This window comes from Mesorhizobium sp. P2_D5 (assembly GCF_056404355.1).
The window spans coordinates 1-115,343 of record NZ_JBFUEE010000008.1; the positions used below are offsets into that span (position 1 = coordinate 1).

The following is a 115,343-nucleotide window of genomic DNA, read 5'->3' on the forward strand; positions in this document are numbered from 1 at the left end:
GCGCGGCGGCGGGCGCGGCGGTGGCGGGCGCGGCGGTGGCCGGCGTTAATAAATTTGGCGAGGAGAACCGACATGAAAACGTCCGTCCGGAGTCTTGTTCTACGTTCGCTGCTCGGGGCCGGAATGATCTTGAGCATTGGCGCGGGTTCCGCAAATTTTGCCAGCGCGCAGGAGGTGCACAGCCTCGAGGATTACGTGGCCAAAAAAGGTCCGCCGCTTTTCGATGATCCCTCGGCGGCTGTGGACGCGTTCAAGTCAGTCCTGGCAAAGGATGATTTCGATGGACTGGCCGTACTGCTTGGGCTGGATGCCGCAAAGCTGAGGACAAGTGAAGGCGTGATGGATACCTACACGCAGATCCGGCAAGGCGCTGCGAAGACGGTGATAGTGCGTGATCTTGGCGACCGCAAGGAACTCGACATTGGCGACAAGCTATGGACGCTGCCATTCCCCATCGCCAAGGGCAAGGACGGCAAGTGGGCTTTCGATACCCAGGCTGGCATCGAAGAGATCATCAACCGGCGCGTCGGGGAAAATGAGATCACGGCGATCGAAACGGTTCGCGCCTATGTGGAAGCTCAGCGTGACTACGCTTCAGAGGACCGCGACGGCGATGGCGTGCTGGAATACGCCCAGAAGCTGATCAGCAGCGAGGGCCGAGCCGACGGGCTATATTGGCCGTCCGACGAGACCAATGGCGTCAGTCCGGCAGGCGATTTCATCAACCAGGCGGCTCTCGACAAGGCGAAGAAAGGCAATGGCTATTTTGGGTATCGCTTCCGCATCCTGACCGGCCAAGGCGCGAATATCGCCGGTGGCGCCTACAACTATATCATCAACGGCAACATGATCGCGGGTTTCGGGCTGGTGGCCTGGCCTGTGAAATATGCCGAAACGGGCGTCAAAACCTTTGTGGTCAATCAGCAAGGTATCGTCTACGAGGCCGATCTAGGCCCGAAGACGGAGGCTTTGGCCGGCGCGATAAAGCAATTCAATCCCGACGACAAATGGCAGGTGACAGGTGACTAGCCCGGTTCGGAAACGGTGATCCCATCGCCAATGCCAACCTAGTCGGCAGAGGCGCCTTCATGATCAACCCGAATGGGTGGTTCACGACCCTAGTGACACAGCAGTTCAAATATTGCCCGCCACTAAATCGGCCGATCAAGTGCGACGTGTTGACGTCGTTCGCCGCCGTCATTGCTGTTCTTGCCGTGGGTGGTTCGGCTTTGGCAGCCAGCGTGGTTAACAAGGACAGCAAGATCCGAACGTTGATCGTGACGGAAGGCGGTAGCAAGACGAAGCTTGCACTGCATGCCGGCGAGACCGTGGAATTCTGCCCGAACGGCTGTTTCGTCACCTGGCCCAATGGTGACCTCGAGGCCCTGACCGGGTCGGAAACGATCGAGATTTCGGGTGGCGTCGCCCGCATCAAGTAAAGTCGGCGGCATGGCTTGCAGCGGCCGGGTACTCGACGACCTCTTCGTTGAATGCCTCGCTGTTTAGTTAGGAGCGGACCGGCGGCGCGCAGCCAGGCGAAATGTTGAGACGCGGGGCCTAGCAGTTGCGCAAAAGAACGGATTCCGGTACTTGGTTGGTGGTGTGGAGCAGCGTGCCGATCGGATCTTGGGTGCCACTGTCGAGGCAATCATTGTCAACTGACTTCGATTGGCAACAAGCAGTATCCGAGGCGGCTTGTTGACGTTGCACACGTGAGGGGGACGTTTTGGAAGCCGGCTTTGCAGGCGAGTTCAAATTCATGTGTATCCCCCGTGCGTTGCTGGCATTCGCACTGATCGGCCTGTCTGGCGGTTGCGCATCTCGTCCAACGAATGTGTTGTTGCCCGTAGCCGATACATCTCCGGCATCCAGCAAGGTGGAGATGCTGGTGACGACGACCCGCGCGCGCTCCACCAATCCGGCCGAGATGTATACGGGCGAACGCGGGATAGCTCCTTCATTCGCGGACGTTACGGTGTCGATCCCACCAGCGTCGGTGCGCAAGGTCGGCGAGGTCGCCTGGCCCAAGAAGCTGCCCTCAAACCCGGCAACCGATTTCGCGGTGGTGAAAGCCGAAGAGTTAACACGGGATGGCGCGAAGGAATGGCTGCACGCCACTGTCAGGAAGAGCCCGGACCACAGCGTGCTGGTATTCGTCCATGGCTTCAACAACCGCTTCGAAGACTCCCTTTATCGCTTTGCGCAGATCGCTCACGACACAGGCACCGACAGCGCTCCGATCCTGGTCACATGGCCTTCCCGAGGCAGTACGCTGGCCTATGGCTACGATCGCGAAAGCACGAATTACACGCGAGATGCGCTCGAGACGCTGTTCCAATACCTCGCTCGCGATCCTGAAGTGAAAGAGGTTTCGATCCTCGCCCATTCGATGGGCAACTGGCTTGCGTTGGAATCCTTGCGCCAGATGGCCATCCGCAATGGCGGACTGCCGGCGAAGTTCAAGAACGTCATGCTGGCCGCGCCTGACGTCGATGTCGACGTGTTTCGCACACAGATTGCCGACATGGGCAAACAGCACCCCCAGTTCACCCTCTTTGTCTCGCAGGATGACCGGGCGCTCGCATTTTCGCGACGGGTCTGGGGCAACATCCCCCGGCTCGGCTCTATCAATCCGGAAGAGGCTCCATACAAGGAAGAACTTTCAAGCAACAATGTAACCGTCATCGACCTGACGAAGGTCAAGTCCGGAGACAGTTTGAATCACGGCAAGTTCGCCTCGTCTCCGCAGATCGTCCAGTTGATTGGAGCGCGGATGGCTGCTGGCCAGACCCTGACAGACAGCAGGGTGGGCCTTGGCGACACGATCGTGCAAGCGACGACCGGCGCGGCGGCTGCGGCTGGCAGTGCTGCAGGGTTGGTGATTTCGGCACCCGTTGCAGTGGTCGATCAGAACACCAGAGAAAACTACGGCAACGAGGTAGAGAATTTGACCGGCTCTCGAAGGACACAGGCCAACAAGGGCTGTACTTTGCCAGCGACCTCCACGAAAGGTTGTAAGAAGTAATTGTTCCAGGCTAGGGCCGGCAACAAAGCTTTATGGATACTCCATCTCGAAGTTGGTTCCAGCGCCCGTGAGAATGGCATTCGGACGGCAGCAAGCGACTCCGGCCGCCCCTGAAGAGACGCCTCTGTTGGTACCGTAGGGCTGGAAGGGGGAATGATGCGTCGCATCGCTCAAATCTCGTTCGCCATTATCTTGTCGCTCGCCATTGCCGCCGTAGCTGCCTGGGCCGGATTTGCCATGTGGTATCGCCTGCCTGCGGGAGAGCTCGGCCGGGCTGCGGCCTGCGCCCTTTTCATCTTGTTCGGCCTCGGCACGATCATCGCGCTGTTCAGCCGTTTTCGCTTCCGGGCGCTCGTCCTGTTTCTCGCCGCGTTTGCTGCGGTTCTGGTCTGGTGGAGCACCATCAAGCCTTTGGGCGACGCCGACTGGGCGCCCGATGTCGCCCGTCAGGTAACCGGGACGCGCGATGGAAACCTGTTAACCCTGAAAGACGTGCGTGATTTCGAATGGCGCAGCGACACCGATTTCACCGAACGTTGGACAACCCGAACCTACGACCTTTCCACGGTTCAGACCGCCGACCTCTTCATGTCCTATTGGGCTGGACCGAAAATGGCCCATGTCATCATGAGCTTTGGCTTCTCGGGCGGTGAATATCTTGCTTGGTCCATTGAGGTGCGGCGCCGTGTAGGTGGCGAGTTTTCGCCCATAGCGGATCTGTTCAAGAGCAATCCCTTGGTTATTATCGCGGCCGACGAGCGAGACGTGGTCGGTGTCAGGTCAAATGTTCGGGGAGAGGACGTCCAGATCTATCGCCTGAAAGCATCGCCTGACGCGGCCCGGACGCTTCTGCTGGAATACGTCTCGGACGCAAATGCGCTTTCCACGAAGCCTGCATTCTACAATTCGATCACGACGAACTGCACGACGACGATCGTCAAGATGATGCGAGCAGTCGGCGACGTGGTTCCATTCGACTGGCGGCTCATTGTTAACGGCTATCTTCCTGATTATGCGTACGACCGCGGTGCGCTCGATACCCGCTTGCCATTGTCGACCTTGCGGGAGGTGGCCCACATAGACGACCGTGCGCGGAAGTCGGGCCTTTCACCGGATTTTTCGAGATTGATCCGGGTTGGTGTGCCGTCTCCAGGCCTTGGCAGTTGATCTGGGAAGGGGCTCGCAGGTGGGCGAGCTGGTCGAGCGGCGCAGTTGTTATTTTGCATCGCCGAAGACGTGAGCCATTCAGCGCTTCCTCGCGGCGCTGCCTCTCAGTCAGCGATGGAATGTCGCCCAAACTTCTCTCAACACGCCCGCTCCGCTACGATGAAACACACCCGTCGAATGGGCCATTGTCGTTTGCATACTTGCTTACGGCGAGGCGTCAAATCGAGAGCTGAATGAGATGTTGGTTTTCTAAGAATCGAGCCAGAAGAAAGCCACTGTAAACGCCTGATAGACATCTCCAATCAGGCCTATCTCATAGGCGCGGTCGTTGCGCTCTGGGGCGACAAGTTCAGTGCGCTCGGACCCCGCGCGCGGGCAACAGGTCCGGACAGAAAAGAAGCTTGAATTGTGCGACGGTCGGGTGCTGGATAGCGAGACAGCGGCCTTGACTGCCGGAACTGGCTTCCGAGGCGCTGAAGAGGGGGAAATCGTGGACAAGACAGCGGATACGGACGTTACTTCGTTGATCTCGGGCTTCGAACAGCTCGCCGATCGTTTCGTCTCCGGACTGTTCGCGCGGGTTTCCGCTTTGGGCAACGTCCCCGTCGAGCTTGAAAACCTGAGGGCCTCGCTTGCAGCCGGGGGAACATCTCTTCTTGGGCTCCTGTTCGAGATTGTGTTGGTCGTTGCGCTCGTCGCCGGCGTGTACATCCTGCTTGCCCGGCGGTTCGCGAAGGCGAGTGCGACAAGCAGTGCATCGCGCAGATTCTTTGCGGGCGTGGCGGCTATTGTAGTGGCGCTGGTGATCGGCTTCATTGCTGCGCGGCTGCTGGCCGGTTCTGGCGTGCCTTTGCAAACCCTTCACCTTTGGACGGTGGTGACCGTGCTCGGCTTCGTCATTCTCGCCGCCGTCAGATCACTGTTGATGGCATCGCGGCGATCCGAGTTCGCGCAGGAGCGCTCCGCCCATCTGGCAGCGCTCGTGCGCGACCTCTCGCTTGCCATTGGCTTGGCGATCATCGGCACAACGCTGATCGCGACGTTGCGGCTCTGGACCGTCGGGCCGGCCTTGGGGGATCTGCTGCGAACAGGCTTCGCAATTCCGATCTACGTTCTGTTTGCATGGGCCGTATGGCGGCACAGACGCACAATGGCAGTCGCCGTCGCCGGTCCGCGCCCCAGAAGCCGCTGGCGCACCCGTCTCGCCAAAGTGTGGCCGGCAATCGTGATCGCGTTCCTGATAATCACCTTTCTCACCACTCAGGCCGCGCTGACCATGGGAGCATCACTTCGTGGGTCGGCCGTTTTGCTGACCGGGTTGATATTTCTCGCCGCACCACATCTCGACGCAATGATCGGGAACTGGGCGCAACGCGGATTGGAGTCTCCTGACATCTCGATCTTGGCAGCGGCAGGGCGACAGACCGCCCGCTTCACCGTTGTGGCTATCATGATTGCCATGCTGGGAACGCTGTGGGCGACACCGCTGGCTGCCGGGTTCGGCATAGATCTGCGAGAGGTCGTCAAGGGCGCATCCGGTGTGGCGCTGATCATGTTGGTGGCGGCGTTTCTGTGGAACGTGGTCGGCGCAGTGTCAGTTCGCGCCTTGCGCGCGGAGTTGCCCGCCGCAGGTGATGACGAGGAGGCGCTGGGTGCGCCGCGTTCACGGTTGGGCACGCTGGTGCCGCTGATCAGCGCGGTCGGCAAATCGAGCATTGTGGCCTTGGCGCTGCTCTCGATCCTGGTGTCGATCGGGGTCAATGTCTGGCCGCTGATCGCCGGCTTGAGCGTGTTCGGGCTGGCCATCGGCTTCGGCTCGCAGACGCTGGTGAAGGACCTGGTCTCCGGGCTGTTTTTCCTGATCGACGATGCATTCCGCTTCGGCGAATATATCGAAACGTCGGGCGCCAAGGGGACCGTGGAAAAAATCTCGGTCCGGTCGGTTTCCCTGCGCCATCAGCGCGGTGCCTTGGCGACAATCCCCTATGGCGAGATTGGCAAGATTCAGAATTTCAGCCGCGACTGGATGATCGAGAAACTGACCTTTCGCGTTGCATTCGACACCGATGTCGAAAAAGTCCGCAAGATTTTCAAGAAGATCGGCCAGGACATGTCAGCCAACCCGGAACTTGCCGCAGATATGCTCGAGCCGTTCAAGAGCCAGGGAATTGGCGAAGTCGAGGACGGCACGCTGGTCATCCGGGCCAAATTCAAGGCGAAAGCGGGCAGACACTTCATGATCCGCCGCGCCGCTTTGATCGCCGTGCACCAGGCATTTCAGGAAAACGGCATTAAGGCCGTCCCAAAGCCACTGACATCTAATCCCGGAGCAGCCTGATCTTGGACAGGCGGAAAGGCCGTACCGCGCCGTGAGCGTGACCGGCGACCAAGCGGGCTCGTCGCTTTGAAGCGTGTCTCTGAAGGGACCTCGCCAAAAATCCTTTTGTAGAACGCCGCAAACCTCCCGAGATCGGTGAACCCTTGATCAAGGGCAGCTTGCGTAACGCCGACACAGGTCGGGTTCGCGCTGCTTAGCACGCGATGAACGTCCGATAAGCGCCTCAGGCGCAGGTAGGCGACCGGACCTATCCCCAGGGTATGCTGAAAGGCACGGTGGAGAGTGCGCCGTGATACCATGAGAGATGAGCACAATTCCGAGATATGCACCGGACGATCGATTTCGATGCTGTCGACAAAATCCTCGACATCGCGGACCAATTTCGCGCCAGAGCAATGCCGTTCGTCGCTCTCGTTCGACACCTCATCGACAATGCCTGTGATGAAGGCTTCGACAAGAGATCGCTGGAAATAGCGTATCCCTGCTTCATCGTCAGGGACTAAACCCTCACGCAATTGCGAAACCATTTCCCCAATCTCACGGCGAGCAGATGCCCGCAGGGACGGTGACCGGTGAAACCTCGAGATCTTGGTCCAGAACTGCGGGTCCTGCAGAACCGGCTCACCTGCCGCGAAGGCAGCAAGTGCGTCTTCGCTGAGTGTGATTGTCGCGTAGCGGGAGTGACCGGTAAAACGCCCCTCTTGCTCGACCGATTTGGGAAACACGATGACGTCGCCAGGAACGACGTCGTAGTCCCATTGCGAGACCGCACCGCTGCTCTCCAGCATCATGCCGATTGTCACCAAGTGCTGATTCATCACGCCACGTGCGCGGATATCCGGTCCAAAATCGCCAGTGCTCAGAGACAGCGCACCGATCTGGGCATGCATCAAATGGCCGTCAAATATGCCCGGCGCCAATTGGACGATCTTCAAATCCGCACCACGCACCGCCTCTCGAAGATCTTCCGCGGTCTGAAGCTTGACGGTGTGGACGTTGAGCGCAACGGAATTCATCCGACCAGCCGAACTGGCAGGCAAAGACTGACCGCTGCAATCGCCAGGCTGCCTCTCCTCAGAAGCGTCATTGACCATGGGATGATCCGCGAGACCCTCCCCCCGCGCTATAAGTATAGCAGCTCGCGGCGCAAGCGTACCGTGAAAAGTTACCGATGGTTAAGTTTAGAATCGAATGTACTTGCCAACGATCCCACCAAACGAAGGGTGGCTTCTTGCTTCTCAAAATAACGGGAAAATCACAATATGCCGAAACTTGACGTTTTTCAGCGAAAAGAGGCAGCCAAGTCGCCTGTTCGCCGTCTACCCGATCACCGCTGGCACAAACTGCATAGCGTCAACAACAGCAGCGGTTTAGCCTGAGACGCTGGAATGCAGCACGCGAGCTGTCAAAAAGATCCGAGGGAGCGTGCAGTGGAAGCCAACCACGAAGGTGATATCGATTCGGGTCGATATTTAGCAGTCTCTTATACGCAGGCTCACGAAGAGCTCGAAGCGATCCTTTCAGACCCTCAGTTTCAATGTTCCGAGCGCAACAGAAAGTTCTTGCGCTTTGTTTCCGAAGAGCTTTTCGCCGGACGCGAGAGCGCGCTCAAGGCATACTCCATAGCCGTTGACGTCTTCGGCCGTCCGCCGTCCTTCGACGCTTCGACCGATCCGATCGTCCGAATCGAAGCAACCCGGCTTCGAGCGGCTCTCGCCCGCTACTATGAACTATACGGGTCGGACCGAGAGATCAGCATCGAACTCCCGAAAGGCAGGTATGTGCCAGTGTTTTCCCGGCACATCCGGGAGGACCCTGAGGGGAGCGATCACCTTGGTCGCGCGCAATCTCGTCCCCGGGTTGTCGCGACCAGATCAGATCAACGTCGAATGATGAGGCGAAAAGCCATCGTCGCCCTAAGAAGGACGGGCCTGGCTGGAGTGGCCTTGTCCTGCGTCGCGCTGTTTTTTGGCTATAATCTGCTCAGTGGTCTGAGCACCATGACCATTTCGGAAAGGCCGTCGGTCGCCGTCGATCTGCAATTGGACGGTGTCAACGATCACGAAGCAATCGCCCTGCGTGACTTGCTGATGAGCGCGCTTTCAGACTTCAGTACGCTAAGGCTTTCAGCGCCCGACGCCTACACGTCAAGTACCGCCGAAGGCACCCCCGCTGCCTTGCCTGGTAACCGTTATCGACTGATCCTGAAGTACAGTTCGGATTCGGTCCAGAAGTCGGTCTGGTGGCAGGTCGTCGACCAGCAGACAGGGGAAGCGATTCAATCCGAGAAAGAGCGCGTTCACGTCGATACCGCCTCGTCGGCCGACCCGGCCGAATTGCTGGTTTCCCGGGTGGCTGCACGCATCGCCTCGTTGGATGGCGCGATCAACACCGTCGAGGCTAACCGGGACCTGGAACATCCTACGCTGGGCAATGGTTGCGTTCTGCGGGCCAACCGCGCGTTGGGGATGCAGACGCCGCAAGTCTTGGAGCAAGCGAGGCAATGCCTCGAGCGGACGTTGCGGCAGCGCCCGTACGATGCCGATGCGCATGCGATGCTGGTCCCGATACTCCTGTCGATCGATCAGCCAGATGCGTCGACCGACCTGACCGCGGCCGCTCACGAACATGCCGATCGTGCAGTAGCGCTGGCCCCGGAATCCTCCCGCAGCTTCACCGCCAAGATGATGGCGGAGTTTCGGGCAGGCCACGTCGAAGCAGCGGGATCCGCGGGGCGCAGGGCAATTACGCTCAACCCTTACAACACCAAGGTGGCAGCTACATTCGCCCGTATTCTCTACGCCACCGGCGAGCGGGACGAGGGGATAAGGCTTGCAAACGAGGCCCTGAAGGTCGACGGATTGCCGCTACCGGACGCTGAGTGGACGCTGGCGTTCGACGCCTACCGCCAGGGACAATTGGGTGACGTGTTGCTCCGCCTGAAGCGCGAGGCCAACGGATGCTATCTCACCGACCTGTTGTTGACGGCAACGCTGGGACGCTTGGGGCGAGAGGGAGATGCATCCGCAATCATCTCCGACATACGCAAAGAGCGCCCCGATTTCGAGCAGAATTTCCATTCCGATATGTCTCGCCGTCACCTTGATCCGCAGTTGACCACGGAGCTTGCGCAAGGGCTCCAACTCGCCGGCCTTCGCCTCCAGTAGGGCTTTTGGCCGCCTAAAGCGCGTCGCGTTGGAACGGATTCAGGCGACGCGCCTTGCGTGTCGTTGCCCCAAACCGGGCCGCTTTTGGGCGACATGCATTAGAGCAATTCCAGGAAAAGTGTGAAACGGTTTTCCGTCCGGAATTGCGTCAAAACAAAGAGATAGAGCGGTTCGGCGTTTCCGTGAAACGGTGAACCGCTCTAGGTCATTGCCATCTTTCTGGCTTCGCTCTCCTGCTGGAGTTCGCGAGCCTCCCGTTGATCGCGCTCCAGGAAGAAATTGAGGAATGTCCGGATCACGGCAATCGCCGCCAGGCGGCCTACGTCGTCCCAACTCGGCGCGACGGAGGTCTCGATGATATCGGCCGCAAGTTGGAATGTAAGGCCGGCGATCAGCCATCTGGCATGACGCATCCACACCGCGCGAATGGCGTAGTGCCCGTCCGGATGGCTGAGCATCACCCTGACACCGTTTACGAAGGCCTCGAGCGTCCCTGCCAGGATCAGGACCAGGGCCAGAAGATCGATGATCGGGGCGCTGAGTTCAGCCAGCTGGTTCAGCCATTGTGCAACGATCATGGGTTGCCGTCCCTGGTGACGCGGACAATGCAGCGGAAACCAAGATGGGAAATCGACGTGTCGACCGGCTGTGCCATGCGTGCTGCGGGACGATAGCGCCGGCAATAGTTTGGCGCGCAGAGATGCGAACCGCCCTTGGTCACCTTGCGCGGGATCTTCACGTCCGGTTGGCGCGGGTCGTAGCTTGCCTCGCGCGCGGCGCCGCGCGGGTTTTCCGCTGTGCAGCACGGGCTGTCGATCCTGCCGTGCTCCTGATACCAGTCCGTCGTCCACTGCCAGACGTTGCCGGCCATGTCGAAAAGACCGTAGCCATTGGGTGGGAACGAGCCCACCGGCGCCGTGTATTCGTAACCATCGTCCAGCGAGTTGCGATAGGGAAACTCGCCCTGCCAGGTATTGGCCATGTGCTGGCCACCGGGCGTGAATTCATCGCCCCATGCGTAGTCGGCGCCTTCGAGGCCGCCGCGCGCCGCAAACTCCCATTCGGCTTCGGTCGGCAACTCCTTGCCTGCCCAGCGCGCATAAGCCTCGACATCCTCATGGGCGACATGCACCACCGGGTGATCGGCCAGCTTCTTGATCGAGCTGGCGGGGCCTCTCGGATGGCGCCAGCTGGCGCCGTGCACATAGACCCACCAGTTGTAGTGGTTGCGCATGTCGACCGGTCCGGCCGGCTTCTTGAACATGGTCGAGGACGGCGAAAGCATGTCCGGCAAGGCGCCTGGGTAATTGTCCGGGTTGGCCGGCTTTTCGGCCAGCGTGACGTAGCCCGTCGCGGCGACGAACTTTTCGAAATCGCCATTGGTCACGGTAAATCGGTCCATCCAGAAACCGTCGACTTTCACGCGATGGGCCGGCGCCTCCTCGGGATAGAATTTGTCGGAGCCCATCAGAAACGAGCCGCCTGGTATCCAGATCATGCCGTCGGTCGGTGAATTGACAGACTGCGGGATCGTCTCCGGTTTTTCGACCAGCAGGTCATCAGCTCTTGCGATTTCGTCCATCCGCCAACCTCCTTGCGCCTTCGTCACGGACAGGCCGCGGCTGTCGATTGTGCCGGCGACAGGGCTGCCGGATTTGGGCTTCTGCTGAATGAACTCGCCTCGTTCGTCCGCTCCCGTCACCGCGGCGACCAGAAGATGCCTCCAGGCGTCGATCCCGGACAATTGCCGGCGGTGACGAAGAAGCATCGCAATCATTCAATCATCCGGCTTTTCCGGCAAATTCTCAACAGCTCCGTCACAATGCGGTCTTTGACTGCGTTGCTGCGCGGACGCGCTTGCGCCAGTTCACGTAGGGAATGCATAGGATCGCGCTAACGATCAGATGCCAGAGTACCACGGCCATGGCGGCCTTCTCGTCGGGAAAGGTTGCGTGGGCGATCGCGATGGCCACTCCAGGATGACGCGTTGCGGTGGCGAGGGCCAGCACGGTTCTGTTGTCGGCCTCCGGACCCCCAAGACCGTGACCGACGAGGACGCCAACCACGACAAAGAAAGCCAGCGCGGCAAGTGATCCATTGCCGATCATCGCCGCCATGGCCGGCCAGATCCTCATGAGCACCGGAATGAAGGCCGCGGCCAGCAGGATCGTTGCAAATAGGGACAGCGGGCGCGCCAGGCGGGATGCGAGGGCGGGAGCGAACTGGCGGACGAGCAGCCCGATGATGAGCGGCAGGACAATGCCTGTCGCCACGATCGATATGATCTGGCTGGCCGGCACGGCGATCCCGAACCCGAATGTGCGACCGATGAGGGCGATACCCAACGGCACGATGACGACGGAAAGTGCGGCCATGGTAACGAGCAGGCTGGCCGTGTAGGAAACCGAGCCGCCGGCCTTGGTTTGTTTGCCGGGTAGGACCGGTGGCACCGGCGACAAAGCGAGCGCCACCAGGGCGAGCTTGACTGCCGGGTTGAGGGCAAACAGCGCATCCATCGCGATCGCCAGCAAAACCATGATGACGTTCATGGAAAGCAGGGATCTGGCAAAAAGCCCCGGCTGCCGCAACAAGTATGCCGCATCCCGCCAGCTTGCCTGGAGCCCAAGCGCGAACACCATCAGCCCCATCGAGAGGTTGATGGCCATGGGAATGAGCTGCGCGATCGTCATCGTGCTCCCTCAGTCCCGGGCCATCGCGGCGGCGAACTTCCGCTCCAGATCGAGATACACGTCATCGGCGACGTCGAAGACGACCTTGACCACCCGCCCGTTTGCGAACGGGAACTGCGGCTTGTATTCGCTGCTGACCGCATCGCCGCCATCGTAGCCGACGCAAAGCCCCTCGCCGCAGAGGATGTAACGGCCCGTCTGGGTGCGGAAGGCCGCGTGCGCGACCGGTTCCTCATCGACGTAGAGCGTCATCTGGCCCAGGGTCTCGAGCTGTTTGGTGATCCGTTCCTTGACGAACTCGACGCCGACAATGTGCTTGCCCAGCTTGGGCGCTTCGACAACCAGCCGCTGCTCGGGTGGGATGCCGAGGAAGTTGTAGACGTAGAACAGCTTGCCACCCTTGACGAATAGAGAATAGCCGCCGAAGCGCGAGCCTTGCGCCACGATCACGCCCTGACTGTTGCCGGTGAACTCGACCTCGGCCAGTATCTTGAACGATACGGCAAGCGTCGGAGCCGCCGCTGCCTCGGGCACCTCGGTTGTGCCCGGATAGTAGACGTATCGGTTCCGTTTTGGCGCGTGGTATTCGGCGGCGTGCATGGCCGCCACGCCGAGATCTATGAGCGGCAGCACGTTGTTCTTGTTGGCCTCCGATAGCCAGAGGTCGGTCAGTTCCTTCAGCTTTTCGGGATGCTGGGCGGCCAGGTCGCGGGCCTCCGAGCGGTCTGCGTCGGTGTGGAAGAGCTGCCAGACGTCCTTGTCGAAATGGCCTTGGTCCGAAGGGAGCGGCGCGTGGACGGCGGCGGCCTTCCAGCCTTTCGACCAGATGCCGCGAGTGCCGCACATCTCGTAGTACTGCGTCTCCCTGGTGGTCGGCGCCTTGGCGTCATCGAAGGTGTAGGCCATCGAGACGCCGGCCAACGGCGACTGCTTCACACCGTCGATCGCCTCGGGCATCTTCACGCCGCAGGCCTCCAGGATCGTCGGTACGATGTCGGTGCAATGATGGTACTGGTGGCGCATTTCGCCTTTGGCCTTGATCCCCTTGGGCCAATGGATGACCAGCGGATCGCAGGTGCCGCCGGCGTACGAGGCATAGCGCTTGAACATCTTGTATGGCGTCGAGAAAGCTGTCGCCCAGCCGGTAGGATAGTGGTTGTAGGTGTCGGGCGATCCCAGCTTGTCGATCATGGCAAGGTTGCGGTTCACATCATCCGGGAAGCCGTTGAAGAACAGGTTTTCGTTGACGGAGCCGCTGGGGCTGCCTTCACCCGAGGCGCCGTTATCGGCGCAGTAGAAGATCAGCGTGTTGTCGAGCTGTCCCGATTCCTCAAGGTAGTCGACCAGCCGGCCGATCTGGACGTCGGTGTATTCCGAAAAGGCGGCATAGACTTCGGCCATGCGGCTGAACAGGCGCTTCTCGTCGGCATTGAGAGTGTTCCAGGGCCGCACCATGTCGCCCTCGGCGGCGATCTCCGGTGGCATCGGATTGATGGGCGTCAGCTCCGTGTCGGCCGGCAGGATACCGCGCTCGATCATCCGCTTCAGAACCCACTTGCGGTAGGCCTCGTAGCCGTCGTCGAACCTGCCCTTGTACTTGTCGATGAAGTCTTGCGGCGCGTGATGTGGCGCATGGTTCGCGCCGGGGCAGTACCACATGTACCAGGGCTTCCCTGGGTCGGCCTGGCGGGAGTCACGGATGAATCCGATAGCCTTGTCGGCGATATCCTTCGAAAAATGGTATCCGTCTTCTGGTTGGCTGGGCTGGTCGACGAAGTGGTTGTCCTCGATCAGTTCGGGATACCATTGGTTCGTCTCGCCGCCGATGAAGCCGTAGAAGCGGTCATAGCCGAGGCCGAGCGGCCACTTCTTCTTCGAGGCGCTCATCCCGAACGCGTCGACCGGCACGTTGTGGTTCTTGCCGATCCAGAAGGTGCTCCAGCCCGCGTCGCGCAGGATGCTGGCGATCGTGCCGTTTTCCAGCGGGATATGCCCGTTGTAGCCGGGGAAGCCCGTGGCAGCTTCGGAGATGGTGCCAAAGCCGTTGGCATGGTGGTTGCGGCCGGTCAGGAAGCAAGAGCGTGTCGGCGAACAGACCGCCGTCGTGTGCCACTGCGTGTAGGTGAGCCCGTTCTTCGCCAGCCGGTCGAGCGTCGGCATCTCGATGCGTCCGCCATAAGGCGACCAGGCTGCCTGGCCGGTGTCGTCGTAGAGGATGACGAGGACGTTGGGGGCATCCTTGGGTGCCCGATTGTCGAGGAAGGCGTCCCAATCCGCCTTGGAATCGCGAACGTCGAGCGCGATCTTGCCCTTGAATGAACGTGTCATTGCTCTCCTCCTCTTGGTGTCCTGTTGTCGCCTCTACTGCCGTTCCACTGGTGGCGGCGTCCAGGAGCCATCGATGACCGCGGTTTTTGGCCAATAGGCGCGCAGGAAGAGCGAGAAGTCGGCACCTTTCGGCGCAGGAAGCCAATTGGCCCGCTGCACAGGGTCCGAGGGCGCATCGGATTGAACGATGATTGTCAGCGATCCGTCGGCGGCAAGCCTGAGATCCGCGTTCTTCGTGCCGACCGAGTATCGTTTGATAACGTTTGGCGCAAAGAAATGGTGTTCGTTGTAGAGCGTCAGCGACCAAAAGCCCCTCACGGGCGGCGTTTGGTCCTTCGGAAAAGTTACAGTATACTTTTGGCTTCCGTTCAGACGCCGGCCGTCCGCATCGAGATCTTGATAATAATACTTCGTCTCGTTCGGTGCATTGACGAAGATGTTGGATTTCGCGACGGCAGTCCGCGTAAAATAGTCCGTGCCGAATGCGGCGTTGTTGGATGTCGTCGACCAATTGAACGGGAGTTGGACCCCCCAGTTGCGGAATTCGAACAGGGGAGCGACAAGCTCGGTATCGGCCCTGGCCGCCTCATCGTCCATCGCCTTTCGCAGACCCGCGTCGACCTTTGCCGCCTGCAGCACCGCCAGGACCTGGGCGTAGCGAGCCTCTTCGCCGGGAAGCGGAGGAGCATCGGCGAGCGCACCGGGCAATGCGTCGAAGAACGTTGCCGGCGGTACCCATGGCGTTTCCTTATCGCCACCCTCGGCATCGACATGCGGAATGCCTTTCCAGTCGACAGTTTTCATGGTGCCGTCGAATTCGCTGAGCGGGTAGATGTTTATCTGGTTGATGACCGGCTGAATCGCTGCCCGGTCCTCAATGGTGTCGTCCATGAACACACGAGGGATCACGTAGCCGGTCGTCGTGGTGCATCGAAACACCTTCGCGATGCCCTTGGGTACCTCACCCTGCCAGCCCGGGCCGACGAACAAGTAGAAGCCGGGCTGGCTCGCATACATCTTGCCCAGGCTTGCGAAGCTGTCGGTTCGTGAATTGACGATCTGGTAGACCCAGAAGCGATTGCCGAAATCTGGCACCTGTATCACCGCCGGTGAAAGATCCAGCGCCAGCGGCCCGCCGCCATAGACGACATCCTGGTTCGGGCAGGCTACCAACCGCTCGTCGGGCGCTATGTAGTCCGTAATCATCGATAGCCGGTTGAGTGGCGCGGCCGGAGCGCCGCCTGAGATCAGCGGCTGCGGGATCTCTGCATTTATCGCGCGGCGGTTCATGACATTGACCAGGGGCCAAGCCCAGAGAAAGGCGTCCCGCGCGACGGTTCGCGCGTACTGCTCGGTGATTTTCACCCGCGCGTCAGGGCCGGAGGGCATCGCCGCCGCCCAGTTCGGCGAGGGCGGCAATGGTTGCGGGTTCAACCCGGCAGCATCCGCTTCAGACGATCTGACCGGGGCTTTCGCGAGTGGAGCAGTTTGACGCGTCATCCTTCCCTCCTGGTTCAGCCGGTATTTGTGACGGCGCCGAAGATCGCAGGATTGTTATTTGGCCGCCTTCGGCTCCGGGAATGTCCACTTCCCGTCCAAAATCTCGGCTCGCGGGCGGTAGAGCCGCACGGTGTAATTCCAGCCCTTCATGATCGGCAGGCAATTGGCGATCTTGCCGTCACAACTGCCGAACTGGACAGAGATTGTGCCGTCGTCGCCCTTCTTGGCCGTGAGGTTGTTCAGCGAGTAGGCGTTGTACTGGTTCTTCTCGTAATAGCCTTCGGCATTGTAGAGGCTCACCGACCAGAAGCCGTCGACGGGCACATCCTTGACGTCAAGTTTGTAGACGGTTGTGCCGTCATTGTTGGCCGGGGTGATGTTGAGATAGGTGGCATCCTTGTCCGGATTGCCACCCCATGCTGCCGCACTGCCAACGAGGTGGCGGACAGGGTCGACGTCTCCCTTCTTGCCGAATGCACCCTTGAAGTCTGGCATCGTGGTGGCAAGAACCAGCAGTGCATCGCGCACCTTCTTCTGGCTCGCCTGATCCCACGCCGGGCTTTCGAAGCTGCCGGCATTGGCCTGCTCGGCCTTTATCGCATCCTGCAGGGCATGCACTTTCGTCACGTCGTCGGGATTGGCTGGATCGACCAACGTGCGGATACCGGCAAGCACATAGCGCGTGCCGACCGTCTCCTTGTCGAGCTTATAGCTACCGCCCCCATAGACGACTTGCGGCACATAGTGATCCTCGTTGACGATCATCAGCGACATGAACCGGTCTCCGGCGTCGGGCAATGTGATCGTCACGGGACCGGCGTCGAGGTCGAAAACGGCGGACGAATAAAGCGTATCGCGATTCGCGCGAACAACGGCCTGATGCTCGATCTGCATCGGCTCGCGGCGATGCAGGAACTTGCCTATCCCACCTGCGTCCTTGATCGCACTGCCGAAATAGAGATCGGTTTCGGCGCGAACGAAATTGTCGACGGTGACCGGTACGGCATCCGCTGCTCGGGCTTGCAAGCCCGCTAAGGAACCAAGCGCGGCGAACGAGAGTGCCGTGGCAATTGTGAAAGCCCGTATTTTCATGTGAGTGTCCTCACTTTGTCTTCTCGATATCCGGCAGCATCCATGTCTTGTCGAACAGCGGTTTTTCCGGACCGTAGAGGCGGAAGAGGACTTCGAATTTTCCTTTGGGGCTGGTGGGCACCCAATTCGATTCCTTGCCCTTCGGAGCCTTCGGGCCGAAGAACACGTCCACCGAGCCATCGGCGTTTTTCTGGATGTCCGTGTTCTGCGACGAACGGCTCGACCACTTCTGGTCACGGATCAGCGCGTGAGTCGCCCGGTCGTAGGCGGTCGCCGACCAGTACTGGCTCACCGGCGCCTTCGCCGGCACGGTAAGGCGATAGGTTCTGGCGCCATCGAACTGCTTGCCGCCCGCGTCCCTGAACGTCATCAGGTAAAACTGGCCGGCGCCCAAATGCTTGGCGCTGAAGAATCCCATCGAGTAGGCCACTCCGCGCCCCTCCGTAGGATAGTCGCCCGGCTTGGCAAATTGTGTCGACATGCCTTCGATGACGGCGGGCGTGGCAGGCACCGCCCAGTGGGCGCTGTCGTAGTAGGTGGCCCCGAACAACTGCTCGTAGCGCATGTCGAGATAGGCGTGGGCTTCCTGTGCCGCTGCCCTCAGGGCCGTTTGGGTCCCGGCGTCGGGCGCGAACGGCTTGCCTTTTTCGATGCCAATCGACTTGAGCATGTCGATCATCGCCTTGTCTCGCTCCAGCCACGGCTCGTATTGCACCATGCGGTCGAGCGACTTGTAGAAGTCGATGTCATAGGGGATCGTGGCATCGAAGACGACGTCGATCGCATCGACGAATGTGGTCGGCGGTGGATTGCCAGCCTCCGAGAGCGGGTAAAGCTTGACCCGCTTCCCGTATTCGACCGCCTTTGCGACATCGGCTGCGCTGCCGCTTTTTAGGATGGAGCGAAGCAGCGCATAGCTCTGGTAGGTGTTCGATGGCAGCGCGATGTAGCCGTCGGGCGCCTTGTCCTTGTAGCCCGGCGGCAGGATCAGGTATTTGCCGCCCTTGCCCTTGTCGACGCCGGCCGGTCCGACATCTTCGAGAGCCGCCTGCCAGGCATCGTCGATGCTGCCGGTTATCGAGCCGCCGTCTGCAGGCGGGATTTCGAGGACGACCGGGCCAACGTCCTTGGTATCGATGAAGGGCATCAGGTAGATGGAATCCGGGTTCGGTGTGAGCGTCTGGTTCTTCCAATCCGGCAGGCGGGACCAATAGACGATCTGGTTGACCTTGCCTTTGGCCTTGTTGAGCGTTTCCTGCAGCATCAGGTCGTAATTGACGGCCGGAATGCCCCAGATGACCGCCTCGACGGCACGGCGTTCGATCGTGCGCGCGGCGAGTTGCTCCGAAGTCCACACCTTCGCGGCGCTGGGATCGGTCACGGACATTGAAAGACCGAAAGCGAAAGCGCCTGCGAGCAGATGTCTGAAGGTCATGGCGTTCTCCGTCTGTGATTCCGCGGTTCGGCAGACGCCGGCGGCAGGCGTGCGCCTGCCGCCGGAGCACATGCTTTAGTGCCCGCTGTTGAAGCTCTCCGCCATCTTCGCGAGCGCCTGGTCAAGCGTGAAGCTCGCCGCTTTCTGGCGTGGAGGGTAGTCCTTGAACGATGCAAGGAACGGCTGGACGACCGCTTGCGCCGCCATAATCATGTAGCCCTTGGACATGTACCAATCGAAGTAAGTGTTCGAGGTAACGTCCGCCCGCTCATACGGATCTGTCCTCAGGTTGAAAAGTTTGGGACAGCGCAGGACGACCAGCGGATCCATCCACAGGCGCAACGTGCCTTCGGTCCGCTGTTCCATGAACACGACCTTCCAGTTCTTGAAGCGCACTGCCACGAGGCTGCCGTCGTCGTCGAAATAGACGAGGCCATGGCGCGGGCTCTCCACGCCTTTCTTCGTCAGGAAATCGAAAAGGTTGTAACCATCGATATGGACTTTGAACGTCTTGTCGCCGGCCTTGTGGCCCTTGAGCAGCTTGTTCGGGATGTCGGCATCGCCGGCGATCGCGCAGAAGGTCGGCAGCCAGTCGTGGTGCTGGACAATGTCGTTGGTCACCTCGCCTGCCGGAACCTTGCCGGGCCAGCGAACGATGAGCGGCACGCGGAAGGCGCCTTCCCAATTGGTGTCCTTCTCCGAGCGGAACATCGTCATGCCGGCATCCGGCCATGAGTTCATATGTGGGCCGTTGTCGGTCGAGTACATGACGAAGGTGTCGTCGGCGATGCCGAGCTCGTCGAGATAGTCGAGCATTTCTCCGACGTTCTTGTCGTGGTCGATCATCGTGTCGTGATAGGGCGACTGGTCTGGCCCTGCCTGCCCCAGGCTCTCGGGCTTGGTGTGGGTGCGAAGATGCATGTGGGTGAAGTTGAGCCACATGAAAAACGGCTTGCCGGCATCATTCTGGCGTTTGATGAAGTCCTTCGCCTTGGCCGCGATTTCGTCGTCGACGGTCTCCATGCGTTTGCGCGTCAGTGGACCGGTATCAGTGATTTTCTGCTTGCCGATGCGGCCCCAGCGCGGTTGCTCGGTGGGGTCGTCCTTGTCCGTCGCCCAGCAATGCAGCAAGCCGCGCGGGCCGAATTTTTCCTTGAACCGCGGGTCCTTCGGATAGTTCGGATCTTCCGGATCTTCCTCGGCGTTGAGGTGGTAGAGATTGCCGAAGAATTCGTCGAAGCCATGCGCTGTCGGCAGATATTTGTTCATGTCGCCCAGATGGTTCTTGCCGAACTGCCCCGTTGCATAGCCGAGCGGCTTGAGAACTTCCGCAATAGTCGGATCTTCGGCCTGCAGGCCGACATCGGCGCCCGGCAGGCCGACTTTTGAAAGACCTGTGCGATAGACGCTCTGCCCGGTGATGAAGGACGAGCGACCGGCGGTGCAGGACTGTTCGCCATAGGCGTCGGTGAACATCAAGCCTTCCTTGGCGAGGCGGTCGATGTTGGGCGTCTTGTAGCCCATCAATCCGTGCGTGTAGCAACTCAGATTGGCCGTGCCGATATCGTCGCCCCATATGACGAGGATGTTCGGCTTGCCGGTCTTTGGTGATTTCGCCATCCTGTTTCTCCTTGGTTACCGCTGTCTCAGTGGCATGATCGCGAATGGCTGAAGCGCCTTTTCACGGGATCACGTGCAGCCATTTCAAAATCCGCGTGACGATGCCCTGCTCTTCCTTCTGGATTGATCGGAGTGTTTTCAAAGTGTCGGCAATGTCGTGGAGAGCCTTACGGTTCTCGGCGCTGTTTTCATCTGCGAGTTCGGCGATTGCGCTGTCCTGCGCCTTGCGCAGTTCACGAAGCGCGGTTCGCAGCGCGATGATGCGGGGAGTTTCCATCTCAAGGTTGTCCATCCTTTCTCATGCAGCTGAGGCGTCCGTGAACGGACCGACGTTGAAAACCATGCTGCTGATGGCGACGAGACCGATCAGCAACAGGATCACTGCCGTTATCAGCGTGAATGAGACCGGGTATCCGCTTTGGGCATGGATCAGACCGGCATCGTGCATCGCATCGCGTTCGCGGCGCAGTCCGGCCATGAAAAGCACGTGATAGATGATGCCGACGACCAGCATCAGGATGCCGAGCAGCACCAGCGTCACCCCGAAATTGCGCGGTGCGGCGGCGTGAGCGAGCGTGCCTGCGTCCCGCAGCTTCTGGAACACCTGGAAGATGGTGAAGCCAAAGCTGATCAGGGATAGCGCGGTGCGGATCACCGACATCAGCGTGCGGTCGGCGCTCATGCGGGTGCGCTGGAACGACATGCCGGTTCGGCGCGACGACAGCTCGACGGAGATGCTATCGGAGCCGGATTTTCCGGTTACGGGTGCAACGCTCATTGCGGGGTCCTGCGAACGGGGCAGTGTCGAAGTCGACCAGCACTCTCGGGTCGCGGCGCAGGATTTCGAAGTACGTTACGGTAACGATACGTGCGGGAAGGGCCGAACTGCTGGACTCCTGATTGTCAGAACCCCGAGTTCATTCCGCCGTCGGATCGGCCTTCAGGATCGTTCCGAGCTGATCGGGTGCCGGGGTTTTCCCCTTTCCCTCCATCATCGCAATGGGAGCGGTGACCGTCGTTGCCGCGACCTTGCCGACCGTCCCCACTGTGCCCGCAATCATCATGCCCAGTCCGTCGCCAAGGCTTGTACGCGAGTCGGTCAGGATCTGGCCGGAGGCCAATTGAGATCCCAGCAACGCCACGATTTCAGGACTCTCGGCAAACTTGCTGTGATTCAAGCGATCGTCCGTCTTTACATTGGTCAGGTCGATGACCGTTATTCCCGCCGCTTGCAGCTTCGACTTGTATGGCTCTTTTGACGGATCAATCTGGCCCACCCGGTCGACATCGCCTGAAATCAGACGCGAGATTGCAAGCGCCCGGTCGTCGCGCGAGATCATGATGGTGAATTTCGGCTTCTTGGGCCCGAGTTCTGTCCACTGGCGCCCGAAGACATCCACATCAAGGTCGGGAGATGCAAGAATTACATTCCTGATTTTGGGAGAAACCTGACCGTCCTGCAGGGCCATTTGCCTCAGCCCCTCCATGGCGAGCCAGGTTCCCATCGAATGGGCCATAACGGTAATGTCGGTGACGCCGCGATCATTGGCCAAAGCCTTCAATGTTCGTTCGAAGGCGGTGCGGGAAAAGTTGGTGCTTTCCTTGTCGTAATTGTAGTCGAGGACGCTGGCGCGCGATGGCCAGGTGAAAAGGATGGGCGTGACCTTCGCGCCCGAGTCATGGACAAATTGCGCGAAGCGAAAAACAGAATCCTCATAGCGGTTGTTGAAGCCATGGACGAAGACGAGCACATGGCCGCTCGGATTGTGAGAGTGCAGCCAGTCGCCGGCCTGCGGGATTGAAAGGTTCTTCGCGGCAACGACAGCAAACTCCTTTTGGGGATTCGGCGGCAGCTTTTTCGGCCACTCGACCGTGCCGGATGCACGGTCCGGCGGAATTGAAATGGTCAGGTCGGTCAAGGAAAGAGTCGGGCTGCGCTCGCCCGTGAACAGCGTTGCAGGATCGCCCGACGGTTTGCGGCTGGTCGCCACCAACATCGTTACGTCAGATGCCGACGCTGACCGCATATTAACGGCTACCGGTGCCAAAACGCCTTCCGGTCCCCCTCCGCACGCCGTCAGCGTGAGCAGGTACAAAGCCGCGACAATCTTGCCAACCCGCTTGCGCATCAGCACTTGGTTTGTCCCGCCGCTCAAAACTTGCCGGAAACGTCGAAGAACACAGCGTCGCCCTTCATGCGGTTTTCGACCTCGACCTCATGGGCCCACCTCAAGGTGAAATCGACCTCGGTTTTCTCTCCGAACTTGGCCTTGTATTTGACCAGCGGCCCGAGCGCGATCGAGCGGCCCCTGAATCCATCGTGGGTGTCGGCGAACGCGCCCCGATCGTCTTCGATTTGGTCCAGGAAGCCCGCGATCGCCCCCACGGAAAGGTTCTCCGTTACGGCCTTTGTGACCGAAAGATCGAGGTGGGCCATCGCACCGCTGTAGTAATCGGTGTCCGGGTTCGTGGTGTTGATGTCCACGCCTAATTTGGCGGAAAGGTCCAGCCCGTGTTGCGGGATGAGATAGGTGAATCCGATCGCCGGCGTGAACGTCCAGTAGTTGAGGCCGATGAAGGCAAGGTCCCCTTCCTTCCATTCGCCGGTCGGTGCGGTGATCGTCAGGGATGCCGACAGCCAGGTGTTCATGGCATCGTTGTGCCACCCAAACACGAGCGGCGCGAAAGCGATGTCGCCGAGCCCGGTGACATGCTGATCCGCCCCCAGCGGGCCGACCGCGGCAGTGGCCCCGGTCCAGCCCAGGGGGACGGCAAGCTGGACGGCGTAGGTCCAGTTTCCTGGCAAGTGCAACTCGGGCACGTAAACCCCTGCCAGAATCGCGGCATAGATATCGCCGGTGAGACCCACCGCGACCGAGCCTTTGCCGAATGGAACCTGGCCATCTGCTTCGCCATGGTAGTAGATGTTGGACATTGCCCAATAGCCGGCGCCCGGCGTGGGCGGCACAATACCCGCACCGGGACTCGCGAAGGCGCCGGGGATATAGCGTCCGGCAACGGCCTCGGTGGCATTTGCTTGCCCTGTGGGAGCGAATGCCACAAGAACAGCTGTCGCGGTAAATAGCCAGGCAGATGATCTTGATTCAGTCATCGTCTCCCTCTCTGTACCAAGGTCTCATTGGTCGCTAAAAACTGACCAACGAAACGCCGACCTCCATGTTGTAGTCGTAGGGCCGGTCGTTGCCGATGCCGATACCTGGCCTGATGTAGCCATTGATGGCGCCGCCGTTTGCCAGTTTGCCCAGATTGAAGCCCAAGGCAACCTCCCAGGACATGGGTGCTGTCTTGGCTTCGAAATCGTAACTTGCGGTCAAGTCGGACGTGAGCCACCAGCGTTTGGCGTGAGGTTTGTCGACGACGTAGAGATCGAAATCGCCGCGATTGACATTGGCTCGGTCACTGTGACCGGCGAATGAAAAATTTTGGATGTAGGCGGGGGCGATGATGACCTCCGGACTGGCAAAATAGGCCCAGGTCAGCCCGGGCGCGGCGACCCATTTGCCGGTGCCAAGTACATCCTCGGAGGCGGTCGGCGCATAAATCTCGGTGCTGAGGATAAACGCCTGCCGCCTGCTCAAATAGGGAATCCAGCTGAGCTTAGCCGCAATGTCGCCGAGGCCGAATTCGTCGTCGCCGGTCAGATTGGTTGCATCGAGCGGCACGGTCAGACGAACGGAAGCCTTTCCGTCGAAAAAAGGCTCGGTGTAACGGACGTTCGAAATATCGTAGTATTCGTCCCCCGGCAGGAATCGATACTCGTTCGAGAACGACAGGGTCCTTGTCAGCACGGAAGGTTCGTCCCCGAAGTATCCTTGGCCTCCTGGGCCTCGGCGCCACTGACAAGGGGTAGCGCAACAGCAAAGGCTATGGCGAGGGCACTGGACGTTGAGCCGGACGTTGGAACTGCTGCTTCAAGCCCCTGAGGGCGGAAGGTGCCAGTCAGCGGGAATGCACCTACGCCAGGGCGAACGCGTCCCATGAACATCCCTGGTCACGACCCTCTGCTGCGCGCCCGAAGCTTTCGGCGCGTCACACAATTGAATCGGAATGCCGGAAAGCGAAGTACGTTACAGTTACAAAGGCCGGACACGCTCACGTGCCGCCGGGTGTCACTGGCACATGCGGATAATGTCGGTCTCCAGATCGGTGCAAAGCTCTTCGTATTCAGCAATCGCGGCGCGGTTCGCGTTTCCTCTTTCCTTTCTCAAGCGCTCAAGGGCCGTGCTGGCATCCTCGTAGGCGCCGCACAGGCCGAGCAGATCGGAATTCGTCGCGCTGAGGATTTGAAGCGTGCCGCGCAAGGCCGGCATCTTCAACATGAGCCTTAGCAAGCCCCGACGGTCGTGGGCGGTTTCGGAAGGCATGGCCATATGTTTCAAACCGAATGAATGACCTCGTGCGGAAGCATTCCAGCAAGCATCGTCACAGTGAGGGGAGGCGCGCCAGCACTTTACTGTTACAGCCGGGTTCTATCCGGGGCCTGCAAGCGTCACCGCCTTGGCGTTCGACGGCGCGATTTGGCTGCTACCAAGGGACCGGCATAAGCTCCAGCGGCGCCCCCATCGGTTCTATCGGTGGGCTGTTACCGTTTCGTATCGGTATGTGCGGCAGCCAAGTCTTGTGCCTGCAAGGCCCGCTCCTATTCTGACTGCCTGACGCGCTCGGTCAATCGAATGGGGCCTCTCCGAGGCCTGCATCGCCTGATCAACCAGCGCATCCAACCGCAGTCATCGACTTCGCAGGCTGAAGTCCGTGCCGGCGCGACGCACCAAACCGCTGGAGTTCGCGATGCCCTGTCCAGGATCTATTGTGCAAGAACAGTCGGCGTGCACGTCTAAGTCGTGGTTCGATAGATGAGTCCGGCCATGGACAGACGCAAGGTGCTCGCCGGCATGCTGGCCACCAGCCTGCCGCTTTCCAGCGTCGTGTCCGCGCGTGCTCAAGCTGCGCCTCTCGCTTCGTGGCATGAGGGGCCCGCCAAAGCTTCGATCATGGACTTCGTTGCAAAGGTCACGACGCCGGACGGCCAGGAATTCGTCATGGCCAACGAGCGTATCGCTGTTTTCGACAATGACGGAACGCTCTGGTGCGAACAGCCGATCTACTCGCAACTCGCCTTCGCATTGGACCAGGTGAAGCAGCTCGCCCCAACCCATCCGGAGTGGCAGACGCAGGAACCGTTCAAATCTGTCCTGTCAAACGACGTGTCAGGTCTGGTTCGCTCGGGCGAGCAGGGAATATTCAAGATCCTGGCTGTGACGCACGCCGGCATGACAACCGACGAATTCAACAGCGCGGTCATCAACTGGACCAGGACGGCGCGTCATCCCCGCTACCATCGTCCCTATACCGAACTTGTTTACCAGCCGATGTTGGAATTGCTGGAGTTCTTACGGCAGAACGACTTCAAGATATTTGTGGTGTCGGGCGGCGGTATCGATTTCATGCGCCCCTGGATGGAAGCTGTCTATGGCATCCCGCCGGAGAGGATCGTCGGGTCGTCGGGAGCAACCAAATACGTGGTGGGTGCCGACGGCAAGCCGGCCTTGATCAAGGAAGCCAAGATCGATTTCGTCGACGACGGACCGGGCAAACCTGTCGGCATCAACAAGTTCATAGGCCGCCGACCCATCTTTGCGTTCGGTAATTCCGACGGCGATCTGGAGATGTTGCAATGGACCGCCGCTGGAAGCGGCGCGCGGTTCATGGGGATCGTGCATCATACCGACGCCGATCGTGAATATGCGTACGATCGCAAATCCTCAGTCGGAAAGCTCGACAAAGCTTGGGACGAAGCGATGAAGGAACGCTGGACCGTCGTGGACATGAAGCAGGACTGGAAATTGGTGTTCCCGTCCTGAAAGGCACGGGCCGCGTTGAGGACAATTTCAAAAAGGCGGGTAAAGGCTTTAGTACAAAGATCGGAGCCCTTCGCTTTCGTACTGCGCGGCTATGATGGCGTAGACAAACCAACCGATCGAGCCAGATCGAACATCGCGCACTCACCAACCTGCCGGGCTTCACGGTGCTTGTGGGCAAGCGGCGCAAAACATTCGTTGTCCAGCGAGGTTTCGGTTGCGGTCCAACCGCATTGGCCTGAAATTTGGCGAAGGGCAGGGGTCCAAGGGAAGCATTTCCTGTTCTGAGCGTTTACCACAATAGAGTTTGCCATTGCCGTCGAAGGCGCAGATCCGCTGCGAGCCTCCAACACGTGGCGCTTTCCTCGGTGACCACAGGCTTGCGGCGGCAAGCCAAGGAAGAAAATGTGCGCTCAAGCTTTCATCAACCGAATTGCGACGGCCGTCCCTGACCACAGCGTTCACAGGTTCTTCCTGCAGTTTGCTGGCTCTCAGTTGACGGCAAACCCCCGTCGCCGCGCGATTTTCAATCGCATGGCAGACAAGGGCGGGATCGAGCATCGCTATTCGTGCTTTGCGCCTGCCGAAGATCCCGAGGGTCCGAGTGTGGACATGGCGGGCGTTTTCAAGCGGGGTGCATTTCCAGGAACAGCGACACGCATGGAAATGTTTGCCGCCGCTGCGCCGGTTCTGGCCCAGCAAGCCGTGGAGCGGCTCCTCCAGGATAAGGACAGGACGACCGTCACGCATTTGATCGTGACAACGTGCACCGGTTTCTCCGCCCCCGGTATCGATCTGGAGATAATTGCCCGATGCAATTTGCCGACCACCGTTGAGCGCACGATCATAGGCTTCATGGGATGCTACGCGGCAATCAACGCGCTCAAGCTGGCACGGCACATCATCCGGTCCGAACCCGAGGCTCACGTCGTAATCGTCTGTATTGAACTGTGTACGCTCCATCTCAGGGAGACCAGCGATCTCGAAAAACTGCTGTCCTTCTGCCTCTGGGGTGATGGTTGCGCGGCCGCGTCGGTGACTGCCCGCCCATTCGGGATCGGCCTGGATAGTTTTCACGCGATCGTCGCCGCTGACAGCCGCGACCTGATGACCTGGGGCATTCGCGACGACGGTTTCGACATGGTTTTGTCGGGACAAGTCCCTGGCGCAATTCAAGGTGTGCTCGCTGAAGGTATCGGCAGCATTCTGGGAGCCAGCAGCGTCGGCAGCGTTGATCTTTGGGCTGTCCACCCAGGGGGGCGCTCGATACTCGATGCCGTGGAGCGCGCGCTGAATCTCCATCCCTGTGCTTTGTCGATGTCGCGCGAGGTCCTTCGCGAAAACGGAAACATGTCTTCAGCCACGGTCATGTTCGTGCTTGAGCGAATGCTGCGCGGGTTCACGGAAGACCGCGTGGGTTGTGCCATGGCATTCGGACCCGGCCTGACGGCGGAGACGATGATGTTCCATACGGCCGGCAATGCCTGAGTTGGCCAAAGATCTCGACCGCCGTCGGATCGAGCCGGAACTGCTCGATATCCTCCCCCCCGACGATCCAAGGGCAATCGGCTCCCGGCGGGACCTCGTTTGGATAAACGCGCTGATGTTTCAGAGCGCGATCATGGCCGGTCTCTTCAAGGCGAACGTGCGCAGAACGCCTACCAGGATTCTGGAACTCGGCTCCGGCGACGGGGCATTCATGCTCTCGGTTGCAAGACGTTTGGCCAGGAGATGGGCCGACGTGGATCTCGTCATGCTTGACCAGGTCAACCTCATCTCAGACAAACGGCGCGCGGACTTCACCGCACTCGGCTGGCGAGTTGAAACCGTCACCGATGACGTCTTTGACTGGATCGCAAAGCCCGGCGCCGGCGCGTACGACGTTGTCTCGGCCAATCTGTTCCTCCACCATTTTTCCGACGCGGACTTGAAGGTTCTGTTTGCAGCGCTCCGTTCACGGGCACCGGTGTTCCTCGCCACCGAGCCAAGCCGAAACGCCACTGCCTTGAGAATGTGCTCGCTCCTACGCATCATCGGCGCAAACGAGGTGACCATGCACGATGCAGCAGCGAGCGTCCGCGCGGGGTTCGCGGGCAATGAACTTTCCAGTCTGTGGCCATCGGGTTCCAGCCAGCAGTGTGAAGAACGCAGGATTGGCCCGTTTACCCACGCTTTCAGCGTCATCCCCAAGGAAGCGCTCCCGCGATGTACGATGCCATTGTCATAGGTGCCGGGCCAAGTGGCGCGTCGGTGGCCTTGGCTTTGTGCGGCCAGGGGCGCGCGGTTGCCATCATCGAACGAAGCGAATTCCCGCGCCGAAAAGTCTGCGGCGAGTTCATGTCGGCAGTCAATCTGGAGCTGTTGGACCGTTTGGGGGCGGGCGCTGCGATTCGCGCCAAGGCAGGCCCGGAAGTCAGGCGAGTAGCATTGTTTGCGTCGGGCCCGGGCATAGACGCGGGCATGCCCCGGGCGGCGGGAGACGCTTTTGGGCGTGCACTTGGGCGCGACGTCCTTGATGGCATCCTCTTGGACGCCGCCCGCAATGCCGGAGCCGATGTTTTTCAGCCTTGCCGTGCGGTGACGATCATCAGCGATGGGGAGAACGCCGCAGTCCGGATCAGCGGCAAAGACGATCAGAGGGTTCTCGCTGCGCCAGTCGTGATAGCCGCCCATGGTTCTTGGGAGCAGGGAAAGCTTCCAACCAACCTCCCAAAAAGCTGTGCGCCTCACGATCTGTTTGGCTTCAAGGCTCACTTCAAAGGAGCTTCGCTCGCCCGAGACCTCATGCCTCTCCTGGTGTTTCCGGGCGGCTATGGCGGCATGGTGTGGACGGATCAGAACAGGATGTCGCTGTCCTGCTGCATACGCCGCGACGTATTGGCCAGGTTGCGTGAGAAAAGTGGTGCCTTGTCGGCGGGCCAAGCCGTTCACGCGCACATCGTGGCATCCTGTCCTGGTACGGTTTCCGCGATCGGGGGCGCAACACTCGATGGCGAATGGCTGGCCGCCGGGCCTATACGCCCTGGCATTCGTCCGCGTTTTGCCGACGACATATTTCGGGTCGGCAACATTGCCGGCGAGTCCCATCCCATCATCGCCGAAGGCATCTCCATGGCCTTGCAGTCCGGCTGGCTGTTGGCCACCGAATTGGCCAGGTTCGACCGATGGGATCGCGAGGCGCGCGTTGCCGCCGGCAGCCGCTACTCAAAGGCCTGGAACAGACAATTCGCAACTCGCATTCGCACCGCCACCGTGTTGGCACGCATTGCAGCCCTCCCTCAATCCGCTGCGGCGATGAGGGCTTTCGTCAGTTGGTTTCCCGAAAGTCTGGCGATCGGAGCCAGACTGTCTGGCAAGACGAAAGCGCTGCCAGTTCCACGGTGATCGCTCCACTCCGGCTAACAATGGCATGCTTTTGATCGGCCTTCAGCCCTGTCGCCAAGCGCTGCGGCATCGATCAGAAGACGGTTGCGAAGTGGAGGAACCGGACAACGTTCGAGCTGTCATGCAATTGCCGGGTTCGGTAGCGTGCGAAGTCGAAAACATGGTTGCTTGAGGAAATACTCCAGGGAGCTCCGCGACTAATTTCGGCCAGCAATCCGGAGCCTGCTGGAGGAGCAAAGACGATGACGACCTGGCAGCGTGGCCGGGAAGCGCGCGACGCCCGTATCCAAGCCGGCGCGAGGCTGGCAAAGGGCAAGGTCGTCGATGTGCGCGACGCCACCAAACTGATGGAAGCGGTGGTCCGCCCTGGCGATCGCGTCTGCCTCGAGGGTGACAACCAGAAGCAGGCCGATCTGCTCTGCGCCGCCCTCCTTGCTGTCGATCCAGCCAAGGTGCGTGACCTGCACATGGTGCAGTCCGGCGTCGTGCTGCCGGAGCATCTCGACCTATTCGACCGCGGCGTGGCGAAGAAGCTCGACTATGCCTATTCCGGCCCGCAGTCGGCGCGCATTGCGAAGATGCTGTTCGGCGGCAAGATCGAGCTCGGTGCGGTCCACACTTATCTCGAGCTATTCGCGCGCTATTTCATCGACCTCACGCCGAACGTCGCGCTGATCGCTGCAGTCAGCGCCGATCGTGACGGCAACCTCTACACCGGGCCTAACACCGAAGATACGCCGACCGTCGTGGAGGCCACAGCCTTCAAGAACGGCGTCGTTATCGCCCAAGTGAACGAGATCGTCGACAAGATTCCGCGCGTCGACATACCGGGGGACCGGGTGCATTTCGTTGTCGAGGCCGACAAGCCATTCTTCGTCGAACCGCTGTTCACGCGCGATCCCGCTGCTATCACCGAGTCGCAGATCCTGACCGGCATGCTGGCGATCAAGGGCATCTACGCGCCCTATGGCGTCAAGCGATTGAACCACGGGATCGGCTTCAACACCGCTGCGATCGAACTCCTCTTGCCGACCTATGGCGAGAAACTCGGACTGAAGGGCAAGGTGGCGAGCCATTTCGCGCTAAACCCTCACCCTGCGTTGATCCCGGCCATCGAATCCGGCTGGGTCGAGCAGATCCACTGCTTCGGTTCCGAGGTCGGGATGGATGAGTACATCCGCGCCCGATCCGACGTCTTCTTTACCGGGTCCGACGGTTCGCTGCGTTCTAACCGGGCCTTCTGCCAGACGGCCGGCCTTTATGCCTGTGACATGTTCATAGGCTCGACGCTGCAGATCGATCTTCAGGGCAATTCCTCCACGGTCACCACGTCGCGCATCGCCGGCTTTGGCGGGGCGCCGAACATGGGCTCTGATGCGCGCGGGCGGCGACATCCGAGCGAGCCCTGGCTGCAGGCTGGCAGGGAAGCCGATCCCGAGGGGTCAACGCTGCTGCGCCGTGGCCGCAAGCTGGTCGTGCAGATCGGCGAGACCTTCGGCGAAAAGAACGTGCCGCTGTTTGTAGAGAGGCTCGATGCTCTGGAACTCGCCGAAAGGCTGAATCTCGAGCTGGCGCCGGTGATGATCTACGGCGACGACGTAACGCACATCGTCACCGAGGAAGGCATCGCCAATCTGCTGCTCTGTCGTGATGCCAGGGAGCGCGAGCAGGCGATCCGCGGGGTGGCGGGATACACCGACGTCGGCCGTGGCCGCGACGCTAAGATGGTCCAGCACCTCCGCGAGCGCGGTGCCATCCGTCGTCCTGAAGATATCGGTATCAATCCGCTCGACGCCGACCGGAGCATGCTGGCGGCGCGTTCCATCAAGGATCTTGTCCATTGGTCGGGTGGGCTCTACGCGCCGCCCTCAAGATTCCGCAACTGGTGAGAAGGACAGCCGCGATGGAGGACCTGAACTTCCGCCACGCCACCCGCCAGCGCGCGGCCGGCACAAGGAAACTGGCCGTCATCGGCGTTGTTGCGTCCGGCAATCTCGAAGTTCTGGCCGAACGAGTGCTCCCCGACTCCGAATGCCTGGTGGAGATCAGGACTGCTGCGGCGGGTTTCGGCGAAGTGTGGGATGCCGTGATCGCAGACTTCGTCAAAGGCTATTCGCCTGGCGGGCTCCGGTTCTCCATCAATGACGGCGGAGCGCGTCCCGACACCGTGTCCCTCAGGCTGGCGCAAGCGGCCCGGCTGATGGAGGAGGACGACCAATGAGCGCCTCTCACACACAGAGAACCACGTCTTCGGTGGAACTGGATCGCACCGCAAGCTGGTACGAGTCCTCGGCGCGGACACGGGTCCGGCTGCTGCTCGATCCCGGAAGCGTTGTCGAGTTCATCGGACCGGAGAAGCGCGAGGTCAGTCCGCATCTCAAGCTCTTCGATCTTCCCGAGCAGTTCGACGATGGCATCGTTGTGGGACTCGGCAGGCTCGACGGTTCGCCGGTGTTTGTCGCAGCACAGGAGGGCCGTTTCATGGGCGGCGCTTTCGGGGAAGTTCACGGAGCGAAGCTGACCGGCCTGTTGCGCGCCGCGCGCGATATTGGGTCTGTTCCGGTGCTGATCCTGTTCGATACGGGTGGCGTGCGCCTGCAGGAGGCCAATGCAGGCGAGCTTGCCATTGCCGAAATCATGCGCGCAGTGATCGAAGCGCGAACTGCAGGTGTGAAAGTGATCGGGCTGATCGGCGGCCGGGCCGGATGCTATGGCGGCGGCGGTTTGATCGCTGGCTGCTGTTCGGCGTTGGCGGTCTCCGAGCAGGGTCGCATTTCGGTGTCCGGTCCCGAGGTGATCGAGACCAATCGCGGTGTCGAGGAGTTCGACTCCCGTGACCGTGCGCTGGTCTGGCGGACCATGGGCGGCAAGCATCGCCGGCTCCTCGGCGGCGCCGAAGTTTTCGTCGATGATACTGTCCAGGACTTTCGCGACGCCGCGCTGGAGTTGCTCAGTTCAATCCGTGCCTTCGGCATCGACACTTTGAAGGCCGAGCAATCCCGCCTTGAAGATCGGTTGCAGCGCTTCGGCGCCTGTCCGGATGCGGTCGATATCTGGACGGCAGAGGGTATTCCTGACGCCGTTTCCATTCCTGCGCTGCCCGCGGACCAATTCATTGCTCTCGCTGACAAAGTCCGGAGGTCCAGCCGTGACGCTCGATGACATTCTCGCCTCGCTGTTTCCCGACGGCCACGACGTGAAAAACAGCGGCGGAGTTCTGTCTGGTTCGGGCGCACTGCGATCGGGTGGCCGGGCGCTCGTCATCGGCGTCGCGGACCGGACCGCGCTCGGCGTGGACGAGGCCATCCGCCTTTCGAACTACGTCCTGGCGTCGGTTGAAAGCGGAAACGCCCCGATCCTCGTCCTGGCGGACAGTGACAGCCAGCGCATGAGCAAGCGGGACGAGCTTTTGGGTTTGAACGAGTTCCTAGCTCATCTCGCCAAGTCCCTCATCTATGCGGATATGCACGGGCGACCCGCCATCGGTCTTCTCTACGGCCACTCCGCAGCCGGCGCCCTTCTCGCCACGGCGCTGGCCACCCGCGTGCTGGTAGGGCTGCCGTCCGCCGATCCGGCGGTGATGGATCTGCCATCCATGGCCAGGGTGACGAAGTTGTCGATCGAGGTTTTGCAGGAAAAGGCGAAGTCCACGCCGGTGTTTGCTCCGGGCTTGCGAAATCTTGCTCAGACAGGCGCGGTTCATCTCACCTGGGACGAGGCCACCCCGCTGGCTGAGCAGCTGGACACACTTCTGGCGGACATGCCGGATGCGCGCGACCGCCGAGATGTGGTCGGCTTGGAGCGCGGCGGTCGGCCGAAGGCATACGCCATCGCGGAGCGCGTCCGTGAACTCGCACTTCAAGCTCTGTGAACTGCCGATGCGGCGTCACGATCTGATATTCGTCGGGCCGGCGGCGTGGCATTCGCTGTTGCTAACACGCAGCGATGGCGCCGCGAACGCGCTCGTCTCATGTTGGGTCGATAGAGGCTGGCCGCTCATTAGACGACGTGCCATGCCGGGTGAGGGGCATGGCGTGCCTTTGGGCCTTGCGCTGCCGTACTTCGCCGGAAAGAAGCGATTTTCGTTTCTCATGCGGCACGAGGATATCCTGTCGACGTCTCCGCCGCCCTCGCTGCGGTCCGCCGGCCCGTCGGCGCCACGCGCCTGGCGACCCACGCTCGCCAAGCTTGAGGATATCGCCTCACGGCATGGCGTGGAAGCCAGGGTGTTCGGCAGCCTTGCCTTGGCTGTCGTCACAGGATTGGACTATCTGACCGACCGCTCCGATCTCGACCTCCTGCTGCAGGTCAATCGCGACACGGATCTTAGCCGCCTGACCGCCGATCTGGCGCGGATCGAGGCGGCCGCGCCGATGCGGCTGGATGGTGAGCTGATCCGCCATGACGGCGTGGCCGCGAACTGGCGGGAGCTTCACGCCGGCCCGCGCGAGGTTCTGGTCAAGACCGTCAGTGATGTGGCGTTGCTCGACGCCCAGCTTTTTCTTTCTGAAGGGATGCCATCGTGACCGTCGCCCTTGCTTTCGGCACGGAGCGGCCGCTTGCGTCAAAGGTGCTGGTACCACGTTTTCCGGATGCCGGGGCCATCGCCACGAGCGCGGTGCGTTGCCTTCTCGACGAGCTGGAGACGTGGCCCAAGCCGGGCCTTGTAAGCCACATCGATTCCGGCAGCCATGAAGACATGGATGCCGGCACATTTCGCGCCAGCGCCGCGGCCATCGGGCCGTACTTCCAGGCTTTGGCGGAAGCCGGCGCCGCTGGCTGCGCGATGGGCGCGTTGAGGGAAATCGGCCTCGATGCCGAGGCAGCCATGCTTGCGGCGACGATGGGGGTCAACACGCATCGCGGCGCCATATTCGGATTGGGCCTGCTATGCGCGGCCGCCGGCGCCAGGATCGGCGGACAGGTGGATCCCACGCTGTCGTTGGGAACTGTGGTCCTGCGGCTGTGGGCCCGCGGCATACTCGAAGGACCGATGGTTCCGCAGAGCCATGGTCAGTTGGCCCGTCGCCGCTTCGGCGCTGGTGGTGCGCGGATCGAGGCTGCCCTCGGATTCCCCAGCATTTATCATGTCGGCCTGCCCACCCTGCGAAAGAGCGTCCTTGAGGCTCCCGACGACGCCGAAGCCCAACGCATCGAAACATGTTTCGCGCTCATTGCGGTTGTCGAGGACACCACTCTGCTGCACCGCGGCGGCCTCTCCGGTCTCGGCTTTGCGCGTCGAGCCGCGCGCCGCTTTCTCGACCAGGGCGGCGTCGGCGCACCCGGCTGGCGAGGCCGCGCCCATTTTGTGCATAGGAGCTTCGTTGCCCGTCGGCTCAGTCCCGGGGGCTCAGCGGACCTCCTTGCCATGACCTTGTTCGTCGACGCGCAGGAAAGGATGCTTGCCTGATGGCCAATACAATCCTGCTGGCGCTCGCCCCGGTCTTTTTCGTGATGGCCCTCGGCTATGGAGCCGGAAGATTCGGCATCGTCGAAAACCATCATGTCGACGGCTTCAACACGCTCGTCATGAGCTTCGCGCTGCCGGCATCGCTGTTCGCGGCGACCGCGTCGGCCCCGCGTGGCGAGCTGCTTGTCCAGGCGCCGCTCTTCGCCATTTTCGGCGGGGTCATGCTGCTCATCTATTTCGCCTGGTACTCCATCGCGCGGCTTTTTCTGGCGACGGGCAAGGTGGGCGCTTCGGTGCAGGCTCTGACCGTTGCCTTCCCAAACCTTGGCGGTGTCGGACTTCCGATTGCATCCTCGCTGCTCGGAGCGACGGGGCCGGTCTCGGTCGCCGTTGCCATGGCCGCGGGTTCGATCCTGGTCACTCCGATCACACTTGTTGTCGCCGAAATGGGCAGCCTGAAGGAGGACGGCGCCGTCAAGACGCCAGGCGCTCAGATGTTCGACGCGCTGAGGCGCGCACTGACAAAACCCATTGTTGTCGGCCCCGCGCTTGGAATCCTGCTCTCGCTATGCAGCGTGACGCTCAATCCTGTCATCGAAGCCTGTCTGATGGTGATAGGGCAGGCCGCAGCCGGCGTAGCGCTGTTCCTGACCGGCTTGGTCTTGTCGGCTCAATCGTTCGAGTTCAACTGGAAGATCGTGGGCGCGACCGCATTGGCCGACATCGTTCGACCTCTCCTGATGGTCGCGATCGTGCTCCTGCTACCGGTTCCCTTTGAGATCGCCAGGACGGCGATCCTGTTCGCTGCCCTGCCGGCAGGGTTCTTCGGCATCTTTTTCGCCGTGAGCTATCGGCTCGACTCTTCGACGGTCGGCTCCATGGTCATTGGCAGCACCATCGTGAGCATCGTGACGATGGCGATCGCCATCGCCATTATGTTTCCATAGCGGCGATGGTCCTTGCAATTCTCTGCTCCGGACAGGGGCGGCAGCATCCGGACATGTTCGCCCTGACCGCCGATGCGCCGCAAGCTGCCGGTTTATTTGCCCATGCCGCAACGTTGCTCGGCGACAGGGATCCGCGCGAGATCGTGCGGACCGGATCGGGCGACGCCCTGCACCGCAACCGCATTGGGCAAATCCTCTGCTCGCTGCAGGCGCTGGCAGCCGCGGCGGCGCTGCGGGACACGCTGCCCGACCGGCCGACCGTCGCCGGCTATAGCGTCGGCGAAGTGGCGGCTTGGGGTGTTGCAGGTCTGTTCAGCGCGACCGATACGCTGGACCTCGTCGCGCGTCGGGCGGAAGCCATGGATGCTGCTTCCCCCGGTGGAGACGGGCTGCTTTTCGTCCGTGGCCTTTCCCGCAAATCCATCGAGAGACTATGCGAACGGCACAATGCCGCAATCGCTATCGTCAATCCGGGTAACGCCTTCGTCCTCGGCGGGAGCCGCGCGACTTTGGAAGCCCTTGCCGACGAAGCGAAGGCGGACGCAGCCAGGGTTGTCGGGTTACCTGTGGAGGTTGCTTCCCATACGAGGCGACTCGCCGGGGCGTCTGCCGCGTTTCGCGCGAGCCTGTGCCATGTTCGCCTGATGCGCTCTCCGACTTACGGCGCGCGTGTCTTGAGCGGAGTCGACGGCTCTCCTGTCATCGACACCAAGGCAGGTTTCGACAAGCTGGCGGCGCAAATATCGCAAACGGTGCAATGGGCCGATTGCCTGCAGGGTTGCGTCGAAGGCGGCGCAACGGCCTTCCTCGAACTCGGGCCCGGGCGGGCGCTGAGCGAAATGGCAGTCGGCGCGTATCGCGACATCCCAGCACGAAGCCTGGAAGACTTCAGAACTCTTCAGGGCGCCCACGCTTGGCTTAAAGATCACTCAAGCAAGTGAATATCGAGACGTCGGTGTGCCATGGCGCAGCTATTTTGACGGTGCTGGGCGGCTACCTCGCCATCAACTTGCAGGGACCACAAAAGCATACGCTCGCTCTCGAACCGGGGTGCGCAGCGGTTTTGGGACGATGCGTCGATTGGATCCGTTCAACGCGACGCGCTTTAGGTCGGCACGATGGGAGACTTCCCCTTACGCAAGGCCTGCAGAAACTGCGGGTCGGCGCGCAAACTGACGCGGACCAATTCCGGCGGTGTGAGGGCGAGCCACTGATTTAGTGACACATCGGCGAAGTAGGTGCTCTTGAATACCTCCAAATATCGCAGCGTCGTATTGCCTGTGTTCTCGATGTAGTGCCCCATGGCGAAGGGTACGTAGCCGACGTCGTTGGCCTGGAAATCGAATGTTCGGGCCTCGCCCGACGCCGCGAACACGCCCATGCGGGCCTGGCCCTGGATGTAGTACTGCCATTCGTTTGTATTCGGATGCCAATGCAGCTCGCGCATCCCGCCCGGTTCGACCTCGACAAGGGCCGCGGCGATTGCTTTGGAAACAGGAAACACGGCGCTGTCGGTAATTCGCACCGTTCCGTGTTTCATCCTCATCGGAGCCTGTGCCGTCATGCGGTGGCTGAAGCTCTGCGGGACCTCGACCGCGCCCGCGATCTTGTCTGCGCTGAGCGGCCCCGGAACCGGCGCGGGAAACATGTAAAGCTCGCTGGGATCGGGGACGTTCGCAAGACTCGATGCCGGAACGCCGAAATTCTTGGCGAGCACTTCGGGAGGAGTGTGCTTCAGAAAGTCGCTCAGCAGGAAGGTGTTATCCTCGTCGAAGTCGCCGTCATCGAACACCAGCAAGAATTCCGTCCCGTCTGGATCAAGGCCCTGGATCGAATGTGGAATGCCCGGCGGGAAATACCAAAGGTCACCCGCGCCGACGTCGTCGACGAAATTGTGGCCATTGGCATCGACTGCCGTGATGCGTGCTTTCCCGTAGAGGACATAGGCCCACTCGGCGGCCTTGTGCCAATGCAACTCGCGCACGCCGCCGGCATTCAGGCGCATGTTCACGCCGGCAATGTCCTTGGAGACGCCGAGCTCGCGTGCGGTCACCTGTCGGGTCCAGCCGCCGCCAGACAGTCGGATATGGGCATCGTCGAACGAGAAACGCAGGTTCGGCAGGCTGCCCGCATCCGTGCTCGGTGGGATCATCAGGTCCGGATTCTGGGCTATTCGGGAAGGATTCATCGGACCGGGGTTGGTGCCGCCGCGGCCGTTGGCTAGCGGGTCACCGTTTTGCGCCTGGGCCAGTGTCGCCGTCGTGAGCAAGCCGCCAGCAGCTGTCGCAGCCAACATGGTTCGACGGGATATCTTATCGGTGGCTATGCTCATTTTGCTTCATTCCTTGCTGCGGTGGGCTTCTCGACTGCGCGAATTGGTTCGGCCACGGACCGCATGAGTGTCCGCTTGGCACGCACGGCACACGATATTGATCGGGCGCTGACGCGGTCTTTCCTGTTGACGCATGGTATAGCTGAATCGCACGATGATCGTGGCCGTGGCTCATCCGAGCCTGTGTCGTCATACCCATCGTGTCGCCGCCAGAGCTTGGGCGTTGCGTTTTGCCTGCATGCTTTCCGCCGGATCGGATGCTGTAGGCTCGCTCTCAAGCCTGTGGCGCTGACGGGTCGCTCGATCCCCTGGATTGGTTCGCGACGCGCTTGCCGTGACAAAGGTGCAATCAGGCACCGACGACCGCAATTTCGAACAAGCAGAAAGGATTTCGCTGCTTAAGGTGGACCTGGACATCGGTGCGACACGGAGGTCGATCAGCTCGCAAGCGTCGACCAGAAGCTGGGCAAAGATCTTATGCGGCATAGACTATTTCCGCGAACATCGAGCAATTCGCGGCTGGTGGCGCCTCTTGCCAACCTTCTTGCCGCCGGAATATTCGCCGTCGATACTCTTGATCCATTTGCGGGATCTGTCTCGGTCCTCTATGTGGTCGTTGTTTTGCTTGCGTCCACCGCGTTTCGCAGGCGTGGCATCGTCTTGTGTTCGCTCGCCTGTGTTGGGCTCACCGTGCTGAGCTTCTGGCTTGTTCACGGACACGAAGCCAGTGGTGGCGCCCTCAGCCGCTGCGTCATGAGCATCGCGACCATTGTCATTACCGCCCTTCTGGTGCTCAAAAACCAGTCGACCTCGACCGATCTATCCGAAAAGGCCCAACTGCTCGATTTGACGCATGACGCGATTTTCGTTCGCAGCATGGGCGGTCTGATCTCCTATTGGAATCGTGGTGCAGAAGCCATTTACGGCTGGTCGGCCGAACACACGGCGGGAAAGTCCACCCATCAACTCCTGCAGACGGTCTTTCCAGCCAGGCTCGACGAGATCAATCGGGAACTGCTCAGCTCCAACCGCTGGGAAGGTGAGCTCTTGCACACGAAACGCGACGGATCCGTCGTTGTCGTTTCCAGCCGGTGGTCGCTGAAGACGGATGCCGACGGCAGACCGTTGGCGGTTCTCGAAACGAATACGGACATATCAGAGCGCAGGCGAGCCGAAACCGAGGTCCTGAAGGCCCAGGCGGAACTCGCCCATGTGACACGCCTCACCACATTGGGTGAATTGACGGCCTCGATCGCGCACGAGGTCAATCAGCCGCTTGCCGGCATCGTTATGAACGGCGAGGCGTGCCTGCGATGGATGGATCGAGACAAGCCCGATCTGGATGAGGTCCGCAGCGCGGTCAAGCGGAGCATCGCTGACGCCCAACGCGCCAGCGATATTGTCCATCGAATCCGGGCGTTGTCCAAGAAGGGCGACATCCAGATGGCGCTTGTCGACGTGAACGAGATCGTCAACGAATCGCTCACGTTGGTGCATCGTGAGTTCGTTGCAAATCGCATCACCCTGAAACTGAATCTAGCCAACCAGGCGCTGCCCGCACTTGGCGACCGTATCCAGCTTCAACAGCTCCTGATCAATCTTTTGATCAACGCGATTCAGGCAATGGCCTCTGGCAACAGCGACTTGCGCGAAATTCTCGTTACGACTTCGATCGATGAATCGAACCAGGCAAATGTGAGGGTCCAGGATACGGGACCAGGCATCGATCCCGATAGTGCGCGTCAGTTGTTCAAGGCCTTCTTCACCACCAAGGCAGAGGGATTGGGCATGGGACTGTCGATCTGCCGGTCGATCGTCGAGTCACATGGAGGCCGTGTGTGGATCGAGCCCAATCCAGGCGGCGGCGCGATATTCCGATTTTCTCTGCCACGCGTCGAAAAGGATGCCGGCTCATGATCCAACGCCCCGCCTCTTCCTCTCAACCACAAGTCGGCAACGGCGCCATGCCTCCGACTGTTCTGGTCGTGGACGACGATCCGTCGTTGCGTGAAGCTTTAAGCAGCCTCTTCCGATCTGTTGGAACGCGTGTCGAGCTTTTCGGTTCTGCTCCCGAACTGCTGAACAGTCGGCTTCCCGACGGTCCAAGCTGCCTTGTGCTCGATATCCGGCTGCCGGAGGTGAGCGGACTCGAATTTCAAACGCAATTGAGCAAGGCAGGCATTCACTTGCCGATCATCTTCATGACCGGTCACGGCGACATTCCCATGTCCGTGCGAGCCATGAAGGCCGGAGCGGTCGATTTCCTCACCAAGCCCTTCCGAGATCAGGATATTCTGGATGCAGTCGCCGGCGCTCTGGAGCGCGACAGGCAACGGCGAGACAAAGACCGGGCGCTGTCGGAGCTGCAGAGCCTTCTGAGCACCCTGACCCCTCGGGAACGCCAGGTGATGGCATTTGTCGCGACTGGATTGATGAACAAGCAAATCGCTGGCGAGATGCAACTCAGTGAAATCACGGTGAAAATCCACCGCGGTCGCCTGATGAAGAAAATGGGCGCCAGAACTCTGGCCGACCTGGTGAAGATGGCCGGCGCCCTGGGGATAGACGCTCCCGGTAAATAAGCTTGTTACACCTCTGTATAACTTTCGCTTTCGCAAGCGCGGGTGCAATATCTCGCCGAGAAACAGTCGTTGAAGCAGCAATGTTTGGGTCATCGGCAAGCACGGAGGAATAGTGAATTGACCCGCAGCGCGATGATCTCGATCGTCGATGACGATGAGTCCGTTCGACTTGCCACTGCAAGCCTCGTCAGATCGTTGGGTTTCATCGCATTTGCATTCGAATCGGCCGAGGAGTTCCTGATGTCATCTAATCTGGAAACTACGTCGTGCCTGATCTGCGATATCCAGATGCCCGGAATGACAGGAATAGAACTGCAGGATCATTTGATCGAACATGGCTATCACATACCGACAATTTTGATCACCGCCTATCCAGAGGAGCGTGTCCGCAAACGCGCTCGGGAAACGGGCGCCATCGGCTTCTTCGGCAAGCCGTTGGACAGCCAGGCCATGATCAACTGTATCGATTCTGCGCTTCATGACGCGCGTTAGCAGCACCTGATGCACCTTCGCGCTTCAGGCGAACAACGCCGCAAGCAGCGGCAGCGCTGAACAGAGAAGTCAACATCGAACGTCTATGGGCGTCGAGAAACTATTGATCCCCTGCGAGGTAGGCAAGGAGTGCTTCATGGCGCGCGCAGCAATAACAAATTTGGCAAACGAAGACGGGCTTCGCCGTTATCTCGGCGAGATCAAACATCTCCCCATGCTGACGCTTGGGCAGGAACAAGCGCTGGCAAAACGCTGGCGCGACGACAACGATCCGGAGGCCGCTCACCAACTGGTGTTGTCGCATCTTCGCCTCGTTGCCAAAATTGCCATGCGCTATCGTGGGTACGGGCTGCCGATGTCAGAGGTGATATCAGAGGGCAGCATCGGCCTGATCAAGGCGGTCAATCGCTTCGAACCGGAGCGCGGCTTTCGTTTGGCTACCTATGCGATCTGGTGGATCAAGGCGTCCATTCGCGAATATGTCCTGCGCTCCTGGTCACTGGTGAAGGTCGGTACGACCCCCAATCAAAAAAAGCTGTTCTTCAACTTGCGGCGACTCAAGGCTCGTCTCTCGGCACTGGACGACGGTGACCTGCGTCCAGAGCACGTGGAATTCATCGCAAGCAACCTTGGCGTGACGGAGCAAGAAGTTGTTTACATGAACAGTCGCATGGACGGGGACAGGTCGCTCAATGCGCCCCTGCGAGGCCAGGCTGAGGGCCAATGGCAGGATTTGCTGGTCGAGGGCGAGGACAGCCAGGAGTACAAGTTCGTTCAGTTCGAGGAAGCTTCCGGCCGGCACAGGGCGCTGATCGACTCGCTTGGCGTGCTCAACACACGCGAACGGCGCATCCTCGAGGCGCGTCGTCTTGCGGATGATCCGAGGAGTCTGGCAGATCTCTCCAGCGAATTCGGCGTTTCGCGCGAGCGTGTGCGCCAGATTGAGATGCGCGCCTTCGAAAAATTGCAAAACGCAGTGAAGGTTACCTATGCGAAACGGGACGCCCCCAGGTCGCTGTCGGTGTGAAATGACACGACGGGAGAGGGGTCGGCTGCGGAGCGCAAATCGGCGCTGAGCAATGCCAATCAAGCCGGCACCAAATTCCTGTCGCCCAAAAGTGCGCAGGACACCTTGCATCCTAGGCCGCGAAGGACTGCCCGCAGAGCGCACTGACGGCTTCCCATGCAATCAAGAGAGATTGTTTGTAGTTATAAGATATACAAAAATCAAACAAGCGTATCATGCTGAAGAGCATCTCCCGTATCTATATTAATATTGCTTTCAGTAACTAAGAAAGCTTCAACTACAGGAGCGTATTATGAAAAGATCAACATCATTCTTGGCGACGATCGTCATGGGCGCAATGCTGGCGGCTGGCTCAGCGACGGTCTCGATGGCGCACGGCGGTGGTGGCGGCCATGGCGGTGGCGGCGGCTTTGGCGGCGGCGGTCATGGTATGAGCATGGGCGGTGGCGGCCATGCCGAAGGCTTTGGCGGTGGCCACGGCGTAGGCTTTGCCAATGGCGGTCGTGTCGCAATCTTGGGCGGCGGCGGCCATGTCCGTGGTGTCCATGTCGGCGACGGTCATAGGTTCGGAAGGGACCGCGGTTTCGGCAGTGATTTCTATGACGACGGCTACTGCGGTTACCCGTACCCATACAATGAGTATCGCACCCTTTACCCATTTTGTCCGTGAACCACCACGGCCTCTTCGAATCCGGACTCCACAGTGCGAGTGGGGACCGGATTCGAACACTGAAGGTTTTGGCTCGCACGTCTGCAGAACTATGGCCTGACTGGAAATATTTTCAAAGAGTCCATGAATTCTCAATCCGAAGGAGTCTATCGTGAGAAAATCAGCAACAATATTGGCAAAGATTACTTTGGGCGTGATGCTGGCGACCGGCTCGGCGACGGTCTCCATGGCGCGCAGCGGCGGCGGAGATGGTCCTACCGTACACTTCAGCAGCGGTGCCATTGGCAACCGCCAGCACCACAAGGTCCTTTTTGGCGGTCGGGAAGCTGGCGACCGGGAATATGATAACCAGCTCTGGTTGAACGACGACACCGACACTGCTTACTGCTCGTTCGACGCTGTGAACCCGAGTTACTACGGATCCAATGGTATCTGGCACTCTTGCCTGTAACCCAATTCAGCCGGCCGCCCTGGAAAATCGGTCTCGAAATGCTCGGGCCGAGATTGGTTGTGATCGCATTGGCCGTCAGCTGGTTCCCAGCCTTGGGCGTCGAAGGCGGCCGATCCATTCAACTTAATCGATAGAATTCCGCCACCGCCACGCCGATGTCGGCGGTGGCCGCGTGAATATCCGGGCACCGTCGCGCGATATCGGAAGGAATGCTGGCAGGCTCCGGCACCACTTTAGTAGACCTTTCCAACCGCCAATCCATGGTCCGACCCCGCGCCCCGTCGCGGTTAACGCACGTTCATATTGAGCAGCCAGCGCATCGTCGGGTTGATGAAAGGGCGAGGCCCATTCCGACAAGGAGCGCGACCTTGTCCAAATCTCACAAATGCTCGGAGTCGGCGTGCGAATAGGGAAATCCAGCCGCCTTTAGAGAAGAGCGCTTCCCCTCCATCTGGCATCATCTCGATCTGACCGGGCGAAATCCGACCCAAACGACACGAGGAAGTGCTGCCTGCACATATGAAATCCTTGGCCTCAGGCAGTCAGGGCGGTGGGATTAGTACGATGTTCTCCGCCCCTACCTAGACACATGAAACGACGGTAGTTCCAATGCGAAATGAGTATGACGTTGCGATGCCAATCTTGCTGATTACCGTTGCGTTCGCTCTCTTGTTCAGCGGGCCGAGCTTGGCGCAAATCAGCACCACGCCCGCGACAGGACTGACATCGCCGCTTTCTGCAATTGGTTCGCCCCTCAATCCGGTTGCTATTCCCTTGGGCGCGGTCGAGCTCGATCCGGGTGGCTTGACGGGTAGCACCGTGGGCATCGGGGATAGTTCCAACAACTCCGGGTGTACCAATGTCTTGGCGCCAAGTGTTTTGGCATCAAGTTCCGAAGTTGCGGCAGCGACTTCCGCCCTTTCCACTTTCGACGGCGGAGGCATGAACGCAACCACATCCACGAGCGGGACGTCGTTTGTGAACCCGACGGTTTCAACAGCGTCGGGCACCTGCAACTCGACGGCGTCGAGCGCGTCGTCTTTCGGCACCACAGCGACACCATCGATGACCACCGGGACATCGTCCACGAGTCTTGGGGCCGCAGTTGGGATTCCGCTGGGGTCTTCGGAACTCAGCAATTTGGGAGTGAGTTCGCCAATTGGCATTCCAACACCCGCGTTGGCCGATCCGGTAACAAATCCACAGGTAGCGATTCCTATGCTCAATGTATCAGGCACATCATGTGGCAGCACGGGGCTGACGGGCATTAGCGGCACGCCGTCGACATCCGGCTGCTGAAAGAACTGATCCCTTAAGAGCCGCTGTCGTAGGAGCCCTCAATGCGCAAGCGACCCTTCATTGTTGCTGCGCTGCTGATCATGATCGGCGGCGTTGGGCTTGCAGCCAAACACGTCTACGACCATTCCGAACCTGCGGCGGTCTCCGTTCCTGCCTCGGCGGTTCCGGTCATTGCCGGAAAGGTAGCCAGTCACGATGTGCCGATCTACCTTCGCGGTGTAGGAACGGTGATCGCCTACAACAACGTGGTCGTGCACAGCCTGATCTCAGGACCGATTACGAAGATCACATTCACGCAAGGCCAGACCGTGAAAAAAGGCGATCTGCTGGCGCAGATCGACCCAGATCCCTATCAGGCACAAATCGATCAGATAACCGCCACTCGCGATCGCGACCAGGCGCTGCTCGTCAATGCGCAGGCAGACCTGGACCGTTACACGCCACTGCTGGCGAAGGGCTTTGCCACTTCCCAACTGGTAGCCACGCAGAAGGCCGAAGTGATCCAGCTCCAGGCGACAATCAAGGCAGACGAGGCTCTGCTACAGGCCGAGCAGATCAATCTGAGCTACACCCGTCTGACCTCGCCGATCGACGGTGTAACGGGTATCCGGCAGATCGACGAAGGCAATATCATTCACCCGACCGATACTTTTGGTCTGGTCGACGTTGCGCAGGTCCAGCCGATCTCGTTGATCTTTACGCTGCCCGAGGAAACGCTCCCGCAAATCCAGAAGCAGATGGCCAAGGGGCAGCTGACGGTCTTTGCGTACAGCCAGGACGACAAGACCAAGCTCGACGAAGGCAAACTTTTGCTTCTCGACAACCAGATTGTCCAGACGACGGGCACGATCCGCCTCCGAGCCACGTTTCCGAACGCTGGGAACCAACTCTGGCCGGGTGCCCTGGTGAATGTACGTTTGCTTCTTGATACCCGCACTGGGGGGCTGACGGTAGCCGGGTCGGCAGTGCAGCAAGGTCCAAACGGCTCCTATGTCTACGTGATCGCACCTGATGGAACCGCGCGGATACGGCCTGTCACTGTTGCCCAGTTGACCGAGGGACAAGCCCTTATCGATTCGGGTCTCGAGGCGAACGAAACGGTCGTGGTCGACGGGCAATACAAGCTCGTGGAGGGCGTCCCCGTTCAAGTGCTGCGGGGCAAAGCCGCTGATGAAGCCGCCCTGCAAAGCGCAGTGCAGCAGGCAATCCCGTGAATGTCTCGGCCCCTTTTATTCGCCGGCCGATCGCGACAGGCCTGCTGATGGCGGGTCTGCTGCTGTGTGGGCTGGCTACCTACCGGCTTCTGCCAGTCGCATCATTGCCGAACGTCAACTTTCCGACGATCCAGGTGTCAGCGCAGTTGCCCGGCGCCGATCCCGAAACCATGGCGTCGTCGGTAGCCACCCCGCTTGAGCAACAGATAAGCCAACTCCCCGGCGTGACCCAGCTGTCTTCGACCAGCGCGCTAGGCAGCACACAACTCACCGTTCAGTTCGACCTCAGCCGCAGCGTCGACAGCGCCGCGGTTGACGTGCTGTCGGCGATCAATGCCGCAAGCCCAGATCTGCCGCTGGGCATCCCCTATCCGCCGACCATCCGTAAGGTCAATCCGGCGGATACTCCGATCCTGGTGCTCGCGCTGACATCCGACACCCTTCCACTGACGACGGTCGATGCCTACGCGGAAAACATCCTGCTGCCGAAGATCTCGCAAATCTCCGGCGTGGGTCTTGTTGGCATTGGCGGCCAGCAGAAGCCGGCGATCCGTGTGCAGGTCAATCCGCAAGCGGCCGCGGCCCGCGGCATTGGCCTTGAAGATGTTCGCAACGTGCTCGGCGAGGCCAATGTCGATATTGCGAAGGGCACGCTCAATAGCCCGCGTCAAACCTTCACGCTCAACACAAACGACCAACTGCTCAAACCTGACGCCTACAATGATGTTATCGTCGCCTATCGCAATGGCTCCCCTGTACGCATCCGCGACATCGGCACCGCGATAGACGGGCCGGAGAACCACTTTGTCGCCGCCTGGTACGACAAGAAGCCCGCCATCTTGCTGGCTATCCGGCGTCTGCCCGGTGCCAATGTGATCGAGACGGTTGGCCGCATTCAGGCTCTGCTGCCCCAGCTGCAGGCGTCGATCCCGCCCGGCATCAAGGTATCGGTCGTTTCAGACCGCACCCAAACCATCCGTGCCTCGGTCGCGGACGTGCGGTTCACGTTGATGCTGACCGTCGCCCTGGTGGTGATGGTGATATTCCTGTTCCTGCGCAATTTCTGGGCAACGGTCATTCCCGCAATAACCGTGCCCCTCTCGCTCGTCGGTACTTTCGCCGTGCTCTATGTGCTTGGTTACAGCCTCGACAATCTGTCGCTCATGGCCTTGTCGATCGCGGTCGGGTTCGTCGTCGACGATGCAGTCGTCGTGATCGAGAACATCGTCCGTCACATCGAAGATGGCCTCACTCCGATGGAAGCTGCGCTCAAGGGCTCGAGCGAAATCGGCTTCACCATCATTTCGATTACGCTGTCGCTCATCGCAGTGTTCATTCCACTATTTCTGATGGGAGGCTATGTCGGCGAACTCTTCCAGGAATTCGCGGTAACGGTGAGCGTTTCACTGATCCTGTCGCTGGTGGTCTCGCTCACGCTGACGCCAATGATGTGCGCGCGTCTGCTCAAGAATGAGGCCAACGTCAGGCACGGGCGGCTCTATAATATTTGCGAAAGCGGCTTCGACGCGCTGCTTGGATTGTATGAACGGGGCCTAAGGATCGTCCTGCGGCACACTTTCGTGACGCTGCTCGTCATGCTCGGAACGATTGCTGTCACCGGCTATCTCTACGTCATCATCCCGAAGGGTTTCTTCCCGCAACAAGACACCGGCTTGATTATCGGCGTCACCGAGGCCGACCAGGATATTTCGTTCCCGGCCATGTCCGAGCGTCAGCAGGCGGTAACCGACATTGTGCTTAAGGATCCGGCGGTAGCTTCGGTCGGAGCCTCGATAGGAGCAACTGGCGGGAGCACGCTCAATCGCGGGACAATGTACATTGCCTTGAAGCCAAACAACCAACGTGACGTCAGCGCCGATCAGGTGATCAGCCGGCTGTCATCCCAACTCGCCAAGATTCAAGGCATAACGCTTTACATGCAAGCGGCACAGGACATCACTGTCGGCGGTCGGGTCTCGAAGACGCAGTATCAATATACTCTGACCGATGCCGATTCCAACGAGCTCAACCATTGGGCACCGATATTCCTCGACAAGCTTAGAGCCATGCCGGGAATCGTTGACGTGGCCACCGATCAGGAGAATGCAGGACCACTGCTCGATGTGACCGTCAATCGCGAAGTCGCGTCGAGTTTCGGAATCCTCCCGTCGACGATCGACAACACGCTCGACGATGCTTTCGGCCAGCGCATCGTCTCCACAATGTTCACACAGCTCAATCAGTATCACGTTGTTCTCGAGGTCAGCCCGGAATTCCAGTACGGTCCCGAGGCGCTCAAGGATATCTATCTGAATTCTTCGACAGGGCAGCAGGTGCCATTAAGCGCCCTGGTGACCAGCATGACGAAGGCTGCGCCGATCGTGATCAATCATCAAGGCATGTTTCCGGCGGTCACGATCTCCTTCAATCTAAAACCCGGGGCGGCGCTTGGAGATGCGGTCGCAGCTATCCAGCAGTTCGAACGCGATGCCGGAAAGCCTGCTTCGCTTGCAACCAGCCTCCAGGGCAACGCGCAAGCCTTTCAATCGGCGCTGTCAGGCACACCAATCCTGATCGGAGTGGCGCTGGTGGTGATCTACATCATCCTTGGGGTGCTCTATGAGAGCCTGATCCATCCGATCACCATTCTATCGACGCTGCCTTCAGCCGCTATCGGCGCCTTGTTCTTGCTCATGGCGGTCCATATGGATTTCAGCGTCATCGCCATGATCGGCGTTATCCTGCTGATTGGCATCGTCAAGAAGAACGGCATCATGCTTGTCGACTTTGCGCTCGAGGTCGAGAGGACCGAAGGTCTCAGCCCACAGGAGGCAATCTACCGCGCTTGCACCATACGTTTCAGGCCGATCCTGATGACCACCATGGCGGCGATGCTCGGCGGCGTGCCGATGATGCTGGGCACCGGCGCCGGATCGGAAATCCGCCAGCCGCTCGGCTACACGATCGTGGGTGGCTTGGCGCTGTCGCAGATTCTCACACTCTACACGACACCGGTGGTCTACTTGTATCTTGAGCGGCTCGGCAAATTCCTGGGTGGCTTGCGAGGCGCAAAAACACCGCCTGTGGAACCCGAGCAGGGCGACCTCTTCTCCGAAACGAGGCACCCAGCCGGCTAGGCGAGAGGTTCAGGTCCCGTTGTCAGGGGGTATGAAGCAGTAGACGCTGTTCCCAGCCGCGCAAATGTGGGCCGTTTCGTTCCATGAGTACGGGTGTTCAGGCACCCTTTTGGATGGCTCGATCGGCGTCCATACTCCGTTGAGTTTGCCCCACCACTTTCCCTCCTCGAACTTGGCAACCGTTGGCCGACAGTCGCCGCCGTTGCAGCATGAGCCACCCAGCGTGTTATGCATCCCCATGTAGATGCTGTGCCACTTCTCGTGCCCCTGGCCGTAATTGCCCTCGGGAGGGCCAATGGGGACGTGGGAACTGTGGTCCTGGGCCAGTGCGGGGCTGGCCACCAGCAGGAAAACCAGTAGGCGGAAGGCCATCGCTCAACATCCTCCAATTGGTGTTACGGGTTGTCTCTCCGAAACATTCCTGGGAGCAGAAGTAGTACTGGTGAGGTATTTTCACCGCACCTGCGCAGTTCAAACATTTCATTCTTTTGCTCCTTCGCGGTCGGGGAAGCATGCATAGATTTTGCCGTTGGCATGAATAATCCATTGGTATGGCTGCATAACCCAAATGGCAAAGAAGTTACTTTGGATTGTCTGTCGGGAGGCGTCCGACGGACACCGTTTCTGACGAGAACGACGAACACAGTTGGGGTCGCTGCGCGATCCGCGATTGGGCACGCTTGCCCCCGGCTTCGCCTGGAAACCAATTGAAGAAGCCAATCGGTGCAACGGGCGAAGTTCGAATTGGGGCGGCATTTGCAAAAGACATTTCTTTGCTTGGACGCAACATTCGGCGCTCAATCCGAGGATTTGAACGCATGGCATCCTGGAAATCGATGCGGCCTCACAAGTCCGCCGCTGGAGGCGGGCGCGCGCTGCTGGCGACCGGAACAGCCCTCACGGAGCAGGGCATCGCCATTGGCGGCTCGACGACGCACGTGAATCTCACGCCACCCTGGAAGGGGATTGCGGTTCGACCAGTTAGACCCGCAGCTCGCGAGGCGACGGCCTGGAAGCCGAGAGCAATGGGCACAGTCCAACTCGGATGCTTCTTCCCTCTGGGCCGCCGTTGGCATGCTTCGGTGCCTGGCCCCGCGATCTCTGCCGGCACCGACCCACTCGACTCGGCGATCATCGAAGCGTTGTCGTGGCGCGACCGTATCGGCAAGACGCACTGGTTCGAGTTCCTCGCCATGACGGGACCGCTGTGCCTTTTCGCCGTGCTCGCGGCCTCAACCGCGGACGTGGTCGCCAGATCGTTTCTGATTTTCTTCGCCATCTATTCAGACCTGGTGATCGCCTTGCTTTGGTTTGCGGAGAAAGACGATGCCCGGACTGAACCGACCCAGTCTCATCCACGCCCCAAGCGCATCGTTCCTTGCGTGAAGGGCCAAAGGGATGATCATCCCCAGTTCCTACAGCCAGTGGATGCAAGCGAAGCCCATAGTCGACGATGCGACCGGCGTCGGGCGCGTCAAGCAGGAGAGTGGGATGGCTAACCGGGCGTGGTACCTTGTGGTGCCCAGCTTCCTGGTGCCTCTCGTTGCATGTTCGGAAGCATCGGCGTCCTACGTTGGGGACCGTTTCTTCCCCTCAACGCTTGCGACCGTGGTTCCCACCCCGGCTGACTTCGTCAATTTTCCCCAATTGATGCAGTTGCCCGACACCGGCTCGCGCGAGATCGACTTTCCTTTCTCCTACAGCAAGCTCATCACCCCGGATTGGTCGGTGTCGTTCACCGCAAACTACCGCATGGTCGATCGGGGGAGCACGCGCTCGGGCTTCGACGATTTGGTGCTCGGCACCCAATATGAACTCTATTCCAGTGCCGAGGACGAGTTCGTGTTCTCGGCAGGCGGTACGCTGGCGCTGGGCGGCACCGGATCGTCCGACGTCGGTGCCAAGTCGTTCTCGACGCTGACACCGACCCTCTACGTCGGCAAGGGCTTCGGCGATCTGTCGGATTCGCTGGCATGGCTGCGTCCGGTCAACGTCACCGCGACCCTAGGAGTCGCACTGCCAACCGAATCCACCACGGTGACCGGCGCCACCACGGTCGACAACCCAGACATCTTGCAATGGGGCTTTGCCCTGGAATACAGCCTGCTGACCAATGTGCATTCCGCTGACAAGGGTAATGCTCATCGCTTCGCCGAGGGTTTGGTGCCGCTGGTGGAATTCGCGATGCAGACGCCGCTGAACGGGCCGTCGGCTGGACAGACCACCGGCACGATCAATCCTGGCGTGATCTGGGTGGGCGAGTACGCTCAACTCGGGGTGGAGGCGATCGTTCCGATCAATGCGAGTTCGGGCCGCGACATCGGCGTGCGTGCACAACTCCACTTCTATCTCGGCAACATTTTTTCGAACGGAATCGGAAAGCCGATCTTCGACTGATCGCGCGCCGCGCCGTGCATGGGTCTGTCCAGGCCCCGCGGCCAGGGACGAAGCCGCCACGCGAGGACCGCGGGCCAATCGGCGAAAGCTGGCGGCAGGAATAACTGCTGGCCTTATGCGCCAGATAATTTCTTATGTGTGGAATGATACTTGAAGATTAAGTAACTAAACAATTGCAGCCATGCCTAATGTGTTTTGTATAGCGGTTCATAGCGTATTTCGAAACCTATATAAGGATTGCGGGCATGAGCGATATCTCTATCGCCAATTCGAATTTTGCCGCGCTGTGCAACAGAACGACACAACAGGTGAATCGCATGGGTTCTCTTTCAATAGGGGCTGCAATCGCGGCAGTCCTTCTGTCAACCGCTTGGGCCGCTGCCGCAGCCTCGCCTCCAGGACGCATGCAGGCAAAGTTCGATCGTGTCGAACGAAAAACGAACGGCAACCACACTTCGTTGCCGAGGCACGGTGAAGTACCGACAACCGGATCGGCCAAGAAGCCGGCATCGCAGCTCGATAACGACGGGGACAAGTATCCCCCGACCGATCTTTTTTCAGGCATGAACCGGTTTTGATGGGAGGTGTTGCGCCCCTCACGACGCGGTGATTGCGGTTGAGGCTGACTTGACCGCCCCGTCGACTTGAGTTGGCCCCACCTGCGACAGACGAGCGTCAGTTGCGACGTCGGATCTTGTCTCCGAAACCGCGCGATGCATCGCGCCGCAAGCAAGTCGCATCGCCGAAGGTCCCGACGCCGGCAACGCTCCGGCGATCGACCGTGAATCGGTGCCTGCTCGGAAGGCAGGAGGGAAAAATGGGCCGATGACGACATGTCATCGGCCCAAGAACTCGAGCGGTGAGAAACGCTCCCGGGGGGAGGAGCGCCTTCACAATCGATCGGCGGGCGTGGGAGGGGCCCGGAGAACCAATCTGGCACGAGTTGGAGCGCTGCCACGATGGTGACGAAAACGGATCGAAACCACCGATCGCAACGCCCACACACAACCTAGTGGCTTTTGCTGCCGGTGCTTCGTCGTTCTTGCCGGCTTTGCATCCAGCTTGCGGATTTCGCGCGGAACGTCAAAAAGCCCAGGCCAAGCAGGGGACCCCGCTCAAGGTCATCAAGACCTGACGCACAGCCGCGCCAAATCGACCAATCACCTGGGATCGGCCGCAATTGAAGAACCGGCCCATTGGTCCGCTCGGTACATGCACCATTACAATCGATCGCGACGTCCAATCACAAACCAAAGTATGAGCAGTTCAGACCAATACTCTAAGTCCACCTACGGATGTAGAATGGAGTAAATCATCACCGGCGCTCTACGCTGACATCAGATGGGATAACCCGAAGGATGTGCGCCAAGCCATGTTGATGAATCCTGCCTCCCGCGACATCGATTTACCCGCGATTGCTGCCTTCGCGGCCAATGCTCGGCGACCGGAGCAAACGGACCCATTCTTGTCGGCGGATTGGCGCGCTCCGTTCAACGGCGGAAAGGCACAGCGTACCAACTCCGTGGCGCATGCGCAGTTCGGGCGCCGGAGCGCCGATGGGGCCGATTGCCGTGTCGAGATATCTTCAGGCGACGCGGTGAGCAGTCGCACGGTGATTTCGGATGGGATAGTTGCCGAGGTGGTCCAAGCCGCCGGTCATGACAAATTCGAATTCCGGTTTCGCGCGCCCATGCACTTGCTGGTGGTCTACGAGCAGGGCACGCGCCGAGACGGTGACACCTTCGTCGAAGGTTTGCCCCGGTCGAAACTGCGGGATTTTGGTCGCCGGCTTACCTTGGTGCCCGCCGGTCGCGAATATCTCGAATGGCATGCGCCGCGGACGGCTGCGCGTCTCATGTTTGTCTATCTTGATCCTGCCAAGCTGCAAGTTCCGTCCAACGCTGGCATGACCGATGTGACGTTCGTTGCGAAGCTCTTCTTTGAGGACGCAACGCTTTTGGGCACCGCCCTCAAACTGATGAGGTCGCTCGAAAGTCCAAACCTGGAGAATTGGCGTTACCTGGAAGCACTGGGCATCGTCCTGGCTCATGAGTTGGTCCGTTTCCACGAGAGAACGCCGAGAGCCGAACCTCAGCTTCGAGGGGGACTTGCGGCTTGGCAGGAGCGGGTAGTAAAGGCCCATATCGAGGCCCATTTGGGCGAACCGGTACCGCTCGCCACTCTCGCGGAGCTTTCCCGGTTGAGCCCATGTTATTTTTGCCGCGCCTTCAAGCTTTCTTTTGGGATGCCTCCGCATCGGTATCATATCAACCGTCGAATCGAGCATGCCAAAGGTCTCCTTGCGACGCGGGCTCATTCGGTGACGGACATCGGATTGACTGTCGGATACAGCGAAACCAGCTCATTCACGGCCGCTTTTCGCAAGGCGACCGGCCTGACGCCGAGTGCTTACCAGCGGAGCCTTGGATAGGCCCTGGACGGCCCGGCTGGCTGGGACCCGGCCTGGCTGGGAATTGCGCAGTCCTTGAAATTCGACCCTGAAGTCGGCGCTCTTCGATCGAGACTTCGTTCTGGCTCTCACCTTCCCCGGCCTTGATCGGAGATCTGGGTTCTGGCGCAATTGACGGGCGAGTTTTCTCCGCCCGATCCGCCACTTCCGCTTGATCGCTCTCGCCGAGGGGGCAACTCGGTGACCGCATTTCGTCCCCTCAGGAGACTGAAATCGTTTCGCGTCAATATGACGTACCATTCCGGCGGTTTTGGCATCCGCACATTTCAACCATTGCCGCATGGCACAGCGATGAACGTCTGCTGGTCGCCGCGCTTGACCAGCAGCAGCGCCGACTTCTTGCTGGATTTTGCTGCGACACTAATGGCTTGGCTGGTGTCCTTCGCCGTCTTCACCGGCACGCCATTGACCGAGATGATGATGTCGCCCAATTCGATGCCGGAGGTGGCTGCCGGCTGGTCCGGATCGACACCCTCGACCACGGCACCATAAACCTGTGAAGGCACATTCAAGGCCTGGCGAACGGTTCGATCGAGGTCACCAAGCGCCAGACCAAGTGTTGGAAAACTGGAATGCAGCGGCTGTGCAGAGTTGATTGTGGCCACCGGTTTGACGCTGGCGTCATTGCCGCCGATGACCACCGACAACGCAACTGTCTTCCCATTGCGCCAAACGGACAGTACCTCCCTTTTTCCCGGCACGAGATCCGCCACGGCTCGAGACAGGGTCTTGGGCTCGTTGATGGTTTGACCGGCAAATCCGGTGATGACGTCGCCGGTCTCGATGCCGGCATGAGCGGCGGGCGATCCGTCGCCGACATCAGCGACCAAAGCACCTTCAGGCGTCGGCAGGCCGAGGGCGTTGGCGAGGTCCGTTGTGACCGGCTGCATCTCGATGCCGAGCAGCCCATGTTCGATCGAACCGTTCTTCACCAGCTTGGCGACGATCTTTTCGGCCTCATTGGAAGGGATCGCAAATCCGACGCCGACGCTGCCGCCATTGGGCGAGTAGATCGCGGTGTTGATACCGACGACAGTGCCGTTGGTGTCGACGAGAGGTCCACCCGAATTGCCGTGGTTGATCGGCGCGTCGATCTGAAGGAAATCGTCGTAGGGACCACTGTTGAGGTCGCGCCCGCGGGCGGAAACGATTCCCGCAGTGACTGTCGTTCCGATGCCGAACGGATTGCCAATCGCCAGAATCGGGTCGCCTGCCCTGAGTCTGTCGGAATCGCCCCAGGCAACAGTGGGAAGAGGCTTCCCAGCCCTTATTTTCAGGACCGCAAGGTCTGATTTTGCGTCGCGGCCGACAAGGGTTGCCGGCAGCTCGGTTCCATCGTCCAGCGTCACCATGATATCCGAAGCTCCGTCGATGACATGGTTGTTGGTGACGATGGTGCCGTCTGAACTGATGATGAAGCCGGAGCCGAGGGCCTCTGCCAGTTGCGTCGCTCCCTGCGGTGGTGCCTTGGGCGCCGGAATCCCTCGATTGCTGAAGAATCGAGGCAGCCGTTCATCGGACGACAGACCGCTGTCCGAGGGCTGGGCTTGGCCATCGGGCGCCGATGAAGTTTTCATGATCGACGTGATCGTCACCACTGCCGGTTTGTCGGCCGCAACGATCGGAGCATAGGAGGTGGCCGGAGCGCGATTGGCGGAGGCATCCGGGGAGGAGGCCATTTTCGTATCGGCCAAACTCGCGTTCAGAGCGACCCCAGCGACGAGCGGCGCTACGAGGACGGCGGAGAAAAGCAGCACGGCGCGGTGCCTGCGGAGGATGTTGAAAGTTGACATGGTCGCGACCCGTGCGAGGCTTTGGTCCTGGCGCCGTGGCGTGTTCCTCGTGCGGAACCGTCTATCCGGCGTACGGCCGATCGGATGCGCTAGCCTCGCTGATTAGCTTCCGATCAAGCCGATTTACTAGGCTGGTACTTGTTGCTTCCGGTTTGTGCCTTTGTCGGCAAGACTGCGAAGGCTACTAGCGGCGCGACGCAGTGGCTTTCGAGATCGACCACGTCGATTGTCGACATGTCACCTCGCGGGAGGCCCGCGTAAGGCTTCAGTCAACTCTGGCCACTTCAGCTGCCTGATCTGGAATCAAGAGCACCCGGTAGGTTGTCCCTTCGCATCGGAGCAGGTAGGCGGTCTGATTTGGTACGGACTCGGCCGCAATGCGCTTGGCAGAACTTGGATTTCTGCAAGGGAAGCCTTGGCTTCGCACCTGGTCGGCAACCACGCTTGCCACGGTGTCCTGGTCTTTGGCTGCAGCGGTCGCTACGGTGCCGGCGAGACAGATCGACAAGAAAACGCCGGCGCCAATGGATGAAATCTGCACCAGCGCTCGATTGCAGCCCATTTGTGTAGTCTCCTCTTCGTATTCCGCCGGCAACCGCTACCGCAGAAAATTGGTGGCTTCGATCTTGGAAGACGTCAGTCGTAGACGTTCACATCGTGACCGACTCCGACAGGTCGCCGCCAGCCCGACATTCATCTACGTGCCATTCTTGGGCCGCCTTCCATCGCGTTCGACAGCAGCATACCCGCTGGTTTGTGGACGGCTTTGTCTGCTTTGCGGCGGCTGGCCCTTCCTTGCGGTTATCACCCCTGGTGTTACGGCAGCGGCGGGCGACCGGCCGTCTATCACATCTTTCCATTATGCCTGGGTGGCATGCTGTTCTGATATAGTGTGGTAGAAGTCCGATATCTCGGGGGACCGATCGTGTCGTCTTCTGGCAGGGCGAGGTCCTGATGCCGATTTACGCGGCAGCAGTAGCTGCGTCCGGAGGTGTCCAAAAATGAAAGCAAAGCCGCCGCTGCGGAAGTATGGCTCGACAATAGCCATTTCCGGCGCCGGCTTGTCGGTATTCTGGCTGTCCAGCGAATTGGTTGAGACCGCCGGACCCAATATTTACGTGAGTTTGACCCTCCTCGCCGCGACTGCGATCTTGACCGGCTTTCTCATTCAAGGGCCGCAAGGGCAGGGTGCGTTGGATCGCACTGGGTATGACGCGCATGAGTTCTTGGAGAGCATTCCCGGACCGGCATGGATCGTCGACACGGAAGGCCGGTTAACCGAGGTGAGCACGAGCCTTCGGGCCTATCTCGGCACCGTCGACACCAGCAATCTCCCTTGCCGGCAGGTTATTCATCCGGAGGACTTCGACCGAACTGCAGGCCTCATGTCGCAATGCCTGGAGGATGGCCAGGAATTCCATGGCGCATGCCGGCTTCGTCGCCACGATGGGACTTATCGCTGGTTCCGTGTCGCGGCTCGGCCCCGGTTCGATCGGAACGGCAAGTTCATCGGGTGGTATGGTGTCCTGCTCGATATCGATGACTTGAAGAAAGTGGAACAGGCTTTGGAGGCCAGAGAGTTCCAGCTCCAGCGGCTGATCGACACCCTTCCGACACTGGTCTGGTCCGCCCGCCCAGACGGTTCCACCCAATTCCTGAGCCGGAGATGGCACGAATACACGGCGCTGTCTCAGGAGCAGGCAGCCGGCTGGGGTTGGACTGCCGCCATACATTCGGACGATCGGGACCGGCTTGTCGAATACTGGCGATCTCTCCTGGCAACTGGTGCGCCGGGCGAGATCGAGGCCCGGCTACGCCGCTTCGATGGCCAGTACCGCTGGTTCCTTTTCCAAGGCGAGCCAGTGCGCGATGCCTCCGGCACTGTGGTCCAGTGGTTCGGGAGCAACACCGACATCGACGATCGCAAGCGGACCGAGGAGGCATTGCGAGCCAGACAGTATGAACTCCAGCAACTTATCGACACCATACCGACGCTCGTCTGGTCCGTCACTCCCGAGGGCGAACCAGCCTACATCAACAAGCAGTTGGAAACCTACTACGGCCGCAAGATCGACCCCAGTCAGCCCAAGGAGGGTTCCAGGCTGGATGGGGCACTTGGACGCCTTATGCATCCCGACGACTTGGAGGCTGTAAAGAGAAACCTGATGCACTCATTGAAGACCGGGGAGCCTTTCGCCATGCGGTACCGCAACCGCCGGGGCGACAGCGTCTATCGCTGGGTTGACAATCGCGCCCTGCCACTTCGGGACGACGATGGCCGCATCGTGAAATGGTACGGCGTCATCATCGACATCGATGACGAGATGAGAGCACATGACGCCGTTCGTGCGACCCAGGAAAAGCTTTCGCGCGCTTCGCAGCTTGCGAGCCTCGCCGAGCTGTCGGCCTCGATCGCGCATGAGGTCAATCAGCCCTTGGCGGCTGTCATCACCGACAGTCATGCCTGCCAACGCTGGCTGTCGGCGGATCCTCCAAACCTGCAGCGGGCACGCATTACCGCGGAGCGAATCGTTCGCGATTCCATGGCCGCGGCCGAGGTCGTCAGCCGAATACGAGCACTCTTCACACAGACCGCCTCGTCCAGAACTTCAATCAATCTCAACGAGGTGATCGGCGAGGTGCGTCAGCTTTTGTTCGACGAAATAGTCTCGCAGGACATCTTCGTTGGGACGGATCTCGATCCGGCGCTGCCGCTGGTGCTCGCCGACCGCGTGCAGATGCAGCAGGTGCTGGTCAATCTGGTCCGCAACGGGATCGAGGCAATGAAGTCGACAACCGACGTGTCGAAATCACTGAAGTTTGGATCACGTCGCTATGGGGAGAACGCGATCCTGGTCGACGTCCGCGACAACGGCGACGGAATTGCCGAACCAGAACGAATTTTCGAACCGTTCTTCACCACGAAGGCGGAGGGGATGGGTATGGGCCTGGCAATCTGTCGCTCGATACTGGAATCACACGACGGCCGGCTTTGGGCAGAGAGCATCGAGCCAAGGGGAACGGTGTTCTCGTTTACGCTGCCGATCCAATCGGGCGATGCGGCATGACCCAGGACGACTGTATCATTTTCATCGTTGATGACGACAAGCGCATATGCGTGGCGCTGTGCGACCTTCTGGCGGCAAGAGGCCTGGCTTCCGTTGCCTTCAACTCGATTGCCGAATATCTAGCTTTTCCCCGGCCGGACCTGCCCGGTTGCCTGATCCTCGATGTCGAACTGCCGGACATCAACGGGCTGGAATTCCAGAAACAGACCGGCCACGAGCAACATCCGCCTATCGTCTTCATCACCGGACACGGCGACATTCCATCTTCTGTACGCGCCATCCAGCGCGGCGCCGTGGACTTCCTCACCAAGCCGTTCAGCGAAACCGAGTTGATGAAGTCCATCCACACGGCAATCGATCGGGATTGCGGCGTCCGCCTGGAGCGGGCCGAGCTTGTGGCGCTACAGCGCCGCCTATCCTCCTTGACCTCCCGCGAACGCCAGGTTCTGCCGCTGGTCGTCAGCGGTCTGCTCAACAAGCAGGCAGCTGCCGAACTTGGGATCAGTGAGGTGACGCTGCAAATCCACCGCGGCAAGATCATGCACAAGATGCAGGCAGCATCGCTGGCCGATCTCGTGAGGATCGCCCAAAGGCTGCAAGTACCAGTAACTCATTCTCGGCGCGCAGGAATATCTTCGAAATGAAAACTGTACGGAAATCAACGATCGCGGTTGTCGATGACGACGTTCGGGTCCTCGAGTCGATCGAGGATCTCCTGGAGTCGGCGGGGCACTCGGTGCGTCTGTTCTCATCCCCTCAGTCTTTCCTCGAACGCGACGAGTTGCGCAGGATAGATTGCCTGATTGCCGATATCGGCATGCCAGTTGTCGACGGCTTCGAGCTTCGCCGGCGTGCGCGAATTGTGCGCCCCGACTTGCCCGTCATTTTCATAACGGCGCGCCATGAAGCCGCAGACCAAAGGCGCGCGGCTGCTGAAGGTCATCATGGGTTCTTTCGAAAGCCCTTCGATGCTTCAGCATTGCTTGCGGCGGTCGCCCTGGCCGTTTTGGCCTCATCGCAAGGGGAGTAATGATGACAAGTGATCTAATGACCAGAGATTATGAACGCCTGCTGCTGGAACCGACGCAGTCATATGCCCGTCCGGTGGCTGCCCCCATCTATGCTGGGACTACCCAAAATGCATTCGTCTTCATCGTCGAAGACGATGTTGCGATGCGCGAAGGGCTGGTCGACTTGTTGGAATCCGTCGGTTTGCAGAGCCAGGCCTTCTCGTCTCCGACCGAGCTGTTGAACATGGAACTGCCCGACCTTGCGAGCTGCTTCGTGCTGGACATTCGTATGCCCGGCATCAGCGGTCTCGACTTTCAGGCTCGCCTTGTCGCAGCCGGCGTCCGTATACCAATCATATTCATGACCGGCCACGCCGACGTGCCGATGGCGGTGAGAGCCATGAAGGCTGGTGCAGTCGACTTTCTGACGAAGCCGTTTCGCGAACAGGAAATGCTGGATGCCGTCACAAGGGCCATCGAGCTGGACGGCATGCGCCTCGATAGCAATCGGCGGGCGATCGAGACGTTCACCCGATTTCAGACGCTGAGCGAGCGCGAACGCGAGGTGATGGATCTGGTGACAGCAGGATTGATGAACAAGCAGGTTGCTGGAAGGATTGGCGTGGTAGAATCCACGGTTAAGATTTATCGTGCTCAAGTCATGAGAAGGATGGGCGCGCAATCCCTGGCCGATTTGGTCAGAATGGCCGAGTTGCTGCGCTCGGCACCTGCTCGCACAACTAGCCTCAGGGCTATTTTGGATAGACCTAAGTAGTGGTCCAACCCGCCGAACGAATACGAAACTGTACCAAGCCAGAATGGAGGCTCGGACACGCTTCCTTTATCCTTGCGCTTCTCTCCGCGGCAGCGCGCAGAAAGACATTCTGCCCGATCGCAATAGAGGGGGGGCTGGGAGCGGTATCATCGGTGTCGATGTTGCAGGACATTCTCGACTGGAGCGTGGCCGAAGGAGATTTGCCCTTCGTTTTCGGCTTGGTGGGTGACCGAAACGGCGTTCGCTGCTCCGGCTCAGCCAGTGAAGCGTCTCCGCTGGGCAGGGCCACGGAGGACGCGCTTTTCCGTATTTTCTCGATATCGACATCGATTTTCGCGACCGCTGCCATGATCCTTGTCGATCGCGGCAAGCTCAATGCCTATACTTCCGCCGAAGACATCGTCAGAAAGTGGACCTGCCAGCGACAGGATCGGTCCAATGCAGACGTGCCGGAGCAAGATCCCTTGCCGCCGGTCGCGCCTTTCAGCCTCGAATGGAGTCCATCAACAAGGAACTAGGCACAATGACATTGCACATGCTGCCGCCGAGAGAATTGCGGTTTCTTCGCTTCGCGCAGAGCACGGCACCAAGATGCGCTGGCGCCTCCGTTTCGCCACGTCTTTCGGACACGGCCCAATATGATCCCGGAGCGCCGGTCCCGGCGAGTTAAAGGTCGCAAAAAGATGCAAAGAAGATCGCCCGGATCTTCGAGCATGAGGCTGGCAGCGCCCAGGACGACTGTCATGGCAAGTGGCGGTGAATTAGGGATCGGCGAAATCCTGTCTTTCGGCTCGTACCGCTTGATCGGGGCTGAGCGATTGCTGGTCAAGGATGGCACACCGGTCGCTATTGGCGGCCGCGCGCTTGACGTTCTGATTGCGTTGACCGACCGAGCGGGGGAGATCGTGAGCGGGCGAGAACTGATCGATCTCGTTTGGCCGGGCGTCTTCGTCGAGGAAGCCAATCTTCGTGTGCACATCGCCGCCATTCGCAGAGTGCTGGCAGACGGCAAAGACGGGTCTCGATACATCGTCAATGTTCCCGGCCGGGGCTACACTTTCGTTGCACCGGTTCGGCGCTCAAACGCGGACGGCACCGACCTGATTGTCGCTCCTGCCGGTCCCGTGCTGCCTCCGAGTCTCCCGGCGCCCTTGCAACTGCTGGTCGGACGGGACGAGACCGTCGCCACCCTTTCCTCGCTGCTGTTGTCGCGACGCTTCGTCAGTGTGGTCGGGCCAGGCGGAATAGGAAAGACGACCGTCGCCGTCGCGGTCGGCCACGCGCTGCGTCGGGAATTAGGCGACGATGCGGTTTGCTTCGTTGATCTCGGTTCGCTCACCGCTCCAGCAGACGTTCCCGCTGCCGTCGCGTCGGCACTCGGCTGCTTTGTCCAGGGGCCCGACCCCGAGCTGTACATAAGCGCCTTCCTGGCCGATAAGCGGACCCTTGTCGTTCTTGACAATTGCGAACATGTGATCGAGACGGCTGCGCCGCTGTGCGAACGGCTCTTTCGCGCAGTGCCGTCGCTGCACTTGTTGACGACCAGTCGCGAGTCGTTGCGCGTTGAGGGCGAGTATGTGCATTTGCTGATGCATCTCGACAGTCCGCCTAACGACACGCCATCTGCCGTTCAGGCGCTGGCTTCGCCCGCCGTCCAGCTTTTCATGGAGCGGGCGGGATCGAGCGGGCACCGTGCCGAGCTCAGCGACACCGAAGCTCCAATCGTTGCGAATATCTGCCGCCGGCTTGATGGAATTGCTCTGGCGATCGAGCTGGTTGCCAGTCGTGTGGGCACCAACGGTATTCAAGGAACCGCCGATCTCCTGGACAGCGGCGCCGGGCTGTTCCTGCAGGGCCGGCGATGCGCGTCGCCCCGGCATCAGACGCTGCAGGCCATGCTCGACTGGAGCTTCAGGCTCCTGTCAGCGGATGAGCAGAGAACCCTCTGCAGGCTGTCCGTATTCGTTGGCCAATTCACGCTGGCGGCGGCGCATGCAGTCGCCGGGGGCGATGGCGAGACGCAAATGGTCACCAACACGATCGCCAGCCTGATCGACAAGTCTCTCATGGGGGTATTGTCGACAAGCGGGCCTGCTTACTACAGGCTCCTGGACACAACACGCGCCTATGCCGCGGCCAAGCTCGCGGAAGGCGGGGAGGCGGATGCGGCCGAAAGACGTCACGCTTGCCACTTCGTCGACTTGCTGGAGCATGGCTTGGCCAAAGGGTCGGCTTTTGATGCCCACAACGTAGCCGCCTACGCTCCGCACATTGGCAACGTCCGCAAAGCGCTCGCGTGGAGTTTTTCAAGCTCGGGCGACCGTTCCATCGCCATTAAGCTGGCTGCGCATGGGGCTGCGTTATTCCTGGGGCTTTCACTGCTGGATGAGTGTCAACAATGGTGCCGGCGAGCACTGGGCTCGCTGCACGAGACGGATCACGGGATGCAACTGGAACTGGAGCTCCAGGGAGCTCTGGCGATGTCAGCCATGTACGCCCGCGGCAACAGCTTGGAAGTCAGGGCCGGCATCGAGCGCGGCCTGGACCTCTCCGAGACTTTGCGGGATGGAGGACGTCAACTCCAGTTGCTTTCTGGACTCTACATTTTTCTCACGCGCCAGGGCGACTTCAGCGGCGCCTTGGCGGCGGCCAAACGAAGCGACACCGTTGCCAAGGCGAGCGGCGGCCCGACCGAAAACGCAATGACCGAATGGATCTTGGGTGGATCGTATCATCTAACCGGCAATCAGGCGGCTGCGCTGCGTCACTGCAAACAAGGCATGAGGCTTGCGTCAGATTTCAAGCTGGGGAGGGTGAGCTTCTTTGGCCACGACCACCGTGCATCAGGGCTCGCAACGCTCGCCAGGTCTTTGTGGCTGTGCGGCTTCGCGGATCAGGGTTGCAAAATTGCACGTCAGGGGATCAAGACTGCGCAAGGCTACGATCACCCGGTCTCATCTTGCATTGCTCTCATCTATCTCATCCCTGTTCTCCACTGGAGTGGCGATCTTAAAGCAGCGGAAGAGCATACCGAAATCGTAATCGAGCAGGCTATCAAATACTCCCTTGCCCCCTATCACGCCGTTGGCCTCGCGCTGAAAGGTGAATTCATGGTCGCGCGCGGCGATGCGGCATCGGGCGTCGAAATCCTGCGGGCAGGACTGAAAGCGATGGATGCCAATCGGTACCGCATCGTGACGTTGCCGGCATCGCGTGCCTTGGCCGAGGGCCTGGCCCTTTCCGGTCGGCCGGAGGAAGCGCTGGCCACCATAGACGAGGCTGTGGCGCATGCGGAGCAAGTCGGAGAGATACTCTGGTTGCCCGACCTGCTGCGAGCCCGAGGCGAAATCCTGCTGGCGCGGCCGAGACCGGACCTTCCTGCAGCAGAGGGTTCGCTGCTCCGCTCGATCGATCGTGCCCGCAAGCAATCCGCCCTGGGCTGGGAGTTGAGAGCTGCAATTCCTCTGGCACGCGTGTGGCGGGAACACGGCCGGAGCGGGGACGCCCGCTCCATGCTCGACCACATCTACCAACGGTTCAAAGAGGGATTTGGAACCCAAGATCTGGTTGCCGCGCGCCGACTTCTCGACGAACTGAGCTCGACCAACTGAGTTCTGCAAACCAGTCGCGGTCCGCCTTCAACCCCCGTGGCTCTTTCGTGCTCGCGCCAGGCGCCTGGAGCGATGCCCCACGCATGTACCTATTCACAGCCTGTCTTGGGCGCGAATATTTACAGCTATTTGCAACGCTGAACTCGCCTCACAGCTCATAGAGCGGATAGTTCCATGGCATGGAGTACCAGGCAATCGGCACGCTGGAGGGAGTCAGAATTGGGACATTCGCGTGGCTTCCTCACACCGAACGCTCCGGAACATTTCCTCCCCGGCAGCGGAATAGTCTTGGCGCGCGCGTTTGCAAGGTCAGGCGGATCGATCGCCCGCAGCCCTAGGTACCGCCCACGACCAAATCGAACCCTCTTGGCGCAGGAGTCCGCAGCTTATGTTTAGCACCCAATCGACAACGATAGGCGAGCGCGCGGTGTGCATTGCGCATGAAGTGAATCAGCCACTTACAGCAATACTGACAAACGCGGAAACCGCCTTGCGGTGGTTGACGAGAGACCCAGCGAACCTCGATGAGGTGAAACGGGCCATTGAACGGATCATCGGCAACAGCCTTCGCGCCGCCGATGTCGTCAGAGGCGTTCGGGATCTTGCTCGAAAATCCCCGCCCATACCGAACAACCTCGACATCAACGACTTGATCAGAGGTCTCCTCAATCTCGTGAGCCTCGATCTGCGCCATCATCGCATCGCGGTCGAGGTGGACCTCGCTGAGAACCTGGAGCCCATCAGGGGCGATCGCTGTCAACTGGAGCGGGTCGTCGCCAACCTCGTCGCGAACGGCATCGAGGCGATGAGCATGGTGCAGGACCGGCAGCGAAAGCTGCGCATCGTCACCCAACTCGACAAGAATGGCGATGTGCTGGTTGCAGTCGGGGACTCGGGCACAGGGCTCGATCCAGCACTTATCGATCGCATCTTCGATCCCCTGTTTACGACCAAGCGCGAGGGCATGGGATTGGGGCTGTGGATATGCCGCTCTATCGTCGCAGCCCACGGCGGTCGGCTCTGGGCCACACCCGATGTTCCGCATGGCAGCATTTTCCAATTCGTCATCCCAAAGACAGTTGAGCCAAACTCAGTCGGATCGAGTCGATGCCGGCGGACGATGCGAACGAACCGCCAGGTCGAAGGGCTTTATCGCGGCGCTCCATTTTGATGATCTCGTTCGGCGGCGTGGGAAGTCGGAAAACATGCCTGCCTTGAGCAACATGGCCTGCCTTGATCGACAGGCGGCGCGCCTGTGACATGTTCATGAGGCTTCACGCTGCAGACCCGCGCCGCTCCTGAGAGACGGCGGGGCTGCGGCGAGACGGTGGAACCTTCTCATTCACCCTTGAGCTGCTGGAGGAAGTTCTTGCCTTCAGCCGGATGGGCCTTGAACGAATTGATGCCGTCAAACCACCCATTCTGGGAGAAGTCGCTGTAATTGCTGCTGTGATCGCCACGGTCGCGACCGCCATCGCGGTCTCCCCCGTGCGACGAGGCGGCAAAGGCGCCGGTGAGCGGAACGGTGACGATCATCGCGGCAAGCACCGCCTTCAGAGGGATAGAACGCATGATTAGATATCCTTTTCGATGAGGATGGCGGCGATTTGTTCACCGCGCATTCCGAGCCACAGGCACTCGGGAACTTTCGGGTTGCGAAGTTGATCTCGCCGCTTCCGTTCTCGTCCTGCATTACTTAACTAGCAATTGGTGGAAGTAATATGTAGTATATCAAAGTATCATCGATGTATGACATAGTATGGATCGCCAACTGGCGATGCGTATACGGCACCAAGGGGGAAATGGGCTTCATTGCACCCCGGGCGTCCGGACCTGAACTAAGATGGTCCGACGGCTGCCGGGCTGATCTGCACCTTGCTGCCCTCGGCAAGTTCGACCGGCGGATTCAGGATCACAAGGTCGCCCTGTTTGACGCCGTCACGGACCTCGACCTCCGTTCCGAGATCGCGCGCCACCGATATTTTCCGGATATGCGCAATGCCGTTCTCGACCACGGCAACCTGCAAACCATCCGCGTTGAAGATGATCGCATCTGCGGACACGGAAAAGCTGGGTGTCTTGCGCGGGATCTGGAGCTCGACAGTACAATAGGTGCCGGGCGTGAGAACACCGTCAGGGTTCGGAATGTCGATTTCGGTCAGCAAGGTCCGTGTGCCCGGTGCCAGCGCATCGGCAATCCGCGTCACCGTGCCGGGGAAGGTACGGCCGGGGATTTCGGGGACCTGGAGCACGGCCTTGACCCCCGGGGTCAGTCCAAAGGCCTGGTCCTGGGGGACGTAGACCTGGGCACGGATCACATCCCCCTGCATGATGGCGAACAGGAAAGTGCTGTTGGTCGTGTCGGCCTGCACTAGGCTGCCGATGTCGACGTTGCGTTGAGTGATGACGCCGTCGAACGGGGCGACCACCTGCTGGTAGGCCTGTTGCTGGTCGAGAACGCGCAACTGGTCCTGCTGCGCATTCACGTTGGCCTGCGCAACGCCGACAGCCGCCTCCTGTGCCTTGAGGGTTTGGACGTCGATCGTACCCTGTTCCTTGGTGATCCAGCCCTGGTCCACCAGGGGTTTGTCTCGTTGCCACGTCACCTTGGCGAGATCGAGATTGGCTTGTGCTTGTTGCAGCGCCGCCTTGAACTGTCCCAAGGTTGCCTGGGCCTGCAAAATCTGGTCATCGAGTTCCGGCACGGCAATCTTGGCTAGCAACTGTCCCTTCTTGACCTTGTCCCCGATATCGGCCTCGCGCGTCTCGATATAGCCGCTGGCTCGCGCGAAGATGTCCGCGACGTCGAAGGCAGTTGTGGTGGCGGGCAGACTGACTTTCACGATGTCGTCGCTCGGCCTTACCGCCGCAACTCGCACCAGCGGAATGAAGTCACGCGCCTGTTTGGCCGAAGCCGCGAGTTCCTGGTTGCGCGAATAGTACCCTTGGGCGCCATAGGCCAGTCCCGTCATCAGCAGAGCGAGCGCGCCCAATGCAAGCAGCCGGCCTCCGCCTCGGCGCGGCGGCCGCTTCATTGCATCATCCATCACCGTGTCGTCGTCCTGATCCAAACGGTGCCTCGGTTTCATGCGATTTCCTCTTCGAAGACGCCGTGAGCCGTCTTGCCGTCCTGTCCGCTACGCAGCATCGCGAACAGGTACGGCACGACGAGGAGCGTCGTGGGCGTTGCAAACAAAAGTCCCCCGATGACCGCGCGCGCCAGTGCGGCATTCTGCTCTTCTCCCGCTCCGCCGATCGCCATGGGAACCATGCCGACGATCATCGCGGCCGCGGTCATAAGCACAGGTCTGATCCGGGTGTGGCCGGCGTCGATCGCGGCGTCGAACGCGGACTTGCCTGCCAACTGCTGGTCCCGGGCGAAGGTCACGAGCAGGATGGAATTGGCCGAAGCAACCCCGACCGCCATGATCGCACCCATCAGTGAGGGCACGTTGAGCGTCGTGCCCGTGATGAACAACATCGTCACGATGCCGCAAAAGGTCGCCGGCAAGGCAAGGATGACGACGAAGGGGTCGCCGAAGTTCTGATAGTTCACGACCATCAGCAGATAGACGAACACGGCGGCGAACAGGATGCCGATGCCGAGATCCCAGAAGGCATCGTTCATGCTCTGGATCTGCCCTATAACCTGGATGGTGTTTCCGGGCGAAAGCTGCTTCTGCAGGTCGGCGACGATCGTGCTGATCTGGCTGGAGACACCTCCCAGATCGCGACCCTGGACGCTTGCATAGACTTCGTAGACTGGCTGGACGTTCGCCTGGTTGGCGTTTGTCGGGAGACTGTCGCGCTTGAACGTCGCGACGTTGCTGAGTTGCCCGGGAACCTGTGCGCCGGCGGTGTTGATGGTTGAGGACACAGGCGTGTTGCCGAGATCGTTCAATGACGCGATCTTGTTTTCCGGTGTCTGAACGGCGAGGTAGTAGGGAATGCCCGTGGTCGGGTCGGTCCAGAAGTTAGGCGACACCTGCTCGGAGGAACTCAGGCTCACATTGATGTTGTTGGCGATCGTGCTGGCATTGAGGCCGAGCTGCGCCGCCCGCGTGCGATCGATGTCGGCATAGAACGCCGGCGCGTCGACTTCCTGCTGCAGGTGTGCGTCGACCACGCCGGGAATGGCGGCGATGCGGCGCCGCAACTCCGATGCAACCCGCAGATTGGTGACGCGGTCATAGCCGACCGTACGGACATCGATCTGCGCCGGCAGTCCAAAATTGAGGATCTGCGTGACGATGTCGGCCGACTGGAAGTAGAACAGAACGTCTGGAAAGGCGCTTGGCAGCGCCGTGCGCAGCTTGCGCACATAGTCGGCAGTCGGCGCGTGGCCGTCTTTCAATGCGACCTGGATCACACCGTCATTCACGCCGATGGTCGATCCATCCGTGAACGCCAAATTGTAGGAACGCGCCGGCAGGCCGATGTTGTCGACGACAAGCTGGAGGTCGCGATCAGGAACGATCTCGCGGATCTTGTCCTCGACAGCCTGGAAGATCTTTTCCGTCTCCTCGATCCGGGTTCCCGCGGGAGCCCGAACATGGAGTTGGATCTGGCCGCCGTCGATCGCGGGAAAGAAATCGCGACCGACGAGCATCGTCAGCACAGCGCCCAATGCGAGCACCAGGGCTGCAATGAGGGGAACGATGAACCGGCGCCTGAGGAGTACGGCCAGCAACTCGGCATAGTGCAGGCGCATGGCCTCGAAACCACGTTCGAACCTGGCGTGAAACCTGCCGAACCAGCCCGTCGAGGCGCCATGGCGTTCGCTTTTGAGCAGCAATCCGATGGTGATCGGAGTGAGCGTCCTCGAAAGTCCATAGGATGCGAGCATCGCGAACACGACGGCAAGACCGAGCGGCGTGAACAGATATTTTGCCGGACCTTCCAGAAAGACCACCGATGTGAACACGCAGCTTATGGCCAGCGTCGACACCAGGGTCGGCACGGCGATACCGGCGGCTCCATGCAGCGTCGCCTGCGGCAGCGTCTGTCTTTCCTCGGTGAGCAGGCGATGGGTGTTCTCGAGCGTCACCGTCGAATCGTCGACGAGGATGCCAATCGCGAGCGCCAGGCCTCCCAGCGTCATCGTATTGAGCGTTTCGCCCAGGAAATACAGCGCCACGACCGACGACAGGATCGCCAGCGGGATCGAGATCATGACGACCAGCGTCGATCGCCACGATCCGAGAAACAGCAGGATCATCAGAGCGGTGAGTGCGGCCGCGATCACGCCCTCCCGCAGCACGCCGGCGATCGATTGCTTGACGAACACCGACTGGTCGAAGAGCTCTCTGATTTCCATGCCGGGAGGCGCCGCGGCGCGTGCCGTCTTCAAGGCATCCCGAACGGCATTGACCACCTCCAGCGTCGAGGCATTGCCGTTCTTGATGATGCTGAGCAGAACCGAATGCCGGCCGTTCTCGCGAACGATGTTCTGCTGGACGAGCCATCCGTCATGGACTTGGCCGACATCCTTGACGAACACCGTAGCGCCATTCACGACCTTGATCGGAATATCGTTGAGCTCATCGATGGTTGCTGGCGTGGCGTTGGTGCGCACGACATACTGTGTGTTGCCGATCTTGGCCGTGCCCGACGGCAAAGTCAGGTTCTGGGCGTTGACCGCGTTGACGACGTCGAGCGGTGTCAGACCCTTGGCCAGGAGCTTCGACGGGTCGAGGTCGACCATGATCTGGCGATATTTTCCGCCCGCCGGAGTCGGCAGTGTGACGCCCGGGATCGGGGCCAGCTGCTGGCGGATCCGATAGATGCCGTAGTCGTAGAGCTGCTGTTCGTTGAGTGTGTCCGAGCTCAGGCTGATCTGCAGGACCGGCACGCTGGAGGCATTGAACTGCACCACGAGCGGTGCCTGGATACCCGGCGGCAGGAGGGCACGAATGGCGTTTGTGGCCGAAACGATCTGCGCGATCGCGAGATCGAGATTCACATCCTGTTGAAAATAGATCTTCTGGACCGACAGCCCCCCTAAGGTCTGCGCCTCGATGTTCTTGATGCCATTGACGTTGGAGCTGATCGCATACTGGCTGTACGTGGTGACACGCTGTTCCATCTCCGGCGTGCTGAGGCCGCCATAGCTCCAGATTACAGTCACCACCGGAATGTTGATTTCCGGAAAGACGTCCAACCGCATCTCGCGACTTGCGACGCCGCCGAGAAAGAGAATCAAGGCAGCCAGCACATAGAACGTGTGCGGAAATCGCAACGCGAACCGAACGATACCCATGCCTCAGCCGATGACCTTCCTGGCAACGTTAGTCGGAACGGCTCGAGCGATGAACGTCGCCGTATTGCCGGATTTTCTTTCAGTGTCTCCGAAATGACTTTGCGCCCATTGCCTCGAATGTCCGGTCCTTGCGCCCAAAAGGCGTCGGCGCCGAGCGTTGCCCGGTGACGTCGCCAAGCTCATCGCCGGGCGCCCGATGGCAGGCTGGTTTGGGCAACATCAGTGCAGTGGGCGAGACCATTGCGACCAGCATGTGGATGCTGCGCGCGGCGGGCGGGCCGTCGCCGGGACAGCCCGCCCAGGCCGTCAGGCCCGTCCGCATAGCTTCGCCGGGGCAAATCCAATGTCATCGGCCCGCCGCAGCCAGAATGAGGTCGGCGACCTCCTTGGGATGGGAAACCAGCGACAGGTGGCCCGCATCGATCTCCACCGTCGTCGCGTGCATGCGTTTGGCGAGGAACCGTTCGAGATCAGGGTTGATCGTCTTGTCCTGCTTCGACACCGCGTAGAACGATGGCTTGGAATGCCATGCAGCCTCTGTGGTTCGTCCGCCGAAGATGGTCGCAGCGGTGGGCTCCTGGACCGCATACAGGATCTTGGCTTGCCTGGGCGCGACACCGTTTGCGAAGTATTTCAGGAATGACTCTTCGGACAATCTGGTGAAGCCATCATTCACCTGGATGCCGGCTCGAACGGGTCCTGCGGGAAAGGTTGCGGAAAGAGCGACGAAGTCCTCACCGGCATCCGGTGCTCGTGCAGCCACATAGACCAGCGATGTAACCTTGGGATCAGTCCCCGCTTCGCTGATGACGGTGCCGGCCCAGGAATGCGCTACGAGCACGGTTGGCCCATCCTGCAGCGCCAGCGCCCGTCGCGTCTCCGCGACCGAGTCTGCCAGCGACGTCAGCGGATTCTGCACCGCGGTTACTCTGAGGCCGGCTGCCTGAAGGAGCGGAATCACCTCGGCCCAGCTCGATCCGTCGGCCCACGCTCCGTGCACGAGCACGACGTTGCGCGCCACGGTATGTGCGGGCTTGGGCGTGGGATTGTCGGCTGCCACGGCGACTCCCGACAGGCCAAGAGTGAGGGCAATTGCGATGGCATTGACGATCTCGCGCACGGGTCTCTTCCTTCCCTTTTTTCAAACAATCGAATGCGCCGATGACCAAGATGAGGGCCAGCGATGCGGTAGCAAATCCTGCGGGCCGGCTCCGTGGCCAAGGCGTTTGCGGAGGCAGCTCGTTGCGACAATCCCGATTTCGCGGTTCGGCGTCTTTCGGAAACGCCCCTGCCTTTCTCGTCGCGCACGAACGGGCAGGTCCGATGGCGATGTGATGGGCGCGCCCGCCGTCGGCAACGACCGAAGGTCACCAAAAAAGGGCGGCGGATCGCTGATGCGACCCACCGCCAGTTCAGGCGCCCGCGGGAGGAGGGGACGGGCGCCTCAGGAGTTCGGCAGAATGGCGCGTGCGCGGAGTGCGTGGGAGCTTCGCCTCCAACGCAACGCTTCGCCACGTGGAAGAGGCTGGGCGGCAAACATTGAGTGAGGGGCAAAGAGCAGGGCCACGAGAAGTCGCGTGGCAGAAAGCGAGTCGCCGGCCGTCGGCAGCGCCAGCATCGCACACTGCCAGATCCGTCCATCGAGCGCCCAGGTCGCCTGTCTTGCTTGCGGCAACTGCTCCGCAGCTGCCCGCACACACAGCCGGCGCAGCTGTCCGCGGCTGGGTTGGGGGAGCGCAGACAGCCTGTGACCACCACGGTCCCCGCCACAAAGCGCGTCCAGCGCCGCGCCCCATCTCGCAAACATGAAGTCTGCTCCCCGCTCAAGCACGATTGCTTCGGCAAGATAGGGTTCCAGAACCCCAAACTGCGCCAGTTCGACACTGCCGCTCGCGCCTTCGGTGGCGCGACCGAACCCGTCCGACCACTTGCCGGCGACCCAGCGCGACGCCGCCCGAAGATCGCCGCGGTCTAGCCGCCAGGGATAGGATCGGCATTGGTCATGAAGGCGCGCGAGTTCGACCTCACCCATGATCAACCGCCTCGGTACACGAGCGCGAAATGCGAATCGGAATTGCTTTGAAGGAGGGCGTGAAACTCATCGGATCGTGCGCATAGAGCGGCACGAGGGGGTTTGCCTCGGGATAGTAGGCCGCACAGCTGCCATTCGGGAAGGCATACGGGACGATCCGAAAATTGGACAGGCGGCGTTCAACGCCGTCGGTGGACAGAGTGATCAAGTCGACGCGGTCGTCGGCCTGGAGGCCACGCCTTTCCATCTCCTGTTCGTTGAGGAAGATCACGTCGCGCTGACCGAAGACACCGCGATAGCGGTCGGACATCGAATATATCGTGGTGTTGTACTGATCATGGCTGCGCACCGTCGTCAGCCATAGAGCGTCTAGACTGTCCAGGGGCGGATCCTCGCCGAGGCCGTCGAAGACGAGGAAATTCGCCTTGCCGGAAACTGTCGCCCAGATGCGTTCGCGCGCGTTCGATGTCAGATGGAAGCCGCCCGGGATGCGAATGCGGGCATTGAAACCCTGGAAGATCGGGAACACGTCTTCGATCGCGTCGCGGATAAGGTCGTAGTCGGCGGTGAAGCTTTCCCAGTCGACGACGGAACCTGCACCCAGCGTCGCCCGTGCAATGCCGGCGACGATTGCAGGTTCGCTCATCAGGTGCTCCGACGCCGGAACATTGCGGCCCGCCGACGCGTGCACCATCGACATCGAATCCTCGACCGTGATCGACTGCGGCCCCGTTGCCTGGACGTCTATTTCGGTGCGCCCGAGGCAAGGCAGGATCAGCGCGTCGCGCCCGTGTACCAGATGGCTGCGATTGAGCTTGGTTGACACTTGGACCGTCAGGTCGAGCTTGCGCAAGGCAGCGCGGGTCACCTCCCAGTCCGGGATGGCTGACACGAAGTTGCCGCCGACGGCGAAGAACACTTTCACCTTGCCGTCTTTCATGGCCTCCAGCGCGGTCACGACGTTGTGGCCATGTTCGGACGGTGGCTTGAAGCCGAAGCGGTGCTCAAGCCGATCGAGAAATTCCTTTGTCGGCGTTTCGGTGATGCCGACCGTGCGATCGCCCTGGACGTTGGAATGACCGCGTACCGGGCAAAGTCCGGCGCCCTCGCGGCCGATATGACCGCGCAGCAGCGCGAGATTGGCCAGCTGCTGCACGTTTTGTGCTCCCCGACGGTGCTGCGTGATGCCCATGCCATAGACAATGATCGCTCGTTCGGCCTTCATATAGGCGCGAGCGGCGTATTCGATGTCCTCGCGAGCGAGCCCTGACTGAGACACGATGTCGTCCCATCGCGTCGCCCGCAGGTCGGCGGCGAGAGCCTCGATACCCGTCGTATGGCCCTTGATGAAATCCCAGTCGAGGATCGCCGGCAATTCGCCCGCCCGCGCCGCATCGTCTGCTTCCATGAGAACTTTCATGAGCCCCTTGACGACCGCGACGTCGCCGCCGACACGCACCTGATAGAGCTTGGCGCTGATCGGTGTCGACGTAAGCGTTGCCATTTCGACCGGGCTTTGGGGCGACTGGAAGCGCTCCAGGGCGCGCTCGCGGAACGGATTGAAGGACATGATGGTTGCGCCGCGCCGCGAGGCGTTGCGCAGGCTCGTCATCATGCGAGGGCTGTTGGTGCCCGGATTTTGTCCGAAGATGAAGATGCAGTCCGTCTTGTCAAAATCGGAAAGCAGGCAGGTACCCTTGCCGACGCCGAGCGAGTGCGGCAGGCCGACGCTGGTAGCCTCGTGGCACATGTTCGAGCAATCGGGGAAATTGTTGGTGCCGAACTCTCGCACGAAGAGCTGGTAGAGGAACGCTGCCTCGTTCGAGGTGCGGCCGGATGTGTAGAACTCGGCCATGTTGGGATCCGGCAATCCGTTGAGGTGGCGGGCAATGGTTGCAAAGGCCTCGTCCCAACCGACCCGCACGTAATGGTCGGATGCGCCGTCGTAGGCCATCGGATGGGTCAGGCGTCCGACCATCTCGAGATCGAAATCGCTCCAGCTTGAAAGCTCGGCAACGGTATGGGCGGCGAAAAACTCCGGCGTGCAGCGTTTCGCCGTGGCTTCCCAGGCAACCGCCTTGCCCCCGTTCTCGCAAAACTCAAAGGATGAAGTGTGCTTGGGGTCCGGCCAGGCGCAGCCGGGGCAATCAAATCCCTCCGGCTGGTTCATGCGCCCCAGAGTGGCCGCCCCCCTGATCGGGATTCCCTGCTCGACAAGGTGTTCGCCTAGCGACTTGAGCGCTCCCCATCCGCCGGCCGGGGCATTGTAAGGACGAATGTCATTGGCCATTAGAGACGCCTCTACGAAGAGCTGAAGAATCCTGTGTGGGCAAGAAGCCTTCCGGCAAGCAACATCTTTCCATCGCAGTGCCGCCGCCAGCGCTGTCGGCTATGTTGCACCGGCAGCGCTGCGGGGCGGCAACTCTCCCGGAGCTGCCAGCTGAATGGGCCGCGTGTCCGACCCACGTGGGGGGTGGCGCCAACGGGCGAGATCGCTGTCGAAAGGGCGGTCTGCGACATCCCTGCGATTGCCGCAACGCCAGCGATAGGGTGTCTCGCCAACGAAACGTCCGAAGACCGTGGTGAAATGGGCTTGGTTCTGAAAGCCGACGCTCAGCGCCACGTCGACCAGGGTCATCTCGGTCTCGATGAGCATCTGCTTGGCACGGTCAATCCGCCGCCGCAGCAGGAATTCATGCGGGCGAATGCCGGTGGCCGCCCGGAACTGTGCGGCGAAATACATTCGGCTGAGCCCCGCCACTGCTGCCATGTCCGCGAGCGTAATCGTCTCATCGAGATGTGAATCGACGTATTCGACGACGCGCTTCCATCGCCATTTGGACAGGGCGGCCGTAGAGCGTGCCGCCGGCTCATCCGGGTCTGGCTGCGGATCTGAGCGCAGCGTGAGCAAGCGGGTTACGATGGCAAGGCGGACTGCATCGGCATAGAGGTTGCCAAATCCATCATGGCTGTCTTCTGCCGCCTCGAGCGCCCTGGAAAGACGCTGGACGACCGGATCAGAGGAGTGCCGTTCTGGGACCAGTTCGGCCAGGCCTAGGTCCCGAGGCGCGTGGAAAGCATTCAGACCGTCGATCGCGCTTTGGCCTGCTTGGGCAAATTGCGCCATGGCCCCACAGGGCGCCGCCGTAGGATCAGGGTCTGCCGCTGCATTTGCATGCATCGTTAGACCGCCGCGACGGGGTTGCGGCATCGCTGCAGCGGACACCGAGAGAACCACATTCATATGAGTGAGGGGGATCGAAATCATGCGGCAGTCTGGCGCCACCGGGTAGGCGCCGTTGCCTGCGTCGAATGGGTCGAACAATGACGAGCCGACTTCAGGCGTTCGAGGCGGGCCGGCGACATGCATCGCTCGGACCATGCCGTCGCGTCGAGGAAGGACGGGCAGATCCTCTGCCGGTTGCCGATCGTAATATTCGGATGCAGACAATGAGTGGAACTGCATTGGGCCCGTGCTCCTCTAGCCTCAGAATTTTCTTCTGCTTGCTGGTCAAGGTACACGGGTGGGAAATCTGCTCCATTGAATGGCCGTCTGAATGAATCATATCATCAGCTATGCTGCGTATACGATGGTATCTACTGTTGGCGGCGGCGCCTTGGGCGCGTCTGGCGATGTCGGCAACCTTGTGCAGGGAGGTCGCCGGTGCCGTGCGACAATGATCCCACCGTGCGGTTGAACGTTGACGCCGCTGTGTAGCCGTACGGTTCTCCGACCGGTCGCCAGGTCGCGGCATCGCTGCCTGCGAACCTCAGGCTAGTCAAACCTCTGTATGATTTCGGTCTTGGCTCTACGTTCGTATGCTGGCGCCGAGATGAGATCGCGCCGGGCGACGCCGGGCGACACAGTCTCCGGGGGACACCGATGTGTCGAAAATTCCGATGGTTGCCATAGTTGACGACGACGAGGCGGTCCGCACGTCCACCGCGAATCTGATACGTTCCTGCGGCTTTGCCGCGAACCTGTTTGCTTCTGGCGAGGAACTCTTGCGTTCGCCACGGCTCGCCGACGCCTGCTGTGTCATTGCCGATGTGCAGATGCCGGAAATGAACGGGTTGGAACTGCAGACGTTGCTCCTGGCACGTGGCCACACCGTTCCGGTGATTCTTATCACGGCCTATCCTGACGAACGGACCCGGCAAAATGCCCTCGCTGCAGGGGCGGCAGGCTTCTTCTACAAGCCTTTTGACGCCGCCGCCATGATCCGGTGCATCGAAGATGCGCTGAACTGGCCACGCGAAATCAAGCCGGAATGACGTCTTCGTGGTGAGCCGAGCGCTGCCACCGCCATTGCTTTCGGAACGAAGTCGCGTGCGTTCCAAATCGGAATTTTGCGTTCGTTCCGGGAAGATTGCCGCCAGCCTGTGCGGTTGAATTCCAGGCAGGTTTCGGCGATCGCCTGCCTAGCCCCGCTGCACAAGAGGGCGCGACTGCAGAAACATCAGCGCACATGCGCCGATGGGTGGATTGGTGATATTGATGGTGTAGCGCGCGGAAGCCATCCCAGCCCCCTCGGCATTACCGACAGTCGCGACCACGTCTCGCCTAGTGGCGGGGCTCGTTGCCAAATTAATATGCTAAGATGGCGTTGTGCCATTCCTGGGCCGTGCGGAGCAGGAATCGTGAGAGCGGATTGCTATCGTGACAGCAGGTTCCAATCCAGGCCAAACCGCGTCGACCGCTTTTGCGCCGACAGTCTATGTCATCGATGATGACGACGCTGTGCGCGATGCCCTGAGTGGGCTGTTCAGATCCGTGGGGCTGCATGTCGAACTGTTCGCCTCCGCCAGCCAATTCCTGCAGGGCAAGCTGCCGGAAACGCCAAGCTGCCTCGTGCTCGATATCCGGTTGCCCGGCGTGAGCGGCCTCGATTTCCAGGCTCACCTTGCAAAGTCGAACATTCAAATGCCCGTCGTCTTCATGACTGGACACGGGGATGTCCCGATGTCGGTGCGCGCGATGAAAGCCGGAGCGATCGATTTTCTGACCAAACCGTTCCGGGACCAGGACATGCTTGATGCGGTCTTCGGCGCGCTCGAAAACGACCGCATAAGGTGGGAATCCGACCAGGAAGCGGCGACGATATCAGCCCTGTACGAAACTTTGACCTCTCGTGAAAAGGAAGTCATGTTCTTCGTGACCAAGGGCCTGATGAACAAGCAGATCGCGGGCGAGATGGGCCTTAGCGAAATTACAGTCAAGATCCATCGCGGGCATCTCATGCGGAAGATGGCGGTGCGGACCTTGCCCGACCTGGTACGGATTGCAGAACGGTTGGGCCTTCGAAGCGCAAATCAATAGCTATGGCAAAGTCGTCATCCGGTATCGCGCGAAAATCTATCGATTCCGCCCGCTCGCTCCAGCGGTTCTCGACCCTCCGCCGTTCGGCGGATATGACCCCGTGACGCAGCGCCGGTGTGGACGGCAGGGGCCTTGGTTCATCATTGAAAACGGTGACGGTTCATTCTTTGCTCACCCTGGTTGGCCTAGCTGCGAGACACCTTCGAGGATCGATCGCAGCTCCTCTCTGCCCCTGGCGATCCGCGACGTCAGTGTCCCCACGGGAATGCCCAGCGCCTTCCTGGCATCGGCATAGGAGAGGCCTTCGACCGCGACTAGCACGAGCGCTGCGCGTCGTTCGGGATTGATCTGCTGAAGCGCCGAGAATACGTCCACGAATACGAGCCTGTCGGCCTGTGGCGACGTCGCGATCGCATCTATCGTTTCTGAGATCGTGATCACTGCCTGGGCATGGCGTTTGGCGCGCCGCAACTGGTCGACGAACAGATTGTGCATGATCGTGAGCAGCCAGCGGCGTGGCGTATCGCCGGCCGTCCAGTTCGCCATCCTCGACAGCGCCCGTTCGAGGCTGTCCTGCACAAGGTCGTCGGCGGCATCGCGGTCCCGCAACAGCGCGCGCGCATAACCACGCAGCCGTGGGATCTCCGCGACGATCGCTCGCCTGCGTTCGTCAGTGATCTCGGCCGCCGCGCCGCTTTCTGAAGAAGAAGCGTCAGCCGAACGAAAACTCGGCTGCGGCGAAACATCAGGCGGAAGGTCGAGTTGCGTCATGTTCGTGGTCATCAGGCGATGCGCAATGGCGGCGATTGCAATTTGTGATCCGGACTGAACTCGGTCGGCCGCGAACCTGACGGCCACAGCCATCCTCTGGTTCGGGACTGCACATCTGGTCTGTCAGGCATGTGCCGGCGCCTTTCCTGGCTCTAGCTGTGTCCAATCGAAGCTGTTCGGCTGGGGGCTGTCGGCGCCACCATGGCGGACCCGACTGAGGCCTTCTTTTCGAAACGACTACATTCTTTCGCGAAGCAATTGTGGGCGACCCAATGCTGAGGAAGAAGATGTGTTCGCCGGAATGCTGGCCCATCACTCGGCCGGGCCGAGTGACATCCTCGCCGCAGGGGCAGGCACGTCTTCTGCACCACCCTTCAGGTAGGTCCAATAGAGAGGAAGTCCGGTGAAGAGGAAACCGCCAGCAATGTTGCCCAAGGTCACGGGTATCTGGTTCCAGTACCACCAGTCTGCGAAGCTGATCTTGGCCCCGAGCATCATCCCCATGGGAATGACGAACATGTTGACGACGCAGTGCTCGAATCCGAGCGCGAAGAAGGCGAATATGGGCAACCAGCATCCGACGATCCTGCCGAGGGTGGACTTCGAACTCATCCCCATGACGACGCCGAGGCAGACCATCCAGTTGCAGAGCATGGCCTTGACGAAGGCGGTCACCAGTCCGTCGTATCCATACGGCTCATAGGCGATCGTCTTCGCTTCGGCGAGCGCACGCAGATGATCTCCGAGCGCACTCGCCCCAACATTGCCGACATCGGTCAGGACGACATAGAACAGCCCGGCAAAGATGAGCGAACCGAGCATGTTGCCGACGAAAACCCAGAACCAATTGGCCGACATCCGGCCGACCGTCGTGCGGTGAGCGAGGACGGCCAGGGGTACCAGGCCAAAATTCCCGGTCACGAGTTCGAGGCCAAGGATGATGATGATGGCAAATCCCACCGGGAAGATGAGAGCGCCGACGAGCGCGACATTTGTCTGAAGCGCACCCTCCAGGGCCATGCTCGTCGCGAAGGCAAGGAGCGCCCCGGAAAGCATGCCGCGGATCAAAAGATCAGGAACGCTGTGAGCGGCCTTAGCGGCACCGAGATCCACCATTGCCCGCACGATTTCGCGCGGCGAGAGGCTGTCGTTCATGATCGCTATCCTTCTGCGCCGAGCAGGCTGGTTCCGCATTTCAGAGCCGCAAGGCGCGGCAACTGCGGTCTGGCTGAAGGGATCGCAACTGACGGCGTGGCCAGAAAGCGAGCTGCGATACCCATGACGTCTCCCATGCGTTGCCAACCAGGACCGATTGGCACGCTGATTGTCACTTCACGGATGAATAGCCGACAGCACTTCGCGGCGACATTCTACGGAGGGTAACCGGATTACGCACTTGATTTAGGCCAGACATTCCTTGGTATGTCTTGTCGGCCAAGGAACTGAAGCGCTCGCTCGGCTAGATAACGATGTCGCCGCTGGCAATTCCGTAAATGCCAACGAGGCAACCAAGTGCCGCAGCCGCCAACACTATCCATTCTACGCCGACCAACACTTGCTTGTTCTGTTCCCGTCTGACCTGAACATAGAGCAGCGTACCGGGTGCGTAGAGAATAGATGAAAGCAACAAAAATTTCAGGCCGCCTGCGTAGATCATGAACGCAACATACAATGTGGCAATGCCAGCCACGATCAAGTCGCGGGATCGCTGTGCGGGTTGGGTTCCATAAGTCTCTCGGCGTAAAGCGAGAAGGAAGCCGTATCCAGCCACGAGCAGGTAAGGAATTAACACCATGGCACTGCTCAGTTTCACCATGAGCGCGAACGCATCCTGCGAGAAAAGCGTGCTTATAACGAAGACTTGAATGACGATATTGGTCAGCCACAGCGCGGCGGCCGGGACTTTGTTGGCATTTTCACGCGCAAAAATCCTTGGCATGTCGCCGCTCTTTGCGGCCGCGAACAGCACCTCGACACAGATCAACGACCAGGCAAGATAAGCGCCTAGCACAGAAACAATCAGCCCTACGCTGACGAAAACCGCGCCCCAAGTACCGACGACGGCCTCGAGAACGGAAGCCATGGATGGCTGCCTCATTCCAGCGATTTCCGCCTGTGTGAGTACGGCATACGGCAGAAGCGTCACCAGAACCAGCAGAAACAAAACGGCGACGAAACCGACGATCGTCGCCCTGCCGACATCGGAGCGTTCCTTGGCATAGCGAGAATAGACGCTTGCTCCCTCAATCCCAATGAACACAAAGATTGTGACCAGCATGGTCGATCGGACTTGCTCAAAGAGACCGCTTTGCGATGCCAGCTCTCCGCCCCAAAGGTTGCTGACGAAGATGTTCGCCTTGAACGTTCCGGCCAGAATCAAAATGAAGGTAAGGATGGGAATGACTTTTGCGACCGTAACAACGGTGTTGATGACGGCAGCTTCCTTGATCCCGCGCAGGATCGTGAAGTGGAACAACCAGAGTGCGATCGACGAGACCACCACTGCCGGGACCGTGTCACCGTTGCCAAAAACCGGGAAGAACGCGCCGAGCGTCGACTTGATCAGAATCCAGTATGAGACGTCGGCAATGCAGGCAACCAACCAATAGCCAAACGCAGAAAGGAAACCAGCGTAGTCACCGAAGCCGGCTTTTGCGTAGGCAAAGATGCCGGCATCGAGTTCGGGCTTGCGCTCCGCGAGTGCCTGAAAGACGCGGGCCAACGTATACATCCCGGTCCCGGCGATACTCCAGGCGATGATTGCGCCGACCGGTCCGGTGGCATTGCCGAAGGTACGAGGCAGCGAAAATATGCCGGCGCCGATCATTGATCCGACCACCATCGCCGTTAGCGCCGCGAGCGAAAGCTTCTGCGAGGTCTGGGATGCCATGGCCGCGTCTCGAGCCGGTCGTCAATTGCACAAGCGAAATCCGTCCGAATTGCTAAACCGGTCCAGGTCGCTCACCCGATGCTGCATCGGAGAAAGTCACAAGTCCAGCCGATGAAACTCCACTGCGGCGGTGTATTGCGTCGAGGCTCCGAAATAGAGACGCGATGCACAGGAATGAGACTCTCAGCTAATTTCACGACCACGCCAAAAGCATAGGGTTTGGTTTGTACTGAAATTCCAGCCCGCTCGTTGGCTCACGCACAGATGATTTCCGATCACTCGGGAGAGGCACGTGGCAAGTAAGTCCGAGCAGAAGCTGTCCTTGTTCGCCCTGATCGCAATGGTTGTCGGATCGATGATCGGGGCCGGTATCTTCAATCTGCCCGGCAGGTTCGCCACCGCGACGGGCCCGTTCGGCGCCATCATCGCCTGGATGATAGCCGGAACCGGCATGTACATGCTGGCCCGGGTGTTCCAGGCGCTGGCCGAGAAGAAACCCGATATCGATTCCGGCGTCTTCGCCTATGCCAAGGCCGGCTTCGGCGACTATATGGGCTTCCTCTCGGCGTTCGGCTATTGGCTCGGAAGCTGCCTCGGAAACGTCTTCTACTGGGTGTTGATCGGATCGACGCTCGGGCGCTTTTTCCCCGAGATTTTTGGGGATGGCAGCACCGCGACCGCGATCATCGTCTCGCTGGTTGGCATCTGGGCCTTCCATTTCATGATCCTGCGCGGCGTCGAGCAGGCCACCTTCATCAATAGCGTCGTGACGGTCGCGAAGATCGTACCGATCATCGTGGCGATCCTCGCCATGGCGTTCGCGTTCAACTACACGCAATTCTCAGAGAACTTTCTCGGCGGCGTGGGCATGCCGGAAAAGACCCTGCTGGCGCAGGTGCGCGACACCATGCTGATCACCGTTTTCGTCTTCCTCGGCATTGAGGGAGCGAGCGTGTATTCGCGCTTCGCAGAGAAGCGTTCGGATGTCGGCACCGCCACCATTCTGGGTTTTGTCGGCGTCACGGGCCTGATGGTAGCCATCACCCTTCTGCCCTACGCCACGGCTACGCGTGCGGTCATCGCCGGAGTCCAACAGCCCTCGCTCGCCGGCGCGCTCGAACTGGTCGTGGGACATTGGGGCGCGGTGTTCATTTCCATCGGCGTGCTGGTGTCAGTGCTCGGCGCCTATCTCGCCTGGTCGCTGATCTGCGCCGAGGTACTGTTCGCCGCGGCGAAGTCGCAGGACATGCCCAAGCTTTTCGCGGCGCAGAACGGCAACCAGGTTCCCGCCAACGCGCTTTGGCTGACCAATATCGTCGTCTCGCTATTCGTCATCTCAACCTATTGGTCGCGTGACGCCTTCAACTTCATGCTCGACATGACAAGCGTGACGGCGCTGCTGCCCTACCTATTGGTCGCGGGCTATGGCGTGCTGATCGCCCGCCGCGGCGAGGGGTACGAGACCTCGCCTGGTCAGCGCGGGCGCGACCAGTTATTCGCCTGGATCGCCGTTGTCTACACGCTTGTCATGTTTCTGGCCGCCGGCTTGAAATACGTCCTGCTGGTGGCGGTGCTCTTCGTGCCGGGAACCGTCCTGTACCTCTGGGCGCGGCGCGAACAGAACGCGCGGATCTTCACATCGGTCGAACTCATCATCTTCGCCGTCACACTGGTCGCTGGACTCGCCGGTTTCGTCGGCCTGTTGACTGGCGCAATTACACCTTGACGAGAAAGGCACAAGTCATGGCGATGGAAACGAAATTCGGCGTGCATTCCGAAGTCGGGCAGCTTCGCAAGGTCATGGTCTGCGCGCCCGGCCGCGCCCATCAGCGCCTGACGCCCACCAATTGCGACGGACTGCTGTTCGATGATGTGCTGTGGGTCGACAACGCCAAGCGCGACCATTTCGACTTCATGACCAAGATGCGCGACCGCGGCGTCGAGGTGGTGGAGATGCATAACCTCCTCGCCGAAACTGTCGCCGTCCCCGAGGCGAAGAAATGGATCCTCGACAATCAGGTGGTGCCGAACCAGATCGGCCTGGGCCTCGTCGACGAGGTGCGCTCCTATTTGGAGGGGCTCTCCAACCGCGATCTGGCGGAGACGCTGGTCGGTGGTCTCTCGACCCATGAATTCCCCGAATCCATAGGGGGCGAACAGCTCGAGCTGATCCGCGACGCGGCCGGGGTGAACGAGTATCTACTGCCGCCGCTGCCGAACACGCTCTACACCCGCGACACCACCTGCTGGATCTATGGTGGCGTTACACAGAACCCGCTCTACTGGCCGGCGCGGCATGAGGAGACCATCCTCACCACCTCGATCTACAAGTTCCATCCCGACTTCGCCGGCAAGGTCAACGTGTGGTGGGGCGACCCGACCAAGGATTGGGGCCTCGCCACGCTCGAGGGCGGCGACGTCATGCCGATCGGTAAGGGGAATGTTCTGATCGGCATGAGCGAGCGCACCTCGCGTCAGGCCATCAGCCAGCTCGCTGCGACGCTGTTCGAGAAGGGCGCGGCCGAGCGCGTCATCGTCGCGGCGATGCCGAAACTGCGCGCGGCGATGCATCTCGACACGGTGTTCACCTTTGCCGACCGCGACTGCGTGCTGCTCTACCCCGATATCGTCAATGGCATCGAGGCGTTCTCCTACCGGCCGGACGGCAAGGGCGGCGTCGAACTGCATAAGGACAAAGGCACCTTCGTCGAGACGGTGCGCGACTCGCTCGGCCTCAAAAAGATGCGTGTTGTTGAGACCGGCGGCAATGCCTACGTCCGCGAGCGCACCCAATGGGATAGTGGCGCAAATCTGGTCTGTGCATCGCCGGGCGTCGTGTACGCCTATGACCGCAACACCTATACAAACACGCTGCTGCGAAAGGAGGGCATAGAGGTCATTACCATCATCGGCGCGGAACTAGGCCGCGGTCGTGGCGGCGGCCACTGCATGACCTGTCCGATAATCCGTGATCCGGTGGATTACTGACGAGAGAGCGTTCCCGGAGATCGGAGATGGGCGCCGCTCCTGCAGCAATTCTGGTTAGGCAAGCGACGATGAGCGGCGCATCCACGAGCGGAACCGATCACCAGCATCAAGCGGACTCCCTGCGTTCCAAATGGGGTTGGTTTTTGGCGCTGGGCATCGGCCTGACGTCGGCTGGAGTGCTGGCCGTCGCGCTGCCCGTGGTTTCCACATTCGCGGCAGGCGTTGTCCTTGGAATCGTCCTTTCGCTCGCGGGCATTGTGAAGATGGTTCAATCCCTGCGAGTCAAGGAGTGGAGCGGATTCATCTGGCAAGAGCTCACGGGCGCGGTCGAGTTGGTCGGCGGCATCCTAATATACTTCAATCCCTTCAAGGGCGCTCTCGCGATCACGCTTCTGATCGCCTTGGTTTTTCTGGTGCAGGGCATCCTGCAAGTCGCCCTCGCGCTTCGGGTGCGCGATCAAGACGGTTGGCAGTGGTTCGGAGTATCGGGCCTGGTCGCCCTGGCCGCTAGTGCGACGCTCGCATTGAAGTTGCCCTATACCAGCATTTACACACCAGGTACGGTCGCTGGCATTTCCCTCCTTGTCGCCGGCGGCGCCTACATTGCCATTGCCCTGACGATGCGTAGAGCCCGGTCATGAAGGCGCCGTACGAAACGTCCGAGCGACATCGTCCGGCCGCGAGGCGGCGATGGATCAGCCGCGCTTTTTGGGCATGCTTGGTGGCTGCTGGCTTGGGGGGCGCCGGACCACCTTTCATCAGTTCGATTTCATTCGCCCAGCAACCTGGCGGAACGCAGGCGCCGCCGCCCGCTGTCGTCGTCGAGAAGATCGAGGTTCAGCGGGTCAGCACTCCCGTGCAGTTTACCGGTCGCGTGGAAGCGATAGAGGCAGTCGACATCCGGGCGCGTGTCACCGGCTTTCTGCACTCCGTCGATTTCAAGGGTGGACAAGCGGTAAAGGCTGGGGAAACGCTGTTCGAGATCGAGCCGGATCAACTCAATGCCCTGGTTGCGTCGGCACGGGCGCAGGTGGCGCGTGCCGAGGCAACACGAATATCGGCCGAACGGAGCCTGGCGCGCAACCGGGATCTGTTCGCCCGAAGAACGATCTCACAGGCCGCGTTAGACGAGGTCCAGGCAGCCTTCGATGTCGCTGCCGCAGACGTGCAGGTTGCCCAGGCGTCCCTGACTACCGCCGAACTCAACCTGTCCTATGCTCGTATCACTGCCCCGATCTCCGGCAACATCGGCCGCGCGACGTTCACGACCGGCAATCTGATCGGATCGGATTCCGGTGCGCTGGCACGCATAGTCGGCCTGGACACCGTCCGCGTGGCTTTCGCTGTGACCGAAGGGTTGCTTGTGACGATCCGGCAGCAGGAGGCGACGAGCGGCAGTAACGTCGATCCGAGCACATTGAGACTTTCGCTGCGTCTTGCGAACGGGACGGACTACGACACGCCCGGTCGAATCGAATTTATCGAGAACGAGATCGACCCGCAGACCGGGACGGTCGCGGCCCGCGCAGTTTTCCCCAATCCTCGCCATATCCTCCTGCCGGGACAGTTCGTCACCCTCTACGTGCGGGAGAAAGACGCGCCCCGCTTGCCGATAGTACCTCAGGCAGCGGTGCTGCAGGATCGCGAGGGGCGCTTCGTCTATCTGCTCGGCAAGAGCAACACCGTCTCGCAACGGCGCATCGACACGGGCGCACGCGTCGACAATGGCTGGGCGGTCACCATTGGCCTCAGCGGCGGCGAGCAGGTCGTCGTCCAGGGAATCCAGCGTCTTGTCGAAGGCATGACGGTTCAGCCGAGCCAAGGCCAGCCCGTTGGCGATGGCCAATGATCTCCGATCTCTTCATCACCCGGACCCGGCTGGCGATCGTCTTGTCGATCGTCATTTCGATTGCAGGCGCGATCGCCATTTTTTCGCTGCCGGTACAGCAATATCCAGAGATCACGCCGCCCACCGTCAGCGTCTCGGCGATCTATCCTGGCGCGAGCGCGGAAGTAATAGCCGATGTCGTCGGCGGGCCTCTGGAGACGGCCATCAATGGCGTCCCCAACATGATGTACATGTCGTCGACAAGTTCGAATGCCGGGCAATATTCGCTGTCCGTGACGTTTGAAGTCGGCACGGATCCAGACATTGCGCAGGTCAATGTGCAGAACAGGGCGCAACTGGCGATTTCTCAATTGCCGGCCGCGGTCACCCAGCAAGGCGTGTCGGTGCGGTCGAGATCGCCCGATTTCGTGCTTGGCATCGCCTTCTATTCTCCGGACGGCAAGCTCGACGTGCTGCAGATCACCAATTTCACCTCGACAACGATCGCCGATGCGCTCTCGCGTGTCACCGGTGTCGGCGAGGCTTCCGTCGTCGGCGCGTCCGAATACTCGATGCGCATATGGATGGATCCGGCACGCATGGATGCCCTCGGTATAACGGCCGATGACGTGGCCACCGCCATTCAGCGGCAGAACATCCAGGCCTCGCTTGGCCAGGCCGGGGCCCCACCGGCGCGGGAAGGCACCGAGCTGCAATATACGCTCGTGGCCCGCGGCCGCCTCATGAGCACGGATGAATTCGGGGCCATCGTCGTGCGCACCGGCGAGGCCGGAGCGATCGTACGGTTGCACGACATCGCCCGCATCGAACTCGGCGCGCGCAATTATTCATCGAGCGCGAGCTTCGCCGGGCATGACACGGCGATGCTTCAGATAAACCAGGCGCCGGGAGCCAACGCGATCCAGACCGCCAACGCCGTGCTCGCCGAGCTAAAGCGTCTTGCACCCACGTTTCCGCCCGGCCTCCAGTACCAGGTCGTCTACGACGCGACACGGTTTGTCCGTACGAGCCTCTCGCTCATCGTGCGGATCCTCGGCGAGGCTTTCCTGATCGTGCTCGTCGTCACCTATCTGTTCTTGCAGGACTGGCGCGCCACCCTGGTCTCGGCGCTGGCCATGCCCGTCGCAATGCTGGGCGCCATCGCCATCCTGCTGGCGTTCGGATATTCGATAAACTCGATCTCGCTGCTAGCCCTGGTGCTGGCGATCGGACTGGTCGCCGACGACGCCATCCTTGTCGTCGAGAACGTCAAGCATGTCATGGAGGACGACCCCGCCATCGAAACGGCGGCGGCCGCCCGCAAGGCGATGGGACAGATCACGGGTCCGATCATTTCCACAACGCTCGTCCTCCTCGCCGTGGTGATCCCGACAGCTTTCCTGTCCGGCATAAGCGGGCAGCTTTACCGTCAGTTCGCGGTCACCTTGTCGGCGGCGCTGGTCATCTCGTCCGTTGTCGGCCTCACGCTCAGCCCGGCACTCAGCGCGATCCTGCTGAGGCGCGGACAGAGCGGATACCGGCGCGGTCCACTTGGCTGGTTCGCGCGCTTCATGAACGCGACGCGCGTCGGCTATGGTCGGCTGGTCGGTTTCCTGGTGCGCCTTTGGATCATACCTCTCGCCGCGCTTGCCGCCTGTTTCCTGGGTGCCTACCTGCTGTTCAGCGGTCTCCCCTCCACCTTCCTCCCGGACGAGGACCAGGGCGCCCTGTTCGTCGATATCCAGCTTCCTAATGCCGCCTCGCTCGATCGCACGAGGGCGATTGTCGGCGAGGTTCAAAGGACTCTGTCGGCAACGAAAGGCGTCGAGAACGTTATTTCGGTCGCAGGCTTCAGCATCGTGCAGGGGACACAATCTCCCAACGGTGCGATGGTGGTTGCGGCGCTGGATCCTTGGGATCAGCGCAACACGCCGGATCTGCGGCTGGACGCCATCCTCGCAAGATTGCGGGCGCAATTCTCAACCATTCCGGGCGCCAATGTTGCAGTCTTTTCGCCACCGGCCATTTCCGGCATCGGGGCGGTTGGTGGCCTCGATCTGCGCCTCCAGGCTTTGCAGGGCCAGCCGCCGGAGGAGATCGCGGCGGTGGTCCGTGCATTCGTTTCGGAGATCAACCAGGCGCCGGAAATCGGCGGTGTGGCGACTACCTTCAGCGCCGATGTGCCGCAGATTTATGTCGATGTCGACCGGACCCGCGCCGAAGCGCTTGGAGTGAGCGTGTCCGACATCTATTCGACGATCGGCGCCAGCTTCGGGTCGCGTTACGTGAACGATTTCACGCTGCAGGGGCGAGTCTTCCAGGTCAACCTGCAGGCTGACGCCGAGCATCGCGGGGACGCGGAGGATATCCTCAATCTCCATGTTCGCAGCCGGACGGGCGCGATGGTGCCGCTCAGGGCGGTGGTATCGACCAGTACGGTGCTCGCGCCCTTCGTCATCTCCCGTTACAACCTCTCGGTAGCGGCACAGATCAACGGCCAGGTCGCGCCAGGCGGCAGTTCCGGAGCGGCGATGGACGCCATCGAACGTGTCGCGGCCCAGGCGTTGCCGGCCGGCTATGGCTACGAGTGGTCCGGCCTGTCGTTCCAGGAACGGCGCAGCGCCGGACAGGAGACCATGATCTTCGGACTGGCCTTCCTGTTCGCCTATCTGTTCTTGGTAGCGCAGTACGAAAGCTGGATGCTTCCGATCGCGGTAATTCTGTCCCTTGGAGCCGCCTTGTTCGGCGCTACGGGGGCGCTCATGCTTTTCGGACTGCAGAACAGTCTTTATGTGCAGATCGCCATCGTGCTGCTCATCGGGCTGGCGTCGAAGAACGCCATCCTGATCGTCGAATTCGCCAAGGAACGCCGCGAGGAGGGGCAACCGATCGACGAAGCGGCAAGACTTGGCGCCGAGCAGCGCTTCCGTGCCGTGATGATGACGGCTCTGTCTTTCATTCTGGGCATTATTCCACTGGCGGTGTCCACCGGCGCAGGAGCCGGCGCGCGCCAGGCGGTGGGTGTCACAATCTTTGGCGGCATGCTGGCCGCAACGACGGTCGGCCTTTTCATCATCCCGGCCCTATTCGCGGCGATCCAGCATATTGCGGAGTGGGCCACTGTGCGGCCGAAGGCAGGAATCGACACCAATGAGGGAGTCCAGCAATCGGGGAGGGAGCCATGACTGCCTATGAGAATGGAACCGCATCGACCTTGCCACCCACATCGGTTCGTCTTCTCCTTGGCCTCGTGCTGATTGTCGGGGGCATATTCGTCTTGGGTGACGTGGCGCTGGCTACCGTGATCAGCGCCATTGTCATTGGTGTTACGGCCATCGTCGTGGGTGCGTTCGAGATGATGCACGCCTTCTGGATGAAGGGATGGGGCGGCTTCATATGGCAATTCCTCCTCGGCATCCTGTATGTTGTTTTTGGTGCCATGGTGGTGAGGCAGCCTGTGTCAGGCGCCCTTGTCCTGACCTACGTCCTCGGACTGCTGCTTGTGGCCTCGGGCATCGTGCGCCTCTTTGTCGGCGTCAGGCACTGGAGCGACGTCGGCTGGGCGATGGTTCTGTCCGGAGCATTCGGATTTCTGGCCGGACTTGTTGTCCTGACTGGATGGCCCACGACCGGCCTTTGGGTGCTTGGATTCTTGCTGGGTATCGACCTCATTTCGCATGGCATTGCCTGGCTGACAAACGGCTGGGTATCTGCGGCCAAGACAGCGTGAATTCTCGCCGCGGCCGGGCTCGCGGATTTGATCGCTGGGCGGTGCTGCGTTGCGGGCCGCGGATCGGTCCGTCAATGCAGATGGTGCTCGCATTGTTCGATGGGGTTGGATCGGGTTACCCGATTTGAGCGAGATCGACCACGCCGGTCATTGCGCCTGGAGCCGAAGAAGCAAACGGCTCAGACGCTCGGACGGGGCAGCGGTCTGCACCTCTTTCATATGCCAGTTCGATGGTCCGTTTTTGACACCAGCTCTCACTTCGCTCGGGCAGTATCCGAACTCGCGTCTAAAAGCCCGGCTGAATTCAGCGCCATCACCGAAGCCGTGTTCGTCAGCAATGTCGAGAATTCGACGGCGGTCATTCGGATCAGCGAGCGCTGCATGGGCCGCCAGGAGCCGCCGATGCTGGATGTAGTGCACGATCCCTCCGGAAGCCTCGAACAGTCGGTAGAGTCGTGAACGCGATATCCCGAGTCCGCGTGTCAAACGCTCGGTGCCGAGATCCGGTTCAAACAGATGAAGTTGCACGAATCGACGGGCGCGCTCGAGCAAGGTGGCGGAAATCGGATCATGGGCTTCGGCGAGATGGTCAGAGCATGGCGCGATGCAACCCTGTAGCATCGCCCTGGTCGCACCGAGCAAGCCAGGAAGATCGCCAACATTAATCGTAGGAAGCCTCTGGGCGAGGCTGGCCAGATAGTCGGCAAGCAGCGTCCCCATGCCTCCACCGAGCACGGTGAACTCGGCCATGTCGAGACCCCACCCCATGTCGCGGCAGAAGTCGCGGGGTACGAAGAGCAACAGCATTTCGCTGTCTGTAACGCTTCCCTCGAAGACCCGGCCAAGCGAATGCACCTGCACTGATCCGGCCTCTCCGTCAAAAGACCTGGATGGAGTGGTCGTCTGCGATCTGCCGTCCCGGATAAGGGTCACCAACCAATGATCGATGGGGTCCCGGCGAATGCGACCCGCCAGGCTGGTAAAATCCAAGCCATTGGTGCTGATCTGAGCCAGGGCAAGATCGCCTAGGTCCCAGAGAAGCTGCGTGCCGGCGAAACCCGCCGCAGTATCGCTCGGCTCGACAAAGTCGAGCATAGTCGCGAAGTTCTGGCGCCATGCCGCAAACTGGTCCCTCGGAGGCAGCTCCCGAGTCGAGAATTCAAAGCAGGGAACCGGAACGCGTTCCGGGACAACCGGACGCGGGTCATTCTTGGGAGCGACCCCTGCTGCTTGAGGCAACGGCTCGGCGAAGTCGACAGAAAGCGCCCTCGCTGCGTTAGCGGTCACAATCGGACCTCCTAACGGGCGCAAGCCCTGACCGGGCCAGATTTCCCGCTCAGGGTCTTCAACAACCAATCCACAACGTCGGCACGCCGAAAGCAAAGATACATTAGGGATGCGTTATGCGCACCCCTTTTCGCGCAGCCCGCGACTGTCGGCAAGAGCACTCTCATCAGAGATATCTTTCAAAGACAAGAATATCTCCCCGCAAGTGCCAATTTAAGCCGATTTTTCCGGTTGTACAAGGTAGTTGGATTTCGACGCCCCCGCCTGGCCGTGAAGCGTAGTTAATACAGCTAAGAAGCACCAGATATTTCGACAGGACCTCCGGACAGCAGCGCAGCAATCCAGCGTGTCGAGTGTTGGTGCATGCAACATGTGACTACAACAATCAGAATTGGGACGCCGATGAAAGCCCCGGGCAGACCCCATAAAAAGCTCCAGAAGAAGATGGCAAACATCACGGCAAAGGGCGAGATCGCCAGCGATGCGCCGGTCAGGGATGGCTCCAGATAACTGCCGATAACGAACTGAATAGCGTTCAGGCCGAGGAACACTATCAGGGCCAGTTGCCACGACCCGGACTGCGCGACGGCGAACAAGGTCGGAAAGATTGTAGCCACCAGCGGTCCGACGAACGGAATATAGTTCAGCGCAAAAGCGATCGCCGCCCAAGCGCTTGCGAGTTCGAGCCCGGCAGCCAAGGCAAACCCCCACACGACCAAGCCCGTCAGCACGCATGCGATACTGCGGACCACCATGAAACGGCGGACCTTGGCGCCAATTTCGCGGCCGATTTGCAAGAGCATCTCGCCTTGAGGTTGAGCCGAACTCAGGCGAAGACGACGCTGGAAATCGTCGGCTTCGAGCAGGCCAAGCATGACAAAGATGAAGGTCAATATGGCAAAGCCGACCATGCTGTTCAGCCGATTGAGAAGGCCTTGTGTCAAGCTGATCAGCCAGGTCAGATTGAAATGCTCTTCAAGCGGACCAACGATTGCGATGCCATGGCTCTCCAGCCAGTCCGCCCAGTGCGTGTATATCTCCTGGAGCCGGCCGGTATTATAGAACAGCCATTGCGACAGTTCGCCGAGTCCCCACACGACGGCGGATCCGACGATTACGATCACTGCAACCGTGAGCAACAGTGTGATCAGCATCGCCGCCAGCTTCGCAATCCGCCTTTGCAAAGCCATTTGAACGGGCAAGACCAGCGCGAGAACGAACAATGAGAATGCAACTGGCATAAAGATTGACTTGGCGAAATACAACAATGCGAGGACGAGGATGCCGGTTGCAACAGGATGAATCGCCCCGCGACCGCTCGTTTCTGTCATTTCTGGCTTGTCGTCTGTCGAGCGCAACGGTCGCAATCTCCGGAACGGAAGTGTTCACAGCCGAGAAGAAGCCAAGCTCAAATTCCTGCCGGAAGCCTCAACGGCAGCGGCCGGCATGAACTGGCCGAAAACCATCCGCACGGGCCAGGCAAGCGTTGGAGAAGGTGCGCAGGCGCCCACTCCGGCTCGCACAAACCGGAGCAAACTCTCGAGTACAGGCTATCGGCTGGGTCGGCCGCGACATGCGACACTGGCCATTGCTCACCACCTGGAATCCTTGGGCGCGAGCCATGCACGCGTTGCCAAATGTCTGCAGCCTTTCACCTCGTCGACCGCAAACAGGTGCATGCTGGAAGGTGCAGGCCTGGGGTCGCGGGGGAACAGGACGAGGATGATCGACGGCGACAGTGCATGCCGACAACAATGCAGCGACCAGCAAGCACGTGCTCGGGCGGGCAAACAGGCATTGCACCTGCTTCATCTCATTTCTCTTTCGGATCGCCCTCGACGCCTGGCTCCGCCTACGGCAAAGGCAATGCACGCGGTAAGGACGAGGCCGCCCAACAATCCTGCGATGCCAACCCCGACAAGGATTGCCGGGGTAAGGACGCCAACGCCTTGCGCTGTGGCGTCCACCGCGCCTTCCACTTTTCCGACAACACGGGCGATGCCTGGCAGCTGTCCGGCCAGCCAGGTCAGAGCCAGTCCGCCGGTCGCGCCCGTCAAGGCATCGGCTTTTGCGCCCAGACGAAGACCCGTCCATCGCCCCAGAGCGAGGCCGGCCGCTGCACCACAGATGACCTCTATGGCGAGTACGACAGCAGTCTCGAATGCGCCCATCGTTCTGTCCACGTTGCTAGGCGATCGGCTCACGCGATTCCTCAGCGGCGTTGAATCTTATGCGGCTTTGGACGCCTGACTAAGCGCCTCACGAAGGATCTGCTCCTTCGTCTCGTCCAGCGATGTCTTGAGTACGACGCCACCAAATCCCTTGATTGCGCTCAGCACCTTATCGGCGGTCATTCCGTGAACGAGCACGAACAATGCAGCATTTCCCGGCTGCAAGGTGGCCGACAGATCCTTCATGAAAGCATCGTTTATTCCGACGTCGGTCAGTGCGCCGCCAAGCGCGCCGGAAGTGGCGCCAATCGCCACACCGATGACGGGATTGAGGAAAATGACACCGATGAGCAGCCCCCAGAAGCTACCGGACACAGCACCAGTGACGGTGGTGTTCATGATCTGGTTGAGCTTTACGTTGCCAGCTTCCGTCTTGGTCGCGATCACGGCGTCGCCGATGTTGATGAGATATTCCTTCTGCAATGCAAACAGGCGCTGGCGCACCTCTTCAGCCTTGGCTTCGGAGGGGTAGACTATGACGACCAGGTCGGACATGGGGCCTCCACTGCGAAAATCGATGGGATCGAGATGCGCTCACAAGATTGCGGGATGCCATTTTAGGTCTCTACCAAAGCGAAGAAATTAGCCGGGAATCCCACGCCTTTGCGGTCCGTCCCTTTTTGACCGCAGCCTAAGACGTCAGAACGGCTTCGACTGGCGCCGGATCGCCGCAGGCAGTTACTTCATCTCAATGGTACGCAGCCGTCATCCGGAGGTCTGCATGAAGCGGCATTGTCTGATCGGGCTTCCGCGAAGGGGGAGAGCGCATTGGGAATTCGAACAGGGAACAGAGCACCGCCGGGTGACATCAGAAGATGGAAGTGGGGCACAACGGGTCATGCGTCGTTCGCGCCCCGCGAGCGTTACGGCAGAGCAAGATACGAAACGCGATCACCGGCATGGCGCCTCGAAGATTCGGCCGTGCCGATCCCGGTATCGACAATATCCGCGACGGTCGGCCGCTGCTCCGATCAAGGTACCCGCGACGGCCCCGATTGCACCGCCAACGACCGCATTTCGCACGTCGTTACCGCCAGCTGCTGTTCCGAGCGCGGCGCCGCCAACGCCCCCGATCACAGCGCCTTTTTCCGCGTTGGTGCAGCCTGTCAAACCTGAGGCGACTGCAAGCGCAAGAGCCAATTTCCTCATAATGGTCTCCTCGTAGCTGCCTGGCAATCTTCAGCGATGGCGCACCCGGATGGGGCGGAAAGCGTAGTGCGTTAGGGCCATCGTCTTCATTCGCAGCTGTCAGCCTTTCATGAGTGCCCCAACGAACCCGGCCAACACAATCAGGACAACACCTCCCAGCAGCCCTGCTATTGCGGCTCCGATCAACATGGTCGGCGTCAGGCCATCGGCGTGGTGGCCGATGAGGGGCCCGACACCTGGTATCCGGGCGGAGGGCCATACAAAAAGCAGACCGCCAATGCCGCCGATTATGCCGTCGGCTGTCCTGCCAAGGCTGAAACTTGGCACCCGGCGGCCGAGCGCAATTCCGCTTGCAGCGCCGCAGACGAACTCTATGACCATGGTTGCGACGGCCGGCATGGCTACGCGTCCAGGAATTTAGAGAGCTCCACCATAGAACCCCACAATGCCAATTCTAGCGGACGCTCCACTGAGCTCACTACGCAGAGCCCTCGTTGGAGCCTGAGCGACGTCTTGAGGCAGCGCCGCCGTGTTTTCTGATAAGACGTGTCGAATTGCTGCACACCTTATCCGAGCGGGCGCGCGAAGAAATTAGCTGAGAATCCCGTGGTTGAGCTCTACGTCCCCTTATGGGGCGGCAACAGCTCACTGCCCTTCGGCGACGCTCGAAGGGCCGAGCTAAAGAGCCTTCGTCGACCCGCACAGCGATCTGAAATGTGTTGGTCCGGCGCTAGTATCAGGCTATCTTATCGGCGAGTTTTGCACTCATGGATGGATAGGTTCCGTGAACAAAGACTCTCTCGAAGCTACAAGTGCGACCGATTTTCGCCAGAAACGGCGATCCGAGTTGCTAACTTTCTTCGTCCTAGCTTTTGGCATTTGGCCGATTGCAGCCGTTGGCGCGGTCGGCGGATACGGTTTCCTCATCTGGATGTGGCAGATTGTCTTCGGCCCGCCGGGACCTCCCCACGGCTTGCATTGAGGGTCGGCGATGGACCACGCCCGCAATCTGAGCCGCCGCAATTTTCTGCAAGGCCGCACCGTTCCGGCCTTGGGCATCCGGCCTCCAGGCATGTCGAACCATGGTCTTGATACATGCACGGGCTGCGCAGCCTGCGTCGAAGCTTGCCCGACAGGCATTATTTCTCTCGTTCACGCCTTTCCGGCTCTCGATTTCACCGTCGGAGAATGCACCTTTTGCGGTGAATGCGCGAAAGCCTGCCCGGAGCCCGTGTTCAGCACAGACACGCCGCGAAGATTCGAGCATGCGGTCGCCATATCTGCGTCCTGCTTTGCGAAGTCCGGCATCGCCTGCCAGTCCTGCCTCGACGCTTGTCCCGAGCAGGCGATACACTTCCGGCCACGCATTGGCGGTCCCTTTCTTCCAGAACTGAACGAGGACGCCTGCAGCGGATGCGGAGCGTGCATCGGCGTTTGTCCCGCCAGTGCGATCGGTGTGAGTGAACGCGCCAGGGACGACATCCATGCCTGAGGATCGGCGCTACCACCACATATCGAGCGCCGTCGTCTCGGTGCTGCCGACGAGGGGGGATGATGTCGCGGCGCAGCTGTCAGCGATGCGCGATGTCGAGGTCTATGCACATGAAGGCGGCAAGATCGTCGTCGTCATCGAGGGCACGAGCACAGGGGCGATGGGCGACTATCTCACCCAAATCGCGCTGCTCGACGGGGTTATTGCTGCGAACATGGTGTTCGAACATATCGAGTCTGAGGAGGGCACCGGGCAATGACGTTCGAATTGACGCGGCGCGATATCCTGAAAGCCCATGCCGCGGGCATAGCCGCGGCGACCGCAGGGATTGCGCTCCCTGCATCCGCCCAGCCTGTTCCCGGCGGCGTGAGCGCGCTTGAAATCAAATGGTCCAAGGCCCCCTGCCGTTTCTGCGGCACCGGATGCGGTGTCATGGTCGGCGTCAAGGAGGGCCAGGTCGTCGCGACCCACGGCGATATGCAGGCCGAAGTTAACCGCGGCCTGAACTGCGTCAAAGGGTATTTCCTGTCCAAGATCATGTATGGCGCCGATCGGCTGACCACGCCGCTTTTGCGCAAACGCAACGGCGTGTTCGACAAGGAAGGCGAGTTCGAGCCGGTATCCTGGGACGAGGCTTTCGGCGTGATGGCCGAAAAGTGCAAGCAGGTGCTGAAGGATAAAGGGCCGACGGCAATCGGCATGTTCGGCTCCGGCCAGTGGACGATCCATGAAGGTTATGCCGCGACCAAGCTGATGCGGGCCGGCTTCCGCTCCAACAATCTCGATCCCAATGCCCGTCACTGTATGGCGTCCGCCGCCTACGCTTTCATGCGGACATTTGGCATGGACGAGCCGATGGGTTGCTACGACGATTTCGAGGCTGCCGATGCGTTCGTGCTGTGGGGTTCGAACATGGCCGAAATGCACCCGATCCTGTGGACGCGACTGGCGGACCGGCGGCTCGGCCACCCGCATGTGAAGGTCGCGGTGCTGTCGACCTTCACGCATCGCAGCATGGATCTGGCCGACGTGCCGATCATATTCAAGCCGGGTACGGATCTTGTCATCCTCAACTACATCGCGAACCACATCATCACGACGGGTCGCGTCAATGAGGCATTCGTGCGCGACCACACAACCTTCATGAAGGGGGCAACCGATATTGGCTATGGTCTCAGGCCTGAACATCCGCTGGAGATAGCCGCGACCGGCGCGGCCAACGCCGGCAAGATGGAGCCCATCGACTTCGATGAATTCAAGGCGTTCGTGTCGGACTACACGCTCGAAAAGACCGTTGAACTGACCGGCGTGGAGAGGGAATTCCTCGAGGAGCTTGCAGAACTCTATGCAGACCCCAGTCGCAAGGTCATGTCGCTCTGGACCATGGGATTCAACCAGCATGTCCGTGGCGTGTGGGCCAACCAGATGGTCTACAATATTCATCTGCTGACCGGAAAAATCTCCGAGCCCGGCAACAGCCCGTTTTCGCTGACCGGGCAACCCTCGGCCTGCGGCACAGCGCGTGAGGTCGGAACATTCGCGCATCGCCTGCCGGCAGACATGGTGGTGACCAACCCCGAGCACCGCGCGCATGCGGAGGAAATCTGGAAATTGCCGCATGGCCTGCTGCCGGAAAAGCTAGGCTATCACGCGGTCGAGCAGGACCGGATGCTGAAGGACGGCAAGCTGAATTTCTATTGGGTGCAGGTCAACAATAACGTCCAGGCGGCGCCGAATGACAGTCAGGAGACCTATCCTGGCTACCGCAATCCCGACAATTTCATTGTCGTGTCCGATGCCTATCCGACGGTGACGGCGATGAGCGCCGATTTGATCCTGCCGGCAGCCATGTGGGTCGAGAAGGAAGGTGCCTACGGCAACGCCGAACGCCGAACGCACGTCTGGCACCAATTGGTGCAGGCCAAGGGCGAGGCGCGCTCCGATCTCTGGCAGTTGGTCGAATTTTCCAAGCGCTTTACGACCGACGATGTTTGGCCCGCGGAAATCCTCGACAGTAGCCCAGAGTACCGGGGCAAGACGCTTTTTGACGTGCTCTTCCGAAACGGCAATGTCGACAAATTTCCGGTCAGCGAGGTCGACCCGGACTACGATAACAACGAAGCCAGGGATTTCGGGTTCTATCTGCAGAAGGGGTTGTTCGAGGAGTACGCCACATTTGGGCGCGGACACGGACACGATCTGGCGCCCTATGACCGCTACCACGAAGAAAGGGGCCTGCGCTGGCCGGTGGTAGATGGCAAGGAGACTAAGTGGCGTTACCGCGAGGGCTACGATCCTTACGTCAAGCCGGGCGAGGGCGTGCGATTCTATGGCAAGCCCGACGGGAAGGCCGTCATCCTGGCGGTGCCCTACGAGCCGCCGGCGGAATCGCCGGATAAGGAATACGATCTCTGGCTGGTCACCGGACGTGTTCTGGAACACTGGCATTCTGGGTCGATGACCATGCGTGTTCCAGAACTCTACAGGGCGTTTCCCGGGGCGTGCTGCTTCATGAACGCCGACGATGCGCGCAAGCGCGGCCTGAACCAGGGCGCCGAGATCAGCATCATCTCGCGCCGGGGAGAAATCAGATCGCGGCTGGAAACGCGCGGCCGCAACCGGATGCCCAAGGGCGTGATCTTCGTGCCGTGGTTCGACGCCAGCCAGTTGATCAACAAGGTCACGCTCGACGCCACCGATCCCATCTCCAAACAGACGGATTTCAAGAAATGCGCGGTCAAGATCGTTTCGGCCTCTTGATAAAGCGGCGCAAACTGGCGATGGGCATCGCCGTTGCCATCCTCCTCACAGGGACCGCGGCGATCGCCCAGATGGCCTCGAAACTGACAGGGGCGACTCCGCCTATGGAGTCAGTTCCCGCTCAACCTCTACCGAAATGGATCGTCGACGATATTCGCAAGATGCGCGCCTATCCCGACCAACCCCCGGTGATCCCGCATTCGATCGAGGGTTATCAATTGTCGGTTAACACCAACCGCTGTCTCTCGTGCCACAAGCGCGAGTTCACCGAAGGTTCTGGCGCACCGATGATCAGCGTTACCCATTACATGACGCGCGAAGGTCAGATGATCGCCGATGTCTCGCCGCGACGCTACTTCTGCACGGCCTGCCATGTGCCACAGGCCAACGTTCAGCCTCTTGTCCAAAACCTCTTCAAGGACATGAGCGAGTTGGGTATCAAACCCGCTGGGAGCGAGTAGGCATGCAGCGGATAAAAAAAATTGCGCTGTGGGCAGGGCGCATCCTCACCGCGCCAGCCGCAACCCTCAGTCTCGCATTTCTGACGCTCGGCGGTTTCGTTGGCGGCGTCATGTTCTGGGGCGCTTTCAATACTGCGCTTGAGTTGACCAACACCGAGCAATTCTGCATTTCGTGCCACGAGATGGAGGACAACGTCTATCAGGAACTGACGCGGACGGTCCACTTCTCCAATCGTTCTGGAGTCCGCGCTTCTTGCCCGGACTGCCATGTGCCGCACAAATGGACCGACAAGATCGCGCGCAAGATGCAAGCTTCGAAAGAAGTGTGGGGCAAGATCTTCGGCACCATCAACACGAGACGCAAGTTTCTCGACATGCGCCTCTATCTTGCCGAACATGAGTGGGCGCGGCTGAAGGCCAATGACAGCCTCGAATGTCGTAACTGCCATTCGTCGGTCGCCATGGACCTGTCAAAGCAGACCGTGCGGGCCGCCGAAATCCATACACGCTACCTGCTTTCCGGCGAGGCGACATGCATCGACTGTCATAAGGGCATCGCGCATGAGTTGCCGAACATGGAGGGCGTCGATCCGGGCTGGAAGGTGCGGCCGGAACTCCAGGGCGAGAAGCTTCCGAAGTCCTCCGCCATCGACGAACTCGAGCGTTTGATGGCGACTTATCATCCCGGGCGCTAGTCTAAAGGACGACGGTTTCGCATGATCGCCCATCACCAACAAGCGAGAAACCGTTCAAAACGCCGTATGGGTAGGATCATCAACCCCGGTATCGCTTGAACGATCGACTGTCAGGGATGCGCTACTGGCGGTCATCCGACGAGGTGCTAGCCCCAGGTCTGAATGGACAGACTTGCAGGCGATTTGCCGTCCTTGCCATAGCCCAAAGGTTATCTTGGGGAGGGCGCGCTCAGCAAGTGACGAGCTCGGTATGGCCAAAGCCCTTGGAGTAATCGAGCACTGAGATGACCAAAGGCATCACGCGAAATATGCGCACCTGCTCCGGCGTCGGCATCGGGCCCGGCAGCGAAACTTGCTCGGGATACTTCAGCGGCAGCATCCGCAGGACCTTTTCCGCTTCGGCCCGGTCCACCACCGGCTGCGCACGCGCCGCCATAGAAAGTCCGGTGATGTCCATCACCTGTGGCGCGTCATGATCGATGGTCAAGGACACGCGATCGTCTCGCGCCAGATTCGCAGCCTTCTGGCTTTCCAGACCGCAGAGGAAGTAAAGCGTAAGACCTTCGTTCACGTAGCCGACGGTCGTCGCCTGCGGCCAGCCGTCCGGCCTCAGCGTTGCAACCGTCATGATCCGATGCTGATCCAACAACGTCTCGATCTTGTTTCTGCTCTCCTCGTCCATCTGCTGTCTCCAAAATCATTGCTGACCGTGACCATAGTAGGGGGCCGTAGACAGTCTCGCATTGACGCACATCAACACAATGGCGGGCAAACGCGCCTCGGTCGCGTTAGCTGGCGGAACGAAACGCAAATCAGTTGCGCCCGTTCTGCGGCAAAAGGTTCGTTTGCTTGGCTATGCTGAATGTCAGCATTTCGCAGCGCCAAGCGGACTTGGCCAGCGTGCGCAAAGCGCGGCAGGGGATTGTCGAGTTGCGGCCGGGGACGGCGAGAGCCACTCTCCGTCGACCCATCGCTGGTTCGTAGCCAGTTCGGCACCGGCGGAAAAGAGGGAACAATTCCAGGCTCTTAAGTTACCACCGAAAGGCTCGCCGAGGTCGGCTGCAACACGCCGGGGAACGGGCCGATCCTGGCGCGATGCCCGGACTGGAAGAGGTTGCTGTGGAGGTTGGCGATCCACTGCTTGCCTTCCGTCGTTAGCTCCAGATAGCGGATCGCGTCGCCGATATAGGGCTCGACCTGCAGCGTGAAGAAATCGGTGAAGATGGCGCCGAGATCGGCGGCGGTCTTGCAGCCGAGCTTTTCCACCATCCCGATCTCAGAGAACTCGGCAAACAGCGCCGGCAGCTTGCGGTGATAGAAGGGATCAGCGAGCTGGCCGATCAGGTCCGCGGCCCTGACCAGCGCCGGCTCGGTGTTGGTGACCTGGTAGGCCGGATCGTTCGGCACCGGAAAGCGCGTCATCTCGATCGCCGCGACGATGCGCTCCTCATTGACGAACTTCGAGGAAGCAAAACGTTGGCGCGCATAGATTTTGGCGCGCTCGATATGATAGGGCGCAAGCACCGCGTCGGAGGCGCCGCGCGGTGGCGTAAAGAAGTCGCCGGCCTCGTTAATGACGAAGCTGTCCTCGGTGTCGCCCTGGCACACGCCGTGGACCATGCCGATGTCGTGGACAAGCAACGCGCAGGTATAATGCAGCCAGTCATCGGGGGTCAGGGATTCCGAAAGCAGCCGGCCGCGGATGATCTGCTGGCCAGCGAGCGTAACCATCAGCGTGTGCTCGATGTTGTGATAGAGGGCGTTCGAATTGCCGATGCGCTCCAGGACAAGGCGGGCCGCTCCACCTATGTAGCTCGCATATTCCGGATTGCGATGCGAGAAATACTGGAGATAGAGGTCTGACAGATAGTCGCCGAGCCGGTCGGCCATGATGGAGATTGGATTGAGCATGACAATCGTTCCTGACCGCTTTGAAGCATGACAAGTCGCGCCGCGCGGCGGCCATCCTAGCACAGTTCCCAGATATTATCTTAGGACCGAGGCCACCGAGGCAGCGGCGACTACCGAATGTCGCTGCGGTCGCCCTCGCCACTCACGAAGCCGTGGCCGCTGTCGGTGCAGCACAGATCGACGGTACACGATCGCAGTCCGGGACTGCACACCAGAGGTACGGTCAAGCCGTGGGTACCGCGCCGCGCCGCTCGAGCGCAGTCTTGCGGATGATTTCCGCGATCTCCGGGCTGCTGCTGCACAGCATCTGGAAATCCACCGCGTGCAGCGAGAGGAGTGAGACCACCGTTGCAGCGCTGACCGTCGCCGAACGCGGCTCGCCGCTGATCAGCGCCATCTCGCCGAAGAAGGCGCCAGGGCCAAGCTCCACCGGATTCGGCGTCGCGACGCTGACGCGCCCCTCAACGACGAAGAACATCCGATCACCGGGCTCGCCAATGCGGCAGATCACAGCGCCCGCCGGCACCATGCGAGGTCTCAACGCGCGCACGATGTCGACCAGCACCGCCGGGCCGAGCTTCTGAAACAACGGCACGGCGGTGACCAATTGCCAATTACGGACGAAATCCCCGCGACGGACTTCTTGATAGAAGCCGGTGGCAAGAATGCCGGCCCAGAGCCCGAAGATGCCGATGCCACTCATCATGACCATCCCGGCAAGGACGCGGCCGGCGAAGCTTTGCGGAATTTCGTCGCCATAGCCGGTCGTGGACAGCGTGACCACCGCCCACCACATTGCCTGGGGGATGCTGCCGAACTTTTCCGGTTGGATGTCGCGCTCGATGACATAGGCGGCGAGCGCGACAGCGAACAGAACGACGCCGAAGAGCGTGGTGACGCCGATCAGGTTGCGCGCTTCGTTGGCCAGCACCCTGCCCAGCACCGGGAAGAAAGTCGAGTCGCGCAGCGGTTTCAGTAGCCAGACAGCACAGTAGAGGCTCCGGTCGGGCGTGCCGACAAGCAGAAATGCGGCGAGTGGAACCAAAACCGCGAGCACATCAATGGCGATTGCCGGCGTCCTGTCCCGAACGTCTCCCGCCCGGCGCTTGAGCAGCGTCGCGGCCAGTTGCAGGAGATAGGCGCCCCAAATGACCGCGAGCACGACAGCCAGAGCCAGTCTGCTTCGTCCGGACATGGCCGGTATCGTGAGCGCAGCCACCGCCAAAAGCCCAGGCGCAGCCAGAACTGCGTTGAGCGGCGCGTAGATTCTTAAGAAAGGCAGTACCGACATTCTGTGCCCACGAGCCGCTTCTACCTCCAGAATAGAATGCCTTCAAGGCAAGCGCAAAGGTGCTTGCTGGCGTTGCGATGTGCGTCACCGCGGTGAACCCAGATGTCCGGGATTGCTTCATGACCGGACGTGAACAGACAGGCCACAACCGACGAGAATGACCCGATCCGGACAATTGCAATAGGTTCCGCGAAGGCTCGGCGAGAAATACTCATGGTCCATAGTCCAAGTCGGTCGTCACCGCATCGCTATTGAAAACAATAGGTCACGGAAATCGGGTCACAGAGACGGGTCGCAAATACTCGGGAGAAACAGAGACCGGCTGGGCGGACCAAGCCCAACTGATCAGAGACGGTCCAGCCTATCTTACGGATAAGTCGAGCGAATTTCGGGCTACCCAGCATAGTCCAGTTTTGCCATGACTGAGTGGTGAAGGCGGCAGTCTCGCGCTAACCAGTCTCCGCCTGAATTCCCAGAAAACAGGAAGCAGCGAATTCGCTCGCAACAAGGCTTTGCTTCGAATGCATCGATCGCGATAGGCGCGGATCGCGGCATGAACGGACATTCGAGCAGTGGTTTGCCAGTTTGCCCTTGTGCGAACGCCGGTATTCTTCCTCTGGTCAGCGAAAAGCTGCTTGCGACACGGGGAAACTGCTAAGGTATGCTTCCGAAGGAAGCGGGGCAACCGAGTATGGAACGACGCCTGACCGCAATATTGGCCGCCGACGTGGTCGGCTATTCCAGGCTGATGGGGCTTGACGAAGCCGGCACGCTGTCGGCGCTCAAGACGCATCGGCGCGAGATGGCCGACGGCAAGATCGCCGAACACCAGGGCCGCATCGTCAAGCTCACCGGCGACGGCATGCTGGTCGAGTTCCCGAGCGTGGTGAACGCAGTGGCGTGCGCCGCTGACATCCAGCGCCGGATGCACGAGCGCAATGTCGACGTGCCGGAAGAGCGCCGCATTGAGTTCCGTATCGGCGTCCATCTCGGTGACATCATCTTCGAGGACAACGACATCTATGGCGACGGCGTCAATATCGCGGCGCGCATCGAAAGCATCGCCAAGCCCGGCGGCGTCGCGGTGTCCGGCTCGGTCCGTGACAATGTCGGCAACCGGCTTGACCTCTCCTTCGAGGACACCGGCGAGCAGACGCTGAAGAACATCGACCGGCCGGTTCGAGTCTACAATGTCGACCTCTTCGCCGGCGCGGCGTCGCCCAAGCCAGCGCCGGCGAAGGAAAAACCGTCGATCGCTGTGCTGCCGTTCAACAACATGAGCGGCGACCCGGAGCAGGAATATTTCTCCGACGGCATCACCGAAGACATCATCACCGACCTGTCGAAGATCTCCGGCCTGTCGGTGATCGCCCGCAATTCGGTGTTCACCTACAAGGGCAAGTCCGTCGACGTGCAGGAGGTCAGCCGGCGCTTCAATGTCGCAACGGTGCTTGAAGGCAGCGTCCGCAAGGCTGGCCAGCGCGTGCGCATCACCGCGCAGCTGATCGACGGCAAGGACAGCACGCATCTGTGGGCCGATCGTTACGACCGTGACCTGACGGACATCTTCGCGATTCAGGACGAGATCACAAAAACGATCGTCGATCAGCTCAAGGTCAGGCTGCTGCCGGAAGAAAAGAAGGCGATCGAGGCGTCGCCCACCGAGAGTGTCGAGGCTTACACCTACTATCTGAGAGGCCGTGAGTTTTTCCACCGCGGCACGAAGCTGAACTACCGGCTCGCCAGACGGATGTTCACGATGGCGATCGATCTCGACCCGCTCTATGCGCGCGCCTATGCCGGCAGCGCCGATTGCGACTCCTTCCTGTTCCTCGACTACAGCGAGGAGGTGTCGCTCGACGGCATACTGGCCAACGCCGCCAAGGCGCTCGAGATCGAAAGCGGACTGGCCGAAGCGCATGCCTCGCGCGGACTGGCCCTCTCGATCGGCCAGCGGTACGACGAAGCGGATCGAGAATTCGAGCAGGCGATCGCGGGCAATCCCAACCTGTTCGAAACCCACTATTTCTACGCCCGCAGCTGTTATGCGCGGGGAAAGCTCGAAAAGGCCGCCGTCCACTGGGAGCGCGCCGCCGAGATAGACCCCAACGACTACCAATCCCTGCTTCTGCTGATTCAGATCTATCGCACGTTGGGACGGCATGAGGAACAAAGGGGGACGGCTCGCAGGGGTGTTGAACGAGCCGAGCGCGAGTTTGCAAGGAATCCGGAAAATCCCCGGCCTGCGTACCTCGGCGCCAACGCGCTCGCCGGACTTGGCGAGTTCGATCGGGCGAAGGAGTGGGCCGCGCGCGCTTTCGCGATCGACCCCGACGATGTCCTGACCCAATACAACCTTGCCTGCTTCCACTGCTTCCTCGGTGATTTCGACCGGACGTTCGACATGCTCGAAAGCGTGATGCCGCGCGCCAACCACGAGATGAAAGCTTGGGTTCTGCAAGACTCGGATTTTGATCCGCTGCACAGCCTTCCACGCTGGCAGACGGTGCTGGAGCTTGCGAGATAGCAATGGAACGACGCCTGACCGCAACATTGGCCGCCGACGTGGTCGGCTATTCCAGGCTGATGGGGCTTGACGAAGCCGGCACGCTGTCGGCGCTCCTGTGCCATCGACCTGCTGGAGCCCTATTTGCGGCTGGTAGGGGACCACATGAAATCATGGTTCAAGAACGATTCGGATTTCGATCCCATCCGCAGCCACCCGCGCTACAAGGATCTGCTGAAACTAATCAGCTAGCGACAGCGCCATATTTGCTGTGACTGAGTGGTGATCCCGACAGGAATCGAACCTGTGACCTACAGATTAGGAATCTGCCGCTCTATCCTACTGAGCTACGGGACCACGCGGCCAGACACATAGCCGCTTCGGATCGTTTCGCCAAGAGGCCGGCCGAACGCAATTCGGCCGGCCCCGTGGGCGACACGCATCAGGCGGCGAGTGCCGTCTCCGCCAGTTTCACCCAATAGCTCATGCCGTGCGGGATGACCTCGTCGTTGAAGTCGTAGGCCGGGTGGTGGAGGCCGGCGGTGTCGCCATTGCCGATGAAGATGAAGGCGCCGGGGCGGGCTTCCAGCATGTAGGAGAAATCCTCGCCGCCCATCACCGGCTGGATGCCGCGGTGCACATGGGCATCGCCGGCGACACCGGCCGCGATATCGCTGGCAAACACCGTCTCTTCCGCATGATTGAAGGTCACGGGGTAATTCGCCTGATAATCGACCTCGATCCTGGCGCCAAACGCGGTCGCCAGCCCGTCGCAGATGGCGCGGATGCGCTCTTCGGACTTTTTGGCGATTTCCTTGCGCAGGGTACGCACGGTACCGGCGATTTCGGCCGTCTCGGGAATGATGTTGTAGGCATCGCCGGCATGGAACTTGGTCACCGACACCACCACGGCCTCGACTGGATCGGTGCTGCGCGAGGCGATCGTCTGCAAGGCGCCGACCAGCTGGCTGGTGATGACGATCGGGTCGATGGTGCCGTGCGGCATTGCTGCATGGCCGCCCTTGCCGCGCACGGTGATGGTGAACTCGGCCGTCGCCGCCATGATCGGGCCCGGGCGGATGGCGAACTGCCCGACAGGCAGGCCGGGCATGTTGTGCATGCCGAACACCTTGGAGATGTCGAAACGATCCATCATGCCGTCCTTGACCATCTCGTTGCCGCCGCCGCCGCCTTCCTCGGCCGGCTGGAAGATCACCGCCACCGAGCCGGTGAAGTTGCGCGTCTCGGCGAGGTATTTCGCAGCACCCAAAAGCATCGCCGTATGGCCGTCATGGCCGCAGGCGTGCATCTTGCCGGGAATGGTCGAGGCGTAGGGCTTGCCGGAGATCTCGTTGAGCGGCAGCGCATCCATGTCCGCGCGCAGGCCGATGGTGGGGCCTTCGCCCTGGCGGCCGCGGATGATGCCAACCACGCCGGTCTTGCCGAGGCCGGTCACCACGTCGTCGCAACCGAAGGCCTTTAGCTTCTCGGTGACGAAGGCGGCGGTCTTGAAGACGTCGAAGTTCAGTTCCGGCGTCTGGTGCAGATGCTGGCGCCAGCCGGCAACTTCGTCCTGCATTTCGGCGGCACGGTTCAGGATTGGCATGATGGTTCCATCTCGCTGTTGGGACAGGCGGGTGTTGTCCGCTGCCTTGCAATTGTGATCGTCAGGCGCTTTGCCATGTTGGCGTCACATAGAGTAAATAGCACCGCAACGATGCAGTCCGGTTTTTGAGGGTCGGACTGCATCGTGCTGGCGATCGCGTAACGAAATCTTACGGAGCCAGGGGCGACTACGGCAAGAGGCGATTTCGGATTTGATCATGCGGCACAGGCATTTCCTCAAACTATTCTCGGCTGGCGCAATCGTGCTGTCGGTCCTGGCCGGGTCGGCGCAGGCCAATCCGGTCGTTGTGTTCGATCTCAACAACGGCCAGATCCTGCAGCATCAGGATGCGTTCAAGCGCTGGTATCCGGCGTCGCTGAGCAAGTTGATGACCGCTTATGTGACCTTCCGGGCGATCGCGGCTGGCGAGGTCCAGCTCGATTCGCCGATCAAGGTGACGAAACACTCGGCCTCCCAGCCGCCAAGCAAGATGGGCTTCAAGCCTGGCTCGGTGATGCGGCTCGACAACGCGCTGAAGATGATGCTGGTCAAGTCCGCCAATGACATCGCCATGGCCGTCGGCGAGAATATCGGCGGCTCGCAGGCAGCCTTCGCCGAACGGATGAACGCCGAGGCGACCCGGCTCGGGATGAACGGCACGCATTTCGTCAATCCGAACGGGCTCTATTCGCCGGACCAATATACGACGGCGCGCGACCTCGCCGTGCTGGTGATGGCCATCCGGCGTGAGTTTCCGCAATATGCGCCGTGGTTCTCGATCGAGGGGCTTGCGGTCGGCAAGAAGGCGATCCCGAACTACAATCTGCTGATCGGCCGGTATCCCGGCGCCGACGGCATGAAGACGGGCTTCGTCTGCCCCTCCGGCTTCAACATGATCGGCTCGGCGACCCGCAATGGGCGCACGCTCGTGGCGGTCGTGCTTGGCGAGAAGTCGGCAATCACCCGTGCCGAGGCCGCAGCGAAATTGCTCGACCAGGGTTTCGACACGCCGGCCGCCGGCTCGACCACCATCGCCACGCTGGCGCCCTATGGCGACACTATCTCGCCCAACGACATGCATGATGAGATCTGCAAGAAGAAGGCGCGGGCGGAGCAGTCCGAGGCACCGCCCGCCGCCGCTGCCGCCAAGGATGTGCCGAAATCGCCCTACCATGAAAAGCTCGACCATGTGCCGACGCTGGTTGCCGTCGGCCTCGGCGGTGCCACCGGTCCGGCGCCGAAGGCCATGCTCGACCAGGGCGGCCAAGAGTATGCCGACGTGCCGATCCCGAGCTGGCGTCCCGACCAGCCGGCGCCGGCCGGCACAGGCCCGGTCGTTGCCGGTCCCGCCGCGCAAGGCGACCAACCGGTCAAGGTCGCGAACTAGCCGGATGAGCGGCTTCCCGATCCCTGTTTCGGTGCTGACCGGTTTTCTCGGCGCCGGCAAGACGACACTGCTCAACCGGCTGTTGAAAGATCCGGCGCTGGCCGACACGGCGGTCATCATCAACGAATTCGGCGAAGTTGCGATCGACCATCTGCTGGTCGAGCAGGCGTCCGACGGCATCATCCAGCTGTCGGACGGCTGCCTGTGCTGCACGGTGCGCGGCGAACTGGTCGACACGCTGGCCGACCTGGTCGATCGGCTGCAGACCGGCCGCATCGCCCGTCTGGCCCGCGTCATCATCGAGACCACGGGGCTAGCCGATCCGGCGCCGGTGCTGCAGTCCATCATGGCGCATCCCGCGCTGGTCCAGGCCTTCCGGCTCGACGGCGTCATCACGCTGGTCGACGCGGTCAATGGCAATGCCACGCTCGACGCGCATGTCGAGGCGGTCAAGCAGGTGGCGGTTGCCGACCGCATCGTTCTCAGTAAGGCCGATCTGGTCACCGACCCGCATGAATTGGAAACGCTGCGGGTGCGCCTGCGGCAGATCAATCCGGGCGCCGATTTGCTTGACGTTGCCGACACGAAGACAGGCGTGGCGGCGCTGTTTGATTGCGGTCTCTACAATCCGGCGACCAAATCCGCCGATGTGCGGCGCTGGCTGGGCGAGGCGCATGATCATGATCATCATGACGGCCATGATCACGAGCATGACCACGGCCACGGCCACGATCAGCGCGTGCGTACTTATTCGCTGGTCCACGACGGCCCGGTGCCGTTTTCAGCGATCGAGATGTTTCTCGACCTGTTGCGCTCGGCACATGGCGAGCGTCTGCTGCGGATGAAGGGCGTCATCGAGCTCAGCGAAGACCCGTCGCGGCCGTTGGTGATCCATGGCGTGCAGAAAATCCTGCATCCGCCGGTGCAATTGCCGTCCTGGCCGGATGGCCAGCGCGGCACGCGGCTGGTGCTGATCACGCTCGATATGCCGGAAGACTATGTGCGTCGGCTGTTCGCCGCCTTCACCAACCGGCCGTCGATCGACACGCCCGACCGCGCGGCGCTGGAAAACAATCCGCTGGCGATCGCAGGGCGGTAAACTCTACGATTGCTGCTCGCCGCGCTCGACCAGAAAGCGATGACCGCCTGACACCGCCGCCGTTTCGACGAGATGGTGGCCGCTGTCGGAACAGAATGCCGGGATGTCGATGACGGCCAGCGGGTCGGTGGTTTCGAGCCAGAGCCGGCTGCCTGGCTGCATTCCGGCCAGCCGCTTCTTTGCTTTCAGCACAGGCAAAGGGCAGTTCAGCCCCTTGAGATCGTAGACGGTCGCAGGCTTGGAAACCTTGTTTTCAAGCATGTCGTTGTCCCAAAACCGCTACGCACCTTTGGGTGGCATGCATTGGCGAAAAACCTCAACCGCCGAACATGCCGAGCAGCTTGTTCTTCAGTCTGGTGACCCTGCTCTCGTCGGCGCTCGCCGCCTGTGTTTCAGCCTCAGGCGCGGCCTCCATGGGGGCTGAGATGGTGGCGGTGGCGACAGGCGCTTCCTTGGCGGCCTTGGCCGCCTCTTTCTGGGCTTTGGCCGCTTCCTTCTCGGCCAGAGCCTGCGCCTTGGCGGCTTCCTTGGCCTGCCTGGCTGCCTCTATGGCGGCAAGCCTCTGCTCCTCGGCCTTCTGCTTGGCGGCTTTTTCGGCGTCGAGTGCAGCCATCTTGCGGCCGGCCGGCGAATCGATGCGGCCCATGCGCGCCGTCTCGGTCACCGAGCCATCGGTGTTGAGCGACGGCGGATCGATCGGCACACGCTCGCCGCGCGCCCGGCGCTTGGACCAGTCGGAGACGATGCTGGCTTCCTTGACGCCGGCGATGGTCGGCTTCGGCGGCGGCGCGCTGGCCTTGAGCGCGCCGTTGAACGCGGCGTCATAGGTGCTCTGATAGGCGTTGTAGGCGCTCTTCAAGGAATCCGGTTGTGTGGTCGCCGGGCAGGTGCCGGTCGGATCAAATGTCTGGCCGTCGGCGGCGACCTGGTTGAAGACATAACGCTTCTCGCAGACGTCGACCTTCGGCGGCACCTTGGTGACCTCGAAATTGTCGTAGCCAACCTTCAGCATCTTCCAGAACTCATAGTTCGGGTCGTTGCGGTAGCGGGCCATGTTGGCCGCGGTCATGCGGAACGGAAAAGCCTGGATCTGGAATTCGGTCTGGCCACCCTGGAAGGCATCGCGGCCAAAGGCATAGATCTGCTCGATCTGCGCATCGGTCATCGAATAGCAGCCCGACGACGAGCAGGCGCCGTGCACCATCAGATTGGCGCCGGTGCGGCCATTGGCCCGGTCGTAGGCATTGGGAAAGCCGATGTTGAAGGACAGATGATAGTTCGAGCGCGGGTTCATCTGCGACGGGCGCACCGTGTAGAAGCCCTCCGGCGCCTGGCGGTCGCCTTCGGTGTATTTCGGCCCGAGCTTGCCCGACCATTTGCAGATGTCATAGCTCGCCACCATGTCGTAGCGGCCGTTGGTCTTGGCCTTCCAGATTTCGAGCTTGCCCTCTTCCTTGAAGATGCGGGCCATCACCGACGAGGTGCGCACCATGCCCTTGGCCCTCATGTCGGCGAGGATCTTGTCGGGCAGCGGCTTGTTGGCCTCCGGGGCAAAATCCTTCATCGACGAATCGTTGCAGCCGGCAACGCCGAGGGCAGCGATCAGGATTCCAGTGCGGGCAAGCTTGGCGAACATGGCTGCGGATATCGTCTTTTCTCTGGCGCCAAGGCGATTCATGCCAAGGCTTCTGCACTGAACGTGTACGGACACTAAGCCCGTTAACCTTGAAAATTCCTTACCGCAAGTGTCGACACGTCCCCGTGCGGCAGTCTCATTGAGCCGAATGCAGCGGCATTTTTGTGGCAAAAATGCTCCGTGCCGCCACATTGCGACGGGCGGGGCAGGGCCTTGGTTTAGAGACTGCGGCCCATTGCCAGATATTTCTCGCGGCGCTGCTCGCGGAAGTCGGTGTTGGCGCCAGAAAAATCCTTCATCGTCTTGGCGATGAGGTCGCCGGTCGCGGCAATCACGGTTTCGGCGCCACGATGCGCGCCGCCGAGCGGCTCGGGGATGATGGCGTCGATGATCTTGAGCTCCAGAAGATCCTGCGCGGTGATCTTCATGTTGGTCGCCGCGTCCTTCGATCGTGTCGTGTCGCGCCACAGGATCGAGGCGGCGCCTTCCGGCGAGATCACCGAATAGATGGCGTGTTCGAGCATGTAGACGCGGTTGGCGGTGGCGATCGCGATGGCGCCGCCCGAGCCACCTTCGCCAATGACCACCGAGATCGACGGCACTTTCAGGCCAAGGCAAGCCGAGGTAGAGCGGGCAATTGCTTCCGCCTGGCCGCGCTCCTCCGCGCCGACGCCGGGATAGGCGCCAGCGGTGTCGACCAGCGTCAGCAGCGGGATATTGAAGCGGTCGGCGAGTTCCATCAGCCGCACGGCCTTGCGGTAGCCTTCCGGCCGCACCGAGCCGAAATTGTGCTTCAGCCGGCTGGTCGTGTCGGAGCCCTTTTCCTGGCCGATGATGGCCACAGGCTCGCCGCGGAAGCGGGCGAAACCGCCGACGATCGCCTGGTCCTCGCCGAAATTGCGGTCACCGGCCAGCGGCGTGAAATCGTTGAACAGGCCCTTGATGTAGTCGACGCAATGCGGCCGGTCGGGATGGCGCGCCACCTGCACCTTCTGCCACGGCGTCAGCGCCTTGTAGGCGTCGCGCAGCGCGTCGCGGGAGCGCTTCTCGAGACGGCTGATCTCGTCGCCGACATCGACCGCCTCGCCACTCTCGGCAAGCTTCTTCAGCTCGAGGATCTTGCCCTCGAGGTCCTGCACCGGCTTTTCGAAATCGAGGTAATTGTACATGCGTGAGCGGACCGATACGTCGGAAGGCGAGGACTGACGGAACCCTGAAATCCAAGGCTCCGGGCGGTGGAACGTCGTCCTCACATAGCGATATGAGGCCTAGTCGGCAAGCGGATGATGATCGTTGACCAGCCGTACCAGCCGCTCTTCCAGCACATGGGTGTAAATCTGTGTCGTCGATATGTCGGCATGGCCGAGCAACTGCTGCACGGCCCTGAGATCGGCGCCGTTCTGCAGGAGATGGCTGGCGAAAGCATGGCGCAGCACATGCGGCGAGATCTTCGCGGAGGCGATGCCGGCCCTTGCCGCCAGCCCTTTCAGGTCGCGGGCAAAGACCTGGCGCGAGAGATAGCCGCTATCCGAGGCGGCCGGAAACAGAAACGGACTGTCGGCGAAGGCAGGCACCTTGGCGCGGGCGGCAAGCCAGCTCCGCATCGCCGTGCGCGCCTTGGCCGATAGCGGCACCATGCGCTCCTTGTCACCCTTGCCGCGCACCATGAAGAAACGGTCGTCGCGCTGCGCCACCGTCACCGGCAGGCCGACCAGTTCGGAAACGCGCAGGCCGGTGGCATAGAGCACCTCGACCAACGCATGCAGGCGCAGTGCCGCCAGCCAATCGCTGTCGCCAGGCACCGCATCGTTGCCGAGCCTGGGATCGCCGGCCTCAAGCGCTGCGCGGTCGATCAGCCGGCCGGTGTCGGCCTCGCTCATCGTCTTCGGCAGCGGACGGCCCTTTTTCGGGCTGTCCAGCGTGCCGGTCGGGTCATCCGCGCGCAGACCCTCGGCGTAGAGGAACTTGAAGAACTGACGGATCGCCGACAATTTGCGCGCCTGCGACGTCGGCGCGAAGCCACGCGCGGCGATATCGTCGAGATAGGCGCGGATATCGGTGGCGGCGGCACCGGCAAGCCCGCCATCGATCGCGTCCGAAGCGTCTTCGAGGTCGCGGCGATAGGAGGACAGCGTGTTTTCGGCGGCACCGCGCTCGACGCTCATCATTTCCAGGAAGGCTTCGATGCGGGCGGCGCTGTTCATTCGGGTTTTCTTGGGCGGGCTTTTCTTTGGCGGCGATCAGCTTTTCTTGGGATTGAGCTTTTCGGGAGGGATGCGCACGCTCATTTCCGCCTTTCTGGGCTCGACGAACATCACCAGCGCGAACATCGTACCATAGGCAATGCCGGCCAGAATCGCGAGGATCACGACAAAGCGAAACAGTGTCGGCATCAATTTTCGCCCGTCTTCTTGTTCTGCGTTTCCAAACCCTGTGCCCTTATGGGACGCCAATCCGCCCAATTCAAGGAAGAAGCTGAGGTTTGTTAGCAACTTCTGATGATGCACGGCCAGCCCATATCATGCTCAGGGCTGCTCGCTACGCTTGACGAAAACCGGCTTTTCATGTCGATACGCCGGCAAAGGGGGCACTCGAAGCATCAGATGAACGCGCTGCCATCAAATCCTCCAGAGGAGAACCACGCCGCGCTGCTTGGCCGGCTGGGCAGCCGTTCCGTCGTCTTTGTCGGGTTGATGGGCGCCGGCAAGACGGCGATCGGCCGCAAGGTGGCGGCGATGCTGGCGCTGCCCTTCATCGACAGCGACCAGGAGATCGAAAGCGTCTCGCGCATGACCGTTCCGGAGCTGTTCGAGCGCTATGGCGAGACCGAGTTCAGGGCCCTGGAGCAACGCGTCATCCTGCGCGTGCTGGAGAACGGCCCGCAGGTGCTGTCGACTGGCGGCGGCGCCTTCATGAACGCCCACACGCGCGAGGCCATCGCCGGCCGTGGCGTGTCGGTGTGGCTGAAGGCCGAGCTCGACCTTTTGATGGAGCGCGTCTCCAAGAAGCAGAACCGGCCGCTCCTGAAAAGCGCCGACCCCCGCGCCGTGCTGGAGCGGCTCATGCAGGAGCGGTATCCCGTCTACGCGACATCGGACGTCACCGTGCCGACCCGCGACGACCGCAAGGAGGTCATCGCGGCCGAGGTGGTGGATGCGCTTTGCCGGCATTTCGGCATTGATGAGACTGTCCCTACAGACGAGGTGCGATCGTGAGCGCAAGTCAGCCGGTCACCGTCGAAGTCGGCCTTGGCGACCGGGCCTACGACATCCTGATCGGCTCCGGTCTGCTGTCGCGCGCCGGTGCCGAGATTTCGCGCCGCCTGCCTGGTACACGCGCCGCGGTCATCACCGATGCCAATGTCGCGGCAGCGCATCTCGACGCACTGAAGAAGGGTCTCGAAAGGAACGACATCCAGCCCACTATCATCACGCTGCCGCCCGGCGAGAAGACCAAGAGCTTCGCCCATCTCGAAGAGGTGGTCGACGGCGTGCTGGCCGCCCGACTGGAACGCGGCGACATCGTTATCGCCTTTGGCGGCGGCGTCATCGGCGACCTTGCCGGCTTTGCCGCCGGTATCGTGCGCCGCGGCATGAATTTCGTGCAGATCCCGACCTCGCTGCTGGCTCAGGTCGATTCCTCGGTCGGCGGCAAGACAGGCATCAACAGCGCGCGCGGCAAGAACCTGGTCGGTGTTTTCCATC

99 protein-coding genes and 1 tRNA gene (1 of these 100 running past the window's edge) are annotated in these 115,343 nt (G+C 60.7%); 55 read left to right on the forward strand and 45 right to left on the reverse strand.

Going from position 1 to position 115,343, the window contains the following annotated elements; translation table 11 throughout:
• The first annotated feature begins 72 nt into the window (after positions 1-72).
• The 5 genes from AC1DYW_RS27765 (at position 73) to AC1DYW_RS27785 (ending at position 6,530) form a co-directional block, all read left to right on the forward strand.
• Positions 73-1,029, forward strand: coding sequence for a DUF2950 domain-containing protein (locus AC1DYW_RS27765; protein WP_457155350.1), 957 nt, complete (start codon positions 73-75; stop codon positions 1,027-1,029).
• Between the two features lie 146 nt (positions 1,030-1,175).
• Positions 1,176-1,439, forward strand: coding sequence for a hypothetical protein (locus AC1DYW_RS27770; RefSeq protein ID WP_457155351.1), 264 nt, complete (start codon positions 1,176-1,178; stop codon positions 1,437-1,439).
• Between the two features lie 320 nt (positions 1,440-1,759).
• Positions 1,760-3,025 carry an alpha/beta hydrolase gene (locus AC1DYW_RS27775; RefSeq protein ID WP_477228451.1) on the forward strand — a complete coding sequence of 422 codons (1,266 nt, stop codon included), beginning with the start codon at positions 1,760-1,762 and terminating at the stop codon, positions 3,023-3,025.
• Between the two features lie 153 nt (positions 3,026-3,178).
• Entirely contained in the window at positions 3,179-4,192 is a 1,014-nt protein-coding gene (locus AC1DYW_RS27780) for an Lnb N-terminal periplasmic domain-containing protein (protein ID WP_457154178.1), read from the forward strand.
• Between the two features lie 490 nt (positions 4,193-4,682).
• A complete protein-coding gene (locus tag AC1DYW_RS27785; RefSeq protein WP_477228335.1) occupies positions 4,683-6,530 on the forward strand; it encodes a mechanosensitive ion channel domain-containing protein in 1,848 nt (615 codons plus the stop codon).
• Here the strand turns inward: AC1DYW_RS27785 and AC1DYW_RS27790 are convergent.
• The gene (locus tag AC1DYW_RS27790) at positions 6,470-7,624 is read right to left on the reverse strand and encodes a helix-turn-helix domain-containing protein (RefSeq protein WP_477228336.1); all 1,155 of its coding nucleotides are present in this window, start codon (positions 7,622-7,624) and stop codon (positions 6,470-6,472) included. The genes AC1DYW_RS27785 and AC1DYW_RS27790 overlap by 61 nt on opposite strands.
• A 336-nt stretch (positions 7,625-7,960) precedes the next feature.
• On the opposite strand from AC1DYW_RS27790, the gene AC1DYW_RS27795 reads away from it, so the two are divergent.
• Positions 7,961-9,697 (forward strand): tetratricopeptide repeat protein, encoded by a 1,737-nt coding sequence (locus AC1DYW_RS27795; protein WP_477228337.1) that lies wholly within the window; start codon positions 7,961-7,963, stop codon positions 9,695-9,697.
• Positions 9,698-9,897: 200 nt separating this feature from the next.
• Here the strand turns inward: AC1DYW_RS27795 and AC1DYW_RS27800 are convergent, their stop codons facing one another.
• The 14 genes from AC1DYW_RS27800 to AC1DYW_RS27865 form a co-directional block, all read right to left on the reverse strand.
• Entirely contained in the window at positions 9,898-10,275 is a 378-nt protein-coding gene (locus tag AC1DYW_RS27800; RefSeq protein WP_095089161.1) for a DUF1622 domain-containing protein, read from the reverse strand.
• On the reverse strand, positions 10,272-11,195 hold the full coding sequence (locus AC1DYW_RS27805; protein ID WP_477228452.1) for a formylglycine-generating enzyme family protein: 924 nt from the start codon (positions 11,193-11,195) through the stop codon (positions 10,272-10,274). Before AC1DYW_RS27805 ends, AC1DYW_RS27800 begins: the two co-directional genes overlap by 4 nt.
• Before the next feature lie 319 nt (positions 11,196-11,514).
• Positions 11,515-12,387 carry a bile acid:sodium symporter family protein gene (locus tag AC1DYW_RS27810; RefSeq protein ID WP_477228338.1) on the reverse strand — a complete coding sequence of 291 codons (873 nt, stop codon included), beginning with the start codon at positions 12,385-12,387 and terminating at the stop codon, positions 11,515-11,517.
• A 9-nt stretch (positions 12,388-12,396) separates the two neighbouring features.
• Positions 12,397-14,715, reverse strand: a complete 2,319-nt coding sequence (locus tag AC1DYW_RS27815; protein WP_477228339.1) for an arylsulfatase — start codon at positions 14,713-14,715, stop codon at positions 12,397-12,399.
• A gap of 33 nt (positions 14,716-14,748) precedes the next feature.
• The gene (locus AC1DYW_RS27820; RefSeq protein WP_477228340.1) at positions 14,749-16,080 is read right to left on the reverse strand and encodes a DUF1254 domain-containing protein; all 1,332 of its coding nucleotides are present in this window, start codon (positions 16,078-16,080) and stop codon (positions 14,749-14,751) included.
• 189 nt (positions 16,081-16,269) lie between these two features.
• Positions 16,270-17,307, reverse strand: a complete 1,038-nt coding sequence (locus AC1DYW_RS27825) for a DUF1254 domain-containing protein (RefSeq protein ID WP_457154905.1) — start codon at positions 17,305-17,307, stop codon at positions 16,270-16,272.
• A gap of 10 nt (positions 17,308-17,317) precedes the next feature.
• Entirely contained in the window at positions 17,318-18,742 is a 1,425-nt protein-coding gene (locus tag AC1DYW_RS27830) for a DUF1254 domain-containing protein (protein WP_477228341.1), read from the reverse strand.
• Positions 18,743-18,817: 75 nt separating this feature from the next.
• Positions 18,818-20,362: an arylsulfatase gene (locus tag AC1DYW_RS27835; RefSeq protein WP_457153600.1), complete on the reverse strand. Its 1,545-nt coding sequence runs from the start codon at positions 20,360-20,362 to the stop codon at positions 18,818-18,820.
• A 61-nt stretch (positions 20,363-20,423) separates the two neighbouring features.
• Positions 20,424-20,654 carry a hypothetical protein gene (locus tag AC1DYW_RS27840; protein ID WP_477228342.1) on the reverse strand — a complete coding sequence of 77 codons (231 nt, stop codon included), beginning with the start codon at positions 20,652-20,654 and terminating at the stop codon, positions 20,424-20,426.
• A gap of 6 nt (positions 20,655-20,660) precedes the next feature.
• Entirely contained in the window at positions 20,661-21,140 is a 480-nt protein-coding gene (locus tag AC1DYW_RS27845) for a YidH family protein (RefSeq protein WP_457153602.1), read from the reverse strand.
• Positions 21,141-21,279: 139 nt separating this feature from the next.
• Positions 21,280-22,491, reverse strand: coding sequence for an alpha/beta hydrolase (locus AC1DYW_RS27850; RefSeq protein ID WP_457153605.1), 1,212 nt, complete (start codon positions 22,489-22,491; stop codon positions 21,280-21,282).
• A 23-nt stretch (positions 22,492-22,514) separates the two neighbouring features.
• On the reverse strand, positions 22,515-23,474 hold the full coding sequence (locus AC1DYW_RS27855; RefSeq protein ID WP_477228343.1) for a SphA family protein: 960 nt from the start codon (positions 23,472-23,474) through the stop codon (positions 22,515-22,517).
• Between the two features lie 34 nt (positions 23,475-23,508).
• Positions 23,509-24,171 carry a hypothetical protein gene (locus AC1DYW_RS27860; protein ID WP_477228344.1) on the reverse strand — a complete coding sequence of 221 codons (663 nt, stop codon included), beginning with the start codon at positions 24,169-24,171 and terminating at the stop codon, positions 23,509-23,511.
• 321 nt (positions 24,172-24,492) lie between these two features.
• Positions 24,493-24,753: a hypothetical protein gene (locus AC1DYW_RS27865; protein WP_095089145.1), complete on the reverse strand. Its 261-nt coding sequence runs from the start codon at positions 24,751-24,753 to the stop codon at positions 24,493-24,495.
• Positions 24,754-25,275: 522 nt separating this feature from the next.
• Between AC1DYW_RS27865 and AC1DYW_RS27870 the strand changes: the two genes are divergently transcribed.
• The 12 genes from AC1DYW_RS27870 to AC1DYW_RS27925 all read left to right on the forward strand — a co-directional run bounded on the left by AC1DYW_RS27870 (position 25,276) and on the right by AC1DYW_RS27925 (position 36,923).
• The gene (locus AC1DYW_RS27870; RefSeq protein ID WP_457155160.1) at positions 25,276-26,244 is read left to right on the forward strand and encodes an HAD family hydrolase; all 969 of its coding nucleotides are present in this window, start codon (positions 25,276-25,278) and stop codon (positions 26,242-26,244) included.
• A 402-nt stretch (positions 26,245-26,646) separates the two neighbouring features.
• Positions 26,647-27,729, forward strand: a complete 1,083-nt coding sequence (locus AC1DYW_RS27875; protein WP_477228345.1) for a type III polyketide synthase — start codon at positions 26,647-26,649, stop codon at positions 27,727-27,729.
• A 1-nt stretch (position 27,730) separates the two neighbouring features.
• Positions 27,731-28,468, forward strand: coding sequence for a methyltransferase domain-containing protein (locus tag AC1DYW_RS27880; RefSeq protein ID WP_477228346.1), 738 nt, complete (start codon positions 27,731-27,733; stop codon positions 28,466-28,468).
• Positions 28,447-29,625, forward strand: coding sequence for an NAD(P)/FAD-dependent oxidoreductase (locus AC1DYW_RS27885; protein ID WP_457155122.1), 1,179 nt, complete (start codon positions 28,447-28,449; stop codon positions 29,623-29,625). Before AC1DYW_RS27880 ends, AC1DYW_RS27885 begins: the two co-directional genes overlap by 22 nt.
• Before the next feature lie 242 nt (positions 29,626-29,867).
• Positions 29,868-31,514, forward strand: a complete 1,647-nt coding sequence (gene mdcA / locus AC1DYW_RS27890; RefSeq protein WP_477228347.1) for a malonate decarboxylase subunit alpha — start codon at positions 29,868-29,870, stop codon at positions 31,512-31,514.
• Positions 31,515-31,528: 14 nt separating this feature from the next.
• Positions 31,529-31,846 (forward strand): malonate decarboxylase acyl carrier protein, encoded by a 318-nt coding sequence (gene mdcC, locus AC1DYW_RS27895; RefSeq protein ID WP_095089133.1) that lies wholly within the window; start codon positions 31,529-31,531, stop codon positions 31,844-31,846.
• The gene (locus tag AC1DYW_RS27900) at positions 31,843-32,787 is read left to right on the forward strand and encodes a biotin-independent malonate decarboxylase subunit beta (protein ID WP_457152898.1); all 945 of its coding nucleotides are present in this window, start codon (positions 31,843-31,845) and stop codon (positions 32,785-32,787) included. The genes mdcC and AC1DYW_RS27900 overlap by 4 nt, the downstream gene beginning before the upstream one ends.
• Positions 32,774-33,496: a biotin-independent malonate decarboxylase subunit gamma gene (mdcE, locus tag AC1DYW_RS27905; protein WP_477228348.1), complete on the forward strand. Its 723-nt coding sequence runs from the start codon at positions 32,774-32,776 to the stop codon at positions 33,494-33,496. Before AC1DYW_RS27900 ends, mdcE begins: the two co-directional genes overlap by 14 nt.
• The gene (gene mdcG, locus AC1DYW_RS27910; protein WP_477228349.1) at positions 33,471-34,151 is read left to right on the forward strand and encodes a malonate decarboxylase holo-[acyl-carrier-protein] synthase; all 681 of its coding nucleotides are present in this window, start codon (positions 33,471-33,473) and stop codon (positions 34,149-34,151) included. Before mdcE ends, mdcG begins: the two co-directional genes overlap by 26 nt.
• Positions 34,148-35,035 carry a triphosphoribosyl-dephospho-CoA synthase MdcB gene (gene mdcB / locus AC1DYW_RS27915; protein ID WP_477228350.1) on the forward strand — a complete coding sequence of 296 codons (888 nt, stop codon included), beginning with the start codon at positions 34,148-34,150 and terminating at the stop codon, positions 35,033-35,035. The genes mdcG and mdcB overlap by 4 nt, the downstream gene beginning before the upstream one ends.
• On the forward strand, positions 35,035-35,982 hold the full coding sequence (locus AC1DYW_RS27920; RefSeq protein WP_457152902.1) for an AEC family transporter: 948 nt from the start codon (positions 35,035-35,037) through the stop codon (positions 35,980-35,982). The genes mdcB and AC1DYW_RS27920 overlap by 1 nt, the downstream gene beginning before the upstream one ends.
• Positions 35,983-35,987: 5 nt before the next feature.
• Positions 35,988-36,923: a malonate decarboxylase subunit epsilon gene (locus AC1DYW_RS27925; RefSeq protein WP_457152903.1), complete on the forward strand. Its 936-nt coding sequence runs from the start codon at positions 35,988-35,990 to the stop codon at positions 36,921-36,923.
• Between the two features lie 164 nt (positions 36,924-37,087).
• Here AC1DYW_RS27925 and AC1DYW_RS27930 read toward each other — a convergent pair whose 3' ends face one another.
• Positions 37,088-38,314: an oxalate decarboxylase family bicupin gene (locus AC1DYW_RS27930; protein WP_457152904.1), complete on the reverse strand. Its 1,227-nt coding sequence runs from the start codon at positions 38,312-38,314 to the stop codon at positions 37,088-37,090.
• Between the two features lie 522 nt (positions 38,315-38,836).
• On the opposite strand from AC1DYW_RS27930, the gene AC1DYW_RS27935 reads away from it, so the two are divergent.
• The 4 genes from AC1DYW_RS27935 (at position 38,837) to rpoH (ending at position 42,415) form a co-directional block, all read left to right on the forward strand.
• A complete protein-coding gene (locus tag AC1DYW_RS27935; protein WP_477228351.1) occupies positions 38,837-40,231 on the forward strand; it encodes a sensor histidine kinase in 1,395 nt (464 codons plus the stop codon).
• The gene (locus AC1DYW_RS27940) at positions 40,228-40,896 is read left to right on the forward strand and encodes a response regulator transcription factor (protein ID WP_477228352.1); all 669 of its coding nucleotides are present in this window, start codon (positions 40,228-40,230) and stop codon (positions 40,894-40,896) included. The genes AC1DYW_RS27935 and AC1DYW_RS27940 overlap by 4 nt, the downstream gene beginning before the upstream one ends.
• 117 nt (positions 40,897-41,013) lie before the next feature.
• Complete coding sequence (locus tag AC1DYW_RS27945) at positions 41,014-41,388, forward strand: response regulator transcription factor (protein ID WP_457155772.1); 375 nt, start codon at positions 41,014-41,016, stop codon at positions 41,386-41,388.
• Positions 41,389-41,524: 136 nt separating this feature from the next.
• On the forward strand, positions 41,525-42,415 hold the full coding sequence (gene rpoH, locus AC1DYW_RS27950; RefSeq protein WP_477228353.1) for an RNA polymerase sigma factor RpoH: 891 nt from the start codon (positions 41,525-41,527) through the stop codon (positions 42,413-42,415).
• Between the two features lie 352 nt (positions 42,416-42,767).
• On the opposite strand, the gene AC1DYW_RS27955 is transcribed toward rpoH, so the two are convergent.
• Together AC1DYW_RS27955 and AC1DYW_RS27960 are read right to left on the reverse strand one after the other, a co-directional pair.
• The gene (locus tag AC1DYW_RS27955; RefSeq protein ID WP_457154953.1) at positions 42,768-43,367 is read right to left on the reverse strand and encodes a hypothetical protein; all 600 of its coding nucleotides are present in this window, start codon (positions 43,365-43,367) and stop codon (positions 42,768-42,770) included.
• 750 nt (positions 43,368-44,117) lie between these two features.
• Positions 44,118-44,804, reverse strand: a complete 687-nt coding sequence (locus AC1DYW_RS27960; protein WP_477228354.1) for a hypothetical protein — start codon at positions 44,802-44,804, stop codon at positions 44,118-44,120.
• A 72-nt stretch (positions 44,805-44,876) separates the two neighbouring features.
• On the opposite strand from AC1DYW_RS27960, the gene AC1DYW_RS27965 reads away from it, so the two are divergent.
• The 6 genes from AC1DYW_RS27965 (at position 44,877) to AC1DYW_RS27990 (ending at position 54,014) form a co-directional block, all read left to right on the forward strand.
• A complete protein-coding gene (locus tag AC1DYW_RS27965; protein ID WP_477228355.1) occupies positions 44,877-46,049 on the forward strand; it encodes an efflux RND transporter periplasmic adaptor subunit in 1,173 nt (390 codons plus the stop codon).
• Positions 46,046-49,186: an efflux RND transporter permease subunit gene (locus AC1DYW_RS27970; RefSeq protein WP_477228356.1), complete on the forward strand. Its 3,141-nt coding sequence runs from the start codon at positions 46,046-46,048 to the stop codon at positions 49,184-49,186. Before AC1DYW_RS27965 ends, AC1DYW_RS27970 begins: the two co-directional genes overlap by 4 nt.
• A gap of 707 nt (positions 49,187-49,893) precedes the next feature.
• Positions 49,894-50,685 carry a hypothetical protein gene (locus tag AC1DYW_RS27975; protein ID WP_477228357.1) on the forward strand — a complete coding sequence of 264 codons (792 nt, stop codon included), beginning with the start codon at positions 49,894-49,896 and terminating at the stop codon, positions 50,683-50,685.
• The gene (locus tag AC1DYW_RS27980; RefSeq protein ID WP_477228358.1) at positions 50,678-51,583 is read left to right on the forward strand and encodes a hypothetical protein; all 906 of its coding nucleotides are present in this window, start codon (positions 50,678-50,680) and stop codon (positions 51,581-51,583) included. Before AC1DYW_RS27975 ends, AC1DYW_RS27980 begins: the two co-directional genes overlap by 8 nt.
• Before the next feature lie 245 nt (positions 51,584-51,828).
• The gene (locus AC1DYW_RS27985) at positions 51,829-52,161 is read left to right on the forward strand and encodes a hypothetical protein (RefSeq protein ID WP_457155176.1); all 333 of its coding nucleotides are present in this window, start codon (positions 51,829-51,831) and stop codon (positions 52,159-52,161) included.
• A gap of 794 nt (positions 52,162-52,955) precedes the next feature.
• Positions 52,956-54,014 carry a helix-turn-helix domain-containing protein gene (locus AC1DYW_RS27990; RefSeq protein WP_477228359.1) on the forward strand — a complete coding sequence of 353 codons (1,059 nt, stop codon included), beginning with the start codon at positions 52,956-52,958 and terminating at the stop codon, positions 54,012-54,014.
• A gap of 305 nt (positions 54,015-54,319) precedes the next feature.
• Here AC1DYW_RS27990 and AC1DYW_RS27995 read toward each other — a convergent pair whose 3' ends face one another.
• Positions 54,320-55,846 (reverse strand): DegQ family serine endoprotease, encoded by a 1,527-nt coding sequence (locus AC1DYW_RS27995; RefSeq protein WP_477228360.1) that lies wholly within the window; start codon positions 55,844-55,846, stop codon positions 54,320-54,322.
• Between the two features lie 265 nt (positions 55,847-56,111).
• Positions 56,112-56,408: a hypothetical protein gene (locus AC1DYW_RS28000; RefSeq protein WP_457155554.1), complete on the reverse strand. Its 297-nt coding sequence runs from the start codon at positions 56,406-56,408 to the stop codon at positions 56,112-56,114.
• 439 nt (positions 56,409-56,847) lie between these two features.
• On the opposite strand from AC1DYW_RS28000, the gene AC1DYW_RS28005 reads away from it, so the two are divergent.
• The 7 genes from AC1DYW_RS28005 to AC1DYW_RS28035 all read left to right on the forward strand — a co-directional run bounded on the left by AC1DYW_RS28005 (position 56,848) and on the right by AC1DYW_RS28035 (position 65,481).
• The gene (locus AC1DYW_RS28005) at positions 56,848-58,914 is read left to right on the forward strand and encodes a PAS domain-containing sensor histidine kinase (protein WP_477228361.1); all 2,067 of its coding nucleotides are present in this window, start codon (positions 56,848-56,850) and stop codon (positions 58,912-58,914) included.
• A complete protein-coding gene (locus AC1DYW_RS28010) occupies positions 58,911-59,558 on the forward strand; it encodes a response regulator transcription factor (protein ID WP_477228362.1) in 648 nt (215 codons plus the stop codon). Before AC1DYW_RS28005 ends, AC1DYW_RS28010 begins: the two co-directional genes overlap by 4 nt.
• A complete protein-coding gene (locus tag AC1DYW_RS28015) occupies positions 59,555-59,944 on the forward strand; it encodes a response regulator (RefSeq protein ID WP_477228363.1) in 390 nt (129 codons plus the stop codon). Before AC1DYW_RS28010 ends, AC1DYW_RS28015 begins: the two co-directional genes overlap by 4 nt.
• Positions 59,945-59,961: 17 nt before the next feature.
• A complete protein-coding gene (locus tag AC1DYW_RS28020) occupies positions 59,962-60,699 on the forward strand; it encodes a response regulator transcription factor (RefSeq protein ID WP_477228364.1) in 738 nt (245 codons plus the stop codon).
• A gap of 152 nt (positions 60,700-60,851) precedes the next feature.
• Positions 60,852-61,217, forward strand: a complete 366-nt coding sequence (locus tag AC1DYW_RS28025) for a hypothetical protein (RefSeq protein WP_457154227.1) — start codon at positions 60,852-60,854, stop codon at positions 61,215-61,217.
• A gap of 225 nt (positions 61,218-61,442) precedes the next feature.
• Complete coding sequence (locus AC1DYW_RS28030; protein ID WP_457154226.1) at positions 61,443-64,310, forward strand: ATP-binding protein; 2,868 nt, start codon at positions 61,443-61,445, stop codon at positions 64,308-64,310.
• Between the two features lie 388 nt (positions 64,311-64,698).
• A complete protein-coding gene (locus AC1DYW_RS28035) occupies positions 64,699-65,481 on the forward strand; it encodes a sensor histidine kinase (protein WP_477228365.1) in 783 nt (260 codons plus the stop codon).
• Positions 65,482-65,648: 167 nt separating this feature from the next.
• Here AC1DYW_RS28035 and AC1DYW_RS28040 read toward each other — a convergent pair whose 3' ends face one another.
• The 7 genes from AC1DYW_RS28040 to AC1DYW_RS28070 form a co-directional block, all read right to left on the reverse strand.
• The gene (locus AC1DYW_RS28040; RefSeq protein WP_477228366.1) at positions 65,649-65,882 is read right to left on the reverse strand and encodes a hypothetical protein; all 234 of its coding nucleotides are present in this window, start codon (positions 65,880-65,882) and stop codon (positions 65,649-65,651) included.
• A gap of 266 nt (positions 65,883-66,148) precedes the next feature.
• Positions 66,149-67,381: an efflux RND transporter periplasmic adaptor subunit gene (locus tag AC1DYW_RS28045; protein ID WP_477228367.1), complete on the reverse strand. Its 1,233-nt coding sequence runs from the start codon at positions 67,379-67,381 to the stop codon at positions 66,149-66,151.
• A gap of 14 nt (positions 67,382-67,395) precedes the next feature.
• Positions 67,396-70,569 (reverse strand): efflux RND transporter permease subunit, encoded by a 3,174-nt coding sequence (locus AC1DYW_RS28050; protein WP_457153529.1) that lies wholly within the window; start codon positions 70,567-70,569, stop codon positions 67,396-67,398.
• A gap of 346 nt (positions 70,570-70,915) precedes the next feature.
• Positions 70,916-71,644: an alpha/beta fold hydrolase gene (locus AC1DYW_RS28055; protein ID WP_457153531.1), complete on the reverse strand. Its 729-nt coding sequence runs from the start codon at positions 71,642-71,644 to the stop codon at positions 70,916-70,918.
• A gap of 369 nt (positions 71,645-72,013) precedes the next feature.
• On the reverse strand, positions 72,014-72,601 hold the full coding sequence (locus AC1DYW_RS28060; RefSeq protein WP_457153528.1) for a hypothetical protein: 588 nt from the start codon (positions 72,599-72,601) through the stop codon (positions 72,014-72,016).
• Positions 72,594-74,891, reverse strand: coding sequence for an FdhF/YdeP family oxidoreductase (locus tag AC1DYW_RS28065; RefSeq protein ID WP_477228368.1), 2,298 nt, complete (start codon positions 74,889-74,891; stop codon positions 72,594-72,596). Before AC1DYW_RS28065 ends, AC1DYW_RS28060 begins: the two co-directional genes overlap by 8 nt.
• A gap of 99 nt (positions 74,892-74,990) precedes the next feature.
• A complete protein-coding gene (locus AC1DYW_RS28070) occupies positions 74,991-76,067 on the reverse strand; it encodes a helix-turn-helix transcriptional regulator (RefSeq protein WP_457155137.1) in 1,077 nt (358 codons plus the stop codon).
• Between the two features lie 419 nt (positions 76,068-76,486).
• On the opposite strand from AC1DYW_RS28070, the gene AC1DYW_RS28075 reads away from it, so the two are divergent.
• Together AC1DYW_RS28075 and AC1DYW_RS28080 are read left to right on the forward strand one after the other, a co-directional pair.
• The gene (locus AC1DYW_RS28075) at positions 76,487-76,876 is read left to right on the forward strand and encodes a response regulator transcription factor (RefSeq protein WP_477228369.1); all 390 of its coding nucleotides are present in this window, start codon (positions 76,487-76,489) and stop codon (positions 76,874-76,876) included.
• Positions 76,877-77,258: 382 nt separating this feature from the next.
• Positions 77,259-77,921 (forward strand): response regulator transcription factor, encoded by a 663-nt coding sequence (locus AC1DYW_RS28080; protein ID WP_477228453.1) that lies wholly within the window; start codon positions 77,259-77,261, stop codon positions 77,919-77,921.
• Between the two features lie 171 nt (positions 77,922-78,092).
• Here the strand turns inward: AC1DYW_RS28080 and AC1DYW_RS28085 are convergent, their stop codons facing one another.
• From AC1DYW_RS28085 to AC1DYW_RS28095, 3 genes are all read right to left on the reverse strand, one after another.
• Positions 78,093-78,692: a sigma-70 family RNA polymerase sigma factor gene (locus tag AC1DYW_RS28085; protein WP_477228454.1), complete on the reverse strand. Its 600-nt coding sequence runs from the start codon at positions 78,690-78,692 to the stop codon at positions 78,093-78,095.
• A gap of 312 nt (positions 78,693-79,004) precedes the next feature.
• On the reverse strand, positions 79,005-79,847 hold the full coding sequence (locus AC1DYW_RS28090) for a formate/nitrite transporter family protein (RefSeq protein ID WP_477228370.1): 843 nt from the start codon (positions 79,845-79,847) through the stop codon (positions 79,005-79,007).
• 304 nt (positions 79,848-80,151) lie between these two features.
• Positions 80,152-81,582 carry a basic amino acid/polyamine antiporter gene (locus tag AC1DYW_RS28095; protein WP_477228371.1) on the reverse strand — a complete coding sequence of 477 codons (1,431 nt, stop codon included), beginning with the start codon at positions 81,580-81,582 and terminating at the stop codon, positions 80,152-80,154.
• 292 nt (positions 81,583-81,874) lie between these two features.
• Between AC1DYW_RS28095 and AC1DYW_RS28100 the strand changes: the two genes are divergently transcribed.
• From AC1DYW_RS28100 to AC1DYW_RS28125, 6 genes are read left to right on the forward strand one after another with little or no spacing between them, the layout of a single operon-like run.
• On the forward strand, positions 81,875-83,308 hold the full coding sequence (locus tag AC1DYW_RS28100) for a basic amino acid/polyamine antiporter (RefSeq protein WP_477228372.1): 1,434 nt from the start codon (positions 81,875-81,877) through the stop codon (positions 83,306-83,308).
• A 17-nt stretch (positions 83,309-83,325) separates the two neighbouring features.
• Positions 83,326-84,570, forward strand: coding sequence for an arginine deiminase (locus AC1DYW_RS28105; protein WP_477228373.1), 1,245 nt, complete (start codon positions 83,326-83,328; stop codon positions 84,568-84,570).
• 26 nt (positions 84,571-84,596) lie between these two features.
• On the forward strand, positions 84,597-85,211 hold the full coding sequence (locus tag AC1DYW_RS28110) for an HdeD family acid-resistance protein (RefSeq protein ID WP_477228374.1): 615 nt from the start codon (positions 84,597-84,599) through the stop codon (positions 85,209-85,211).
• Positions 85,208-86,419, forward strand: coding sequence for an efflux RND transporter periplasmic adaptor subunit (locus AC1DYW_RS28115; RefSeq protein ID WP_477228375.1), 1,212 nt, complete (start codon positions 85,208-85,210; stop codon positions 86,417-86,419). The genes AC1DYW_RS28110 and AC1DYW_RS28115 overlap by 4 nt, the downstream gene beginning before the upstream one ends.
• Positions 86,416-89,583, forward strand: coding sequence for an efflux RND transporter permease subunit (locus AC1DYW_RS28120; RefSeq protein WP_477228376.1), 3,168 nt, complete (start codon positions 86,416-86,418; stop codon positions 89,581-89,583). The genes AC1DYW_RS28115 and AC1DYW_RS28120 overlap by 4 nt, the downstream gene beginning before the upstream one ends.
• On the forward strand, positions 89,580-90,128 hold the full coding sequence (locus AC1DYW_RS28125) for an HdeD family acid-resistance protein (protein WP_477228377.1): 549 nt from the start codon (positions 89,580-89,582) through the stop codon (positions 90,126-90,128). Before AC1DYW_RS28120 ends, AC1DYW_RS28125 begins: the two co-directional genes overlap by 4 nt.
• Positions 90,129-90,275: 147 nt before the next feature.
• On the opposite strand, the gene AC1DYW_RS28130 is transcribed toward AC1DYW_RS28125, so the two are convergent.
• From AC1DYW_RS28130 to AC1DYW_RS28150, 5 genes are all read right to left on the reverse strand, one after another.
• The gene (locus AC1DYW_RS28130) at positions 90,276-91,223 is read right to left on the reverse strand and encodes a helix-turn-helix domain-containing protein (protein WP_477228378.1); all 948 of its coding nucleotides are present in this window, start codon (positions 91,221-91,223) and stop codon (positions 90,276-90,278) included.
• A gap of 482 nt (positions 91,224-91,705) precedes the next feature.
• Positions 91,706-92,746, reverse strand: coding sequence for an AI-2E family transporter (locus AC1DYW_RS28135; RefSeq protein WP_477228455.1), 1,041 nt, complete (start codon positions 92,744-92,746; stop codon positions 91,706-91,708).
• Positions 92,747-93,643: 897 nt separating this feature from the next.
• Positions 93,644-94,141, reverse strand: coding sequence for a DUF1269 domain-containing protein (locus tag AC1DYW_RS28140; RefSeq protein ID WP_477228379.1), 498 nt, complete (start codon positions 94,139-94,141; stop codon positions 93,644-93,646).
• 396 nt (positions 94,142-94,537) lie between these two features.
• Complete coding sequence (locus tag AC1DYW_RS28145; RefSeq protein ID WP_095089560.1) at positions 94,538-94,795, reverse strand: YMGG-like glycine zipper-containing protein; 258 nt, start codon at positions 94,793-94,795, stop codon at positions 94,538-94,540.
• A 99-nt stretch (positions 94,796-94,894) separates the two neighbouring features.
• On the reverse strand, positions 94,895-95,194 hold the full coding sequence (locus AC1DYW_RS28150) for a hypothetical protein (RefSeq protein WP_477228380.1): 300 nt from the start codon (positions 95,192-95,194) through the stop codon (positions 94,895-94,897).
• A 385-nt stretch (positions 95,195-95,579) separates the two neighbouring features.
• On the opposite strand from AC1DYW_RS28150, the gene napE reads away from it, so the two are divergent.
• Genes napE through AC1DYW_RS28180 form a run of 6 tightly spaced genes read left to right on the forward strand, consistent with a single transcriptional unit; the run spans position 95,580 to position 100,203 of the window.
• Entirely contained in the window at positions 95,580-95,777 is a 198-nt protein-coding gene (gene napE, locus AC1DYW_RS28155; protein ID WP_245331202.1) for a periplasmic nitrate reductase, NapE protein, read from the forward strand.
• 9 nt (positions 95,778-95,786) lie between these two features.
• Positions 95,787-96,287, forward strand: coding sequence for a ferredoxin-type protein NapF (gene napF, locus AC1DYW_RS28160; RefSeq protein WP_477228381.1), 501 nt, complete (start codon positions 95,787-95,789; stop codon positions 96,285-96,287).
• On the forward strand, positions 96,280-96,546 hold the full coding sequence (locus AC1DYW_RS28165; RefSeq protein ID WP_477228382.1) for a chaperone NapD: 267 nt from the start codon (positions 96,280-96,282) through the stop codon (positions 96,544-96,546). The genes napF and AC1DYW_RS28165 overlap by 8 nt, the downstream gene beginning before the upstream one ends.
• Complete coding sequence (napA, locus tag AC1DYW_RS28170) at positions 96,543-99,047, forward strand: periplasmic nitrate reductase subunit alpha (protein WP_477228383.1); 2,505 nt, start codon at positions 96,543-96,545, stop codon at positions 99,045-99,047. Before AC1DYW_RS28165 ends, napA begins: the two co-directional genes overlap by 4 nt.
• Positions 99,017-99,508, forward strand: coding sequence for a nitrate reductase cytochrome c-type subunit (locus tag AC1DYW_RS28175; RefSeq protein WP_477228384.1), 492 nt, complete (start codon positions 99,017-99,019; stop codon positions 99,506-99,508). Before napA ends, AC1DYW_RS28175 begins: the two co-directional genes overlap by 31 nt.
• A 2-nt stretch (positions 99,509-99,510) precedes the next feature.
• A complete protein-coding gene (locus AC1DYW_RS28180) occupies positions 99,511-100,203 on the forward strand; it encodes a NapC/NirT family cytochrome c (protein WP_477228385.1) in 693 nt (230 codons plus the stop codon).
• Positions 100,204-100,432: 229 nt separating this feature from the next.
• Here the strand turns inward: AC1DYW_RS28180 and AC1DYW_RS28185 are convergent, their stop codons facing one another.
• The 3 genes from AC1DYW_RS28185 to AC1DYW_RS28195 form a co-directional block, all read right to left on the reverse strand.
• Entirely contained in the window at positions 100,433-100,885 is a 453-nt protein-coding gene (locus AC1DYW_RS28185; RefSeq protein ID WP_477228386.1) for a pyridoxamine 5'-phosphate oxidase family protein, read from the reverse strand.
• Positions 100,886-101,229: 344 nt separating this feature from the next.
• Positions 101,230-102,114, reverse strand: a complete 885-nt coding sequence (locus AC1DYW_RS28190) for a metal-dependent phosphohydrolase (RefSeq protein ID WP_477228387.1) — start codon at positions 102,112-102,114, stop codon at positions 101,230-101,232.
• A gap of 223 nt (positions 102,115-102,337) precedes the next feature.
• Entirely contained in the window at positions 102,338-103,405 is a 1,068-nt protein-coding gene (locus tag AC1DYW_RS28195; protein ID WP_477228388.1) for a cyclic nucleotide-gated potassium channel, read from the reverse strand.
• Between the two features lie 691 nt (positions 103,406-104,096).
• Here AC1DYW_RS28195 and AC1DYW_RS28200 point away from each other — a divergent pair.
• Together AC1DYW_RS28200 and AC1DYW_RS28205 are read left to right on the forward strand one after the other, a co-directional pair.
• The gene (locus AC1DYW_RS28200) at positions 104,097-105,932 is read left to right on the forward strand and encodes a TPR end-of-group domain-containing protein (RefSeq protein ID WP_477228389.1); all 1,836 of its coding nucleotides are present in this window, start codon (positions 104,097-104,099) and stop codon (positions 105,930-105,932) included.
• A 144-nt stretch (positions 105,933-106,076) separates the two neighbouring features.
• Positions 106,077-106,163 (forward strand): TPR end-of-group domain-containing protein, encoded by an 87-nt coding sequence (locus AC1DYW_RS28205; RefSeq protein ID WP_477228456.1) that lies wholly within the window; start codon positions 106,077-106,079, stop codon positions 106,161-106,163.
• Between the two features lie 28 nt (positions 106,164-106,191).
• Here the strand turns inward: AC1DYW_RS28205 and AC1DYW_RS28210 are convergent.
• Positions 106,192-106,268: transfer RNA gene (locus tag AC1DYW_RS28210), tRNA-Arg, on the reverse strand.
• 85 nt (positions 106,269-106,353) lie between these two features.
• Entirely contained in the window at positions 106,354-107,517 is a 1,164-nt protein-coding gene (locus AC1DYW_RS28215; protein ID WP_477228390.1) for a M20 aminoacylase family protein, read from the reverse strand.
• A gap of 217 nt (positions 107,518-107,734) precedes the next feature.
• Here AC1DYW_RS28215 and AC1DYW_RS28220 point away from each other — a divergent pair, with 217 nt between their 5' ends.
• Positions 107,735-108,904 carry a D-alanyl-D-alanine carboxypeptidase family protein gene (locus AC1DYW_RS28220; RefSeq protein ID WP_457153955.1) on the forward strand — a complete coding sequence of 390 codons (1,170 nt, stop codon included), beginning with the start codon at positions 107,735-107,737 and terminating at the stop codon, positions 108,902-108,904.
• A gap of 4 nt (positions 108,905-108,908) precedes the next feature.
• Positions 108,909-110,003 (forward strand): CobW family GTP-binding protein, encoded by a 1,095-nt coding sequence (locus AC1DYW_RS28225; RefSeq protein WP_457153956.1) that lies wholly within the window; start codon positions 108,909-108,911, stop codon positions 110,001-110,003.
• A gap of 3 nt (positions 110,004-110,006) precedes the next feature.
• On the opposite strand, the gene AC1DYW_RS28230 is transcribed toward AC1DYW_RS28225, so the two are convergent.
• From AC1DYW_RS28230 to AC1DYW_RS28250, 5 genes are all read right to left on the reverse strand, one after another.
• Entirely contained in the window at positions 110,007-110,264 is a 258-nt protein-coding gene (locus AC1DYW_RS28230) for a sulfurtransferase TusA family protein (RefSeq protein ID WP_457153957.1), read from the reverse strand.
• A gap of 55 nt (positions 110,265-110,319) precedes the next feature.
• Positions 110,320-111,639, reverse strand: coding sequence for a L,D-transpeptidase family protein (locus tag AC1DYW_RS28235; protein WP_477228457.1), 1,320 nt, complete (start codon positions 111,637-111,639; stop codon positions 110,320-110,322).
• 218 nt (positions 111,640-111,857) lie between these two features.
• Positions 111,858-112,808 carry an acetyl-CoA carboxylase carboxyltransferase subunit alpha gene (locus AC1DYW_RS28240; protein ID WP_457154042.1) on the reverse strand — a complete coding sequence of 317 codons (951 nt, stop codon included), beginning with the start codon at positions 112,806-112,808 and terminating at the stop codon, positions 111,858-111,860.
• Between the two features lie 99 nt (positions 112,809-112,907).
• A complete protein-coding gene (locus AC1DYW_RS28245) occupies positions 112,908-113,843 on the reverse strand; it encodes a site-specific tyrosine recombinase XerD (RefSeq protein ID WP_457154043.1) in 936 nt (311 codons plus the stop codon).
• A 36-nt stretch (positions 113,844-113,879) separates the two neighbouring features.
• Entirely contained in the window at positions 113,880-114,032 is a 153-nt protein-coding gene (locus AC1DYW_RS28250) for a histidine kinase (RefSeq protein ID WP_095084921.1), read from the reverse strand.
• A 210-nt stretch (positions 114,033-114,242) separates the two neighbouring features.
• On the opposite strand from AC1DYW_RS28250, the gene AC1DYW_RS28255 reads away from it, so the two are divergent.
• Together AC1DYW_RS28255 and aroB are read left to right on the forward strand one after the other, a co-directional pair.
• On the forward strand, positions 114,243-114,854 hold the full coding sequence (locus AC1DYW_RS28255) for a shikimate kinase (RefSeq protein ID WP_477228391.1): 612 nt from the start codon (positions 114,243-114,245) through the stop codon (positions 114,852-114,854).
• On the forward strand, positions 114,851-115,343 hold the start of the coding sequence (gene aroB / locus AC1DYW_RS28260) for a 3-dehydroquinate synthase (protein WP_477228392.1). 692 nt of this gene lie beyond the right edge of the window; the window shows 493 of its 1,185 coding nt (coding positions 1-493); it begins with the start codon at positions 114,851-114,853; its stop codon lies off the right edge, out of view. The genes AC1DYW_RS28255 and aroB overlap by 4 nt, the downstream gene beginning before the upstream one ends.

Excerpts from the sequence above, each read along its gene's own strand:
- AC1DYW_RS27765 (WP_457155350.1), top strand. The coding sequence starts at position 73 with ATGAAAACGTCCGTCCGGAGTCTTGTTCTACGTTCGCTGCTCGGGGCC.
- AC1DYW_RS27775 (WP_477228451.1), top strand. The coding sequence starts at position 1,760 with ATGTGTATCCCCCGTGCGTTGCTGGCATTCGCACTGATCGGCCTGTCT.
- AC1DYW_RS27780 (WP_457154178.1), top strand. The coding sequence starts at position 3,179 with ATGATGCGTCGCATCGCTCAAATCTCGTTCGCCATTATCTTGTCGCTC.
- AC1DYW_RS27790 (WP_477228336.1), bottom strand. The coding sequence starts at position 7,624 with ATGGTCAATGACGCTTCTGAGGAGAGGCAGCCTGGCGATTGCAGCGGT.
- AC1DYW_RS27800 (WP_095089161.1), bottom strand. The coding sequence starts at position 10,275 with ATGATCGTTGCACAATGGCTGAACCAGCTGGCTGAACTCAGCGCCCCG.
- AC1DYW_RS27805 (WP_477228452.1), bottom strand. The coding sequence starts at position 11,195 with ATGATCTGGATACCAGGCGGCTCGTTTCTGATGGGCTCCGACAAATTC.
- AC1DYW_RS27810 (WP_477228338.1), bottom strand. The coding sequence starts at position 12,387 with ATGACGATCGCGCAGCTCATTCCCATGGCCATCAACCTCTCGATGGGG.
- AC1DYW_RS27815 (WP_477228339.1), bottom strand. The coding sequence starts at position 14,715 with ATGACACGTTCATTCAAGGGCAAGATCGCGCTCGACGTTCGCGATTCC.
- AC1DYW_RS27825 (WP_457154905.1), bottom strand. The coding sequence starts at position 17,307 with ATGAAAATACGGGCTTTCACAATTGCCACGGCACTCTCGTTCGCCGCG.
- AC1DYW_RS27830 (WP_477228341.1), bottom strand. The coding sequence starts at position 18,742 with ATGACCTTCAGACATCTGCTCGCAGGCGCTTTCGCTTTCGGTCTTTCA.
- AC1DYW_RS27835 (WP_457153600.1), bottom strand. The coding sequence starts at position 20,362 with ATGGCGAAATCACCAAAGACCGGCAAGCCGAACATCCTCGTCATATGG.
- AC1DYW_RS27840 (WP_477228342.1), bottom strand. The coding sequence starts at position 20,654 with ATGGACAACCTTGAGATGGAAACTCCCCGCATCATCGCGCTGCGAACC.
- AC1DYW_RS27845 (WP_457153602.1), bottom strand. The coding sequence starts at position 21,140 with ATGAGCGTTGCACCCGTAACCGGAAAATCCGGCTCCGATAGCATCTCC.
- AC1DYW_RS27850 (WP_457153605.1), bottom strand. The coding sequence starts at position 22,491 with ATGCGCAAGCGGGTTGGCAAGATTGTCGCGGCTTTGTACCTGCTCACG.
- AC1DYW_RS27855 (WP_477228343.1), bottom strand. The coding sequence starts at position 23,474 with ATGACTGAATCAAGATCATCTGCCTGGCTATTTACCGCGACAGCTGTT.
- AC1DYW_RS27865 (WP_095089145.1), bottom strand. The coding sequence starts at position 24,753 with ATGGCCATGCCTTCCGAAACCGCCCACGACCGTCGGGGCTTGCTAAGG.
- AC1DYW_RS27870 (WP_457155160.1), top strand. The coding sequence starts at position 25,276 with ATGCTGGCCACCAGCCTGCCGCTTTCCAGCGTCGTGTCCGCGCGTGCT.
- AC1DYW_RS27875 (WP_477228345.1), top strand. The coding sequence starts at position 26,647 with ATGTGCGCTCAAGCTTTCATCAACCGAATTGCGACGGCCGTCCCTGAC.
- AC1DYW_RS27885 (WP_457155122.1), top strand. The coding sequence starts at position 28,447 with ATGTACGATGCCATTGTCATAGGTGCCGGGCCAAGTGGCGCGTCGGTG.
- mdcA (WP_477228347.1), top strand. The coding sequence starts at position 29,868 with ATGACGACCTGGCAGCGTGGCCGGGAAGCGCGCGACGCCCGTATCCAA.
- mdcC (WP_095089133.1), top strand. The coding sequence starts at position 31,529 with ATGGAGGACCTGAACTTCCGCCACGCCACCCGCCAGCGCGCGGCCGGC.
- AC1DYW_RS27900 (WP_457152898.1), top strand. The coding sequence starts at position 31,843 with ATGAGCGCCTCTCACACACAGAGAACCACGTCTTCGGTGGAACTGGAT.
- AC1DYW_RS27920 (WP_457152902.1), top strand. The coding sequence starts at position 35,035 with ATGGCCAATACAATCCTGCTGGCGCTCGCCCCGGTCTTTTTCGTGATG.
- AC1DYW_RS27925 (WP_457152903.1), top strand. The coding sequence starts at position 35,988 with ATGGTCCTTGCAATTCTCTGCTCCGGACAGGGGCGGCAGCATCCGGAC.
- AC1DYW_RS27930 (WP_457152904.1), bottom strand. The coding sequence starts at position 38,314 with ATGAGCATAGCCACCGATAAGATATCCCGTCGAACCATGTTGGCTGCG.
- AC1DYW_RS27940 (WP_477228352.1), top strand. The coding sequence starts at position 40,228 with ATGATCCAACGCCCCGCCTCTTCCTCTCAACCACAAGTCGGCAACGGC.
- rpoH (WP_477228353.1), top strand. The coding sequence starts at position 41,525 with ATGGCGCGCGCAGCAATAACAAATTTGGCAAACGAAGACGGGCTTCGC.
- AC1DYW_RS27955 (WP_457154953.1), bottom strand. The coding sequence starts at position 43,367 with ATGGCACCGCTGCTGAAGTGTACGGTAGGACCATCTCCGCCGCCGCTG.
- AC1DYW_RS27960 (WP_477228354.1), bottom strand. The coding sequence starts at position 44,804 with ATGCCCGTCAGCCCCGTGCTGCCACATGATGTGCCTGATACATTGAGC.
- AC1DYW_RS27965 (WP_477228355.1), top strand. The coding sequence starts at position 44,877 with ATGCGCAAGCGACCCTTCATTGTTGCTGCGCTGCTGATCATGATCGGC.
- AC1DYW_RS27980 (WP_477228358.1), top strand. The coding sequence starts at position 50,678 with ATGGCTAACCGGGCGTGGTACCTTGTGGTGCCCAGCTTCCTGGTGCCT.
- AC1DYW_RS27985 (WP_457155176.1), top strand. The coding sequence starts at position 51,829 with ATGAGCGATATCTCTATCGCCAATTCGAATTTTGCCGCGCTGTGCAAC.
- AC1DYW_RS27990 (WP_477228359.1), top strand. The coding sequence starts at position 52,956 with ATGTTGATGAATCCTGCCTCCCGCGACATCGATTTACCCGCGATTGCT.
- AC1DYW_RS27995 (WP_477228360.1), bottom strand. The coding sequence starts at position 55,846 with ATGTCAACTTTCAACATCCTCCGCAGGCACCGCGCCGTGCTGCTTTTC.
- AC1DYW_RS28000 (WP_457155554.1), bottom strand. The coding sequence starts at position 56,408 with ATGGGCTGCAATCGAGCGCTGGTGCAGATTTCATCCATTGGCGCCGGC.
- AC1DYW_RS28005 (WP_477228361.1), top strand. The coding sequence starts at position 56,848 with ATGAAAGCAAAGCCGCCGCTGCGGAAGTATGGCTCGACAATAGCCATT.
- AC1DYW_RS28010 (WP_477228362.1), top strand. The coding sequence starts at position 58,911 with ATGACCCAGGACGACTGTATCATTTTCATCGTTGATGACGACAAGCGC.
- AC1DYW_RS28015 (WP_477228363.1), top strand. The coding sequence starts at position 59,555 with ATGAAAACTGTACGGAAATCAACGATCGCGGTTGTCGATGACGACGTT.
- AC1DYW_RS28020 (WP_477228364.1), top strand. The coding sequence starts at position 59,962 with ATGACCAGAGATTATGAACGCCTGCTGCTGGAACCGACGCAGTCATAT.
- AC1DYW_RS28030 (WP_457154226.1), top strand. The coding sequence starts at position 61,443 with ATGGCAAGTGGCGGTGAATTAGGGATCGGCGAAATCCTGTCTTTCGGC.
- AC1DYW_RS28035 (WP_477228365.1), top strand. The coding sequence starts at position 64,699 with ATGTTTAGCACCCAATCGACAACGATAGGCGAGCGCGCGGTGTGCATT.
- AC1DYW_RS28040 (WP_477228366.1), bottom strand. The coding sequence starts at position 65,882 with ATGCGTTCTATCCCTCTGAAGGCGGTGCTTGCCGCGATGATCGTCACC.
- AC1DYW_RS28050 (WP_457153529.1), bottom strand. The coding sequence starts at position 70,569 with ATGGGTATCGTTCGGTTCGCGTTGCGATTTCCGCACACGTTCTATGTG.
- AC1DYW_RS28060 (WP_457153528.1), bottom strand. The coding sequence starts at position 72,601 with ATGGGTGAGGTCGAACTCGCGCGCCTTCATGACCAATGCCGATCCTAT.
- AC1DYW_RS28065 (WP_477228368.1), bottom strand. The coding sequence starts at position 74,891 with ATGGCCAATGACATTCGTCCTTACAATGCCCCGGCCGGCGGATGGGGA.
- AC1DYW_RS28070 (WP_457155137.1), bottom strand. The coding sequence starts at position 76,067 with ATGCAGTTCCACTCATTGTCTGCATCCGAATATTACGATCGGCAACCG.
- AC1DYW_RS28085 (WP_477228454.1), bottom strand. The coding sequence starts at position 78,692 with ATGACGCAACTCGACCTTCCGCCTGATGTTTCGCCGCAGCCGAGTTTT.
- AC1DYW_RS28090 (WP_477228370.1), bottom strand. The coding sequence starts at position 79,847 with ATGAACGACAGCCTCTCGCCGCGCGAAATCGTGCGGGCAATGGTGGAT.
- AC1DYW_RS28095 (WP_477228371.1), bottom strand. The coding sequence starts at position 81,582 with ATGGCATCCCAGACCTCGCAGAAGCTTTCGCTCGCGGCGCTAACGGCG.
- AC1DYW_RS28105 (WP_477228373.1), top strand. The coding sequence starts at position 83,326 with ATGGCGATGGAAACGAAATTCGGCGTGCATTCCGAAGTCGGGCAGCTT.
- AC1DYW_RS28110 (WP_477228374.1), top strand. The coding sequence starts at position 84,597 with ATGGGCGCCGCTCCTGCAGCAATTCTGGTTAGGCAAGCGACGATGAGC.
- AC1DYW_RS28115 (WP_477228375.1), top strand. The coding sequence starts at position 85,208 with ATGAAGGCGCCGTACGAAACGTCCGAGCGACATCGTCCGGCCGCGAGG.
- AC1DYW_RS28120 (WP_477228376.1), top strand. The coding sequence starts at position 86,416 with ATGATCTCCGATCTCTTCATCACCCGGACCCGGCTGGCGATCGTCTTG.
- AC1DYW_RS28125 (WP_477228377.1), top strand. The coding sequence starts at position 89,580 with ATGACTGCCTATGAGAATGGAACCGCATCGACCTTGCCACCCACATCG.
- AC1DYW_RS28130 (WP_477228378.1), bottom strand. The coding sequence starts at position 91,223 with ATGCTCGACTTTGTCGAGCCGAGCGATACTGCGGCGGGTTTCGCCGGC.
- AC1DYW_RS28135 (WP_477228455.1), bottom strand. The coding sequence starts at position 92,746 with ATGACAGAAACGAGCGGTCGCGGGGCGATTCATCCTGTTGCAACCGGC.
- AC1DYW_RS28140 (WP_477228379.1), bottom strand. The coding sequence starts at position 94,141 with ATGTCCGACCTGGTCGTCATAGTCTACCCCTCCGAAGCCAAGGCTGAA.
- AC1DYW_RS28145 (WP_095089560.1), bottom strand. The coding sequence starts at position 94,795 with ATGAGGAAATTGGCTCTTGCGCTTGCAGTCGCCTCAGGTTTGACAGGC.
- AC1DYW_RS28150 (WP_477228380.1), bottom strand. The coding sequence starts at position 95,194 with ATGCCGGCCGTCGCAACCATGGTCATAGAGTTCGTCTGCGGCGCTGCA.
- napF (WP_477228381.1), top strand. The coding sequence starts at position 95,787 with ATGGACCACGCCCGCAATCTGAGCCGCCGCAATTTTCTGCAAGGCCGC.
- AC1DYW_RS28165 (WP_477228382.1), top strand. The coding sequence starts at position 96,280 with ATGCCTGAGGATCGGCGCTACCACCACATATCGAGCGCCGTCGTCTCG.
- napA (WP_477228383.1), top strand. The coding sequence starts at position 96,543 with ATGACGTTCGAATTGACGCGGCGCGATATCCTGAAAGCCCATGCCGCG.
- AC1DYW_RS28175 (WP_477228384.1), top strand. The coding sequence starts at position 99,017 with ATGCGCGGTCAAGATCGTTTCGGCCTCTTGATAAAGCGGCGCAAACTG.
- AC1DYW_RS28180 (WP_477228385.1), top strand. The coding sequence starts at position 99,511 with ATGCAGCGGATAAAAAAAATTGCGCTGTGGGCAGGGCGCATCCTCACC.
- AC1DYW_RS28185 (WP_477228386.1), bottom strand. The coding sequence starts at position 100,885 with ATGGACGAGGAGAGCAGAAACAAGATCGAGACGTTGTTGGATCAGCAT.
- AC1DYW_RS28190 (WP_477228387.1), bottom strand. The coding sequence starts at position 102,114 with ATGCTCAATCCAATCTCCATCATGGCCGACCGGCTCGGCGACTATCTG.
- AC1DYW_RS28195 (WP_477228388.1), bottom strand. The coding sequence starts at position 103,405 with ATGTCGGTACTGCCTTTCTTAAGAATCTACGCGCCGCTCAACGCAGTT.
- AC1DYW_RS28200 (WP_477228389.1), top strand. The coding sequence starts at position 104,097 with ATGGAACGACGCCTGACCGCAATATTGGCCGCCGACGTGGTCGGCTAT.
- AC1DYW_RS28205 (WP_477228456.1), top strand. The coding sequence starts at position 106,077 with ATGAAATCATGGTTCAAGAACGATTCGGATTTCGATCCCATCCGCAGC.
- AC1DYW_RS28215 (WP_477228390.1), bottom strand. The coding sequence starts at position 107,517 with ATGCCAATCCTGAACCGTGCCGCCGAAATGCAGGACGAAGTTGCCGGC.
- AC1DYW_RS28220 (WP_457153955.1), top strand. The coding sequence starts at position 107,735 with ATGCGGCACAGGCATTTCCTCAAACTATTCTCGGCTGGCGCAATCGTG.
- AC1DYW_RS28225 (WP_457153956.1), top strand. The coding sequence starts at position 108,909 with ATGAGCGGCTTCCCGATCCCTGTTTCGGTGCTGACCGGTTTTCTCGGC.
- AC1DYW_RS28230 (WP_457153957.1), bottom strand. The coding sequence starts at position 110,264 with ATGCTTGAAAACAAGGTTTCCAAGCCTGCGACCGTCTACGATCTCAAG.
- AC1DYW_RS28235 (WP_477228457.1), bottom strand. The coding sequence starts at position 111,639 with ATGTTCGCCAAGCTTGCCCGCACTGGAATCCTGATCGCTGCCCTCGGC.
- AC1DYW_RS28240 (WP_457154042.1), bottom strand. The coding sequence starts at position 112,808 with ATGTACAATTACCTCGATTTCGAAAAGCCGGTGCAGGACCTCGAGGGC.
- AC1DYW_RS28245 (WP_457154043.1), bottom strand. The coding sequence starts at position 113,843 with ATGAACAGCGCCGCCCGCATCGAAGCCTTCCTGGAAATGATGAGCGTC.
- AC1DYW_RS28250 (WP_095084921.1), bottom strand. The coding sequence starts at position 114,032 with ATGCCGACACTGTTTCGCTTTGTCGTGATCCTCGCGATTCTGGCCGGC.
- AC1DYW_RS28255 (WP_477228391.1), top strand. The coding sequence starts at position 114,243 with ATGAACGCGCTGCCATCAAATCCTCCAGAGGAGAACCACGCCGCGCTG.